Consider the following 89,942-nt stretch of genomic DNA (forward strand, 5'->3'; position numbering starts at 1 on the left):
CGATTGTTCTGGTTAAACTCTAGGAACGTGGCCAATATCAGTTGACCACTACAATTGGGCTGCCGCTGATCTACCTGTTGTCGAAAAGCTTCAAGCAACCTTCTAAGGAATAAGTAAATGGATTTAAAGGCGGGTTGGGATGGAACCTGGCAAGAGTTTCTTCAAGTTGATAAAGCAGTTTTTATCAATGAACTTATTTCTTTTCACACGAGTCTCGACTGGGCTCAAGAGCTAGAACCCACCCAACGTTTTGCATGGGAAACCGAATATGACTTAATGAAATCGATGCTCGGTCATGTCGTTAGGGAGTCTAACGTTAACCCTGAGACTTGTTGGGTCGCCTTTGAGCAAGAGCTGATAGGTGAGGGTGGAAAGAGAGCAGCAGACGTCAACTTGGTTCTACCTACGGGAGACTTGTTTGTTGTTGAGTTCAAACATAAAACGGAAGCCTCAGAGCATGAGATCCTTCGTGCGAATTCAGATTTGCAAACCATGCTTCGTTACCACAATGAATCGATAGGTTTGGTAGGGCATGGATTCTTAGTATTAACAAAACCTGGTGCAAAGGGGTTCAAACATTCAGACGTTGTTTGTGAGATAGCAGACAAAGGCGATGCTCCTTTATTGACGAATCAATTGGTCACATCGCTGAGACAGACAAGCAGTTATGATGTCCTTCGTTGGTCTAAGGGCGAGTTTTATCGCCAGCCAAGCATACTGCACGGAACTGCACAGGTATTTTTTGATGCCAAAATTCCCACATTAAAAACGTCGGCAAGTGAAAACATCGAGGAAGCAAGAGATGCTCTTCTAACGCTCTATCAGCAAGCTAAGGCCAAGCTAAAACGTTACGTTGTAGTCGTTCATGGACGTCCTGGAGCGGGGAAAACGCTCTTGGGGATTAGCACAGTGGCTTCAGTAGCTCGCAATGACAGTGTTAAACAGAGCGAGCCTATCTTTCTATCCGGTAATGCCCCGTTAGTGCAAGTACTTCAACACACGTTAGATTTTTACGGTAAGCGAAAAGGCAATGATGTACTAGGCCGGATTATCGACGGGCGGGTCATGATCGAAGACCTACATATTTTCAAAAAGCACATCAAGAGTTCATTTGGATTGCGTCAAGAAACCTTTGTTGTGTTTGATGAGGCGCAGAGAGCTTGGGAGAAGGCAAGCCCTAGAGATTCAAAGTCACCCTCGGAACTAATGCTATTTTGCAATTGGCTATCTCAACAACCTTTTGGTGTATTGGTTCTTCTGGTTGGTGATGGGCAGGCTATTCATCGTAATGAAATGCAGTTAGATCAAATGCTAGCGGATCTCGATGTTGCCGTTAGTGCGCAAGATCGAAGAGTGACGCCAGTAATGCCTTCATTGCATGCCGATAAGATGAAGCTTATCAGTCCAATCAAGAAGGACGTCTTTAATCTAAAGACACCGATTCGCCAGTCATATACCGAAGACTTAGATAAATGGATTGAAGCAGTTCTCTCTAATAACCCAGTGCGGGCACGTGAAGTTTGCTTAACCATTCAAGCTCACTATCCACTGTGTGTCACACAAAGCAAAGATTCGGCCGAAGGTTACGCATCTGAGTTACAAAACACTTTGCATGAGGGAAATTGTAAACCTGACGCTTTTAGAAGTGGCTGGTTGATGTCGAGCCGTGGTGGCAAGTTCATCGATGAAGTACAAAAAGTCAAATTTAAGGCAGGAAAGAACATTGGCCCGTGGTACGTAGAGCCTCCAAGTTCTAAGAACTCATGTTGTCGATTTGAGGCTGCGTGTACTGAGTTTAGTTGCCAGGGTTTAGAGTTGTCTTTGGCGCTGTTTAATTGGGGGAACGACTTGCTATATCGAGATGGTCTACTCGTTCTGTCCGAGGACAATCGTCATCGTCGCCAATACGACCATTACACAGAAGGGAGTTATCGAGTACTACTTAGTCGAGGTCGTAGTGGGCTAGTGATTAAGTGCGATGATGATGAAAGTTTCGAATACTTAAAAAACTGTGGAATGCGTGTGATCTAATTTACTTTTTTAAGATGCAATTACGGAATGTCATTCCCTAAGGTTGATGTTTATGACTTAGAACAGCTTTTAATTGGATTATTCATATTATTATTCAATGGTTTGCTTAGTTTGTAGTCTGAATGTCATTGCCATTCTTAATGACCAAGCTGGGTTTTGACTTTTTAAGACGAGAGTGGGGTAAGAATGAGCCGACAAAAAAGTCTAATTGGCTGGATAGATTTTTCATCTACAGAACGAGAACGCGTATCTCAAGTACTCTCAATGTTACAAGAGAAAGGTACACTTGATGAGTTGGGTATAGGACAAATCAGGGATGCTTTTGCCGATCAGCTTTTTCCGGGTTTTTCTACTATCCAAACCCGCGCTAAGTACTTTGTCACTATCCCCTATATATTTCATGACTACCGTAAGTTAGAGCCTAATGAGCGGCCTCTTCTGGCTGAATACATTAGCCAGCAAGAAGATAAATTAGCTAGATGCCTAGTCGAAAACCATCAACATGATATGCCTGATGGGATCATAGGAAAAGATAGCCTAGAGAAAGGGGTGGCTCGTAAACCTTCTTCCGTCTACTGGAATGGACTACGCCAGTTATCCATCGCTAAAACAGAACTGTCTTTAAGAGAGTTTGTTAATCAGTACCAAGAGCTAGCAAACAATAAAAGCGAAGTCCATATCGACGACGATGGGCAGCATTCTGATATTGCGCAACTGATGACGAAACCCGATGGTTACCGTGAATCTTGGTTAAACCAAGTATCAATAGAACTTACACGTAAAGAAGCTGATTTCCTCAAAAATAAACTACAGCTATCGAGTAAGATTGAACATAGTGTCCCCGCTCAATTATTCACGCACAACCTTGTTGGCGAAGCTCTGCAAGTGGCTGACATGCTCACTAAGGGGGCATGGCAAGCCGAAGGCCTTTATGAAAAGCTAAAAGACTCGCCTATTTCCGATCAAACGAAAACATGTTTTGAAAACGCGCTGGAATTTAGTTTTGTTCTTGAAGGCGCGCATATTCGTTACAACATCCTCATAGCCCAACGAGCCAAGAATATCGAACAGATTGAACAATTAAATGAAGAGTTTGATGTTTGGTTGAACCAAGCTCATAAACAGCCTACGAGCTTTGAACAGCAGAGCATCGACAACTGGTATGAGTTTGCTTTCGGACCACATAAAAGCGCAAACAATCGCACACGTCAGTTTATCGAAAACTGGTGTACCTTGATTCGCGAGAATGTCTCTGTCGATAAGTTGGATGCATGTGTGAAGCAGCAAGCGGTAGCAAATAAAGGGGCACGGTGTTTGCTGAAAAAAGCCCTCAGTGAAAACCAAAAGTGGGTTGGAATGCGCAAACTAGAATTTCGTTGGCCTTCTGCCAGAGTCATTTTACAAGATATCCAGGAGGGGCTAGATGTTAGTGCCGGATAAAAATCGCTTAGATTATGGCGAACAGCTTATCGCTCCCGAAGGTTATGAGCTTACTCATGCTATCGCAACGACGTATAGCTTGGACTTGAATACTTTACTGACAGTGCCTATTGCCATGTGTTTTGGCCATACCTTAGAAGGTTCGGTTGAGCACATGAGAATTGCGCTGTTGGAAGCGTTAGGAATGTTGGGAGATAAACTTACGGTTTTCTACCAACAAGGCAATATTAAGTTGCCAGATAAGTACAACAGCTTATTTGGCTTGTTGGAAAGCAGTCTTATTCCAGTAGTTCCAAACGCAGGAGAGTCGAACTCTGCGTTTTCATCATTTCATCCAAAACTGTGGTTACTTCGATTTGAAAGCCCAAATGAAAATCAAAACGTAAAATACCGTTTGATAGTTTTATCACGTAATTTAACTTTTGATCGAAGTTGGGATCTTAGCGCTGTAATTAACGGAGAATCAAGAGGGAAACGAAAACCAGCCAATCGTCCGTTGATTGACTTTTTTGATGAGGTTTACAGTAGTTCATCAACGAAATCATTTGACGATATGATTGACCCACAAGAGTTAGTTAGAGTGCTTTGGGATAAGCCAGATAACATCAGTGAACTCGGTTTTCTCTCTACCATTTTTGATGAGAGCAACAAACGACAGCACCCAATCCATCTAGAACATGGTAATCAAACCATGCTTGCGGTCTCTCCTTTTATTAGGGGGGGTGGCAAAGTGGGAGCTTTAGACTGGCTCAGTACCTTTGCTCCTGATGACCAACGTTACTTATTTAGCCGCAAAGAAGAGCTCGACATGGCTGGTGAGAAAGTCTTGGATGGTTGGCACTGTTATGCACTTAACGAACACCTCATCGATGCAGAAGAAAATGAGGAAATGGACCAGTCCCCATTTGTAGAGAATGACCTCAATTTACATGCGAAGCTATTGGTTGTAGACGAAACTGATTCCACTTCGAGCTGGCACCTTGGCTCGGCGAATACAACTCAAGCAGCTATGGGAGATGCCTCTGATCGCCCGAGAAATAGTGAATTCATGCTTCGTTTAACGGGATCTAAAGATCAAATTGGTGTTAATTCATTGATTGAACAATGGGTTAATGAGCACGGAACTGGCTTATTCACAAAGCATGAGTTCAGCGAACTAGAACAAATTGAAGAAGAAGACTCTGATCGAGTCCTCCGTCTATTAGAGTTCAGCCTAATTAAGACTGATTGGAAACTTGAAGTTGATACGAACGGTGACGATGAATATCAGCTGACCTTAAAGGGGACTCAGGTTGATATTCCGTCGAATTTTGAGGTTAAGGTTTCTACATTGAGCGCGTCTCAGCCTCGTCCACTAGCTCGTGAAGTTATCTGGGACGGTCTTAAACCTTCCCAAATTAGTGCGCTAATTCACTTTGAAATATCAGAAAACGATTCAGTGGCTAAGAACTTAGTCGTTCAAGCTCAAATTACGTTTAATTGTAACTTGGATCGTGGAAAGGCAATTACCAATGAATTACTTGAAAATCGCGCACAGTTTATGAGTTATATCGCGATGCTGTTACATATCGACCCAAGTAAGCAAGATTTGATGAACAGTTTGGAAAAAGGGGGCGTTGAGGGGGCTGGTAATGTGTTCTTCACCAAAGACAGCGTGATCTACGAAAAACTGATGCGAGCAGCTGCGTTAAGTCCAGAGTTGCTTGAAAGAATTGATCGTTTGCAAGCGCAAGTCGATGAAAGGATTATTCCATATGAGTTCAAGACGTTATGGGGCGTGTTCTCATCATTTGTGCCATCCAAGTAGTACTTCATAAATAGTCGTAAGAATAAGAAGATAATTAAGTTATGACACACGAGATTGTAGAACAACTAAACGGTGTATTAGCGGGTCTTAAGGACTTTCAAAAGGCAACCGTTGATCAGACTATTAATAAGTATCAACTAGCTGAACATAGCCATCGAATACTTGTTGCTGATGAGGTGGGGTTAGGAAAAACTATCGTTGCCAAAGGTGTCATTACTCAATTACTGAAAAGGCATGTTGGGTCCAATACGACTAAACCGATGCGTGTCATCTATATATGTTCCAATCTTGCATTGGCAGATGAGAATCGCCAAAAGCTGGCGCTCTTTAATGGCGAAGATGCAAAGCGATGGGTAAAGCCATCAACATTTGGGCGTCTGGTTGAACTGGCTCTCAAGCCCAAACATTCAGAAATAAACGATGAGCACGTAATTGAAGTGTGTACATTAACACCTTCGACTTCCTTCACATTAACAGCGGGGGCGGGTAACTGTCGGGAAAGAGCGATCTTAGCTGTTCTGTTGTCTCAAACGACTAACTTATGTCAAGTCGTGAAACCAGTTCGTGAGCTATTCAAAACCAACCAGATTACCAGAGAGGGTCGATGGGAAGAGGAATTGAGTTATTTGGAACAGAATTTTGATACAGATCCGTTAGTTGTATCTCAGCTTGAAAGCCGCTTGACTATGCCTTGTGAATCTAGAGTGTTAAACGAACGCTTTGCATCACTTCAAGAGGCTGTACTCTTCCTCGTTAATTGTTGGATTGAAGACTCAGGTGAAACCGATGAAACTAGCCATCTATTTTACCATTTTAGAGTGGAAATTCGTCGACTGGTGGCGCGTTGTTGTGCTGGAAGCTTGCAAGCAGACTTGTTCATCCTAGACGAGTTCCAACGTTTTCAATCGTTAACAGACCAAAGCTCAGACTCTGAAGAGTCATTAATTGCTAGGCAGGTATTTAATGATAAGGGCGAAACCAAAAAGGAAAAATCCAAAGTACTTTTGTTATCGGCAACGCCTTTTAAAGCGATGACGACAATTAACGATGAGGACGATGAAAGCAGTCATCATGAACAACTGCATAAGTTACTAGATTTTTTATCACACAATGACGTGGATTTTGTCTCTCAATACGAAATGAGTCGTAATCTTCTTCATGATGATATGTTAACCCTGTCTTCAGGCTCTTCAGATTTTGAATCTATAAGTGATACCAATGCACGTTCAGTCGAAAAGTTACTGCGGGAGTATATTGCCAGAACCGAACGAAGCCAAATTAGCAAAGGTTTTGAGCAGCTTATTCATTCCAATGAACTATGTTGTGGTTCTGACTTTAGTGTTGAAGAAGTCCAAGGTTACCGAGCGATTGAAGCGTTAAACACAGTGCTGCCTAAGGGGCGTGGAGGTGTATCTCTTATCGAGTTTGCTAAGTCAGCACCTTGGGCTGTCTCTTTCCTAAATGGTTATGCCTTCAAAGAACTGTACCATCGCAATATCAATAACCCTGATGTACGGAAGCTACTTAGAAAGTCCCGAAGCAGCGAGCAAACTCAAGCTTGGTTATCTCAAAGCGATGTTCAAAACTATAAATTGAACGTTGAACAAAGTGCCCCGAACGCAAAGATCAAAGCGTTAAGTAAAGTGATTTTCGAAGGTTCGCCGGAGAACTTGCTTTGGTCCCCACCTTGCAAACCTTACTACCAATTTGACGGTGTATTTAAAGGGAATGAGAGTTTTACTAAGACGCTGCTATTTTCATCGTGGGCGCTTGTGCCAAAGGCTTTAAGTTGCCTGTGGTCTTATGAGGCTGAACGTCGAGTAATAAAAGGGAAGGGTAAGAGGCCGCAGTACCATAGTGATAAAAATTCTTCACCTTTACTTCGGTTTGAAGGGAAATCAACTCTCAACGTATGGCATTTACTTTATCCTTGTAAATCGCTAGCCGACGTGTCGTATTTGGGTGAGAGCCTAGATGAGGTATTGGCTCAACAAACCACATTGATTCAGAGCAAATTATCCGGTTTAAAGCAATACGAAAGTGATGACAAGACAAATAGCGATTGGTATGTACTCGCACCTATGCTGCTGGATCGACAAGCTGGGAAGATAGATCATTTCGAGAATTGGTTAGAGGTGATTGAGTCTCGCTTGAACACAGAAGGCCGTATTAAGCATTTTGCCAAAATTAAGCAGTACTTTGAGGGGAGTGAACCATTTTCTCTAGGTAAAATGCCTGATGACTTAGCCAAAGTGCTGGCATATTCAAGCTTAGCTAATCCTGCTACCTGCGCGATGAGGACCATTCAAGCGCTATGGTCAGAAGGCATATCTGAATTAGATTTGGTTAGTTACTCTGTTCAATTTGCGGAGCTTACAACCAGACTGTTCAATCATGAATACGCTATTCCCATTGTGAAACGTAACGTTAAACACACTCTGCTGTCTGGACAGACGGCTTCACCCGCTTGGTATAAGGTCTTGGTCTATTGCGCACATGGTAACTACCAATCAATGTTGGATGAATACTGTCACTTACTTGCGACATCAGGCAGTGATGTTCATGCCGCAACAAGTAAGCTAGAGCATGCCATGGGAATACGAAGTTCATCCGAGCAGGTTCACTTCTGGGAGAATAGAACAAAAGCGAAAGATAAATGTTCATCGTCTATGCGTTGTCATTTTGCTGTTCCGCTCGGTAATCAAAAACTCAATGATGATAGCGGCTTGAAACGAGTAGTGAGCGTACGTGACGCGTTTAACTCCCCATTCCGACCATTTGTGTTGAGTTCGACATCAATAGGTCAAGAAGGGCTTGATTTTCATTGGTATTGCCGTCGAGTCGTTCATTGGAATTTACCCAACAACCCTATCGATATTGAGCAACGAGAAGGGCGGGTGAACAGGTATAAGTCGCTTGTTGTTCGTCAACGTATAGCAGAAAACTACACTCCAGATTTTGGTAACAAAGCGGATGTTTGGGAGCAGCTATTCGCTCAAGCAGCCAATGATGATGTGAATAAAACGAGTGACTTAGAGCCGTACTGGTTTACTCCTAATGGGAAGGCTCAAATTGAGCGAATTGTGCCGACTTACCCAATGAGTAAGGAAGTTGCTAAATATGCTGAAGTTAAAAAAATACTGGTGCTCTATCGCTTAGCATTTGGACAACCGAGACAGCAAGAGCTCTTGGAAAGCTTCACAGCCTGCGATATAGAAAGTGAAGAATTTAATCGAGTGAAGAACTCGTTAATCATCGACCTTGCCCCTTTGAATGCTATTTGATTTTTCTCCACCAGCGAAAGCTGGTGGGGATTTGTATTTTTTCTATGCACTCAGTCTTGTATTGAGTTATTTCACATTGCTGATTCCCCAATTTTCCCATATTCTCTCACTATTAATTCTGATGAATAAAACCAACATGAGATAACACTCTGAATGGTAGACCAAATTTTAACCTTGAAAGAGGTGGCTGCTTACCTAAAGTTGGCCGAAAAAACAGCATATAGATTAGCAAGCGAAGGAAAGCTTCCTGGTTTCAAAGTCGGCGGTTCTTGGCGCTTCAAACGTGAAGACCTTGAAGCGTGGATAGAAGAGAATAAGAGCAAGCAATGACATTAATAAATCTCAAAGACTTAGAAGCGCACCTTTGGCATGCGGCCCACATCATTACGGGGCCTATTGACGCTTCAGACTACAAAACCTACATCTTCCCAATCCTATTCTTTAAGCGCATCTGTGACGTTTACGATGAAGAATTCGAAGAAGCGTTGGAGCAAGTGGGTGATGAAGAGCTTGCGAAAGGCGATATGTTCCACCGTATCCAAATTCCAGCTAACTGCCATTGGAAAGATGTATTTGCAGAAACCAAGGATATCGGCCAAGCCTTAAAAGATTCATTCCGTGGCATTGAGCTAGAAAACCCACAGCTACATGGCATTTTTGGTGATGCGAGCTGGACTAACAAAGAGCGTCTGTCAGACGAACTGCTATCGACATTACTCAACCATTTCAACAAGGTGAACCTTGGCGTATCGAGTGTGCGTAATGATGATATGGGCCGTGCTTACGAATACCTCATCAAGCGCTTTGCCGACAAAGCGAACAAGAAAGCAGGTGAGTTCTATACGCCACGTACTATTGTTCGCCTTATGGTTAATATTCTAGACCCACAAGCGAATGAAAGTGTATATGACCCGGCTTGTGGTACAGGCGGTATGCTGCTTGAAACCATTCACCATGTTAAAGAGAACTCTGGCGACCCACGTCTTCTAAAAATCAAAGGTCAAGAGAAGAACCTGACCACCGAAGCTATTGCTCGAATGAACTTGTTCCTACACGGACAAGAAGACTTTGAAATCGTTCGTGGTGATACACTTCGAGACCCTAAATTCCTGAAAAATGACCAACTAGAAAACTTTGACTGCGTAATCGCAAACCCACCATTTAGTTTAAAAGAGTGGGGTTATGACTATTGGACAAGTGATCCATATGGCCGAGCAAACTTTGGTTTAGCGCCAAAAACGAACGGAGATTTTGCTTGGGTACAGCACATGTTTGCTTCATTGAATGATGAAGGACGCATGGCGGTAGTGCTGCCACATGGTGTGCTTTTTCGTGGTGGTGCAGAAGGTAAAATTAGAACCAAGCTATTAAAAGAAAACCGCATCGTGGCGGTAATCGGTGTGGCTTCAAACCTGTTCTACGGCACGAGTATCCCTGCTTGCATTCTAGTTTTGCGCAAAGCAAGACCAGAGGAGCATAAAGACCATGTGCTGATTGTAAATGCGGAAGAGGTCTTCACCAAAGGACAAGCACAAAATACTATGTCGGAAAATCAAGCCGATGAGATCTATGATATCTATCAGAAGATGCGTACCAAAGGCCCTATGGCAGACGACATTGAAGGTGTTGCACGTTGGGTGCCACATAGCGAGATTGAAGAGAACGATTTCAATTTGAACATCGCTCGTTATGTACAAAAGCCGCTAGAAGAAGAAACCATTGCCGTTGAAGAAGCATTAAAAGATTTCCAGCAAAAATTAGCCGCCTTAGAAGACGCTGAACAAGAGTTAGAAGCCTTGTTAATCAAAGAGGGTTTTGAGCTATGAATAAAAACAAATTAGAAGATCTACTTTGGGGTGCTGCCGAGTTCCTGCGTGGGCAGATTGATGCGTCTGATTACAAGCAGTACGTCTTCCCATTACTGTTCTTTAAGCGTCTATCGGATGTATATCTAGAAGAATATAACGAAGCACTCGAGCTGCACGAAGGTGATGCTGAATACGCTGCGATGTCGATGTACCACCGTTTCGATATCCCAGAGGAAGCAAGCTGGGAGAAAGTTCGCAACACTAGCAAAAACATTGGTGAAGCGATTCAAAATGCCCTGCGTTTGATTGAAGCAAAGAACGAGCGTTTGCACGGTGTATTTGGTGATGCGCAGTGGACCAACAAAGAGCGCTTGCCAGATCACTTGCTATCAGACCTTATTCAGCATTTCAGCAAAATCCCACTAGGCATTAAGTCTGTTGCTCAAGATGACTTGGGCGAGGCTTACGAGTACCTGATTAAAAAATTTGCGGATGACTCAGGCCATACGGCTGCTGAGTTCTATACCAACCGTACTGTTGTGCATTTAATGACCCGTATCATGAAGCTTAAGCCTGGTGAGAGTGCGTATGATCCAACTTGTGGTACAGGTGGAATGCTGCTTAATGCGGTTATGGATTTACGCTCGCAAGGTGAAGAGTGGCGTGGAGTTCATTTGTACGGCCAAGAAGTAAACCTGCTAACGTCTGCAATTGCGCGTATGAACATGTTCTTGCATGACATTGAAGAGTTCGACGTCATGCGTGGTGATACCTTAGGAGATCCTAAGTTTATTGAGAATGATCAACTTAAACAGTTCGATGTTATCTTTGCTAACCCGCCGTATTCCATCAAAAAATGGAACCGTGAAAAGTTCGCCGCTGACCCGTATGGCCGCAATATGTACGGCGTGCCACCACAAGGTTGTGCTGATTACGGCTTCTATACCCATATCATCAAGAGTTTGAAACCAGAGACTGGCCGTGCAGCAATGCTTTGGCCTCATGGGGTGTTGTTTAGGGAGGCGGAAAACAGTATTCGACAAAAGGTTGTAGAGTCAGACGTTATAGAGGCTGTAATTGGCTTAGGCCCAAACCTATTTTATAACTCACCGATGGAATCGTGTGTTGTCATATTGAATAGTAATAAGTCAGTTGAAAGAAAGAATAAAATACTATTCATAGATGGAGTACAAGAAATTGTACGAGAGAGTGCATTCAGTTGGTTATCAGAAAATAATATATTTAAGTTAACGGAGTGTTTCAATAAGCCAGATGAGTATTCTGCTATAGCAAGGGTTGTAGAACTTAGAGATATTCGAGAGAAAAATTATAACCTCTCTATTCAGCTATATGTTGAACCTGAGCGTACAATAGACGAACGTGATATTTATAATATTGTGGAAAGTTGGAATGCTTCGCGTTCAAAAACAAAAGTATCATGTAGAAAAGTTGTGTTGAGTACAGTAAAAGAATTTGACGTATCGTTGGATAATAAAATATGAGAGACGATAACAAAGTGATTGTGAAGTTTGGAGATGTAGCAAAACAGCTTAAAGAATCCGTTGACCGAGACAGCAATCCTTTTGAGCGATATATTGAAGGCGGTCATTTAGACTCTGATTCATTAAGAATTAAACGCTGGGGTGTTTTTAATGGAGACTATGTTGGTCCTGCATTTCATCGAGTGTTTCGTAAGGGCAACATACTTTATGGTTCACGAAGAACTTATCTTAAAAAGGTTGCAACTGCGGAGTTTGAAGGCATAACGGCAAATACAACATTCGTTATTGAAGCCAAGTCGAATGATGATTTTGACGGTAGGTTGTTACCTTTCTTAATGTTGACGGATAGTTTTACTAGATATTCTGTTAGTAAATCAAAGGGCTCGACCAATCCTTATATTAACTGGAAAGACCTAGTTAATTTTGAATTTGTTCTTCCATCAAAGAAAGAACAAATAAAGGTTTATAGAATCCTTCATAAAACAGAACAAATACTTCTTGATACGGAGAAGGCTAAAAATCACCTAGTGTCATTAAAAAGAAGTGTGGAGCGAGATCTTTTGCTGGGTGGAAATGACTTTCATTCATTATTTGGCACTTCTGAAACGATTATTCCTCAAGGATGGAAGTTAGTTAAGCTGGGTGAAATCCTAACTAGAGTACAATACGGCTCCTCTGATGCGTTGCATCAAGATGGAGTAACTCCGGTTCTTAGAATGATGAATCTGGAAAATGGAAAAGTGACCGACACTGACTTAAAGTACTCCAAGCTAAGTAGCAGTGGTCTAAAAGATATTATCCTGAAGAAAGGAGATATCTTATTTAACAGAACAAATAGTATGGAATGGGTTGGAAGAACTGCTCTATTTAATCTTGACGGTGATTTCGCATTTGCATCTTATTTGCTTCGACTTAACTTTGATTCGAATGTTACTACACCAGAGTTTATTAACCGTGTATTGAATCATCCTTTGGTGCAGTATCGACTAAAAGCTTATGCGACGCCAGGAGTAAGCCAAGCAAATATTAACCCTAACAGCTTGAAACAGCTGCCAGTTGTTTTGCCACCACTATGCGATATGGAGAAGACGGAAAAACAACTAAAAGACTACGATGCTGCAATACATGAGCTCGAACTTAAAATAGAAAGTGTTAAGAGAATTCAAGAGTACTTTAGAGAGAGCTTATTAGAGGACTGATTTAGGATGTTTAACGAACAAACCGTCACAGAAAATGGAATCATTGACCGTTTAAAAGGCTTAAACGGAGTAAAGTGGAATTATTGCCATGGTGAGAGCTTACTCAAGCAAACTCACGATATCTTCGTTGATACGTGGCTCAAGGATGCGCTTTGTTCGTTAAACCCTGATATTGGCAAAAATCCCGATTATGCAGATGAGGTGATCTACAAACTTCGTGGCTTGATGTTGGAAGCCAAGCACACGGGCTTAGTCAAAGCCAACGAGAACTTCCATGAATGGTTGATGGCAGAGAAAAGTCTACCGTTTGGTGAGAACGGCGACCATATCACTATCAAGCTAATTGACTTTGATACCCCTGAAAACAACCATTTTGTTGTAGCGCAACAGGTCCACTTTATTGCAGCTACAGAAGTGTTCTTTGATATCGTTCTCTACGTTAACGGCGTTCCATTGGTGGTGGGGGAAGTAAAATCCGCCACTCGTCCAAGTGTTACTTGGCAAGATGGCGCTGCTGATTTTATGGGCGGTCAAAAGCACTACTGGAAAAATGTTGAGCCCTTCTTCGTGCCAAACCTTCTGTGTTTTGCTTCTGAAGGTCGCACCTTTGCTTACGGTGCTATTAATGCGCGAGTGAAAGACTGGGGACCTTGGCACAAAACCGATCAGCGAGATGAGATTCCAGCTAGCTTAGCTACCGTACTTGATAGCTGTGAAGGTTTGTTAAACCCAGAAACCTTGCTGCAAATGCTAGAATCATTCGCGTTGTTCTCAACGGTGAAGACAGGCAAAGACACGCCACCTAAACGCATTAAAATCTTACCGCGTTATCCGCAATTTGAAGCCGCAAAGCAAATTGTTGAACGTGTAAAAAAAGGCTATCCGAAGAAAGGGCTTATCTGGCACTTCCAAGGTTCGGGTAAGTCTTTGCTCATGCTTTATGCCGCTCGCATGCTCCGAGCGGACAACAAATTGAAAAATCCAACCGTGTTAATTGTGGTAGACCGTCGAGATCTCGATAGCCAAATCAATGAAACCTTTGGTGGAGCGGATGTTAAAAACCTCATCAAAGTACAAAGCTGTAGAAAGCTTGGTGAGCATATTGAACAAGATAGTCGCGGCATTTTGATCACCACAGTCTTCAAGTTTAAAGACGTCGAAATCGATGAGAGCAATGAAAACGGTTTAAACAGTCGTGACAACATTATCGTGCTGGTGGATGAAGCGCACCGTACTCAAGAAGGTTCGCTCGGCGACAAAATGCGCTGGGCGCTACCTCATGCTCATTTCTATGGCTTAACAGGTACGCCGATTTCTGGTATCGACCGCAATACCTTCAAACTTTTTGGCGCTGAAGAGGATGAAGGGCGCTATATGAACCGCTACAGCTATAAGCAATCCATACGAGATAAAGCAACCAATGCAGTGAAGTTTGAACCTCGTTTGGCTGAGCTTCGTGTAGATCGTGCCGCGATTGATGAAGCCTTTGAACAAATGGTCAAAGACAACGACCTGGATGATGATGAGAAAATGGCGTTGTCTAAACGTGCTGGCCGCTTAGCGATTATGTTGAAGGCGCCAAAACGCATGGCGGCAGTAAGCGAAGATATTACCAATCACTTTGTAAGCCATGTAAAGCCAAAACAGATGAAAGGTATGGTGGTTGTTTATGACCGAGATGCATGTGTTCAGATGTATTACTTACTTGGCAAGAAATTAGGATTTGATGCGGTTGAAGTGGTCATGAACGTCGACCAGGCACCGATCAAAGATGAAGATGCAAGTAAGAAAGGAAAGGTCAATAAAGACTGGCGTAAGTGGAAGCAAGACCTTGAGCTGCCTATCAAAGAGTCCGACTTTGAACGTTGGCAAGAGATTGATGGTAATGACCAAAAGCAGAAGAGCCTGATTGAGGATTACAAAGATCCTAAACAACCACTTCAATTGCTGATTGTTACCGCAAAACTGTTGACTGGTTTTGACGCGCCTATCTGTTACTGCATGTACCTAGATAAGCCATTACGTGACCATACCCTGTTGCAGGCGATGTGTCGTACTAACCGTTTGTACGAGACGGACAACGTTAGTAAGCAAATGGGCCTCATCATTGATTACTTAGGCGTGTTTGAGAACTTGCGTACCGCACTCGCTTACGATCCTGAAGAGATCGACGGCGTGGTAGAAGGTATCGAGGCTTTTAAAGAGCTCTTGCCAGCTCAGTTAGACAAGTGTTTAAGCTTCTTCCCTAATGTCGACAGAACCATCGATGGTTTCGAAGGTATTATGGCAGCACAAGCTTGCTTACCGACCAACGAAAAGCGCGATGAATTTGCAGCCTCTTTCGGTGTATTAGCGAAGTTATGGTCTGCGATTAACCCAGATGCTTTCCTTACACCTTACAGAGCTGGTTATAAGTGGCTGGTTCAAATCTATGAATCAGTTCGTCCAGTAGGTCAGACAGGCTCTCTCGTGTGGGCTGCGCTAGGTCCAGAAACTATCAAAATGATTCACGAGCATACCGATATTAATCGTATTCGTGATGATATTGATGAGTTGGTTATGGATGAGCACGCTATCTTCACGTTGACGGAGAAAGAACAAGAGAAGCGCGCAAGCCAGCTTGAAATCGATCTAATGGGCCGTCTACGAGGTAGCGGTAACCCGCAGTTCGTAGCATTAGGTGAGCGCTTAGAGAAATTACGCCAGGATTATGAAGCAGGCGTAATCAAAGCTATCGATTGGTTAAAAGGTCTACTTGATACAGCTAAGGATACCGTTCAAGCCGAACGTGAAACGGGTGATTCACCAGTGACCCAAGAAGACAATAAACAAGCACTAACCAAACTGTTCTTAGAAACTCGCCCAGAAAGCACACCAAAGCTTATCGGTGATGTTGTGGAACAGATAGACAAGATTGTAAAAGCCAAACGCTTTAAAGGCTGGCAGAGCTCGAACAGTGGCCCGAGAGAGATTCAAAAAGCATTATTGCTGACACTTGCTCAGTTTGGTTTAGGAAAAGATAAAGAACTGTTCGCTAAGGCGTACGGTTATATTGAGGAGCATTATTGATCATGCCAAGGACGAACATCAGAGACCAAGCACTTTTATATCATATTACTGATCTAGATAATCTAGAGTCGATTTTGGCTAGTGGATTGAGACCAAGGAGCTCTTTGACCGAGTTTTCTGATGTTGCCGATCCAGGAATACTACAAAGTCGAGAGGCGTTTAAATTAGAGCAAAAAGTACCGTTTCATTTTTTTGCTAACAACCCTTTTGATCGATGTGTTCAAAAATCTTCTCCTGAAAAAGAGTTTATTTTTCTAACGGTCCGACGAACGTTGGCACAGGGCCGGAACTGGTCAGTAATTCCTCGACATCCTTTGGCCGCTGGTGAATTTACAGTGCTTGAATACAATCAAGGCATTGAGAGTATTGACTGGGATAAAATGGATGAAAGAGACTATGACGATCAGGAGTCAAAGTTGACGTGTATGGCAGAATGCCTGGCACCTTCCACTGTTGAACCTAATTTATTGCTTAGTATTTTTGTTCGAATTGAGTCTGTTAAAAATCGCGTATTACGTTTATGTCGTATATATAGTGTTAACCCACATGTCAATGTTCGGCCGCAAATGTTTGTAAATGGAGATTAAGTGAGTTACCAAGAAAGCCTAAACCCTGAGAAGGCGCTGATTTGGCGAATAGTCCATCGTGATAACATAGAGTGGATTTTAGATAATGGTCTTCATGCTGGCAATAGTTCAGTATGCGCAGATAATTGGGTGAACATTGGTAACCCAGAACTGATATCGAAGCGCTCTACGCATCCGGTGCCGATCGGCCCTGGCGGGGTATTACATGACTACGTACCCTTCTACTTTACACCTTTCTCTCCGATGTTGAAGAATATCCAAAGTGGCTGGGGTGGAGTTAAAAAGCGAGATAACAGTGAGATTGTAATTCTTGTATCTAGTCTAAGAAACATAGATAAGCAGGGTATACCGTTTGTTTTTACAGATAGCCATGCATACTACATGTGGTCAAGCTTTTATGATGACCTTTCAGAATTAGACAAAATAGACTGGGAAATAATACAGAAAAGAGATTTTAAACGAGATGCAGATGATCCTGCTAAGTTTGAGCGTTATCAGGCAGAAGCTTTAATCCACAAGCATGTGCCAGTCGAAGCTCTTGTTGGAATGGCGTGCTTTTCGGATGATGTTAAGCAATACTTAGAGCAATTAATTCAAAAGTCTGGGCATAGCTCACAAGTTGTAACACGGCCGGGGTGGTATTTTTCATGATTCATTATACAACAGGCAACCTTTTAGACGCAGACGTAGATGCGTTGGTGAATACAGTAAACACGGTTGGCGTAATGGGCAAAGGTATTGCCCTAATGTTCAAAGAACGTTTCCCGTTAAACATGGGATTGTATGCGAAAGCATGTAAGTCAGAACAGGTTGAAACCGGGAAGGTATTTGTTACAGCAACCAATGAGCTAGTTGGTCCAAAATGGATTGTTAATTTCCCTACAAAGAAACATTGGCGTTCTTCATCTAAGATGGAGTGGGTTGTAGAAGGTTTGCAAGATTTGAAGAGGTGGATCGAGAATAATAATGTCAAGTCTATTGCTATTCCTCCATTAGGTGCAGGTAATGGTGGACTTAGTTGGGTTGATGTAAAGCCCAAAATAGAGGAAGCTCTAGGTTCCCTTGATGACGTCGATGTTTTTGTTTATGAACCAACTCAGAAATACCAGAATGTAACAAAGAAAAAAGGAGTTGATACACTTACTCCGGCCCGAGCGATAGTTGCAGAGCTTGTTCGGCGTTATTGGATTCTTGGGATGGAGTGCAGCCTATTAGAAATCCAAAAACTAGCATGGTTATTGGCAAAAGAGCTGGATAAAGATGGGAAAAAAGACATCTTAAAATTGCGGTTTATACCTCATAATTACGGCCCCTATGCAAATAACTTAATGCATTTACTCAATGCTCTTGACGGTAGCTATCTTGGTTCTGATAAAAGAATACCCGATAGCGATCCTCTTGATGTTATCCATTTTAATGATGATAAAAAAGATCAGTTATTAAGTTACTTGAAGACGGAGGCAAAGGAGTATTTACCAGCATTGGAAAATACAGCAAAACTCATTGATGGCTTTGAGTCACCTTATGGAATGGAGCTCCTAGCAACTGTGGATTGGCTGATTACTGAGGAGTCTTGTGAAGGGACTTTGGAATCGATTAAGGAGGGCATTGGAAACTGGAAAGGTGGTTCTAAATGGGCATCTCGAAAGTTAACTTTGTTCCAAGACGCTCATTTAAAAATTGCAATAGATAGGCTAATCACGCATTAACTGGGTTTTATGCTTGAATCATTAGAATTTGCTATAGAGAGGCAGCCTTGTGCAGCCTCTCTTATGTGCTGACTCCACCAGCTCATCATATCACGGCGCTGTTCAAGGTAGTCGGTACACTTGGTTATTTTGTACGGTAATTCAGGTTAGATTTCTCCAAAGTAACACCAGAAGTAACATCTTAAAACTCGATTTTTATAATCTTTATTTTAATCAAAAAGATAGATTAGATAGTCGAGTCCAGTAGCGGCACCAAATTCGTTCTTCATGAACAAACAAAAAAGCCCACCTAGCGTGGGCTTTTTTGTGCCTGTAATTCCTTGTGTTATCTCGTTCTTTATGAACAATCAAAAAAGTCCACTGAATGTGGGCTTTGATGTAGATCTTGTCGTCTTCTAAGCTAAGCTCGAATGATCATTTGCTCGCGCTCAGGACCTACCGATACCATCACGATTGGCACACCCATCAGCTCTTCGATACGAGTAACGTAATCTTGTGCTGCTTGAGGAAGGCTCTCAAACGTGCGGCAACCCGTGATGTCTTCATCCCAGCCAGCCATATCTTCATATACGGGCTTTAGCTCAGCCGTTTGTGGCCAAATCGGGTTCTCTGTGTGCTCTCCTGAGTAAGCAGTACAGATCTTAAGCTCAGACAAACCAGACAGGCAATCAATCTTAGTCAGTGCGATTTCCGTTGCAGCTTGCAGGTCAACACCGTTGCGAGTTGCCACTGCATCAAAGTAACCCATATCACGTGGTCGACCCGTAGTTGCGCCGTATTCGTTAGAGCTTTCGCGGAAGCTGTCTTGTTCTTCCATTGCAGTTACTAGCGTGCCAGTACCAACAGACGAGCTGAATGATTTAGCAACAGCGATAACACGTTCAGGACGAAGTGCAGGTAAACCGCTACCAATGCCAGCATAAGCTGCGGTTACATTCGAAGATGTTGTCCAAGGGTATTCACCGTAGACAAGGTCGCGACCTGCGCCTAACTGAGCTTCAAACAGTAGGTTTGCGTCTTGTGATTGCAGCGCTTTAAGCGGCTCAGTTACGTTGCAGATGAACGGGCGCCACGCTTTAGTTACTTCAAGTAGCCATTCTGTCATTTCAGAAGCAGTCTGGGAGAAGTCACATTGAGGGTAGAGCGCTTTAAGCTGAGGCATCTTCCAATCAAGTAGGAATTGAATACGCTGCTCTAAAATTTCAGGTTGATTCAGCCAACCGACAAGAATGCCTTTCTTCATTACACGATCGCCGTACGCTGGTGCAATGCCTTGACGTGTAGAGCCGTAAGCGCCATCGCCCAAACGCTCTTCTTCAAGCGTATCTTCAAGAGCATGTAAAGGGAGACACAGTGTCGCACGATCTGAGATCGCCATTTTCACTTTGATGCCAGCCTCTTGAACTTCTGCAATCTCTTCAGTTAGCGCAGCAGGGCTGATCACCATGCCAGGGCCAAGAACCGCCGTACAATTAGGATTAAAAATACCACTAGGTAGTTGGTGCAGTTTGAATGTACCGAAGTCATTTACCACAGTATGACCTGCATTGTTTCCGCCTTGGAAACGAATGCTAGCAGAAGCTTGGTCTGCTAAAAAATCGACGATGCGGCCTTTGCCTTCATCACCCCAGTTTGCGCCCACAACAACGATAGATGGCATAATTTTTCTCCTAACTGATTGAGGAATCATGTTAGGCCTACAAGGTGGATAAGAGAAATTAATTATCTTTATTATCTTGATAAGGATTTCATATATCCTTAAAGTCTTAAGCTACAAACGAGATTCCCTATCACGTTCGTTCCTCACTGTAGGGAATGACGATGGGGCATTCTTTACTTTTAGGGAATGATATTAGTGACACGAGAGAGAGGACATGATGCTCGATATTAATTTGTTGAAGACGTTTGTGACGCTTGCGGAGTACAAGCATTTTGGGAAAGCGGCCAATGCACTGCACATGACACAACCCAATGTGAGTTTGCACCTAAAACAACTGGAACAACAAACACGCATAAAGTTGATAGAGAGAAGCCCTTTTCAATTGACTCAAGCGGGTGAACGGCTATTGGAAACAAGCCAAAGAACGCTACTCGAACTGCAGATTTGTCAGGCCGATCTCAATGCCATTAACGACCTTAAAATAGGGACGTTAACCATTGCCGTAAGTGACATCATTTCTCGATTTTTGCTAATTCGTCCGTTCCAGAAGTTCAAAGCGCAGTATCCCGGTATTGACCTTACGCTCTTGAATACCACGTCATCTCAGGCATCGAATTTAGTTAAAAATGCTCAAGCGGATATTGGTTTTGTTATCGCCAAAGAGCAGCACAACGAGTCTTTGTATTTCACTAAGCTGCAAGAGCTTTCTTGGTGTGCGCTTGGCGATGGGTTTGATATCCGAGACTCTGATGCAGAGCTCACTTTGATTCTACTAGGTCATGATACGAGAACGCGTGACTTTATTGATGAAGGTTTACCAAGCCTTAATCTACCTAATTATAGGGTGATGGAAGTAGGGAGTGTCGATGCTCAAATCGACTGGGCAGAAGCGGGATTTGGTGTGGCTATTGTCCCGGAGTTTGCGGTATCAACCAAGCAGCACCTGCATTCGAAAGTGACACCATTGACCAACTTCTCGAGCACCAGTCTTGGTTATATTGTTCGGCAGAACCAAGTCTTGTCGAAAGCAACCAAGCAGCTGTTAGGTTGGGTGAATGATGAGATTATTTCATTGCAAAACAAATAAATACAATCATTGAGTTTGACTCAATCAGCCCACCTCGAGTGGGCTTTTTTGTCCCTGGAAAGCCTCGTTTTTACTGAATCAATAATCTTTGGAACAAACTAGCGCTCACCATCAACTATTCGTCCCGAAAATCAGAGTTTCAAAATTCATCGTTGACAAAGTTTGACAATCAAACTAAATTTCAAATTATTACTTTGATTATCAAATTACTTGTCAATCAAAGGGCTTTTATTTGCAACGATCATCTAACCACAAACACAAGCTAAGGACGCCATTTTGAGTTTTCCAACACGTCACCAACACAACTTTTCTTCACATAACAGTCAAGGTGAGAAACGCACGTTCTATGTCCTGTTATTGACCGTCGTTACCATGGTTGTCGAAATTGTTGCAGGTACTATTTACGGCTCGATGGCATTGCTTGCCGATGGTTGGCACATGGGGACGCACGCCGCAGCGTTTGGTATCACCTTATTTGCATACCGTTATGCGAAGAAACATGCCGAGAGCGAACGTTTCTCTTTCGGTACTGGCAAAGTCAGCGTGTTAGGGGGCTACACCAGCGCGATTGCATTGGGGATTGTGGCATTGTTGATGCTGGTGGAATCAGTACATCGTTTGTTTAACCCACAAGCGATTCAGTTCAATGAAGCGATCATCGTTGCTTGTATTGGTTTAACTGTGAATGTGGTGAGTATGTTTTTACTTGGCGATCACCATCATGATCACGGACACGAGCATGGCCACAATCATAGTAAGAATCACGGTCATTCACATAGCCATGAGCACGACAGCGACCATGGTCATAAACATGGCGAGCATCACGGACACCATCATGATCACAACCTACGCGCAGCCTACATGCATGTGTTGGCGGATACTCTAACTTCGCTGCTTGCGATTGTTGCGCTGCTATTTGGTAAGTTTTACGGTTGGAACTGGTTAGATGCAGCAATGGGAATGGTTGGCGCATTCGTGATTGCTAAGTGGACGATGAACCTTATGAAACAAACCAGCCCAATCCTGCTGGATGAGAATATCGACCAAGATTATCGTGACTCAGTGACCAAAACCTTAACGCCTTATGCGTCGGTCACCGATTTCCATATGTGGAAGGTGAGTGGGCATCACTATTCAGCAGCGATTACTCTTGAATCAAACAGTGATAAAACCGTCTCTGAATATAAACAAATGCTCGCCAAGTTTGATAAGATTAATCATCTTACTCTTGAAGTGCATTCAAACGACCATGCGAAATATAGAACAGCTTAACCAAATACTGACTGAGTTCTACGATAAAATGTCTTCGTGGGAGCAGTCTGTTGTCAAAGAGACGGGTTATTCCCTGGCTCAAGTACACACCATTGAAGTACTTGGTATGCATGGTGCGTTAAGAATGAAAGAGCTCGCTGAAAAGTTGGGTATTACCACGGGTACACTTACTGTTCAAATAGAAAAGTTGGTTAAAGCTGAATTGATTGAGCGCCATGAACACCCAACAGATCGTCGTGCGATTGTGGTTGCCTTGACGGATGAAGGGCAGAAGATACACGTTCACCACAATCAGCTTCACTTGAATTTGGTTAATGAGCTGACGCAAGATATCGAAGAAGACGAGAAAGCGGTGTTATTGAAGTGCCTAACCAAGATGGTAAAAGCGTTTTAGCCACCCTTGAATTCGCACCTAACTCTTTAGCTGCAAAGCGATTGACTAGAAAATCAAAAGATGGACCTGACTCGAATTGAGTAGGTCCATTTTTTTCGCCGTTTACGCTCTACTGTACAATCATCAATAGACGGATTCACTGTTTAAAAACCAAGTCAAAACCTCCAATATTGCGCTTCGTTCGTGCTCTTCTGGAGAGCCAAAAAAGTGTCATTTCTAACCCTAAGGTCAATAATTGCCCAAAGCTTTTTAATTCAAAGCCTTACATAGCAAGGTGTTCAAGCCTTTACGCTCCGTCAAATAGCTGTCTCTCACTTTTATCATTCAACTAATGTACATGTAATAAATTTGTGTTATTGATGAATTTAAGTTTAGTTGGCTGTTTCATTTGCTGTTTAAATGCAATTAAGAACGTCATAGCTAGTGGACTTAGAAGCCACAGTTTTAGACGCTCATTATCGATATAAAAACCATAACAATAATCAGGTCGCGCAAGTTGGATATCCATTCTTTGATGCGATTTATTTGGATACTCATAGTTAATTTAGTAAAGACGAGCCACGTATATGAACATAAAGAAAAAGCTCTATTCGTTGGGGATGTTCTCCATCTTCGGCATGATTTCACTGCTGTTTACCACATCGCAATTTGCAGACACCACCGCTCAAATGAGTGAAGCCAAACAAATTACCAAAGAACTTGAAGTGCGCTTGCTCAACCTTCGCCGTAACGAGAAAGATTTCTTGCTGCGTAGCGATATGAAATACCTCGACAAGTTCGACGTAAACTACAACAAATTCTTAGCGTCTGAATCCGAACTAGATACAGTGCTCAGTGATTTAGGCTTAGCCAACAGCACACACCTACGTGAAGACATCGAAACTTACCACACCAGCTTTGTTAACCTAGTTAAAGCGAGCGAAGTCTATGGGCTATCACGTGACAAAGGTATGCTAGGCGAGTTTCATGTTTTGCTCGATAACATCAGCGCGACAGCCAGTGCGGAACAAAAAATCGAGCTTTACCTGTTCAATGACTTAATTGAGAAGGGGGAGTTTGACCCGAGTGTTCTTTCTATAACTTCAAATATGAGTAGCTCAGCTGCTTTGATAGACGCTGCTCGCCAAGTGGTTGAGCAAAAGCGAGTGATTGGCTTGAAGCACAACGAAGGTCTGCTTGGGCAAGCTCGCTCGGGTTCTCATGCTATCGAAACTCAATTTAAAGAGTTCTCGGCGGTGCTAGACCAACAAACGCAGCAAGAGATGGACAAGCTATCGCTGATCAACAACATCCTTTGCGTCACGCTACTCGTGTCGATCATTCTGTTCAGCTGGTTAATCGTCCGTTCTATCATTGGTAAAATTGAGTCACTGCTTTCGGTGATTCGTAACATCGTTGATTCTAACGACGTGTCTATTCGTTCGCACCTAGATGGTAAAGACGAACTCAGCACGCTAGGCCAATACTTCAACCAACTGTTGGATCAACTGGAAGGGCTTATCGCTGCCTCTCAATCTAAATCACTGCAACTGACACAAAGCACATCGAACATGCATGATGAGCTAGAGTCAGTAATCAAACAGTTTGAAGTTCAAGCAAATCACACATCTACAATGACAACGTCAGTTCAAGAGATGGTACTCACCATTGGCGAGATCTCTGAAAGCACATCGGTTGCCGCTGAAGGTGTACATCAAGCGAAAGTGAATGCCGATAAAGGCCGTGAAGTGGTGGTTGAAACCATCAGCAACATCACCCAGTTGTCTGAACGTCTTTCAAGCAGCCAAGATTCGATCAGTTCACTGAACCATCATGTTGACCAGATCGGCGATGCAGTAAACATCATCCAAGGCATTGCAGAACAAACTAACCTATTGGCATTGAACGCAGCAATTGAAGCAGCACGTGCGGGTGAACAAGGTCGTGGCTTTGCGGTAGTTGCCGATGAAGTACGCGCACTAGCAAGCAGAACGCATCAATCGACCACAGAGATAACTTCCGTGGTGAGTGCAATTCAAAGCCAGATGCAGGCGTCGATGACAGAGATTGGCGAGTGTAATCAACAAGGTCAACTAACGCTGAAAGATTCGGAAGAGCTGGATGCGAGCTTGCAACTTATCTTGAGCGACATGGAAAGCATCCAAGGTAATTCAGAACGTATTGCTTCAGCGATTGAAGAGCAGGGCGCAGTAATGGCGCAAGTGAGTGACTCAATTACTGAGCTGAACACTATCTCGAACGACAATAACGCTTCGGCGCAGCATTGCTTAGTTGAAGTGGACAAGGTAGCAGAGCAAGCGAACGATATGGACCAAGCGGTCGCGCAGTTCAAGACTTCATAAACAACATAGAACTTACTAAAACAAAAGGCGTGGATCATCTACGCCTTTTTTGTGCCTGAAATTCAAATAGATAAATGACGAGAATAAAAAAACGGCCCGATCTGGGGGAAGATCTGGGCCGTTATATTACGTATTAAAGGGGGGACTACTTATTTCGGCCTTCCAGCACATCCAGTGCCAGTTCAACCGCTTTATCAATATTGTCGCATCCCGCTAACTTACCTGAGCTGATAGGACCAAGCACATTAGCGTATAACGAGAGCTGCTTGTTAAATGGCAGGCTCAACTGCTCATATAAACGCTGGCGAATCTCGGCATGTTGCTCAGGAGCGTGAGCAGCAAGGCTTTTCAAAGTGTCATAAACAAGAGTGGTGGTAGTGTTCATTCGTCTCTTTATCTTTGAGTGGGGGATTTCTATTTTAATATCATTTGGGTACAAGTTGCTGTGATATATGTCATACAATAAGTCAAATAAACTTAGGGTGAGCATTTTGGTCTTAACTGACAAGTGAGAAATCATCAATGATTTTTAACGCACCTGAAAAATCATTGTTTATGTTGAAAGAATGTTGAAATGCAATGACTTCACAACCACTAGCTAAACCAGCCTGAAGTCCTGGAGCCGAGTCTTCAAAGATAATGGTTTTACTTGCGGTTACATTTAATCTAGATAGCGCCAACAAATAAGCTTCCGGATCTGGCTTGTGCATTGAAACATGCTCTTTAGCGATGACAAGATCAAACAAGTGCTCAAGTTTACAAGCTTCCAGTATTTGGTTAGCCATCCACTGTTGCGCAGAAGTTACAACCGCACATCGCTTCCCAGAAGATTTTAGTTGCTGTAGGAGGCCAACGACACCTTTATTGATAGATAATCTTTGTGAAAGGAGTAATTGATAATGTTCCTTAAATTTATCGTTAAACTCTTGTCTCTCTGGTTCGATTTCTCCAACTTTGAAAAAATACTGAACGACATTTTCCCATTTCATACCCATTACATTTTGATAAATACGGTGGTCAACGATGGAACCATAGTCTTTACAGGTCAGCGCTAATGCTTGGCCTTTGAGCGGCTCGGAGTTTACTAATGTTCCATCCATATCAAAGATAAAGGCGTCGTAATAAAGTTTTATTGGTTCCATTTCAATACGTTAACTCAGGATTAATTCGTTAATGGTGGGTAGCATTCAATAATCTCGACGCCATCGTCTGTTTCTATCGTGATATTTTCAATGCCAGCCGGGCAGAAAAATTTATCGTACTTATTGAGTACTAAAATTTCTTCGTCTAATTTAATCGTACAACTGCCAGCAGCAATAACACCGACATAAAAGTCGTTCTCAGATTTGGTGATGCTGCTAATGACTTTTGTGCGACAAACTCGATATCTGTCGGTTGTTTTGTCATCAATGAGAGACTCTTTTACCGATCCGTCAGCATAAGCTGTTAATAGTTGAGGTGTCTTTTTGTTCTGAGTTGCCACAGCTTCAACCGACTTCTCTGAATAGTCAAAAACATCAAGGCAAAAGTCCAAATCTCGCTTCATGTAGCGAGCTTCTTCAGGAAGTGTATAACCAGCTCGTTCAAACTCAAATCGAACAGCCCAGTCCGATGGTTCCATTATCTCAATCATTAGAATGCCTTCGCCAATCGCGTGAGGCATTCCTCCTGGAATAAAGTAACACTCACCAGGAGATACTTTGATTTTTTCGAAGCAAGTTTTCAGTCGGTTAATGTCTTGTTCAACAATGATCTCTTTCAACGTTTCTTTAGTCGGAGGCGTCTGAAATCCGAGATAAATATAAGGATCATCAATCTCCTCACGAACTTGTAAAATATAGTAGGCTTCAGCCTTGCCTGAATTTGAATCTAGGTGCTTTTGGGCAAACTCTCTGGTTGGGTGTGCTTGGAAATGTAAGCGAATTGAAGAGTCTAGAAACTTAATCAAAACCATAGGGTTAGGACCGAATCTACTGAAGTGCTCTTTACCTAAAAAATACTCAGGATCTAGATCTAATAATTCGGCGAAATCGAGTGAGTGATCGCCGATAATCGCAGTTGATTGACCTTCACTGATTGTTTCTCGACCTGGGTTAACGGCTTTAGTGACCGATGCAATCCAGTCTTCAGGAAAATGAGAGTCGACCGGAACGCTTTCGTTATTAATTTGGTCTAAAACCTTACCACCACTGTAAGAGCGCCAAACGCGGTTCTGACCAAATCGAATCAACTTATTTTTGTATTCCATGCCTAGCCCTTTAAGTTCAGTGTTTTTGTTAAGTTATGTAAAGTTTGCATTGCACCAACCTCTTGAATACATTCGAAAAGGTCGACTATCTTATTTACGAATTCGGCATCTGCAAGAAGGCTAGATTCAAAAATACCATCAATGCTTAATAAAGAAATGACAGCTTCACGAGGCGTTTTACTTTCTTGTTTGATTTGCTTGAACACGCCAGCCATTGGATCATGAACCTCGATAGCATCGCCGTTGTCATCCATGCCAATCACATAAGCCATCCACCCTGCAATGCCCAACTCTAACCAAGTTGTTTGAACAGCATTTTCACGGTTATATTTGAGAGATTCACAAAATCGTGGTGGTAATTTCTGACTTCCGTCCATTGCTATCTGAGAGGTAAGGTGTTTTAAATTTGGGTTAGAGAAACGTTCAATCAGCGAATCTGCGTAAGCTGCAATGTCAGTTTCCTTTGGTAACGACAATGAAGGCGTTTGCTCATTCATCATGAAGTCTAGAATCACCTTCTTAAAATATGGGTCTGAAATCGCTTCTGACACATACTTATAACCACTCAAGTATCCCAAGTACGCAAGAAGTGAGTGACTACCATTTAGCATGCGTAGCTTCATCTCTTCAAAAGGTATGACATCATCGACAAATTGCGCGCCCACTTCATCCCAATTTGGTCGACCAATTACAAACTTATCTTCTATTACCCATTGTCGAAAAGGTTCACAAGCGATGGCACATGGATCCGAGTAGCCGATAGCTGTTTCTATATAAGATAAGCTTTCTTTATTCGCCGCTGGAACAATACGGTCTACCATAGTGTTTGGGAATGTGACATTAGCCTCTATCCAAGAATACAACTCCAAGTCGACCAATTTTGCAAAACTAAGAATAGCCGACTTCGCTACTTCTCCATTGTTTTGAATATTGTCGCAAGACAATACGGTGAACGCGTTAATATTCCTTTCTTTTCTGAGTCTTAAACCTTCAACGATATAACCGATGGCGGACACTGGACGAGAAGGTGAGTCGAGATCGAGCTGGATGAGACGATTGTTAACATCAAGAGAGCCAGTACTTGGTTCAATGCAATAGCCTTTTTCTGTGATAGTCATTGAGACTATACGAACGTTTGGATTCGCAATTTTTTCGATGATAGTCGACTGACCGTCTAGATCTGGATGTAAGGATTGAGTGATTGCCTTTGATATTTTTATTTGTTCGCTTGTCGCACCTCTCTCCAAAACAGTGTAGCAATGACCTTGCTCTCTTAACTGCTGAATAAGCGATTGTGAACCAAATAAGTTAATGGAACAGATCGTCCAGTTAGACTTTTTATTGTCTAACAATTCGCTTGTATATAAAGCTTGATGAGCTCGATGAAAAGCCCCTAAGCCAATGTGAACAATTCTCTGTTCTTCTTTTAAGTATTGATTTAAAACATTTTTATTCATACTTCCGCACTCTCACTCCAATTTTTAAAATCAGACGGCTATAAAAATTACCATTAGAGAGTAACATTCATTTGTATTATTTAAACGGCATATCATCAGAGATTTATTTTTTTGTGAGAAGTGTCAACCAATTGGTAGACCAATTTTGACAGCCAATATCTAGGGGCGATATAAAAGAAAGCGAAAGGTGTTTAGTTTTTAAATATCACGGTTAGGGATCATTATGAATATCGATATACTTATAGTTATAGGCTACTTCGTTTTCCTCCTCGGAGTAGGTTGGATGTTTCGATCAGCAACGTCATCGACAAGTGATTACTTTAGGGGGGGAGGCAAAATGTTGTGGTGGATGGTTGGGTCCACAGCATTTCTTCAAGCACTGAGTGCTATGACGTTTACTGGCGTAATGGGAAAAGCTCTTGATGTTGGCTTATCCATCTCTGTTATCTTTTTTGCGAATGCTCTTGGTTACTTTTGTAACTACTTATTCTTTGCTGCAAGAGCTCGACAGATGCGAGTTATCAGTCCAATCCAAGGCATTCGCAAACGTTTTGGTCCTGTTAGCGAGCAAGTTGTAACGTGGGCGACGGTACCGTCGAGTGTACTTCAGGCTGCGCTATGGCTGAATGCATTAGCGATCTTTGCAAGTGCGGTATTTAATATCCCAATTGAAACAACGATAGTTGCTGCGGGTATGGTTGTACTTCTTATGTCTCTGGTCGGCGGAAGTTGGGCTGTAGTTGCATCAGACTTTATACAGATGATCATCATTACTGTTGTTACCTTCATAGCGACAATCGTAGCGATATACAAATCTGGTGGTGTAGCACCAATCCTAGAAGCGGGTTTGCCTGATCAAGGGTTTGTTGGAGAAGGGTATAGCTATACCTACTTATTTGTTGGCTGGTTTATCTGTATTTTCATCAAACAGTTCTTCAGTACAAACAATATGATTGATTCTTACCGCTATATTGCAGCAAAAGATACTAATAATGCACGTAAAGCTGCAATCCTAGCGTGTTGTCTAATGGCGTTTGGACCTTTCATTTGGTTCCTTCCTGCTTGGTATGTAAGCGGAAATTACCCAGATATGTCTACATGGGGCCTCGATGTTCTAGGCAAAGATATTTCTAATGCCACTTATTTTGTCTTCGTTCGTAACGAGATGCCCGTTGGGATGGTTGGCTTGATGATGTCAGCTATGTTTGCTGCAACCATGTCGTCAATGGACTCTGCATTAAATAGAAATGCCGGCATATTCATTAAAAACGTTTATGAACCTTACATGGCAAAAGACAAATCAGATAAATCGATCTTGTTTGCAAGTAAAGTTTCTACCGTGGTATTCGGCTTGTTGATTATTGTTTGTGGCTTGTTCATGAGCAAACTGCAAGATTTTGGTCTATTTGATGCACTTATGATGGTGAGTACGCTTGTCGCGTTCCCTGTGCTTATTCCGTCACTGCTTTGTTTCTTTATCAAGAAGACTCCAGATTGGTCATGTTGGGCAACCATTGCCGTAGGCGCTTGTGTTTCAGCCGTTATTGCTTCAACAAATGCACCAATGATCGAAAGCCTGTTTAATTTATCTGAACCATTGTCTAGTCGTGAATTCGCTGAAATGAAATCGATAACCATGGGCGTAACAGGGCACATTATTATCACAGGTGGTTTCTTCTTGCTGACTCAACTTTTCTATAAAGAGCCAACAGGTAAGCGTGCTGAAGAAATCGCAGAGTTCTTTAGTAATGCAGAAACTCCAGTAATTGTAGAAGATTCGCCTCAAAGCTTCGAAGCTGATAGACAACAGTACATTTTACTTGGTCGAGTGTTATTGGCGACAAGTGCAGCGCTTCTCCTATTAACGCTGATACCAAACCCTATGTGGGGAAGAATGTTATTTGTATTAATGGCAGCGATTGTCGGGTTTATATCTTGGCTATTACTACGAGCTGGTAAGTTAAATGATGTAAAACTAAAAGCTTACACTGTCTAATTAAATAAAATATCAGATGAAGCCTTAATAAGGCTTCATCAAAAAAATTAATAATAGGTAATAACTTATGAAGCAAACTTGGCGATGGTATGGTCCAAATGATATTGTAACGCTTAATGATATTCGTCAGGCTGGGGCAACAGGAATCGTAACGGCATTACATCATATTAAGAATGGTGAAATATGGTCTAAAGAAGAAATACTAAAACGTAAAAAGTTAATAGAAGAAAATTCACTTACATGGGAAGTTGTCGAAAGTATCCCTGTTCATGAAGAGATCAAGACTCAAACTGGAAATTTCATTCAATGGATAGAGCACTATAAGCAATCTATTATCAATTTATCTGAATGCGGAGTTGATACAGTTTGCTATAACTTTATGCCAGTTCTTGATTGGACGAGAACAGATTTAGAGTATGTACTCCCAGATGGCTCAAAAGCATTAAGGTTTGACCATATTGACTTTGCTGTTTTTGAGCTATGCATACTAGAACGAGAAGGTGCACATGAAGAGTATTCAAAAGAAGACATTGCACTTGCTCGAACTCGTTTTTCTAACATGCCTGATGACAAAATTGCACAGCTAACATCGAATATCATCGCTGGTCTACCAGGTGCGGAAGAAGGCTATACTCTTCAGCAGTTTAGAGAGCAACTGGATCAGTACCAACACATTGACGGCAATAAGTTACGTGAAAATTTAGTTTACTTCCTAAACGAAATTACCCCAGTGTGTGAAGAGTACGGCGTGAAGTTGGCCATTCACCCTGATGATCCACCACGCCCAATTCTTGGTTTACCGCGAGTGGTATCTACGATTGAAGATATCGAATTCTTGACGCATCGTGTACCGAGCAAAATGAACGGTATTACTATGTGTACCGGGTCTTATGGCGTGCGAGACGATAACGATCTTGTGAAGATGATTGAAACTTTTGGTGATCGAATTTATTTCACGCATCTGCGTTCAACAAAGCGCGAAGAAGAACCCGGCAACTTCCATGAAGCAGCTCATCTCAATGGTGATGTTGATATGTATGAAGTGATATTTGCACTTCTTAAAGAAGAAAATCGTCGTACTAATAATGGACAAAGTGATTTAATTCCAATGCGGCCTGATCATGGTCACCAAATTATTGACGACTTAAATAAAAAAACAAACCCAGGGTATTCTTGCATAGGCCGTTTAAAAGGCTTAGCTGAGATTCGTGGTGTCGAGTATGCATTGACTCGGTCTCATTTTAATTAATGTGTTTTCAATTCGATATTGGGTTTTTAAATTAAGCTAACCCAGGGATATTATCGGATTAGCTTATTTAGTGTCAGTGAAAATATTGATAATCAATAAGGGAAGTCGTTACTGTTACTTCCCTTTATTTATAGGTGATGATATGTCGGTTCAACAAAAATTTGGCGGTGAACTTTCGGATGAGGAATTTAGAAAATTCACCCTATATACAACACAAAGTAATAATAAACATGATGACGAGTCGAGAGCTCAAATCTTAGGCTTCACCAACAATAATGTTCGAGTTGCTCCAGGAGCTATCGTTCGCATTGGTGAAAACCAAATCGGAACACGAAGTTATATAGGCCTATACAGCTACATTAATGGTGATGTGGAGGTTGGTGAAGACGTTTTGGTAGGGCCACATGTTTCTGTCGTTGCGTCTAATCATTTATTTGACCCGACTTCAGAGAGCTTTAGTGGTCGTAGTGATTTGGAAAGCGGAAAGGTCACAATCGCAAAGGGTGTTTGGTTGACATCTGGTGTTGTTGTCACTCCAGGAGTGAGCATCGGTAAATGTTCATTGATTTGTGCTAATTCGGTAGTGACATCCGATGTGCCCCCATATTCGATTTTTGCAGGGACCCCAGCGAAGCAAATTGGTCATATTGATGCAGAGACAGGGCAATATCATTGGTCGAAATAGAGGAGTAACACATGCTACAACTAGAAAGAACGCATGATTTCCAAATTTTTTTGTCGCCTTGTAACGAAATTTCCTCAGTCAATCCCCCAAGTTTCAATTGGCCTCAAGGAGAGTATGGTTCTGCATATAACATCGAACTTGAAGACAAAGACGGTGAGCAAAAATGGGATTGGAAATCGGTGCAGTCTCCTTTACAACCGACATTTCAGTTACCTCAAGGTAGCTATCGCTGGAGAGTGACTTGCCTCAATACTCTAGCAAAATCTGATTGGATTGTTTTTGAAATCACGACGGAGTCAGAAAACTACTTGGCACCGGACGCTATGTCACTATTCTCACTGTGTACTAATAAAGACCAGTTTATGATGTATCTCGATGAAGATATTGACGCAGTCAGCAATGCTTCATTAAGTGCAAGAGACAAGTTACGCAATAGTGTTGAACTAACTGATATAGATGACATTTTATATTCTAATCATTATCGCCGTGGTAATGAAGAAGGGAAGCGTACAGCTATCGCTAACGTAAGACGTTGGATTGATCGCGATCTTATCGCACTAACATTACTATATAAGGTGTGGGGTGATGAGGTGGCAGGACATAAGGCATGCCAAATTTTATTGCGCTTATCCGAGTGGAGCCCTGAAGGCCCGGCGTCACTGTTAAGGCCTTGTACGTGGGGAGATGAAATTGGCCTGTCAATGACGCGAAATTTGTATCTTGCCTATCATTGGTTGTCTCCATTGCTGACGACCGACGAGTGTTCATTCGTCAGGCCGCTCTTAATTCGATATGCCTATCAAATGGAAGAGCGCTTAGAGCAAGATAAGTTTAAACAGTACCCGGGACATTCACATACATCGCGTTTGCCTGCTTACTTAGGCGTTGCTGCCCTTGTGTTACACAAAGAGTTTGAACTTAAAACTTGTGAGCGTTGGCTTAATTACGCCTTAATGATTTACCGAGGTGTGTTGCCTTTCTATGGCGGAAAAGATGGCAGTTGGGTTGAGGGGCCTTTTTATTCTTCTTCCTATACCAAGTGGCACCATCCGTTTTTCTTGTCGGTTGAGCGTTTAAGTGGCTTTTCTTTCTATAATCACCCGTTTTATAAGAATTACGTTAAGTTTGCTTTGGACTTTGTGGCGAATAACGATCGAATTCATCCCTTTGGTGATGGCTTCTGGTGCAAGAGAGAAGGTAAAGAGTGGCCTGGTTTCTTTGCGCAAAATCCACTCAGAATATATGCACCACGGTATGGTTGTACGAAGTCGATATTAGAGTCCAAGAAGTTAGAGTCCAATATTGAGACTTACAAGCTCCATTTATTAGATATAGTACCGACGTATCCGCAGTTACAATTTGAAAAATCGGGTCAACATTCAACCGTTTCTAATACGTTAATGACTTCAAATGAGGCGTTTGTTTCTGACGAGACTGCTCTGTGTGTGAGCCCTGCGTCGAACAACATTTACTATTCATACGCAGGGTTAGGTAAAACTGCCCATAGTAAAATGTCGGTGTACTACCGAGCAAGTAAGTTTGGTAATAGTTCTCATCGCCATGCTGATCAAGGGAATGTTGCACTAGTCGATGATGGCGTTAATGTTCTTACTCCGAGTGGCAGTTATGGCTATAGGTTTGGTAGCAAACATCATAGTTTATGGACTCGAACTACGCAGGCGCATAATTTACCCTTATTTGGTGGTGTCAATTTAGACGATAGCGTTACCAACGCGACTGAAGGTCAGAAGATAGATTGCGCAACAGCTCAAGCAACAGTAATCACTCGAATTGATAGCAATGAGTTTCAATGTGTCGTTCTAGATCTCGCGAATGCTTATGAGAGTTGTGAGTCGTTTGTGCGAACAATAATACAAGTTGCAGATAACGGGGTCGTTATTGTCGACAACATTAGGCTATCTGAACCCAAATCGATGCAATGGCGAGCCCATACCCCGCTCGAAGTTGTTATTAAGGGGGGGAGTGTTGATTTGTACCATGAACAAGAAACTTATTATCTTGGAATGATGAGTGATCCTTCTTGTGTAGTTAAGTTAACAAGTGAAATTGATGACGGTGATGGTTTCAAAGGGAATGTTGAATCTGACGCTCAGAAAGATATTAAACATCTAGAATGGTTCATAGAAGAACAGCAGCAACATCAAGTGGTTATGAGTTGCTTAAAACAACCAATAGATTACGTGTTAACTGACGAAAATACTTTGATACTTGCCCATGCGGGCCAGTCTTTTAAGCTCAATGTAGAAACTGGTGAGGAGATCACTCCGTAAAAATCAGGTGACATAAGTATTTTATGTCACCAATTTTCTAAAGATTGTCTTTTGATGTCGCGATAGCGGGAATGGAGTTAAACAGATAACCATCAAAATTAGGGTCGGTAAAATCAGAAAGCTCTAAAAGCCTAATCTTCACATGTTCTAGATGTTGCCACATCGCTTGCTTGGCTTCGATTGGGTTCTTGCGTCTCATTGCTAGCAAAATAGCAGCATGATCATCTAGCCACTCTTTCCTATAGTCTTGGATCTCGATATGTGTATGCAGTATCTTCCACATAGGGCTAGACTCACGACGTTCCCACGATTCCTTTAGAATATCGACCAGCACAGAATTCTGTGTCGCTTCGGCAATACACTGATGGAACATTCTGTCACCAACCGGATTTTGGACATTGTTTTCAATTTCGCGGCGCTCAATTTCTAGAGCTTCACGCATTTTTTCGATATCAGCAGGGGTTGCTTGTGTTGCAGCAAACTCAGCAATACTGCTTTCCAATAACTGTCTTGCTTGAAGCATTTCAAAAGGACCTACATCTTCATTTTGTGCCACTGTTGATGTAGTCGGTAAGTTAACGATGTACACTCCCGAGCCTTTCTTTACTTCAACGAGTCCCTCAAGTTCCAGCATGATGATTGCTTCTCTAACCACAGCTCTGCTCACGGATAGACGCTCAGCAATATCTCGCTCGGGCGGTAAACGACTTCCAATCGGGTAAAGACCATCAGATAGTTCTTTTCTCAAGATAAGACCGAGGGTTTGATAAGGGCGTTTGGGTTCGAAGTTGATCATGGAAATGCAGTGTACCTTTGGATCTGTGGTTTGAATTGAAAGTTTTCGCTAACTCGAAAGTCATTTTAAACGCTTATAAATGTCAATTCGAGTAAAAACCTAACTAATCCAACTCTAATTGTATCAAAGCGTAACGGTTCGTTGTGGTCACTTTTATGTACATGAACAAAAGGTTATCAACTTCGATATTAAACTTTCAAAAGCCATACAAGGAACGCGCTCATAGTTTTGAAGTGAGATTAAGCGTATTTCGTATAATCTTGAGTTTTTGATCAATAGCACAAGCCGTGAATAACCGCTATGTTCAATAGAGTTATATCACCTAACAAGTTGATATTGATAATAAACAACGGTGCTTGTAAAAATACAGATATAAACTTCAAGCCTAATCTGATTGAGAGTAAAAGGAACAACATGCACTACGACGTATTCAACGGAGACGCAGATGGCATAATCGCGTTGTTACAGCTGCGATTAAGTGAGCCAAGAGAGAGCGTGCTCATTACTGGTGTTAAGCGTGATATTAAGTTGGTCTCTCAAGTTGTTACTCAAACTATGGAGCCGGGTAAGCAAGGTGATGTTTCTTCCGTTACCGTTTTAGATGTATCGATGGAGAAAAACCTGCCTGCACTGCACTCACTGCTAGACGCAAACATCAATGTATTTTATTGCGATCACCACCGAACAGGGGATGTCCCAACTTCTAGTCATTTAGATACTCTGATTGATACCGCGCCAGAGAGCTGCACGAGCTTGCTGATTAACCAGAAGCTGAATGGTGCGTATGTGGCTTGGGCAATCGCAGCTGCCTTTGGCGACAATCTAAAAACGGTGGCGGCGCGGCTAGCGGATGAAAATGGATTCGCTCAATCTCAAAAAGAGTTTCTAGAAGAGCTAGGTACCTTGATTAACTACAACGGTTACGGTTCGTCACTCAGTGATTTGCATTTCACGCCAGCTGAGCTCTACGAAACCCTTTATCAATACCCGAACCCGTTTGATCTTTTGGATGATAAAGACTCGGTGTTTTATCGACTGCGGGCTGCTTATCAAAATGATTGCCAGCAGTTATCAAACCTTGCTCCTGTTTATGAAAGTGAAGTCGCACGTGTGTTTGAACTACCAGGCGAGACTTGGGCAAGGCGCATCAGTGGCGTATTTGGTAATGAAATCGTTAATCAAGATCCAAACCGAGCGCAAGCAGTATTAACGAAAAACCAAGACGGCGAGTCTTACACGGTGAGCTTACGTGCGCCATTATCAAATAGAACGGGTGCAGACGAAATTTGCTCAAGTTTTGCGACTGGCGGAGGAAGAAAAGCAGCGGCTGGAATTAATCAACTTAATGAACTTGATAAGGTGAATTTTATTTCACTATTGGATGCATATTATTCATCTGGCACTGACGGTTAACTGAAAAACTCCCGACGTATACATTCAAAATCCTACAAATTCTTGCTCCTATATTCCGTTATACGTGTGTATTGCTAGCACATGTATGATGGCTATATCCAGGCTGTTTTAGTGATATCACTCGCAATGGTATCTGGTCTTAGGTCAGTAATTACGGCGTATTTGGGGTGATTTTTGCCGATTTAAAGTTTATTTTTTCCTATCGGTGATTTTTTATATTTTTGGTTAATTATCTTAGTGAATTAAGGTTGATTAAGTATTTTCATGGTCAATGTATTCGACCGAAAATAACAGTTTTTAGCATTTCAATTTGAATAAAAAGTCAAAGTCATATTGATTCTGATATTCAATCTGTGACTTAAAATCACAAGTTAAATCAAAGGTCATCTTTTCCTAAAAATTCCATTACTTTTCTATAAATATTCATGATTACAATGAATTGGTTCGGTTGTGATTGGCACAGCTGTTAAGTAAGGAAGTGGGACTAATGTTGAAACGTAAAGCTCTACAATTAGCAGTATCGCTCGGCATGGCGGCAATGTCTGGCGCTGTTTATGCGAATGGTTCAGATATGACGAATCCAGACTCTGGCGTGGTGGTTGGCTATTGGCATAACTGGTGTGACGGTGGCGGCTACCAAGGTGGTAATGCGCCATGTGTGACGCTGGATGAAGTGAACCCAATGTACAACATCGTGAATGTGTCATTCATGAAGGTCTACGATGTGGCTGATGGTCGAATCCCAACTTTTAAACTGGACCCAACCATTGGGCTTTCAGAAGAACAATTTATTGACCAAATCTCGGAACTCAACAAGCAAGGTCGCTCTGTGCTGTTGGCTTTAGGTGGTGCGGATGCACACGTAGAGCTAGAAACCGGTGATGAAAGAGCCTTTGCTGATGAGATAATCCGCCTTACTGAGCGTTACGGTTTCGATGGCCTAGATATCGACCTTGAACAAGCAGCCGTAACCGCAGCAAACAATCAAACCGTGATTCCTGATGCTCTTAAGTTGGTAAAAGACCACTACCGCACTGAAGGTAAAAACTTCCTTATTACTATGGCGCCTGAGTTCCCGTATCTCACGACAGGCGGTAAGTACGTTCCTTATATCGATAATCTAGAAGGCTATTACGACTGGATTAACCCACAATTTTACAACCAAGGTGGCGATGGTATCTGGGTTGAAGGCGTGGGTTGGATTGCTCAAAACAACGATGCGTTAAAAGAAGAATTCATCTACTACATTTCTGATTCGCTTATCAACGGAACGCGTGGCTTCCACAAAATCCCACATGACAAGCTCGTGTTTGGTATTCCTTCAAGTATCGATGCTGCAGCGACAGGTTTTGTGCAAGAGCCACAAGATTTATACGACGCATTTGATAGCCTAACGGCGCAAGGCCAACCGCTACGTGGTGTAATGACTTGGTCTATTAACTGGGACATGGGCACCAACAAAAACGGCCAACAATACAACGAGCAGTTTATTAAAGACTACGGCCCGTTTGTACACGGTCAAGTAACGCCACCACCAGTAGAGGGTGAGCCTGTTCTTAAAGGTGTCGAAAATACGCGTGTTCTTCACGGAACAACGTTTGATCCTATGGATGGCGTAACGGCAACAGACAAAGAAGACGGCGATCTAACGTCATCAATCGATGTTGAAGGATACGTCGAAACGGCGGTTATCGGCACTTATGTACTGACTTACCGTGTTAAAGATAGCGATAACAATGAAACAACCAAAGCAAGAACGGTAGAGGTTTACAGCCAGAAGCCAGTATTTAATGGCGTATCTGACACAACAGTTGTGTTGGGTACTGCATTTGATGCTATGGCAGGCGTGACGGCGAATGATGCTGAAGATGGCGACCTGACAAGCACTATTACACACACTGGCAGTGTCGATGTAAATGAAATCGGCAACTACACACTTGTGTATAGCGTGACAGACAGCGCGAACCAAACCGTAACCGTTGACCGTAAAGTGTCTGTAACTGATGGTTCTAACTGTGCTGCTGCATGGGATGCCGACACCGTTTATGTTGAAGGTGACCAAGTATCTCATGACGGTTCAACGTGGGGAGCAGGTTGGTACACTCGCGGCGAAGAGCCAGGAACAACAGGTGAGTGGGGCGTTTGGAGAAAAGTTTCAGACTCTTCATGTGGTGGTAACCCAGATCCGGGCGATGACTTAGAGCTTGCAGTTTCAGGACTTCAATCAGAATATGCGCCAGATAACGGTAATGTTCGTTTAGATCTGACACTGACATCAAATGAAGCATTGGATGTTACCGCTATGGTGATCAACAGTGCAGGTACTGTGGTTGAGCAAACTAAGGTTAATGTAACGGACAGCCGCGCTATTACCATCGACTTATACGATGTAGCGGAAGGGCAATATGCACTTGAAGTGGTCGGTAAAGCATCTGACGGTGAAATGGTGATGGTAAACGATTCGTTCGCTGTTAAAGACGGTGGCGGAACAACACCTCCTCCAGGTGATTACCCTCCATATGAAGCGGGCACCAACTACGCAGCGGGTGACATTGTGGTCGGCAGCGATAATGGCTTGTACGAATGTAAGCCTTGGCCATACACGGCATGGTGTGCAAGCGCGTCTTACGCTCCAGCAGATAGCCAATACTGGCAAGATGCTTGGACAAAGCTGTAGTCTGATAGCTCAACGCTAGCAATATAAAGTAGACGATCAAAGAGAGGCCATTGTGCCTCTCTTTTTTATGTTTAAACAGTTCTGACTTAGAGCTTTAAAACCCACTTAACCTTAAACTCTGCTCTGCATATTGCTCTAGATCAAAATAGGAGTGATTATCAATTGTATTACATGTTAAGAAATAGCACTATGCGCACATTGAATTTTATATATTGTTAATATTTGCATAATGAATCTTGCTCAAGTCGACCTCAACCTACTCGTTATTCTTAAACACCTTCTTGAAGAGAAGCACGTTTCCAACACGGCATTGGCGCTGGATATGAGCCAACCTACGGTGAGCCGATCTCTGCAAAAACTGCGTACCGTTTTCAATGATGATCTATTGGTGCGAGCGGCTTATGGCTATGAGTTAACGCCAAAAGCAGAAGCCATTAAACAAGATCTCAATTCGGTACTGACACGTTTAGAAAAGCTGGTACATGGCGATGTATTCGAACCGCAAAGCAGTGACAGTACGGTTCGCTTCTTTGGTTTAGTGCCTAATGTCGCGCACTTGCTGCCCAAGGTAGTTGCGGAGATACGTCAACAAGCGCCAAACATGACTGTTGATATCGACTCGATTCCTAAACGACACTTTGAGCCTCTGTTATCCGGTGATGCGCACTTTGTGTTGTCGACCCACGAGCCGTTAAGTTCAGAGCAAAATTTGTATCGAATGTTCGTGATTAGCCGCGATTACCGTTTGCTGATGAGTAAAAAACATCCTTTGGCGGACAAAGAGATCACGGTTGATGACTTGTTGAATAGCCAACTTGGTCAAATCTCACTGCAAGGGGATAAGAAGCTCTCGATCGAAAGTCGATTTAAAGATCTTGGCTTGATTGATAAGCAGCGCCAGCTGTCCATTCCAATTCAGCTTTCCAATTTTAACGTCGCGCCGGATATGGCAGAAGCAACCGACATCATCTTTCATTTACCGACACCTTTTGCTCAACAAGCCGCTACGCAAAGAGATCTTGTTTGTAAACGCGTGCCTAAAGCGTTGCGCCACCCATCAGAAGACGTCTACTTATACTGGCATAAGCGCTTTCATAACGACCCGATGTGTCGCTGGGTTCGCAATATATTCAAAGAGCTTTATACATAATCCATCTGCAGGGTGAATGAAAATTACGAATACCTATCGAGTTGGATATAGATCTCTTTCATTATTTGAATGGTGAATAACGAGAATCGATTTTTGGTATGAAACTTTCGTTGATAAGAGTGGTAGCTGGTTGTTTAATGCAAACCATTATCATTACCAATCACATATAAGAATGAATATCATGTCTGAGAGATCTCTTTTGATTCGCAAACCTCTTTTGGTTCGTAAACCCCTTTCGATCGCAGTCGCTGTTATTTGTACCTCACTTTCAGCTAACGTGTTGGCGCAAGAAGAAGCGCAAGCAACAGATGAGCAAATGGTTGTTACGGCAACTCGTACCGAGATGGCACTAAAACAAGCGCCAGCTTCAATGTCGGTTATCACCGCGCAAGACATTGAAGAAAGCCCTGGTATTACCTTGGCAGACATCGTTGCCGAATCAACGAGTGTTGAGTCTGATTTTGATAGCACACGTGCTGGCCGTCAGATGATCTCTATTCGTGGTATGGATTCAGATTACACTCTTATCATGGTGAACGGTCGTCGTTTAAGCTCTGCAAGTGCCATCATCCGTGGTAACGACTTTGACCTATCAACGATTCCTGCTGATTCGATCGAACGTGTTGAAATAATCCGTGGCCCAATGTCTGCACTTTACGGTTCAGATGGTATGGGCGGTACAATCAACATCATCACTAAGGCTCCAGAAAACGATTGGAGCTCTACACTGAGCATGGACACTTCATCTCCACTTGATGGTGATGGAGGGGAAGAGTATTCGATGGGCTTCACGACATCTGGTGCGTTGATTGAAGACGAGTTGTTTGCTCGCCTATCTGTTAACCAAACTAGCCGTGATGCTTGGCAACCCTATTCTGGTACGCATAGCTCTGGTTACGATCGTTCAGACATTACTGCGTTAGAAGAAAGAGAGACATTAAGCTTACTCGCGAGCCTGACATGGAATGCAACAGACAACCAAACCATTGATTTCGATTTTGGTTACAGTGACGACGAACGTGAGTCATCTGCGGAAAACGTATCATCTGTGATTGAGTCTGACACACGTGTTGTACGTCAGAGCCAAGCGATCACACATAGTGGTTTTTGGAGCTGGGGTGACACGCAAGTACGTTATTCACGTGAAAATGTGACAGATAATGATGCTGCGGACTCAGATACTAACTATAGCAGTGACATCGAAGAGCTGACTCAAATTGTTGAAGCTTCGGCGACCACTTATCTTGGTGATAGTCACACCGTAACGTTTGGTATGGACTACCAGTTGAGTGAATTAACCAACAAAGAAAACTTAGTCAATGGTACATCTGAAGCTTATCAAGGTGCGTTATTTGTTCAAGACCAATGGTTAATGACGGATCAACTAACGGCAACCATTGGTGGTCGTTTAGATAAGCATGAACTGTACGGTGAAGAGTTCAGCCCACGTGTGTACTTGGTTCATCAAACAACGAATGACCTGATCATCAAGGGTGGTGTGGGTAAAGCATTTAAAGCACCAACATTGACTCAAAATCAGACAGACTACACAGTTAATAGCTGTAAAGGCGTATGTGATTTACATGGTAATGAAGATCTTAAGCCCGAAACCAGCTTGAACTATGAGATCGCTGCGATTTATAGCCAACCTCGTTGGAATGTTGAAGGTGCCTTATTCCGAAATGAAATCAACGACCTAATTGATCGTGATGAAACCTATTGTGAGAACGGCGGAGTGTTTGAATCGGGTAAAGGTTGCGCTGATAGTTCAAGCTCAACTGGCTATGTGAATGGTAAGCGTACTTATACAAACGTATCAGAGGCTGTAGTTCAAGGTGCTGAGCTTACAGGCCAATTCCAAATTACTGATGAATGGGGTGTGTCTGGTAATTACACATTCTTAGACACTGAAGATAAGTCTACTGGTGACGAATTACTTGAGCGTTACAAGCATTCGGGTTTAGTTAAACTGAACTGGAGCCCAACTTACGATCTAAGTACTTTCGTGAGTGCGCGTTACCGTGGTGAACGTCAGATCGAAAGCGATCTAACTCAAGACGCTTACACAACGCTGAACCTAGGTGCTGTCTACAACGTGAATGCTTCAGTACGACTACGTGCAGGTATCACGAACTTAACTGACGAAGCTGTATCACAAGAGCTAGAGAGCATGGGCTATGTTGAAGAGCCACGTACTTACTACGTAGGTATGACAGCGGACTTCTAATTTAGAGTTCAGTAACTGATAGCTTGATACAAAAGAACCCACACTGGCTGATGCTCTAAAAGGAGAATGGCGAGTGTGGGTTCTTTTTTGATCTATAGATTTGGTTTAATTTGCCGTTTATCTATTAATCTAGATTTTGACACATGTGATCAGCGCATTACCGGACTGAGTATCCCAAGGAATCAGCTTGTCGTAATCGTGCTCGAAGATATTAACCTCGAAGTAGGGCTTCAATATCTCGATTAACTCTTTAAACGAGAATGCCACCATTGGGTGTTCATCATTCCACACTTGAGTTTCACCAGCAGTCGTCTTTTCGATGCTAAGCTTTAGCGCTTGCTTATCACCCTGACCAGAGTAATACCAACCAGAACGGAACGTGAAATCGTCTTTGTCTTGGTTTGTTGTGTGTCTAACAAACAGGTCGTTGCTGATCTTGTCTTTATCAACCACGTTAAAACAGAAAATACCTTCTGGCTTTAACGCACGATGCACACTTTCAATACACTCTTTAAGCTTCTCAAGGCCATCGTTGTAATGGATGGAATACAGGAAGCAAGTGATAAGATCGAGTGGTTCCGTGACCTCAAAGTTACTCATGTTTTGTACTGAGAACTTGGCTTCCGGGCAGCGAACTTCTGCGATATCTAACATCGGCTTGTTAAGATCTAGGCCACCGCTTTGGTAACCGAAATCAATAAAATGACGAACGTGTGGGCCAGTGCCACAAGCTAAGTCGAGGTGTGTTTTTCCTTCATTTCCAAAGATTTGATGGAGTCTACGTACGCAGTTACTTTGCGCTTGGTAGTCAATATCTACACACATTAAATCATAGTAACCGGATAGGTCGGTATAGAGTGCGTTGGCGGACATATTTGCCTGCAGCATAAGCTGAAAAATTAGGGTGGCGCATCATATACCGAAATTGGAAAATCGCAATCAAATATTCGATCAATGAAAGCGTTTTATTTTCTAACTTATGGTCGTTTTAAATGAGACCGTTTAAAGGGATGTTTAAGCTGCCAACAACATCAGTACGCGTGTCATCGCTATTCACTTTGCCCTGACTACTTATTCGTTAACTAAAACAGGTGTTGCTCCCTCAATGCAGCGACCATACGGGCTTTGCGGAACGCTTTTATCACGAGACGAGATAGGAAAAATATGGTATCTAGGTAAACCCAGTGTGACATTTATAATTTTATGATTAATCAGTAATTTTATTGATTCAAACCGAGTTCTTGAAAAGGAAACAATTCAGGAAAGTGGGCTGTTGATAAAAACCAAATCACTCAAGCTAAATAAGCGAACTAAACAAGGAGAGTTGAAACAATGACATCAGCAATAAATGCACAGGGTTCAATGGAAAATAGAACAGCATTGGAAAGCAGTGCTTCAATAGAAATTAAGGTGGATGACTTGTCGGGTGGGGAAGTCATTGAATTACTTGAAGAGCACCTCGCTGATATGTACGCCACTTCGCCAGCCGAAAGCGTTCATGCACTGGATCTAGATGGGCTCAAGTCACCAGAGATTACTTTTTTCAGTGCTTGGAAAGACAGCCAACTACTTGGGTGTGTTGCCATTAAAGAGCTAAATACCCAACACGCTGAACTCAAATCAATGAGGACCTCACAGTTTGCACGAAAGTCAGGTGTTGCCAGCCAACTTTTACAACACGTATTAGATACAGCGGCCATTCGCCAGTATCAAACAATCAGCTTAGAGACCGGCTCAGAAGACTACTTTAAGGCTGCGCGTAACCTGTATGAAAAGTTTGGCTTCGGATACTGTGAACCCTTTGCTGATTATGTGTTAGACCCGCACAGCCAGTTTATGAGTATTGAGTTGCGTTAAGAGACTAGCCTTAGATGTCGACTTACTTTGCAGGTTTCTCCCTTGGCCTTTCGCTGATTCTTGCGATTGGCTCTCAAAATGCGTTTGTTTTAAAGCAAGGGCTTAAGAACCAACACGTATTGGCAGTTTGTGCTGTATGTGCCATTTCTGACGCCTTACTGATTAGCTTTGGCGTGACGGGCTTTGGCGCAATCGTTAAGCAGTTCCCACAAATTGAGCAGTTCGCCCGTTATGGTGGCGCTATCTTTTTGGGTGTCTATTCATTCTTAAGCTTCCGATCAGCATTTACCGAAAACCACGCCTTAGAAGCCACGGCAGAAACTAAAGACTCATTAACCAAAGCGATTGCGATGTGTTTGGCGTTCACTTGGCTTAACCCGCATGTGTATTTGGATACTGTGGTATTGCTGGGGTCTATCTCAACTCAATATCAACCGGATCAAATGTTGTTTGGCGCTGGGGCGGTATCGGCGTCATTCGTGTTCTTCTTTTCACTTGGATATGGCGCTCGCTTCTTGGCTCCAATGTTTAAGAACCCGAGAGCGTGGAAGGTGTTGGAATTTGTCGTTGGCGTGATCATGGCATCTATTGCAATATCTTTGATTGTCTAGCTGCGCGTAATTAGGCTTCCATTTTGGTATAGGTGTTGAATACACGCCAGTAGAAAGCCTAACCTTACGTTTAATCTCACAAGCAGATGCAGTAAATATCGAATTCTTCGGCCCGAATGGTAATAGACTGGCAAGCCGTGATTTAGCGTTTAGCACAGTAACTCTGGGCGCTTCGTACAATTTTTGACGACCTCTGTGAAATAGCTTAAAGCTAAAGCTATGGACACCTAAAACCGCTCTAACGTTGAGCGGTTTTTTTATGTCAAAAATAACGATTGGTCACGCTATGGGCGGAGTTGGTCCAAAGCCTGAAATTAGTTGGTTTTCACAAGCTTATAAAAGGGAATTATCTCGACTATTTTGGTAGATTAAAGGTATTACAGACTTCCAGTGAGCAGCAATGAAGATTCTTCACACGTCCGATTGGCACCTTGGCCAAAACTTCTACAATAAAAGCCGTAAGAATGAACATGAACGGTTCTTACAATGGTTACTTGAGCAAGTTACAGAGCACGACATCGACGCGATCATTGTTGCTGGCGATATTTTCGATACCAGCACACCGCCGAGTTACGCTCGTGAGATGTATAACAAGTTCGTGGTCGACTCGAACAAGATCGACTGTCAACTGGTGTTGTTAGGTGGAAATCACGATTCGGTGTCTGTGCTAAAAGAGACACAACAGCTGCTCAAATACATGGGCGCAGACGTGATTCCTAATACCAATGAAGATCATGCGACTCAGGTTGTCGAACTAAAAGGCAAGAACGGCGATGTAGAAGCGCTGGTTTGTGCTATTCCTTTTATTCGCCCTCGCGATGTGTTGACCAGCCAGGCGGGCGTCACAGGCGTTGAGCGTCAGAAGCAACTCGGCGATGCAATCAAACAGCACTACCAAAGTGTTTATGATGCCGCTGTAGAAAAACGTGCGGAGTTTGAAAACAGCGAGCACATGCCGATTATCGCTACGGGTCATTTAACGGCGATGGGTGTTCAACAATCGGATTCGGTACGCGACATCTATGTCGGCAACCTTGATGGTTTTGCCGCTGATGGCTTCCCAGACGCAGACTATATTGCACTTGGTCATATCCACCGTCCACAAGTGGTGGCAAAGCGTGAATACATTCGTTATTCAGGCTCTCCAATCCCACTAAGTTTTGATGAACTTAAGTCTCAAAAACAAGTGTGTGTGGTTGAGTTTGTTGAAGGTGAGCGCACCATTTCTCAACTGCCTGTTCCCACATTCCAACCTCTAGCTGAAATCAAAGGCGACTTGAGCGAGATCGAATCTCAGCTTAACCAATACATAGGTTTAGATAGCGACCAAAGCGTATGGTTATCGATAGAAGTGCAAGCGCAAGATTACTTGTCGGATCTACAAGAACGTATGCGCGCACTGACCGAAGGATTGAATGTGGAAGTACTTCAACTGCGCCGAGCAAGAGAGCGTCGTAATCAAGCATTAGAGCAAGAGTCGGCAGAGACCTTATCTGAACTGAGCCCGATGGACGTGTTTACGAAGCGTATTGCCTTAGAAGAGTTTGAAACCGATTCTGAAAAAGCGCGTTTAGAGCGCATGACGGTGAAGTTCAAACAAGTGATGGTCGAAGTGTCTGAAAGCGCTCAAGCGCCCAATAAAGTAGAAGAGTAATCGTATGAAGATTTTAAGCCTAGAATTTGAAAACCTGAACTCTTTGAAAGGGCGCTGGAAGCTCGATTTTACCCAATCGCCGTTTGCAGAAAACGGTCTGTTCGCAATTACTGGTCCAACTGGGGCGGGTAAAACCACCATTCTTGATGCGATTTGCTTGGCACTTTTCCATCGCACACCGCGTTTGAAAAGCATTGCTAAAGGTAATAATGAATTAATGACTCGTGGTACGGGCGAGTGTTTTGCTGAACTGGAATTTGAAGTTCAAGGTAAAACGTACCGATCTAATTTCCACCAAAAGCGAGCGCGTGGAAAACACGATGGCGCATTGCAAACGCCAACGTGCGAGTTTGCCGATTCGGACACCGACAAAGTCTTAGAGACCATGTTGACCAAGAAGACCAAGCTGGTGGAGCAGGTTACAGGGCTCGATTTCTCACGCTTCACTAAATCCATCATGTTGTCTCAGGGTGAATTTGCAGCGTTCTTAAATGCCAATGCAAACGACCGTGCCGAGCTACTTGAAGAGCTGACGGGCACAGAAGTCTATAGCCTGATCTCTGAGCGCATCTACGATCATTTCAAGTCGAGTGAAGAGTCGCTTAATCACCTTAAAGCGAAAGCAGAAGGTGTGAGCTTACTGTCTGAAGAGCAAATCCAAGCGCTGACCGCAGAGCGTGAAACGCTAGAAGCCGAGCAGAAGCGTTTAGCCGAGCAATTAAAAGAGTGGCAAGCGCATCTAAGCTGGTGGAAAGACGTGACCAAAGCTGAGCAAACTATTGCGGCCAGTGATCACGATCTTAAAACAGCTCAAGATGAACTAGACCGAAACCAACCTGCACTAGAGCGTTTGGCAAACAGTGCACCAGCTGAAAAGCTGCGCCCAATGCACAAAGATTTAAAGCGTTGCGAACAAGAGGTGAACACCACTCAAGCTCACTTAGATAACAGCACCAAGTTACTTGCTGTTCGTGATGCAGAGAAGAAAGACGCGCAAACTAAACTGACTCAAAGCAGTGCAATTGTCGAACAGGTTAAAACCGAGCAACAAGAACAAGAGAAGATCATCGATCTTGTCCGTCCGCTAGATAACCAAATTGCCGTACTCAAAGATAAGCAAACTGCGGCCGTTAATGCAGCAAATACGCTAAACGAGCAACATACGCAGCAGCGTAATCAACAAGTCGTTTTAGTCCAAAAAACAGATGCACTGAAGCAACAAGATCAACTCAGCACTGAGTATTTAAATACACATCAAGCTGACCAACATCTGGAAAAATACCTAGGTCAATGGCAAGCCAAAGTTGAGCAAGTTCGTACTTTAGAGCGTCAACATGCAGAACAACTAAACTCAGCGAAGCAAGCTTTGTGTGCGGTTGATGCACAGCAAACGATCATCAAATCTGCGCAAGAAGCTAAAGCAACGCAAGACAAAACTTTAAGTGAATTGGTTGTGCTAGAGAGTAGTGCAAAGCAACAGTGGGAAGCATTGCAAGGCAACATCAGCGAACAAGTATTGAATGCGCAAAAAGATCTGTTGGAGTACTGGAATCGCAATACGCACTCATTACTTGAGATCAACCGTGGTTTCCTAAATGCCCAGCAACAGCTGCATGCAAAAACACAGGCACATCAAACTAACATTCAGTTGGTCGACAAGCTTTCGAAAGAACGTGAAGTGCTGGTGGAGCGATATAAAGAGAAAGAGACTTCGCTTGAGCGATTAACGCGTTTGATTGATCAAGAGGGCGAATTAGCAAAATACCGTGCAGCTCTGGAATCTGGATCTGAGTGCCCACTGTGTGGTTCAACAGACCATTCGATTGAGCAGTCGCAAGATATTGCAAATTTGGTTGCTCAAAAAGATAGGGAAAACCTAGAGCTAGCGGCTATCAAAAAAGAAGGCCAAGAGCATCGTCAGCAGTTAGATTCTCTTACCCTTGTGATTGTGGCGCTTAACGATGACATTCAACGTGCGCAAGCGGATATTCAACAAGCTCAGCTGAATTGGCAAGGCGTTGTCGGCAAGCTTCAACAGAGCTTATCGGATTTCGTTGGCACGGCTCCTGAACTGGCACTGCTAACGATTAACGATTTAGGCAATGAAGCTACAGTCGCGACCTTTGCTCAGCAGTGTGAACTTCAACTAAGTCAGAGCGCGCAGCAACTCAAAGCGTTGGGTGATGCTAAAGCGCATTACGCTGAAGCTGAGAAACAACGCCTGTCTGTAAGTGTTATGGCTGACAAGGCGCAGTCTAATCTCGAGTTGGCCGAGCAACGCTTAGCTGATTTGAATAAGCAAAACCAAGTCGCAAACGAGCAAGTGACTCAAATAGCTCAAGCGAAAGGCCAGCAATGGAACGCTTTGAAAGAGAGCATTGTTCAAACTTCTATCGAAGCACCTGAACTTGAGCATATCGATGATTGGTTTACTGCGAAATCGCAAGCATCAAGCACATGGCAGCAAACCAAACAGCAACAGGCCGATATTGAGAAGCAACTGATTACTCAAAATGCCGAATTGAAAACGTTAGACGACAAGCTAAGCAGTGTTGAGAAAGAGCTCGCGACACTGACGCAAGAGAGTGAGTCTTTAGTGTCAGAACTCACTCGTGTAACGGCTGAAAGAACAGAGTTGTTTGGTGACAAAGACATTCAAGCCACCAGCAATGCGATGAAGCAAAGAGTCACTGAAGCAGTAAATGCATTTGATGCCGCGCAGTTAGTGCTTAACCGCAGCGAACTTGAACATCGAACCGAGCAAACCAAACACACTGGTTTCTCGGACGAGCTAGTCAGCAAGCAGTTCAGTCACACACAAGCGTTGAATGCTTGGTTAGATGCACTGAAAGCTAGCCCATTCGAAGATGAGGTGAATTTTGAAGCGGCGTTGTTGGATGAAGAGGTTAGAACTCAACTTCAAAGCCTGAAGAAGTCTTTAGACGAATCGATTGTCAGTGCGCAAGCAAGGTTGAACACCGCCAAAACGACGAAAGTGGAGCTACTAAATCACGAAAATGCGAAAGCATGGCAAGAGCAAAACCAACAGCAAGTTGAAGAAGCGACGACTGAGTGTCAAAACGCACAACAAAGCCATGCAACCAAGATCGGCGCAATTTCTGCCAATCTTGAAACGGATAGCCAGAACCGCAGCAATCAGCAAGATCTGTTTAAGCAGATCGACGAGCAACAAGTCGAGTTTGATGATATTTCACGTCTGAACTCACTTATCGGCTCTAAGAACGGCGATAAATTCCGTAAGTTTGCCCAAGGTTTAACGTTGGAAAACTTGGTGTACTTGGCGAACAAGCAGCTACAGCGTTTGCATGGTCGTTACGAACTTAAACGCAAAGCCGATGATGGCTTAGAATTGCAAGTGCTCGACACATGGCAGGGCGATGTGATGCGTGATACCAAGACGTTATCCGGTGGCGAAAGCTTCTTGGTGAGCTTGGCGTTGGCATTAGCGCTTTCTGATCTTGTGAGCTACAAAACCAGTATTGATTCTTTGTTCTTGGATGAAGGTTTCGGCACGTTGGATAGCGACACATTAGACATTGCCCTAAACGCGCTCGATAACTTGAATGCATCAGGCAAGATGATTGGCGTCATTAGTCACGTTGAAGCACTGAAAGAGCGAGTGCCTGTTCAGCTTAAAGTAACAAAACACTCTGGCTTAGGTGTGAGTGAGATGGAGAAACAGTACAAGGTTGTTGCTTAGCTTCTAGTCATATTCATCAGCGCAGAAATCGAAACAGGGCTGGATTAAGCAGATCCCCGACTCAGTCGTTCCTCCTTCTCGAGGATGACGGAGTCGGAAGTTGTCATTAATCACTTCGCCGTCATCCCTTAATGTCAGGATCGAATAAAAGGCAGCCGTCATTCCCTAAAGCGAGGCACGAGCGTAATAGGGAATCTGGGCTTGTTGGTATTACTTTCTTCATTTCCGAAAGTGAGGTACGAACGTAATAGGGAATTTGGGGTTAGTCGTATTACCTTCGTCATTCCCTGAAGCGAGAATCGAGCGTAATAAGGATTCTCTGGCAAACGCAGGAAGTGGACTCATCAAAAAGGAAACGGCCATGCACAAGAAGCCCCATTTACCAACTAAGACATGTCCTATTTGCCAAAAGCCTTTCTCATGGCGTAAAAAGTGGCAACGTTGTTGGGATGACGTGATTTACTGTTCTGAACGTTGTCGTCGTCATAAGCCAACTTTGGCGTAATTTCTGTTCGTTTTTAGAACACGTTAATAGTTTCGTCATTCATTTCTCAAGTTAATATTTCTATCTGTAAGATAAGTGATGTATAAAGGCGGCATGAAGATACCTAAAAGAATACAGCCTTTAGTTGACGATGGTTTAGTCGACGAGGTGACAAGCCAACTCATGAGTGGCAAAGAAGCATCGGTGTACATTGTGCGCTGCGGCGATACGATCCGTTGTGCCAAGGTATATAAGGAAATTAGCCAACGCAGCTTTAAAAAAGCGACCGCGTATCGTGAAGGCCGAAAAGTCCGGAATAGCCGCCGTGCACGAGCGATGGAAAAAGGCTCTGGCTTTGGTCGTGAACAACAAGAAAAGGTTTGGCAAAGTGCTGAAGTGGATGCCTTATATAAACTGGCAGAAGCGGGTGTTCGTGTGCCTGTCCCTTATGGTTGCTTTGATGGCGTACTGCTTATGGAGCTGGTCACTGACGATGAGGGTTACGTTGCACCACGTTTGAACGATGTGGTGATGTCAGCAGAGCAAGCGATCGAAGACCACGCCGTGATGATGACTTACGTAGTTAAAATGCTGTGTGTTGGTTTGATCCATGGTGACTTGTCTGAGTTCAACGTATTGGTGGATGAGTACGGTCCAGTAATTATCGACCTACCACAAGCGGTTGACGCTTCGGCTAACAACAACGCTGAGTGGATGCTGGCTCGTGACATCAATAACATCCGTGACTATTACGCTCAGTTTGCTCCTGAACTGGCAAAAACCGAGTATGCCAAGGAAATGTGGGCGCTGTACGAGAAAGGCGACTTGAAGCCAGACAGCAAACTGACGGGTGAGTTTACGGAAACCGACGACTTGGCTGATATCGAAGCCATCATGCAAGAGATAGACGCTGCGCGAATTGAAGAACAACATCGACGCGAGCGAGCTAAAGAAGAGAAAGAAGGTGTTGACGATACTAAGTTCAATTGGGCTGAATAATCGTGATGATCAGTTTTGATCTTTAGCTAGATATCAACCAAACGCCTTTTAAAACAGAGGCGTTCTTTCTAAATAAAAACCCAATGGAGCTTCAACTCTGTTGGGTTTTCTTTTTTAGCACTAATGAAAGACGGACACTCGTATCAACTACCAATTTAACTGTTCACCATCGTAAGCGTAGAAGTGCCCACTGTTATCCGGTGTGGCAGTGCGAATAATATCGACCAACTGATGGGCGACATAGCTTGACTCAAACAACTTACCTTCAGGGACATTGGTCTGAAAAGGCTTCGACAGAGCTGTGTCTGTCGTGCCCGGGTGCAGAGCCAACACGGTGCCTTTCTTAATGGTGCGTTGCCATTCGATCGACATGGTTTTGATGAACATATTTAGGGCTGCTTTCGATGAGCGGTAGCTATACCAACCCCCTAATCTGTTGTCTGAAATACTGCCAACCTTTGCGGATACCACAGCAAACTTTGGATTGTCGCTCGCTTTAAGTATCGGCGTGAAGTGTTTTGCTAATAACAAGCTGGGCAGGGTATTCACAGAGATGTTTTTGAGGAAAAACTCAGGGTCGATGGACGACAAGTTCTTTTCCGGTCCAAGATCTGGAGTGTGGAGCATACCCACGCAGTTGATCAGCCAATCAAGTTGTTCAAACTCAGAACTCAAGCGCTTAATATCAGCTTCGTCGGTGGCGTCGACTTTGTGCCAGCTCAAGCGATTGTTTTCTAGTTCCGGCTGTTGAGAGTGGTAAGTCGCGTCTACATGCACATCAAGAAAATCAAACCGAGAGAGCTCAGATAATAGGTGTTTAACCACAGCGAAACCAATACCGCCGCTCCCACCGACCACCAATATGTGTAATCTGAGTTGCTCCACCATTATAAGTTCTCCAAGTTTGTGATTCGTTGTTCAGCAGTATCGAGAATCGCTTGTTGTGATTGCTCATCCATGTTGTCCCAAGAGCGATATAACATGCCCATACGTGGGTTGCGGTTTAACGCATCGCGGTGCTGGTCCATAAAGCGCCAATACAAGCTATTGAAAGGGCAAGATTGCTCGCCGCTGCGTTCTTTTATCTTGTAGTGACAGCCTTTGCAGTAGTCACTCATGCGGTTGATATAGGAACCGCTGGCAGAGTATGGTTTGGTTCCTACGATCCCGCCATCCGCAAACAGTGCCATACCTCGCGTATTTGGCATTTCAACCCACTCAATCGCGTCGACGTAAATACCGAGGTACCAACTGTCGACTTGGTCAGGGTCTATACCCGTGATTAAACAGAAGTTGCCAGTGATCATTAACCTTTGGATGTGGTGCGCGTAAGCAAACTCAAGAGACTGGTCAATCGCATGCTTCATGCAGTTCATCTTGGTTTGTCCGTCCCAAAAGTAATGGGGCAGGTTATTATGTGCTGAGTAATGGTTTTTGTTGGCGTAAGCAGGCATGTTTGCCCAATAGACGGCGCGTATGTACTCTCGCCACCCCAGTATTTGGCGTACAAATCCTTCGACCTGTGCAATATCGATGCTTGGCTTATCTGGTGAGCTGTCTCGAAGACAGGATGCTTGGTAGGCCGACAGTGCTGCATCAATCACTTCTTTAGGGCTCAGCAGTTTACTGTTCAGCGAGAACGATATACGGCTATGATACAAGCTCCATTTAGAGTCGTGCTCTGTCGTCATCGCATCTTGAAACTGCCCAAATAACGGCAAGCAGACTTGGCAGAAATGAGCGAGTAGAGACAAGCTTTGTGCGCGGTTCACCGGCCATAGTAACTGGTTACCGACTTGACCAATGGTTTGTACTTGGTGACGTTCGATACGTTGCAAAATGTCGGTTATATCATTGGTAAACATCAGCGGCTGAGGTAGGTTTTCGATGTCTTGTTTCTTGAGCTTATTTCGATTGTTCGCGTCGTAATTCCATTTTCCGCCAACGGGCTTTCCGTCTTCTAGCAAAATGTCGAAACGCTTTCTCATTCGGCGATAGAAGTGCTCCATCATGATGTGTTTGTCTTTCGGAAACTGTTGTTCGATCTCTTCGAATGGAAAGAGGAAGTGTTCTGTATCACAACAACCTTTGGTCGCATTGGTGAGCTTGAGCTTGTTCATCTGCTCTAAAAGGCGATATTCATCTGGCCTTTGATATTCGAATTTCTCTGCGCCGAATTCGTGTACATAGTGCTTTAGAAGTGTGTCTAGGTTTTCAAATTGCGTTGTGTCGTCAAGAGTAAGGTGTAGTACTTGATGACCTTGTTCTTTGAGTTCGTTAGCGAAGTAACCCATCGCACAGAAAAACGCGGCCACTTTTTGAACGTGAGAGGTAACATAATCTGTTTCTTGTTTTAGCTCAGCAATGATGTAAATAACGTCATCGTTAACCTGTCTAAACCATGAATGCTCAATGTTGAGTTGGTCACCTAATACAAGTCGTACCGTTTTAAATTTCATAATGCGTCCTGGTTTGTGAGGCTTGTTGTGACTGCGTTACCGCCTGTCCATTGATTGATGAAGGCATGGTCTGGGTCGTACATTTCAGTACGTTGATTCAAATCGAAATGACGTGATTTGTTAATTATTAGACGCTTACGAGTTGATAGGCTGACAAGATCACAAATGACTACTCTAAGTGGGAAATAGGAGATTTCGATCAGGATGAGTGTGTTGAAGAGGATATCAAGCCAACCAATAATACCGATAGAGGTTGGCAATGCCGGTTATTTTTGAGTGTCGAACTGGAGCTTCTATTCCATTGGAACAACGAGAATATCGATAGGGGAAGTATCGATGATGTGTTTAGAATGGGAGATGAGCTTATGCCAAAAATCATGGTGATGGCCGCATAGCAATAGGTCAACGCCGTTGGCTTCGATGGCATTTTTGAGCTTATCGTTCAAATCACCCGTTCCCACGAAAATGTGCTTGATTGGGTGCTTGGCGTAGGCTTCAAACTCTTTCAAATGCTTAACGGCATCTTCATTGATGGGTAAATCACCGTCATTTCCCTGAATATCAACGAGCTCTGGATAAATTTCTCCATGCGTACCATCGATATAAACAAATGAAATGCCAGCCTCCAGTTTATCAGCGAAGAAGGTCGCTCTATCAATGAGAATCTTGGTGTCGTCAGACAGTTCAAGTGCGACCAGAATATGTCGGTAATCCATAATTAAAGCCTCTTGTTGTGAGTTATGTAACAAGCATAGTTTCTGTTGACGCAAATGATATCGAAGAGATCTCATATTCCGTAAAATCATCATTCAATGTTCTTCTAAGCACTATCGTATTTATATCGCTTTGATTGGTAAGAAATTTACAAAAGGTTGATATAGTGGTTGAAGCGCTAGCTTATGCTGTTAGATAGGCTTGATAGTTCAATGCGCCAATCACGAAGAGGCATCAATGACAGCACTACTAACCATTCCCACTCGAACATTAGGTTTCGACTACGATATTGAGATCCGAGACTGGTCTCAAAAGCTCGTCGGCTTTCATGTGTTTGAAGATGGTAGACGACCGCTTGATGGAGGCATTGGGCTGAGCCTCAACCTTGTTGAACAGTTTGACGTGAATGGTCGTTGGCTAAATTCATTACCTGCGCGTTATCGTGAAATCACCGACGACTTTCCAGAATACCAATACCAGATGTTGTGGCTTGCTGCGAATACTTATGAAGCCGCGCAATTGCTTGAATTAAGGCCTGTTATTTTGGCTTTGATCTGCATGAAATACAGTGTCGACAACAAGAAAGCACTGGCACTAAGTCGCTTAGGGCAGAAGAAGATCCTTACCAAGTTGGGCTTAGACGGCAGCAAGGCGACACTCAAATTCATCGACAAGCTAGAGCTTCATTACAATGTTGGTGATGAACTCGACCACATTGTTCGTATTCTCGAACCGCTGCAAAGACGAGTCCTTAAGTTTAAGCATTACTCAAAAGTTGGATACACAGCCCTGCGTTTGGACCAAGTTCATCCATTTCTAACTGGCAGCCGATTAGGGATTGCAATGGTGGAAGAGGGTAGACTTAATGCACCGTCGAAGATGGCGATGTTCCAAGATGCGATATTGTTAGGGCAAGATTTGGAGATGGATGATCCACTGCGTGCGATTACCAGTCAGAACTCTTTTGCGATGTTTGAGCAACTGCATGACCGCTGGACGGAGCAACGCCAATTACGTCGTTTGGAGGGTAACTGCCCAATGGATAAAGACATCCCTTATCCCGTTCCTTTACTTGGCAATGACAACATTCATCCGCTCACGGATTATTACGACCTTGAACACGAAGGCATCGAGCAGAAGCACTGTATTGGCGTGTATCACAACCGAATCATGAGCGATCGTTATGTGGTGTTCCGCATGCTCAAGCCTCAGCGTTTAACCATAGGTTTACGCCGTGTCCCGAGCAAAGCATTTCCTTTTGAAATAGACCAAATCTGCGGAAAACGAAATGCACCTCCGTCGGAATCCGCTCGCCAAGTGATTCACGACTGGCTAGAAGCGAGTAAGCAAAAATATCCTAAGCAATAGCCATTAAGTAGAAGGAATACAGGATGTTTCAACAAGGCGATCTTTGCCCTCATTGTGGTTTGATTATTGTGATGCCTACGGATCTGCAAGGTGAATGCCTAGGATGCGGCGAAGAAATTAATCAAGACCCAGCAGACGATTACGACGAAGAAGAGTAGCTTTACCTACACTTAGATTAAACAAGGCTAGGATAGCCGAATTACTCTCTTTAAAAGGACGGAAAAATGCAGAAAGTAATCTTTAGAAATTGCGATGAAAACTCACCTTATTGGCATGAGTTAGAGGGCTTATTTCAAAGTGAATGGTCTGATTTCAAGTTTAAAGATACATATAAAGAAAACGTACAACTCCCTCCAGTAATAACAGTACTTCGCGATAATGTGGTCATTGGTGGCTTGGCGTATTCCTATTTTCAAGAACCTCACCAAGTTCGTGATGTAGTGTGGATCAACGCTGTGTTTGTCGACCCTCAATGGCGCGGTCAAGGCATTGCCAGTGAACTGATTAATCGTGGTGTCAGACAGGTTTCTTCTGCAGTGCAAACTCAACTCTACGCGTACACCAATATCATGGGTCTCTACCAAGGGCTAGGTTGGTCAATCGTAAATATCGAATCAGAACCGAACCATAAAGTGATGAGTATTGAGCTTAATCGATAAGCTCGGAATAAAAGCCTGATATTAGTTTATCTGCCGTTCGAGTAATGAATTTCTCCCTTTCATCCATAATGCATAAACCTGTTAAATTTTCGTTGAAACTCATGCCGATATCGCCTTTAAATCAAACAACTAGCTGTTGATTAAAACGATCAAGACGATTTATTGCAGCAGTTGTTGAGCACAAAGCCTATATTGACTAGAATGACGCACTTTTTTTATTTACGTACATACAGGTAATGAACATGAGCGATACTAATTCAAGACCAGCTTTACCAGATCATCTTGCAGGCAACCCACGCAGCCCACACCACGTTGCTGAGTGTTTCGAATACCCAATCGGCATTCGTCTAAATGGTAAAGAGCGTACTGATGTTGAAGAATACTGCATCAGCGAAGGTTGGGTTAAGATCCCTTCTCCAAAAGCGCTAGATCGTTTTGGTCAGCCAATGCTTATTACTCTAAAAGGCACTGTAGAAGCTTTTTACATCGACGCATAATCATGTCGTGTGGCTAGCTAATACTTCGAGTAATTAGCTAATGTTTGCTTAATTAGCCAACATCAAGCCACCAAGCGTTATTACCTAAAAGGGTCTAGAGAAATCTAGACCCTTTTTGTTTGCATTGATTTTAGCGAACTTCTTTAACCAATAGCCCAAACCACCTTCATAACTCCACAGATTCAACCAAAATTGTTGTTATTCACTATGCATTCGCAGTAATAACAAAGTTGTTGTTGGTTGATTTATGTTCGCTCGCTCTTTTTGGATTTATTCGTACTCGAAAGTTCTGATGTTTAATTAAACAGATACAAACAAAAATATGAAGCACAGTCTAATTAAATGAAACTAATATGCTGTATTTAAAGTTATTTTTTGTCAATAACTACCTCTGTCACAGAAATTAATCCTGAAGCACATACAATTCCCTTGATTTCGAATGAGCGCTAAATTTTTTCGTTCGAGCGTTTAATTTCTTCCTTCGCCCAATAATTATGAGGTTCCTATGTTTGGAATATTCAAACCTATGGCGCATATCGATCGCTTGTCATCAGATAAGATCGATAGCACCTACACACGACTACGATGGCAACTGTTTCTTGGCATCTTCGTTGGCTATGCGGGGTACTACTTAGTCCGTAAAAACTTTAGTTTGGCGATGCCTTATCTCATTGAACAAGGTTTTAGCCGTGGAGAACTAGGGGTTGCATTAGCGGCGGTATCTATCGCTTACGGCTTATCTAAGTTCTTAATGGGCAGTGTTTCTGACCGTTCTAATCCTCGATACTTCCTCAGCGGTGGCTTGTTAATGTCGGCACTGGTGATGTTCTGCTTTGGCTTTATGCCTTGGGCAACAGGCAGCATCACTGCGATGTTTATCCTGCTGTTCTTGAATGGTTGGTTCCAAGGTATGGGTTGGCCAGCTTGTGGACGAACCATGGTCCACTGGTGGTCACGAAAAGAACGTGGTGAGATAGTGTCAGTATGGAACGTTGCTCACAACGTGGGTGGCGGTTTGATTGGCCCAATGTTCTTGTTGGGGCTGTGGGCTTTTAACGACGATTGGCGAACCGCTTTTTATGTTCCTGCATTTTTTGCCACTCTCGTTGCTGTCTTTGTTTGGTTTACTGTAAGAGATACACCTCAATCTTGCGGCTTACCACCGATTGAAGAACATAAAGACGATTACCCAGACGACTACGATACGTCTCATGAGAAAGAAATGACGGCGAAAGAGATCTTCTTTAAGTACGTTTTCTCTAACAAACTGTTGTGGTCAATCGCTATTGCCAATGCGTTTGTTTACCTTATCCGCTATGGCGTACTCGATTGGGCTCCAGTTTACTTAAAAGAAGCAAAAGACTTCTCTGTAGATAAATCATCTTGGGCTTACTTCTTGTATGAGTGGGCAGGTATCCCTGGCACCTTATTGTGTGGTTGGATTTCAGATAAGTTATTCAAAGGCCGACGTGCACCTGCAGGTATCTTGTTCATGGTTCTAGTGACAGTCGCTGTGTTGGTATATTGGCTGAACCCTGCGGGTAACCCAACGGTTGATATGTTGGCACTGGTTGCGATTGGTTTCCTTATCTATGGTCCTGTAATGCTGATCGGTTTGTATGCACTGGAACTTGCACCTAAGAAAGCTGCAGGTACAGCGGCTGGTCTAACGGGTTTGTTTGGTTACTTAGGTGGCGCGGTTGCTGCGAACGCAATACTCGGCTTTATGGTTGACCATTACGGCTGGGATGGCGGCTTCATTATTTTGGTCGGCGCTTGTGTGGCTTCAATCATCTGTCTGCTTTACGCCTTCTTAGGTGAGCGTGCGCACCATAAACAAAAAGATCTCGAACGAGAGAGAGAAGCGCTAGCTCAGTAGTGTATTTACTGAATCACATCTATAAATAACAACAGAGGCAGGTATATCCTGCTTCTGTTTTATCAAGGGAAACAATAATGAAAACAACGTCACTGTCTCTGACCTTATTAGCACTAAGCTTATCTGCAAATGCGTTCGCCGACCCTTTAGTGATTGCGCATCGCGGCGCTTCAGGTTATTTACCTGAACACACTTTACCCGCTAAAGCGCTCGCTTATGCGATGAAACCCGACTACATCGAACAAGATGTCGTGATGACCAAAGACGACCAATTGGTGGTTTTGCATGATCATTATCTAGACCGAGTCACCGATGTCGCGGATCGCTTTCCAACACGTGCTCGTTCAGATGGCCGTTACTACGCGATTGATTTTACGCTCGCTGAGATCAAATCATTAAAGGTGACCGAAGGCTTTAAGTTAGATGAACAAGGCAACAGAGTGGCAGGGTACCCAACGCGCTTCCCAATGTGGCAGTCTGATTTCCGTGTCGCTACCTTTGCGGAAGAAATCGAGCTGATCCAAGGCCTAAATAAGACCTTAGGTTATGACGTGGGCATCTATCCTGAAATTAAAGCACCTTGGTTCCATCGTCACGAAGGCAAAGACATCTCCAAAGCGGTACTTGCGACCTTGCATCAATATGGTTACCTATCGAAAGACGACAAAGTGTATTTGCAGTGTTTTGACGCCAATGAACTTCAACGCATTAACGATGAGCTCATGCCAGTGATGGAAATGGATCTTAAGCTCGTTCAGTTGATGGCCTATACAGATTGGAATGAAACCATGACCTACCAAGGTGACAAAGCAACGCCGTACAGTTACGACTGGATGTTTGAAGCTGGTGGCATGGAAAAAGTGGCGTCTTATGCGGAAGGAATAGGCCCTTGGAAGCCAATGTTGGTGGACGATGCATCGACCAAAGATAACATCATTATTAAACCGTTAATGAAGTCAGCAAAAGACGCGGGCTTAGATGTTCACCCGTACACGTTCCGTGCTGACCCAGGAAGAATCCCAGCTTATGCTGATAACTTTGATGGCATGTTGGATGTCTTCTACAACCAAGTCAAAGTTGATGGTGTGTTTACCGACTTCCCAGACAAAGCGGTCGACTTCTTGAACCGTTAATACCCCGTCAGTTACGAGCTATTAGTAACGAGATACTAAGAGCCAAAAGCACCGACTAAAGGTGCTTTTGGTTCTTCTTTCACTTTTTGGACCTCCTTGTACTGGCCTCGAAATCCTACCTATATTCTTCTTTCTCAGCCCACATTTTGATATTCACTCGGTTTACAGCTATAACCTGACTTGATAGGTTACTCCCAATGCAGCCAGATGCTTAATCTATAAGTGTTTATCGGCTCAACCTGATATTGAATTTGGAAAGATCATGGAAGAAAGAAGCAAAGCTTATCTTGATAGCTACCTCAACACATTACCAGCAGACGTTGCTTCGCAATACACCTCTTTTAGTGCCGACTATTACTGTGCTGATGAATACAACGCCAACCTCTGCGCCCAGTTAATTCTCAAGGGTGAAAAACAAGCGTCTTGCAGCCTTGAATATTGGTACAGCCATGAAGGCGAGACGAGACCAGTAGTTGGTCACTTGCAAGTCGTCACTGACTGGGATGGCAAGCCAGTTTGCATTGTAGAGATCACTTCAGTCTCACAGTGCAAATATAACGAAGTGACGGCGGAGTTTGCTGCTGCCGAAGGCGAGGGTGACAAAACACTCGAATGGTGGAAAGAAGCTCACTGGAACTTCTTCTCTCGTGAATGTGAAGAGCTCAAGATCTCACCAAGTGAAGACATGTTACTTATGTTGGAGCGTTTCAAAGTGGTTTATCAATAAAGGGTATTTTGTGTTTAGAAGATCGTGCTCCATAAACAGTAACAAGGTTGTCCATAATGAGCCTAACCGTCCGAGAAGTTTTTATAGGCTCGCTTAAACATTAGATAATTCATCGTATGCAGGAGGCAAGATGACAAAGCTAATCGAATTAACAGAAATAGTCTTATTCGACTGGGGCAATACGCTGATGGTCGATTTGCCAGACGCACAAGGGAAGATGTGTGACTGGGAAACCGTACAAGAAGTGAGTGGTGCTCGTGCATTACTGGGGGAGTTGTCGAAAACTCATCTAGTTTATGTTGCTACCAATGCTGGTGATTCCAGTAAAGACGACATCATTCGAGCCTTTGAGCGTGTTGGCCTGTCTCAATATATCTTGGGTTACTTTTGTAAGGCGAGCATTGGCTTTTCTAAGTTCGAGTCGGGGTTCTATCCTGCCATTATTTCTAAGCTCGGTGTTTCACCACAAGAGATCACCATGGTAGGCGACACTCTAGAGAAAGACATTTACCCAGCACTTGAAGCGGGTTTGCAAGCGGTGTGGTTGAACACGGAAGGTGCTGAGCTTAAGTCACAGCATCCAGGTATCGTACAAGTTCAATCCCTAAGCGAACTGTTGGAGTAGCGCGATTAACTCTCTGATATTAAGTTCAGATAAAGCGCTTGTCCGTTTTGACGTAAACCTCTCATCTCTTTGCTGTTTAATCCTCTAAGCTAACTCTAGTTTCTACTATGAGGGCTAGGTTATGAGTATCGAACGTCATGGAATATCGGTTGGAATTGAACGTGTTAGCGGTGAAACCATCGTTGTGTTTAAAGCGAAAGGCAAGCTTACACACGATGACTATCAAGCAATGATGCCAATTCTAAATACCACGCTAGAAGAACTCGATTCATCTGAACTCAAGATGCTGGTCGACATCTCCACCTTAACGGGTTGGGAGTTACGTGCTGCTTGGGACGATTTTAAACTTGGATTAGAGCTCAATTCGAAGATAGACAAAATCGCGATATATGGTGATAAAAGCTGGCAAGAAATGGCATCAAAAGTCGGCAGTTGGTTTGTGTCGGGTGAGATTAAGTCATTCGAAGACCACGACTCTGCGCTTAAGTGGCTAGTCGATTGATTCTATCTACGGACAGCTAGAGAGCAATCCGTAAACAACGCTAATGACGGTTAACGAGCATTGTCTCGAACGCTGTCATTTTTCGTTTTGGCGATGATATTTCCTATTCGATTCAATAGAGTATATTCCTTCCAGCGTGTAACATACCCAGGCTTTGTTTGGTCGCGACTAATGGTGTGGCTAGATTCAGTAATAACGAAAACTAAAACAGAAATGAGGCCTAAGAACATGAATAAGGTAATTGATAAGCTGGCTTGGATATTCATCAAAGACGGCAAGTTGTTGATGGTGAGATCAAAAGGCAAAGAACTGTTCTACCTACCGGGTGGTAAGCGTGAAGCTGGCGAAAGTGACGAGCAAGCACTGGTTCGCGAAATAAAAGAAGAGATCTCAGTAGATTTAATGCCTGATTCCATCAAATACGTTGAGACCTTTACAGGCCAAGCTGATGGCAAAGCGGAAGGCGTATCAGTGCAATTGACTTGTTACCTTGCTGATTATACTGGTGAACTGTCTCCAGATGCCGAAATCGAAGAGCTTAAGTTTGTTGATGGCAACGACAGAGCGGTATGCTCATTGGCGGCACTGGTTGCGCTTGATTGGTTAGAAGCGAACCAGTATTTGTCTTAAGGTTTTAGCGGCTACTAGCTAATACTGAAGATTGATCTTCAAAAGATCATCGCTTACGAATAGCTTGAAGGGCGGCTGTCTTTCATCAACAGGTCGAGTTTCCTTTGAGCTTTCTTCGTGTCTTGTAAATCCACCACCTCAATCATTTCACAATCATCTCGTACCATCTCATTAATCAGGCTTGGATAGTGTCGGCAATCTTCTGGTCGGTCTAAGTAAATGCTGCATGTGTACTTGGCTTGAGCCTTGGTGTCTTTCGTCGGAACTAGCTCTAGAAAAGGGCAGCGAGTTAAACGTTCGCCTGATTCAGGGTCGAACCAGATCTCGCTTCCTCGAACATATTCAAAGATGTCTGGATTGAACAACTCCCACAAATCAATCTCTTCTTGCGTTGCGGCAAGGTCACCATCTCCGTATTTGATACAGCATTTCCCGCATTGATTACAATTTTTCATTAGTGACTTCATTGGTTGGTGAGCTTTTATCATTTTACCACTGATAGGCGTGGCACGTTGACTTTGTTGTTCATGGTTAAGCCGTTACGGGGCGAGAACATGGAATGACGGCGCTTAAAATCAATTTATCTATGCACCACCACTCCAATCAAAGCTGTAAACAGTGATACAATTTGCGCCTCTCACGTTATTCAAGCAAAGGCATCAAAATGAGAACCGTATACACCACCGAAGGCAACATTAACGCAAAGAAACAAAAAGAGGCTTACCCAAAGCTCGCTTTATGTGACAAGTGCGTTGGTGACTATGTGGTTATCGAGCAAGGTGAACGAACTTACAAGCCTTGTGCTAAATGTGGTGCCGACGATTAATGCGCCTTGATAAATACCTATGTAAAAGCACTGACCTAACCAAGCCTGAAGCGATTGAACGCATCCATAATGGCGAGGTGAACGTAAACAGTGAAACAGTCACCGATGAATCGACTCAGGTTCATGAAACCAACGCCATCTTGTTTAATGGCATGCCGCTTAAATTGCGTGAATTTCGATACCTCTTAATGCACAAGCCTGCGGGTACTATCTGTTCTAATGTCGATGAAGTTTATCCTTCACTGTTCAACTACATCGAGATAGACAAAGCATCAGAACTGCACATCGCAGGGCGCTTAGATGCCGACACCACAGGCTTAGTCTTGATTACCGATGATGGGCGATGGTCATTCAACATCACTCTGCCAACCAAGTCATGTAAGAAGGTATATCGCGTGACATTGTCACGAGATATCAAAGATGATGTCGCTGACAAGTTCAAAGCGGGCATTCAATTGCAGGGCGAACAAAAACTGACGCGTCCGGCAGAACTCGAAGTGATTACCAGTAAAGAAGTGCTGTTGACCATTACAGAAGGTAAGTTTCATCAAGTAAAACGAATGTTTGCTGCGGTAGGGAATCGAGTTGTTGGACTACACCGTGAGCAGATTGGTGATGTTCGTTTAGATGTTGAAGCAGGTCAGTGGCGTTATCTAACTAAAGCCGAAGTCGACTCATTTCAGCAAGGCTATGAATAAGAGCTCGGAATAAACGCCGTAACCACTTAAAGCGTTAAGCGTGTCAGGACCAGAATATCAGCACTATAAGGATGTAGGATGGAAAACCTCAAAGTCTCAGAAATTAAGTCTTTCGTGCCCGCGAAAGACTTCGATTTATCTAAGCGTTTTTACCAGTCAATCGGCTTCGAAGTGATGTCTGAATTTCACGATATCGCCTACCTACGACACGGCAGTTGTGCGTTCCTTCTGCAAAACTTTTATGAACCTGCGCACTGTCACAATTACATGATGCACTTGCTGGTTGAAGACGTAAAAAGTTGGTATCAACACATCCAAAACTCTAATGTAGTGTCGGAGTTTGAAGTTACCGTTTCCGATTGAGCTTGAATTTGTAACAGACTCGCGCGTATCTTCCCAATATCAAAACAATCCTTGGAGTATTTAGAAATGTTGTTTTCTAGTCTGTCTAAACCATAGGTTCATGGCTCCGAGTTATGTTCTGAACTGCTCAATTTCTTAACCGAGCATAAGAGTGATTTCGAAGAAAAGTTAATCCCTGATCTGTCATACATCGATGATATGGCACATGTGGTGAACGGCATTAAAATCAAAGACGTTCTACACATCAATGCGAATCAATATCGAGTTCAATATTCGTTTGATTGGGAGTTGTTTCTAGGTTGTTCAGATAGGAACGATACCGGTGTAGAGAATGGAAGTGTTCTATTCACGCTTGAGGACGATAACGTTCTTAATATCAACTTCCCAAACTACGGTTCTCGAGACACTAGCGATGAGCTCTAGTCGGTTTTTCGTGCGTGTTATACAGAAGGAACAACAATGATAACTATCGAAAGGCTTGAAGAATCCCATTTGGCGTTAGTTCAGGCCATCCAACTCGCCGACGAACAGGTCAAGTTCGCTGGCACAGCTGCAGAGTTTTTATTAGACGGCAGTGAAACGACGCACTTGCACGTGATTAAGTCTAATAACGAAGTTGTTGGTTTCTTTAAGCTGGATATCGCTTACGCAGATTCTTATGAGTTTTGCCCTAAAGGAAGCATTGGGCTAAGAGCTTTTGTGCTTGATAAAAACCAGCAAGGTAAAGGTTTAGGAACTGGCACGGTCAAAGCTTTGTTTCCGTATTTAAAAGCGAACTACTCAGCGTGTGAGTCGATTTACTTAACCGTGAATTGCAAAAATCCCGCAGCATTCAACTGTTATAAGAAAGGCGGCTTCGAAGATACCAATGAACAGTATTTAGGTGGCGCAGCAGGCCCGCAATTTATCATGCGCGGTCAAATCGCTTAGTAATATTAAACCGATTAATTATTGATGAGAAACACCTGCACAGCCGTATGCAGGTTGAGAATCTTAAAGAACACGAAAAGGAAATTTGATGAAGGTTCAATATCTTGAAGTGGTTACCCCAGATGTCGATATTGTTTATGCAACATACGCTCAGCTTTACAATGTGAAGTTCAGTGGTGCTGATGTGAACCTTGGTGGGGCGCGCACTGCAAAGCTATCTAATGGTGGGGTAATTGGCATTCGAGCACCGCTTCGTGAAACTGAAAACCCAACTGTTCGTCATTACACGCTGGTTGAGGATATTCAGTCTGCAGTAAATGCAGCCGAGAAACTAGGTGCCGAAGTCGTGGTGCCGCCAATGGAGTTACCACGTCACGGCATGTGTGCCATTGTTATTCAAGGTGGCGTCGAGCTCGGGTTCTGGCAATTATAAATGATGTATACCTTTTTGATTGTGACGGACGAGATACTACGATTTATGATGCGACACCTAGTGTCTTTGTCAGCTTCATGGCATCATTCGACGCAGCTAAAACCCCAACAAGGTATGTTATGAAACAGAATATTGTCCACATTGCACTCGTGGTAAAAGACTACGATGAAGCGCTTGATTTCTATGTAAACAAGCTTAAGTTTGATCTCATCGAAGACACGTATCTACCAGAAGAAGATAAACGCTGGGTTGTTGTTGCTCCACCAAATTCAACCGGTGTGAGCCTGTTACTTGCTAGAGCTTCCAAGCCTGAGCAACGCGATTTCATCGGTAACCAAGCTGGTGGACGCGTATTCCTATTCTTAAACACTGATGATTTCTGGCGTGATTACGAACGCATGACGTCTTTGGGCATAAACTTCGTCCGAGAGCCTAAAGAGCAAGGCTACGGTACCGTTGCTGTGTTTGAAGATCTTTACGGTAACTTGTGGGATCTGCTTCAGTTAAACCCTGAACACCTTATGGCTAACAGATAGATAAGCAAGCTTAGCCCACAACCCTAATTCTAGTCATACGGATTGGCAGGAGCGACATGGAAGTCACAAGGTATCACCCCAAGTATTTAACCGCTTTACAGGCGATCTATCTAGAATCAAGACAGAACACCTTTCATTGGGCTGATGCCGACGCTTTTAAGTTATCCGATTTCGAATTAGATACAGAAGGTGAAGAAATATGGGTCGCCGTTTCTGGCAATAAGGTTTTAGGTTTTGCCTCTGTTTGGGAACCTGAAAGCTTCATCCATCACCTCTATGTTTGCCCGCGAACGCTACGTTCTGGGGCTGGTTCTGCTTTACTCAATACTTGCAAACAACATTACTCTGATCTGACATTGAAGTGTTTGACTACCAATGAAAATGCGGTTGGCTTTTATCAGTCGCAAGGCTTTGTAATCTCGTCCACAGAGGGAGAGGGATTAGAGCGTTATCACTTAATGACTTACCAAGTTTAGTAATAATAAGCTTAGTAATAACAATCATGGCGATCACAATCTCTGCAATTACAACAAGGGTAATCAAGTCGGGAGCTAAACAGAGAATATGGAAATAAAACAGCTGTCAGCGATGGAGGTACTTCCGGTTAGGCATCAAGTGCTTTGGCCTGATAAACCGATGTCGTTTTGTATGGTGCCAGACGACGAACAAGCAACGCATTACGGCGTGTTTATTGGTGAGCAGTTGGTATGTGTCGCGTCTATCTATATTCAAGGCAATGAAGCGAGGCTGAGAAAGTTTGCCACGCTGCCTGATTTCCAAGGGCAGGGAATCGGTTCAAACGTGATTGAGCATGCGATCTCTAACCTCAAAGATTTAAACATCCAATATTTTTGGTGCGATGCACGTACAACGGCTTTAGGTTTTTATCAAAAGTTTGGGATGGCTGTAGAAGGCTCTGAATTTGAAAAGTCGGGTGTTGCGTATTACAAAATGTCGGTTCATTGGGAGTAACGCTTCTCTTTCGTTAGGTTAACCCTCCGCACCGCTAAATCATCAACTTAAGTTAAGGAAGCTCATCGTGGAAGAAATCAAAGGCATTCTGCAATTCATGGTCGAGATTGAACAATTAAAGGATGTTCATCGACAGACAAAACCGGTTGGATTGGATCGATATGAAAACTCGGCCGAGCACAGTTGGCATGTCTGTTTGAGCGCACTTATGTTGAAAGACTATGCCAATGAAGAAATCGATATTACCCGAGTGATGAAGATGTTACTGATACATGACCTTGGGGAAATCGATGCCGGAGATACCATCATTTATGCCAGTGAAACCGCAGAAAACAAGCTCAAAGAGAGAAACTGCGTTGAGCGCTTGCTGAAATCATTACCGAGCCATTCAAGAAGCGAGTATTTGGATTTATGGCTTGAGTTCGAAGCAGGTGAGTCACCAGAAGCCAGATTTGGTAAGGCGATCGATAGAGTGCCGCCTTTGCTTCATAACATCCATGGTGGTGGTCACAGCTGGAAGAAGCACAACGTATCTAAAGACAAAGTACTGACCTTCAATGGCGAGCGTATTTCTAAAGGCAGTCGTGCTCTATGGAAAGAACTAGAAGTACAACTTGAAGGCGCTGCAGACAAAGGGTTATTAAAGTAAAAGCTAATTTCATACCTTAGCGTAAGTATAGCTTTAGCGGCTCAATGAGGGAGATCTCGATGGTAACTGATTCAAGATGCATGGCACTTACCTTGTGTCTCATTTCTTTCTAATAAAACTCTAGTGGACAACAATAAGTTCGAGAACCGAGTGATAAGTTGTTAGTATGCATCAAATTTATAAATGTTAGTTGGCTTATATAAATGCTTGATAATAAGTATATTAAACACCCTTATCACTGTGAGCAGTGCGACGCACTTACCCCGCACCTTGCTGTTAGCGCTTCCGATGCTGAATCTAAAGCGGACGCTGAATCTGAAAAGAAACAATGGAAGTTAGGCGTGTTGATGGAATACCTGATGACGTTATTGTTTAAAGGTGACCATAATGTTCCCGGCTTTTACGTCGACAGTGATTACGAATACCAGTGTGAGAAATGTGGGACTAAGTCGTGGCATTAATTGGGTATGAAAATTTGATGTAAATATCCTGACAACAATAAATATGTGTCAGAAATCGCAAGGGACTGTATGGAAATCATATCCGAAATTGAAGTGTCTAAAGAGCAACATCAAGCCATTACCGCTCTGAGAAATAGCTCTTTCCCCGATCATCCGGTAGAGCGTTCTTATTATAAACAACTCCCTCATATGCGAGCTCTGCAATACCGTGAAGAACGACTCGTCGGCTACCTTGGTCTTGATTACCGTATGGTCAGTGTTGGTGACAGTGCTTACAAAGTATTAGGTGTTATTGATTTTTGTGTTGCTGAGAATGTCCGAGGGCAAGGTGTTGGTAAATCTATGCTGTGTGAATTGGATGAGTATGCAAAGAATAGGGATGTCGATTTCATTATTTTGATATCAGATCTTCATGATTTCTATTCCTCACAAGGGTATATCCAAATTACTAGTACTAACTCTTGGTTAAGACTTCATGAGCACCTTAGTTATGGCGTCGCTGTTGAAGAAATTGATGACCTATATGTAAAGCCATTGAACGGAAAACAATGGCCTTTAGGGGATATTGATTGGCTTGGCTATATGTATTAGCTCTCTTGTTTTAAGTTACTCCATGAGTTAACGATGTGAATAAACCCTAGGTAAACTGATGATAATAAGACGCATTAGAAAAGTGATCCTCTCTGCAAACTGAGAATGGAATCGCGTCTATACTGACATGGGTTACGTCGCTGAATTTGGAAGTGGCGCTATGAATGTAAGTTTGATTAGGTTAAATCTCAGAGGTGACGATGAAAAAATTACTACCACTATGCGCCATTTTACTCTCGGCATCATTTTCAGCTGCGGCTTCTGATGGTTTGATTAAATACCAAAGTAATTATTCAGTGAAAGAGACCGCTGACCGCTTTGAAGAAATCGCCAAGAGCAAAGGTTTGACCTTGTTTGCGAGAATCGACCATCAGAAAAACGCGAGTAAGGTCGATCTTGAATTGAGACCAACGGAAGTCATCATCTTTGGTAACCCGAAAGTAGGGACACCATTAATGCAATGTGCTCAAGAAGTCGCGATAGATTTACCGCAGAAGGTGTTAGTCACTGAGGATTCTAATAAGAAAGTATGGTTGTCTTACAACGATCCTAATTACTTGGTAGAGCGTCACGCGATCAATGGCTGTGACGAGGTCGTTAAGAAAGTATCGGGTGTACTAAGCAAGCTATCAGAAGCGACAGTGGCGAAAAAGAAAGCAAAATAACCAAGATCAATAAGCACTCATTAAGACTATTAATGGGTGCGATATGACGATGATATCGCCCATTAGTCATTGTGTTGACAACTAAGCAACAGTATATAAAAGTAGTTTTATGAAACTGAATTTAGCGCAATCTAACCAACGAATTATCATCATTCCATAGGAATGGTGGGATTGTTGATGCGCTTTGTTTATCGAACCCACCCGTAAGGTGGGTTTTTTGTCGCTGTCTTATGGGTTTTATCTGAATAGAGGAAGTCATATGAAAAAGATCGCGGTTTTTGGCAAGCCTGGGAGTGGAAAATCCACAATCAGCAAGGCGTTAGCACTAGCTACAGGGATAGAGCTTCACCAGTTAGACTCTATTGTTTACAAGGCCAACGGAGAGTTTGTTGAACGTGAAGTATTCGAGCAGGCTCATGAGAGCATACTTAAGTCAGAAAGCTGGATCATCGATGGTTTTGGCCCTCTAGGCTCGTTCAACACACGTTTAGATGCAGCTGATACCTTGGTTTATATCGACCTTCCTTATTCAATTAGCTACTGGTTTGTAACCAAGCGAATGCTCAAAGGTCTATTCGTTAAACCTGAAGGCTGGCCTGATGGAAGTTCAGTTATAAAAGGCACGATACAAAGTTATAAGACACTAAAACTGTGTCCTAAATTTTGGAATGACGACTTTAAAGCGCAGTTAGAATTGCGCGCTAAAGAGAAAGAGGTTTACATCATCAGAAGCGTGACTGAATTGAATAACTTTGTTCATCAACACGTCACTTAACAGTCGAGAGCTTACCTTTCTTTGAAACGTTTTAATTTGCTCATAACTTCATGAAAATATATAGATTTAACTCAACATGTGGCATATTTGCCATGTGTTGGATTTGTGCTTTGAATTAAGGCTATAGATATTATGTATGGAAGTGAGAAGACGAGAGCGTTCTGCTGTAACTGTAAGGAACTTACACTGCATAGGTACACGATGTTCAGTAGCCAAGTGCAAAAGGCACCACAAGCTGAAGATAAAGAACCGAGCTTACTCCAACGAATTTTATCGGAGTTTCTATCTTTTGGTGTTACAGGTTCGGGCGCGACAGGTGATTACAAATGTACCCAATGTGGAACATATCTGAATACACCAGACAACCTCGACTGAGTTTGTGAGTTTGGCTTAGGCAAATAAAAACGGGAAGACCTCAATGATCTTCCCGTTAGGTATTACTTAACTCATCGTGCTATTGGCAGTTTGAGTGAGAAGCCTTATGCACAACACTTCTTGTATTTTTTACCGCTGCCGCAAGAACACGGATCGTTACGGTTAGGGGTCTTTTCAAACGTCATCGTTTTTGGCTTGTTCAGTAGAGTATCAAGCTCGATGGTGTTCTCTTCTTTGTCTGCGTCGACTGTAACAGTAACGAAGATAGTATTTTCAGCGGCTAGTGCTTCAACTTCTGCTTTGCGCGCTTCAGTTTGAACCATTACTGCGATTGGAGATTCTTCAGTACCCGCTTTCACATCGCGGTTTACGTTGTAGCCAGCAAGAACGTGGTTCTGTCTTGTTTCGATACGGCCTTTGAAAAATAGTTTCGACATTGGGTACTCATTAAAAATGTTGAATGGCGCTATTTTTAACGGCGATAGCGCAATGGAGCGGGGATTATACGCATATATTGCAATTGATAAAGCAGTGATGTGAGCAAAGATTGTTGGTTTTTGTTTGCCAGCAATTATTTGTTTTATAGCTTTGTTCTAATTAGACTAATTTTGAAACTCAAGACAATAAGATTTCCCTTAACAGGCCTTCAAGTGATAAATTGAAATCGTCAATTTAAACAACGAGATACCCCATGAAGTTAAATGCCATCCTGTGGGATTACGATGGAACCTTAGTCAATTCAGTTCCAAAGAATATCGCAATTACCAAAGATATTATCTCTGTGGTCGCGCCACACTTATCAGGTGAGAACTTACCTAAATATCTGCTGAGCGAAACGCTTTATCACGAAGCCAACCACGGTGCTAAAAACTGGCAAGCTTTATATGTCGATTATTACGGCCTATCGCATGACGAAATGTTGATCTCCGGTGGAATGTGGGCAGAGCATCAAGAGAAAAATCAAACTGCTGTCGCCTTGTTTGACGGGATGAACACTGTGGTAAGTCAGTTTGCTCATCTTCCTCATGGGATCTGTTCTCAAAACTCTCAATTGAATATTCGTGGTGTGCTCGACAGTTATGGCATTGGCGATTTGTTTAAATCGGTAGTGGGCTATGACGATGTCTCGAACGGCCACCAAAAGCCACACCCGTTTGGTGGCGTGAAATGTGTTGAGAACATATTTGGCGCCGATCAGTCTAACGAGCTTTGTTTGATGTACATCGGTGACCATGAAGCGGATACACAGTTTGCTCGCAATATTGAAGCAGCATTGGGTAAGAACGCAAAAGTGATTGCGGTGGCTGCCGGTTATAGCCGATCTGAGCCTGAAAACTGGCAAACCAAGCCCGATTATATTGCCAACCATGTCGATGATCTTTTAACGATCATCGGTAAGTATACGTAGAGGTATATAGTTTAAGTACGCTTAAAGCGATCTCTTCACGTACCTAAATAGCTATGTAAAAAATTCGTTATAACTGAACGATTTTAAGGAAGAATAATGACACCGAAAGAAGTGGTATTAGGTTTTTGGGATGCAATGCGCAGTAATGATTTTGCCAAGGCAAGCGAATGGCTAGCCGCAGATTTTGAAGGCTATTGGCCGCAGTCGTCTGAATTGACGGTAGGCCGCCACAACTTCACTGCAATCAACTCTGAATACCCAGCCAATGGTGTTTGGGAATTCACCCTCAATTCGATTGTTTGTGAGGGTGACACGGTAGTCACGGATGTGTCAGTAACTGATAGTGTATTAAACGATCGTGTGATTACCTTTCACACAGTGGTTGATGGCTTAATTCAAAAGCAAACTGAGTTTTGGCCAGACCCATTCGAAGCGCCGGCGTGGCGATCGCAGTGGGTTCAAGTTGTATCGAGCAATTAGTTTGTATCGATACGATCAGTTTGTAACGAAAAATCAGGTTATATCGAACGATCAGGTTTCATCGAAAAATCAGGTTATAACAAACAAGTGGCATTAGGAGGTTTCATTGAGCAAGGTAGTGATTGTAACGGGCGGAAGCCGAGGTATTGGCGCAGCGACCTCTAAATTATTGGCCAGTAAAGGCTATGTCGTATGCGTTAACTTTATACACAATGAGTCGCGAGCTGAAGATTTAGTGAACGAGATTCGCGAACAAGGCGGAACCGCGATAAGCGTGCGTGCGGATGTGTCTGTTGAATCGGACGTGAAATCTTTATTTGAGATTGCTCGTAACAAGCTAGGCCCAGTGACTCATTTGGTCAATAATGCCGGGATCTTGTTTACCCAGTCACCATTAGTTGACATCGAATTGGATCGCTTTGAAAAGGTGATGAAGTCCAACGTATCAAGCTGCTTTCTGTGTAGTAAAGCCTTTATCAAACAAGCTGATGGTGCGGGTTCGATTGTGAATGTATCGTCTGCCGCTTCTCGCACAGGTGCACCGTTTGAATATGTGGATTACGCAGCATCGAAAGGTGCGATGGATTCGCTGACCAAAGGCTTATCGCTTGAATTGGCTTCACGCAATATCCGAGTGAATGGTGTAAGGCCAGGTTGTATCTACACTGAAATGCACGCAAACGGCGGAGAGCCTGATCGCGTAGACAGACTAGCTTCGCAGTTACCATTACAACGAGGTGGCACGCCAGAAGAGGTCGCTAACTCTATCGCGTGGTTACTGTCAGACGAAGCTTCTTATGTAACCGGCTCATTTATTGATATTGCGGGCGGTCGATAGGGCACGTTGGCCTTTACACTCAGATAAACCAGTTAAAACCATAAACACGCAACAAAAGTACCTAACTAAAAGAACGAAACTAAGAGTACAAACATGAAAAATTATTTTGAAAGTCCGTTTGTCGGAAAGTCACTCAAAGAACAAGTGACCAACCCAAACATCATCGTGGGCGAGCACAGCTATTACTCGGGTTACTACCATAACCACAGCTTTGATGACTGTGCGCGTTACCTATTACCGGATAGAACCGACATCGATAAGCTGATCATTGGCAGCTACTGCTCGATTGGTTCTGGCGCCGTGTTTATGATGGCGGGCAACCAAGGCCACCAAAACCAGTGGGTGAGTACCTTCCCGTTTTTCTATCAAGACGATGAGAAGTTTGAAGGTGCGATAGACGGCTTTGAACGCTCTGGTGATACCGTGATTGGTAACGATGTGTGGATTGGTACAGAAGCCATGATCATGAGTGGTGTTAAGGTTGGTGACGGAGCCATCATCGCAAGTCGAGCGGTTGTGACTAAAGATGTCGCGCCATACTCGATTGTCGGTTCAAACCCAGCACGCCATATCCGTTATCGTTTCAATGAGACTGAAATCGCTCAGTTGCTAGAAATGAAATGGTGGGAATGGAGCGAAGAACAAATCAAAGGCGCAATGTCGCTAATGTGTTCTTCAGACATTGGTGGTTTGTACCATTATTGGAAAGGATTCTTGAAGCCTTAAATTGTCGTTCACAGATGAAATGTGAATGGTGAGAACGAGATTAAATTTAACAAATTACTCAATAATCTGATTATGGCAATGCGATTGTGATACGAGTAACTTATTGATTGTAAAGATATTGAATAGTATGGCATGTCGCATTAGCGTGGTGGATGAATTGGAAGGGTATTATGATTAGTTGCAACGATTACGATTATATTGAGATTGTGTGTATGCACCGATACCCAATCAAATTAACGCTGAAGTCTGGCGAGCAGATTGAATGTGTCGGATTAGATACTCAACGCAATGATAGCCGTGAAGAGTGCATTAAGGTCAGTATTCAAGGTGTAGAACAACTTGTCGTACTCACTGATCTTTCCACACTAGAAGTCTGTGTCGACAATCCTCATTTTCAGCAGATTTCATTCAAAACGTCATAGGCTTTCAAATGAATAACACCATAGAACAATGCTATTGCACCGCGTGCAGAGAAGACACACAACATGTTGTTGTGTTGGTCAGAAAGACGAGTGCGTTTGCAGACAAACCTAACCAAAAGCGAAGCGAGTTTTGGGCAGGCATGATAAAAGGTTGGTTCCTTGGCCCGTTTATCGCGTCAATGGATGAGTTTTCTCGTCACCTTGTCTGTGAAAAGTGTGGCCATAAAGAGATACAAGATTAGTCGCGTTATTTTACAAAACATTGGATTCAATACAGTTAGATCGTCAATTGGCTTAGGAATAAAATGAATGAAAGTAGAAACGATTGAAGCCGCAAAGGCGTATGGTTTTTCAGTAAGAACCACTAATACCGATGAGATTGACCCAGCCAAAGCCAAGATAGGCCAATTGTGGCAGGGCTTTTTTGACCAAGCGTTTCCAAAATTAACGCCGGATTCAAAAGTGTATGGTGTGTACACCAATTACGAGTCTGACTTTACGGGTGAATTTGATGTTATCGCTTGTACTAACGCACTCACCGATAACAATTTAGATGCGCTTGTCGAAACCGAAATACAAGCAGGCAAATACTTAACGTTTTCTGCTGAAGGTGAACTCCCTCAAGCAGTGATCGACCTATGGGGTGAAGTATGGGCGTATTTCAACGCAGCGGATTGCCCACATGTTCGAACTTACACGACAGATTTTGAATTCTACAAAGGCGAAGCTGAAGTCGAGATTTCGATAGCGATTCAGTGATCAGGTTAAAATGAACAAAAGGCTTAGCTTAGACTGTGTTTGCCAGTTAAGAGACAGTAGTTACCGGTAAAGAGACAACGGAATCCCAGTTAAGCCTTTGAATATCTGTTCTTTACAAAGAAGATACAGTGTCACGTAACTACTTTAATACCTAGGAATTATCTATTCCAGAATTCCCCTAGATCACCCTAGATACCCTTAAGTCACCCAAAATTCTCTTAAGTTATCCAAAAAGACAATCTTGCTTGGTTTCATTCCACAAAGGGTATTGCTTCATGACTTGGGTGTAGAGCTTACTTTCAAGGTGCGCTCTTAACCAACGTCCTGCGTTTTGATATTCCGATTTCACAAACCACTTCTTTTCGACTCGCACAAACTGACTGACGAAAGGCATCACCGCAAAATCGGCCAAGCTTGGGCTTTCTCCAAAAAAGTAGGGCTGATCGGTAAGTCGCACTTCTAACTGCTTAATGAAGGTTTCGCAGGCTTGTCGGCGTTGTTCAACATCGATGTTTCGGTAACGAACCGATGCACGATACCTTTCTAAGTGACCAATAAATTCTTCATCGTTGGTTTTAATGAGCTGCTGAACTTGTTCGCTAAGCGTTGGATTGCTTGAACGCAGAAGATCTTGAGGATCGTTTTGTTGAAGTGACCAGTTCATCACATCCAAGCTCTGTTCAATGACTTGTCCATTGGGTAACACCAATACAGGCACTGTTCCTTTTGGCGAACTGGCCAATAGTTCGCTAGGCTTGTCTTTGGTAACGATTTCTCGAAGTAACACTTTTTGCTGTGATAGTGCGATGCCCATTCGTCCGCGCATTGCATAAGGGCAACGGCGTAAGGAATAAAGGATAGGTAGATCGGATTCGTTCGGCATTATTGAGGTCATTTAGTTTGAAAAGTGTTGTACGGTGGTAAAGAGATCGTGATGTGGGTAGAATACGCGGCTTAAAAATTATAAGTAAGTGAGCGACTTCAAAAATGAGCAGAAAAATTGAGTTATTAGCCCCAGGTGGCGATGTAGAAGCGATAAAAGCCGCCATCGTAGCGGGTGCTAATGCAGTTTATTGTGGTTTAGACACATTCAACGCTCGTAACAGAGCCTCTAACCTGTCGTTAGACGAATTGAATGGTGTGATTCGCCTTGCTCATGAATACGGCTGTGAAGTGTTCCTGACTCTTAACGTTGTGCTACTGGAGCACGAGACTAAGAGCATCACCAAACTGCTGAACCAGCTTGTGAACACCAAAGTGGACGGCATCATTGTTCAAGACTTGGGTTTATTCAACCTGGTTAAGAAGCATTTCCCATCGTTAGACGTTCACGCGTCGACTCAGTTAACTACGCACAACGAAGGTCAGATTAAGTTCTTGTCTAAGATTGGCGCGACGCGCGTTAACTTGTCTCGTGAGTTGAACCTGCCTGAAATCAAGATGCTGACGGAAGTGGCACACGATCACGACGTATTAACCGAAGTGTTCGTACACGGCGCTCTGTGTATCGCATTCTCTGGTCAATGTTACTCAAGCTCAGTAAGTGTGGGTAACTCAGGTAACCGTGGTCGTTGTAGCCAAGCGTGTCGTGATGAGTACGAAATCACCAACGCGGGCAACAAGTTCCCACTTAACCTGAAAGATAACTCAGCTTACTACGACCTACCTGAATTGGTTGATGCGAAAGTCGACTCATTGAAAGTAGAAGGCCGTATTAAAGGCGCACACTACGTTTACACTGTGGTAGACACATGGCGTAAACAGATTGATAGCTTTGTAGAAAGTGGTTTGTTGATCGAAGACGATTCGAACCTGCACAAAGTATTCAACCGTGATTTCACCAACTCTTTCCTAAAGGGCAACCTAACGAAAGACATGTTCATCGATAACCCGCGCGACAACAGCATGAACTACGCTGTTGAAAAAGCGACGGAGCAGAACAACGAAATCTCAGTTGTACAGATTCAAGAAGTGACCAACGAACTTCACCAAGCGAAAGACGTTCTTGGTAACGAAATGCGTGACAAGATCGAGTTCCTTGATATTCGCAAGACACCAGTAGCACTGTCGTTCAGCGCAAAAGTGGGTCAACCATTTACGGTGACTGTGAACACGCCAAAAGAGAACTTTACTCTTCAATCTAAATCGCTATTGAAAGCGGTTGAAGAGAAGGCGATTACTCAAGAGCTACTTGAGAAGCGCTTCAAAAACGTGAAGAGTGCAGTTCACACGCTAGAAAGCCACGACTTCAGTGAAGTGGATGCAGGCTTGTTGATTCCTCTAAAAGAAGTTTCAGACCTAAAAGACGAGATCGACTTCATTCTGAACGGCTCTGTGGAAGTGATTAAGCACGTTGAAGTGCCAGCACTGCCTCAGCACCCTAAAGTGAACGAGAAGCCGACTATGTCGATGCTTATCGCCGATGTAGAAGACTTACACCTGTGTGACGTGACTGACGCGGATGTTTACTTCAAACTTCCAGAAAGCTTCAAGAAGCGTTGTAACAAGTACATCGACATCTTGGCAGCAAACCCACGTTTGATTCCTTGGTTCCCAGCGGTATTGATCGGTAAAGATTACGACGAAGCGGTTCGTATTCTTGAAGAGATCAAGCCAGCTCGCATCGTAACCAACAACACGGGTATTGCTTACAAAGCTTACGAGATGGGTATTGAGTGGGTTGCAGGCCCGTTCATGAACACGACCAACTCTCACGCACTGGTTACTCTGAAAGAAGAGCTGAACTGTGCAGGCGCATTCATTTCGAACGAGATCAACAAAGGTCAGATTCGTCATATTCGTCGCCCAGAGAACTTCAAACTGTTCTACAGCATTTACCACCCAATCTTGATGATGACCAGCCGTCAGTGTTTCTTCCAAAGAACCGTGGGTTGTAACAAGCCAAGCATCGAAGCAGGTTGTATGTTGAAGTGTGAGAAAGCGACCACGATTACCAACGTGAAAGGCATCTCTTTTGCGGTTGATAAACAGAAGGGTGGCTACCCAAGCATTTACAACCACGAGCAGTTCTTGAACCACGACGCAGTAACTGACTTCTCTGGTCTGTTCGACGAGTTCTTCATTGACCTAACCAACATCGGTGCAGGTTCTAAAGAAGTGAAAGACAAAGTTGAGCTTATCAAGCATTTCGAAGCGCTACTGAACGGCGTTGAAGGTTCACAACAGAACCTAGAGCAGATGGTTGAAGTTCGAACTAATGCTCAGTACGTTCAAGGTTTATAGGGTGCAAGGTCTATAGCGTACAAGGTTTATAGGGTTCAATGTCTATGGGCTGTAAGGCTTATAGCTTCTAACGCAAGAGCGTTCAAGGTTTATAACGCTCAACCGCTTATAAGCACTCTGAACCAATAAACAAAAGGCCACTCAATCGAGTTAATGCCGTTCGGATAAGCATTATTGCTTGAACCTGAACGGATATTTGGCTGGGACAAAGAGGACTGAACGTGGAAACGTTCGGTCCTTTCTTTTATCTGGAAGAATGAAGTGACTTAAACTGTCTCTCATCCTTTTCAGTTTTACAGGTAGAGTTCCGTCTGGACTTAAAGCTAACCAACGTAATTGCGCATCAATAAGGTTAATTGCGGCGGTAAAACTGACCCTAGTCGCTCGAACCCCGGCTTCTGAAGCTATCTTAACCATCTCTAATCGCACTAAGTTATAGGCAAGTAATACGCCCCAAAGCTCTTGCTTCACACCGGCAGAAAAACGACTTCGTAAAGTGACGTGACTTTGCAGTTGAGTCTGTTTAATTTCACCATAACCTTCTTCTATCTCCCAGCGTTGCCAATAAATACGCAGCAGGCTTTCTAGCGAGTATCTACTAGGGTCTGTAAGTGAAGTAATAAAACCTTTTATCTCGCCTTTTGGCTCTTGATATAGGACTAATCTAGCTTCCCAACGTGCGGGTAAATTCGGATTCTGCCGTTGAGCTTGAGGAGAGATGGGCATTGAGATGAGCATGTCGTTCTCCGCATATTTCTCCAACACTTCATAGCGTAGCTTACGTTTTGCAGGCATTAACCAGTGAGCATTTTCCGCACTCTCTTGCCACGACAACAAGAGGTCTGCCGAGAAATAACAACGATCAAATAAGGTCAATGAATGTGCGGGGATATCATTGAATAGACGCTTAGCTAAGGTCGTTTCACCGACATGACAGCCATCAAAAGCCGCCCCCATAATCATTCGAGTTTCTGTTGACATCAAAGCGACTAAACGAAGTTGAGGGTAAGGTTTCAATTTTTTAGAGATGAACCCAAATTCTTCAGCGTTCTCTGGGGAATCTTGGCACCTAAATGTTGTTCCATCCACAGCAAGAACATTAAGCTCTAAGTCTTTATCTTGTTGAAGGATATCTCCGTTCCAAGCCTTTACCGTTGTGTGAAACAGAGCCGCTAATGGACTCTCATCTAGACGTCGGCGTGAATCAGTTAGGACACTAGGTGCAACACGAGACCAGCTATCTTCAGGTTTAGGCTGAAGCGCAATGTCTAATGAACTGCATACCTCTTTGATAGACATGTTGCGTTGCAGCCCCATCCAAATAACTAACCAGACAGCTTGCTGAGCGGGAAGCCGACGTCGTCTTATGCTCGCTTTATTGGTTTCAAGAAGAGCTTGTTCTATCCACTCAATCTGAATGGCGTCGACGACAGATTCATAATTGTCGGCATCTTCAATGGTCTCGTGTGCCATTGCTAATTCTTGTTCAAGCATAAAAAATCCCCATCAACGTTGTTGATGGGGATTATCTGCTAACTGCAAGATCGTTCAAGTCTTCTTAAACGATCGGCATTAACTCAATCGAGTGGCCTTTTTAATGTCTGAAACTTTCTGAATCTTTCTCAACCAACGAATACGTTATTCTGTCACGGCTTCTTGTTTGAAGCATGGGCTTTTCAACGTGTTCATCTTTTCGATTTCATTGGTTAAGCGCAGCGAGAGCAGGGCTTTCTGGTTCGAAGCAAAATCAAACATCACGATAGTCGCAGTGCCAACGGTCGTCAGTTTCTGTTGAGCCTTACTGACAATCGCGTATTCCATGGTGAATCGGTCATCTTGAATATCGGTAACACGTGAGCCGACCATCAAGGTATCTGGATACGTGACTGGGCGGAAATACTTACAGTAAGTGTCACCAAGAACAGGACCAACTTTGGTAATCGCCATCTCTTCCATCAGCTCGACGTGCTTGAAAAAATCTAAGCGAGCGGTTTCGAAATAGCGAAAATATACAGCGTTGTTAACGTGATTGAGTGCGTCCATTTCTCCCCAAGCGACAGGGATTTCTGTTACTACCGGGTAGCCAGATAATAGTGCTTCCATGCGAACTCTCTTATTGTTATGTAGCGATAAGTTGTTATTGGAATAAAAACCCTACCGCTAAATTAACAAAACTGCAACACGCGTGATTTAAGTTTTTGAAGCTTGAAACCACACAATGTCAGTGACTTAGTTGCACATCCACTCAATAGTTAGGCACTAAGGTGTTTGAATTGCAGCTCAACCAAGCGTTGGTACAATTCGCAGCTATTGATGAGAGACTGGTGGTCGCCGATGTCTACTAGTTGTCCTTTATCGAGCACCGCAATTTGGTCGGCGTGTTTAATTGTTGATAATCGATGGGCGATAATGATCGTCGTTCTGCCACGCATTAACTCTTCTAACGCTTGTTGTACGTGATGCTCACTTTCACTGTCTAGTGCGCTGGTTGCTTCATCCAACAATAGAATATTTGGATCTTTCAAGATGGCACGTGCGATAGCAATGCGTTGTCTCTGCCCACCAGAAAGCCTTACACCACGTTCACCAAGAAAGCTGTTGTAGCCATCAGGTAGGTTTTGAATGAACTCGTGTGCGTGCGCTTTCTTCGCCGCTTCGATCACTTGCTCGTCTGTTGCCTGCGGGTTGCCGTAGCGAATGTTATGGAACACATCGTTACTGAACAGAGCAGGTTGTTGCGGTACCAATGCCATCTGCTTTCTTAGCTCGTTAGGATCAAACTGATTCAGTTCAACACCGCCTAAGGTGACCTTACCCACTTGTGGGTCGTAGAAACGTTGCAGCAGTTCGAACAGGGTAGTTTTACCTGCGCCAGACGGGCCAACCAGTGCCAACACTTTGCCTTCATGGGCAGTAAGCGTGAGGTTGCTTGTTGCGGGTTGGTCCGGTCTTGATGGATAACAGAAGGTCACATCATCAAATGCAACTTCTGGCGTTACGTTAGCAAGCGAAGTTGGATTCGCAACTGGCGCAACAATATGGCTTTCAACTTGTAGGATCTCGATTAATCGCTCGGTCGCACCTGCCGCGCGTTGCAGTTCACCCATCACTTCAGAAATCGTACCTAACGATGAAGCAACCATAATTGCGTAGAACACAAACGCCGCTAAGTCACCAGCCGACATAGTGCCGTTGATAACATCACTGCCGCCAACCCAAAGCATGCCTGCAATAGCACTAAATACAATCACGATAACGCCAGAAATAAGAATCGCGCGCTGTTTTACACGCTGGCGACCAATCTCATACGCCTTTTCCACTTCTACCGCGAATGATGCTTTCTCTTGCTCTTCTCGGCTGTAGCTTTGCACCGTTTTAATGTGCTCAATTGCCTCACCTGCGTAAGAACCCACATCAGACATGGAATCTTGGCTTTGGCGAGATAGGGCTCTTACACGGCGCCCATAAACAAGGATCGGAATCAAGATAAATGGCACCGAGGCCAATACAATCAACGTCAGCTTAATATTGGTCGCAAACAGCATGATGATTGCACCAATACACATCAACGCGCTACGCATCGCCATCGAGAACGACGAACCAATGATGCTTTGAAGCAGAGTGGTATCCGTAGTAATGCGCGACATGATGTCGCCACTGCCATTGGTCTCGAAGTAACTTGGATGCAGCGTCACGACATGATTGAAAACCGACAGGCGTATATCCGCACTTACTCGCTCACCAACAGAAGAGACCAAATAGAAGCGGAAGAAGGTGCCAATCGAGATCAGCACGACCACCACCATGATGAATTGAATCGCGCTGCCTAAGTCTGACAACGATTGTTGGCTGAAGCCTTGGTCGATAAGAAGACGAATACCGTGTCCGACTGAAAGGGTTAAGCTCGCTGTGAAGATCAACGCGATCAACGCAGCAATAACACGACCTTTATAAGGCTGAATGAATTTACTCAGCTCAAACAAAATACTGAGGCTTTTTTTCTCAGGTTTGGGTTCTGGCGCTTGTTGAGTCGATCGCTGAGTCTGTCGCTGGTTCGAGTCGAGCGTAGAAGAGACATCGTTTTGCATATGACTGCCTTAATGTGTTGTCGCTTTAAAAATAGATGGCTTGTTGCTTATGGCTAATTGCTTTATGACTTATTGCCTGTACTGAGCGTTGTTCGCTGGGCAGTAATTGTTGTTGAGAATCGAACCCATTAAAGCATTTATTGCGCTGTGACGCTCCCTAGGAAACTCAATTTCCAATATTTCATCATAACCAACTGCATAGCTCAAAACGACATTAAAGGAAAACTAAGCATTCTGATCCAGTCAGTTCGATAGGAAAGTAGGGGTTTTAACCCTAATTTTTATGCAAGTAAATTAGCGTTAATAGGGGAGTGCGTTCATAAACTAGTAATCGAGTTATGATTTATAAATTGATAGAAAAACGTTTGCTTTTTATCTCGATACTAACCTTATCAATGGCTTGCAGTTTTTGGTTGTAAGACCAGTTATAGCGACTGTTTTTTGTGGAATATTTGTTACAAAAATTCAACAAAGTAGTTTTTTATACATTTTTCTTGCATAAAACCTCGGATTGAATAGAATAACCAACAAATGACAATTAATGCAGTATTGTGGCATGAGTATTCAAGTAAAGAGCATCAACAAATCATACGGTGATACCCAAGTTCTTCACGACATCAGTTTCGACTGTGAGAGTGGCGAAACCTTGGTATTGCTTGGCCCAAGCGGCGCGGGCAAGAGTTCATTACTGCGTGTATTGAACCTGCTTGAAATCGCGGACAACGGCGAATTAGACATTGCGAATGAGCAATTCGATTTTTCAAGCCAAATCCAAGAGAAGCAGGGGCTTAAACTTCGTCGTAAAGTCGGCATGGTGTTCCAGCAATACAACTTATGGCCACACATGACGGTGATGGAAAACTTGATTGAAGCACCAACCAAAGTGGCGGGTTTGGATAAGCAAGAAGCGATTAAGCAAGCGCAAGAAGTCCTAAAGACACTTCAACTTGCCGACAAAGCAGACGCTTGGCCACTTCAACTGTCTGGCGGTCAACAACAGCGTGTTGCGATTGCACGTGCGCTGATGATGAAACCGGATGTGTTGTTGTTTGATGAACCAACAGCGGCGCTTGATCCTGAGATCACCAACCAAGTCGTGAGCATTATTAAAGAATTGAGCGGAACGGGCATTACCCAAGTGGTCGTGACGCATGAAGTCGATTTCGCGAAGAAGATTGCTAGCCACGTTCTGTACCTAGAGAAAGGGTACATCGTTGAACACGGCACCAGCGATTCATTCGTTAATCCGCAGACACCTGAGTTTGCCGAGTATCTGACTCATTAAGTAAGTCACTTATTAAAAGAAAGTTGACTCACTAGATCTAGCTAAACACAACATCAATTAAAACAATCAAATTATAAGAATGGCCACAGGCCGCTATTACACAGTATTCGGAGTAACAAAATGAAAAAGATTCTACTAGCTTCACTTATCGGCCTTGCTTCTTTCAACGCAGCAGCTCAAGAAGAAATCAAATTCGCAATGGAAGCAACCTACGCACCATTCGAATACATGGATGAGAACAACCAAATCCAAGGTTTTGACGTAGACTTAGCAAACGCACTTTGTGAAGAGCTGAAAGCAACCTGTACTTTCCACAACCAAGCATTCGATAGCTTGATCCCTGCACTTAAATTCAAACGTTACGATGCGGCTATCTCGGCAATGGACATCACTGAAGCGCGTCTTAAACAAGTGAACTTCTCTAACGCATACTACGACAACTCTGCAGCATTCATCTCTTTCGAAGGCAAAGTAGCAGATCAAGCAGCACTAGAAGGTAAGCGTGTTGGTGTTCAAAACGGTTCTACTCACCAGAGCTTCCTACTTGAGCAAATGACTGGCGTAACAGCGGTACCTTACTCAAGCTACCAAGATGCATTCATCGACATGAAAAACGGTCGTATCGATTCTGTATTCGGTGACACAGCCGTTGTAGCAGAATGGTTCAAGAAAGAAGACAACCTAACGTACGTTGGCGACCAAGTAACAAACCAAGAGTACTTCGGTAACGGCTTTGGTATCGCAGTAAACAAGAGCAACCAAGAACTTGTAGACCAGCTTAACGTTGCACTTGCAGCAGTAAAAGCGAACGGCGAATACGATAAGATCTTCAACAAGTACTTCGGTAAGTAATTTATGGAATTAACGGGTTACTCTTTAGGGCTCGTCGAAGCAAGCTGGATGACTGTTCAGCTTGCGTTCGTAAGCCTATTGGTTGGATTGGTTCTAGCAGTTTTGTTTGCAAGTGGTGAGATGTCTCGTCGTATTGCAATCAAATGGCCAACGACTGCATTTGTGACGATTGTTCGTGGTTTACCAGAAATTCTGGTCGTACTGTTTATCTACTTTGGTTCGACACAAGTTCTGTTCATGATCACTGGCGACTTCATAGAAGTGAGCCCGTTCTTATCTGGTGTTGTTGCACTGTCACTTATCTTTGCTTCTTACGCTTCGCAAACCTTACGTGGTGCATTAAAAGCAGTAAGCAAAGGGCAGAGAGAAGCAGCAAGCGCGCTTGGTATTTCTCAGTCTCGTGCATTCTTTCGTATCGTATTGCCTCAAGCGGTAAGACACGCACTACCAGGGTTAACCAACCAATGGTTAGTGTTACTGAAAGACACTGCATTAGTTTCGCTAATTGGCGTAACAGATTTGCTGAAACAAGCACAACTAACATCCGCTGCAACGCACGAAGCATTTACTTGGTACGCGACAGCAGCAGCAATCTACTTGGTCATCACTTTAATCACACAAAGATTGGTAAAAGTGATTGATGGTAAGTTCTCTATTCAAGGTTTGGGTAACAAAGGGGCAATGGCATGAATCAACAATACCTCTCTCAAATGCTTGAAGGCTTAGTGACCAGTCTTCAACTCACAGGCGCTTCATTGCTTGTTGGTTGTATCTTGTCACTGCTGATGACGGTAACGCTAATTCTAAGAATACCGGCGATTCACTGGTTCACTCGTGGCATCATCACGCTGTTCACTGGCACACCATTGTTGGTTCAAATCTTCTTGGTGTATTACGGCCCGGGTCAGTTCGATTGGATTCGTGAAAGCTTCATGTGGACTTGGTTAAGCCAACCTTGGTTCTGCGCAATGTTAGCATTAGCTTTGAACACCGCGGCATACAGCACGCTACTGTTCAGAGGCGCATTCAACGCCATTCCAGCAGGGCAGTGGGAAGCATGTCGCGCACTTGGTATGGACAAAATCGCAACGCTGAAAGTGTTACTGCCATATGCACTACGCCGCGCCGTTCCAGCTTACTCGAACGAAGTGATTCTAGTCTTCAAAGGTACGTCACTGGCAAGCACCATCACCATCATGGACTTGATGGGCTACGCTCAGCGTATCAACGGCCAAACCTACGACACACTTACTGTGTTTGGTATCGCCGGCGCATTCTACTTAGCAGTAAACGGCATACTAACGCTGATCTTCCGCCAAGTAGAGAAGAAAGCCCTCGCATTCGAAGCCGCGTAAGCTAGCCACACACAAGCTTAACTAACGTATAAAGCCTGCCATTTATGTTCGCATAGATGGCAGGCTTTTTTGTGTTTGGGGTATGTGTAGGTGACTGTGGTTATATCCAGTTTAGGAGGGGCTTTGTCAGGGTTATACGGCACGCGAATATCTTGTTACCTAATATTTGGTGTGCTTATTTGTGCTTTAAGTCACTGAAATTATGAAATTAATTGTGGTAGAGTTTTACCCATATGAAACTAGATCGGGTAATTCTTTATTTAAATGCAGAATTTTGTTGTCTAGGAACTGTTGTAACGTTTTTATTTAATGTAGTTCTTTAATCAAATTGGGAGTAAAAATGAACAAAACAAAAGCAGTACTGGTTATGTCTCTTCTTTGTTGTACAAATGCTTTCGCGGGGGACCAGTTAGTAAACCAAGCCAAAGGTGTAAATATAAAAAGCTGCTTGTCAACTATTGGGGATCTAGAAACCTTTTTTACCGAAGGTCAAAACTATGGCTCCTGGTCGCTTTGGGCTACCGAAAGCGCGGATGATCAAATTTTCAATTCAACATTAGAAATTACCTTTTCAGAGGGACACCATTTAATAGATTTGACAGTTGCGCCAACAAAAGACAACCAATGTTCATATACATATACCAGAACATTTTATTCTGACAAGAGCTGCATGGCTTTTTCTAAATCTGATATGAAAAGTGCAGAATACGAGACGGAAATTAACAAACACGTGACTGGCTTCAATGATGGTAGCGCTAAATGGTTATTATCTTCTGCGGGAAATGGTTGTATGGTTCAAAAGAAAGAAGTAGGTATTAGGCACAAAGCTCAAGCGTTATAACGGAGCTTTCAAATCTGATTTGTGAACGTGTGCCTAACCCTCAAACATGGCACACGCACACTTCAAAGCTAAAGATAGCGTGGCGCTTTGGCATTTCTGAGTTAAAAGGAAGTTAGAATTCATAAGAGATAAAACAGCGGGAAGATGTCATTAGAGTTTATAGATAAGTTTTTAACTAGGTAGTCGCCTCTATATTGGAGCTACGTAATCAACGCTCATGATTTGGCATCGTGAGACAGTTTATTGAAGTTTTCTTACTTAATAATATGCTTCAGCAAGAACTTCAACGACGATGCGAATGAGCTGCATATTTGCGTCTAGTAGTCAGCAGTTTAGAGCGCGTTGCTATGACCTTACCATTTTGATATACAGAATGAATGCTGAAGTGATTTTTAACTAAGTCGGTACCTCAGAAGTAAAAATAATCAGGCATGGTGCCACCTATGTAATTAAGTGCCACATCTCCTAAGTAAGGGGGAATTCATGTCAGTTGTTATTTATCCCCAGGTTCCGAAGAACAATATTAGATGAACACCTCTTTAAGGAGAGGGAATATTTAAATAGGTTTATAAAAAGGCGAATTATAGGATGAAATGGAATAAAAGCATATTGCTTATGTCTACATTTATTAGTTCAGTTGTTTCGGCGACATCTTGGGATGCAAGTCGAAATACTGAGAATGGGTATTACTTTTTGACTAAAGTACCTGAAAATCAACCTCAGTTAATGGTTGTTCGAACAACCATCAACCATTGCCAAGACTATACTCTCGGTACTTCTTTTGTTTATAACATTGAGACTGATTCAGAAAGTTCTATTGAGTGTCGTGCAACAATAGGGAATAAGACATTGTTTGAAGGCTCGTGTAGTCTTAGTGCAAGTGCTGAGTCAAATTTAGTCACAATAATGCTACCTGAAACCAAAACTGCTTTGATTCCCAGCAAACAGATTACCGTTAGTAATGGTAAGCATATTTCTCTGCACTTTGCAGGTGAAGAATTATCTTTTGAGGTCGGAGATCTAAAAAAGAAGCTTAATTCATTGACTTCTGCTTGTAAGTATAAAAAAGACGTATAAAACGGCTTTTTTATACAATGATCTATCAAGTAAAACGATAACAAACGACTATGGCGTCAATGATTAGTTTTTTGCTGTGTTTTCATCCCACATGGCGCCATCTCTCAGCATAGAGTTAAGAGTCACAACCATCTTTCGAACACACGCGATTATTGCGACTTTCTTAGGCTTTCCGGCAGCTACAAGTCGAGCATAAGTTGCTTTGAATACGGGGTTACTGTCTTATAAATATGACCTTACCATTTTGGTCTACGGCATGAAGACTGATGTGGTTTTTAGCTAGGTCGATACCGCAGAAATAAGAATAATCAGACATGGTGCCTCCGATGCATTTGTAGTGGTTGTAGTGGTACGCTGAATTTGGTCACTTAGTTAGAGGTGATATCATCACCTCA

The 89,942-nt window shown here is 43.2% G+C and carries 84 protein-coding genes and 4 pseudogenes; 70 read left to right on the forward strand and 18 right to left on the reverse strand.

What is annotated here, in order from left to right:
* Window positions 1-117: 117 nt before the first annotated feature.
* The 12 genes from A6D97_RS00675 to A6D97_RS00730 all read left to right on the forward strand — a co-directional run bounded on the left by A6D97_RS00675 (window position 118) and on the right by A6D97_RS00730 (window position 18,436).
* On the forward strand, window positions 118-2,031 hold the full coding sequence (locus tag A6D97_RS00675) for a DNA/RNA helicase domain-containing protein (protein ID WP_065583605.1): 1,914 nt from the start codon (window positions 118-120) through the stop codon (window positions 2,029-2,031).
* Between the two features lie 186 nt (window positions 2,032-2,217).
* The gene (locus A6D97_RS00680) at window positions 2,218-3,471 is read left to right on the forward strand and encodes a DUF6361 family protein (protein ID WP_065583655.1); all 1,254 of its coding nucleotides are present in this window, start codon (window positions 2,218-2,220) and stop codon (window positions 3,469-3,471) included.
* Window positions 3,455-5,278 carry a phospholipase D family protein gene (locus A6D97_RS00685; RefSeq protein WP_065583606.1) on the forward strand — a complete coding sequence of 608 codons (1,824 nt, stop codon included), beginning with the start codon at window positions 3,455-3,457 and terminating at the stop codon, window positions 5,276-5,278. Before A6D97_RS00680 ends, A6D97_RS00685 begins: the two co-directional genes overlap by 17 nt.
* A 41-nt stretch (window positions 5,279-5,319) precedes the next feature.
* Window positions 5,320-8,562: a helicase-related protein gene (locus tag A6D97_RS00690; RefSeq protein WP_065583607.1), complete on the forward strand. Its 3,243-nt coding sequence runs from the start codon at window positions 5,320-5,322 to the stop codon at window positions 8,560-8,562.
* A 153-nt stretch (window positions 8,563-8,715) separates the two neighbouring features.
* Window positions 8,716-8,892 carry a helix-turn-helix domain-containing protein gene (locus A6D97_RS00695; protein WP_009842282.1) on the forward strand — a complete coding sequence of 59 codons (177 nt, stop codon included), beginning with the start codon at window positions 8,716-8,718 and terminating at the stop codon, window positions 8,890-8,892.
* Complete coding sequence (locus tag A6D97_RS00700; RefSeq protein ID WP_065583608.1) at window positions 8,889-10,388, forward strand: class I SAM-dependent DNA methyltransferase; 1,500 nt, start codon at window positions 8,889-8,891, stop codon at window positions 10,386-10,388. The genes A6D97_RS00695 and A6D97_RS00700 overlap by 4 nt, the downstream gene beginning before the upstream one ends.
* A complete protein-coding gene (locus A6D97_RS00705; RefSeq protein ID WP_065583609.1) occupies window positions 10,385-11,872 on the forward strand; it encodes a class I SAM-dependent DNA methyltransferase in 1,488 nt (495 codons plus the stop codon). Before A6D97_RS00700 ends, A6D97_RS00705 begins: the two co-directional genes overlap by 4 nt.
* Window positions 11,869-13,071 carry a restriction endonuclease subunit S gene (locus tag A6D97_RS00710; RefSeq protein WP_065583610.1) on the forward strand — a complete coding sequence of 401 codons (1,203 nt, stop codon included), beginning with the start codon at window positions 11,869-11,871 and terminating at the stop codon, window positions 13,069-13,071. Before A6D97_RS00705 ends, A6D97_RS00710 begins: the two co-directional genes overlap by 4 nt.
* A gap of 6 nt (window positions 13,072-13,077) precedes the next feature.
* Window positions 13,078-16,140, forward strand: coding sequence for an HsdR family type I site-specific deoxyribonuclease (locus tag A6D97_RS00715; protein ID WP_065583611.1), 3,063 nt, complete (start codon window positions 13,078-13,080; stop codon window positions 16,138-16,140).
* 2 nt (window positions 16,141-16,142) lie between these two features.
* Entirely contained in the window at window positions 16,143-16,727 is a 585-nt protein-coding gene (locus tag A6D97_RS00720) for a DarT ssDNA thymidine ADP-ribosyltransferase family protein (protein WP_065583612.1), read from the forward strand.
* Window positions 16,728-17,378, forward strand: a complete 651-nt coding sequence (locus A6D97_RS00725; RefSeq protein ID WP_065583613.1) for a DUF4433 domain-containing protein — start codon at window positions 16,728-16,730, stop codon at window positions 17,376-17,378.
* A complete protein-coding gene (locus A6D97_RS00730) occupies window positions 17,375-18,436 on the forward strand; it encodes a macro domain-containing protein (RefSeq protein ID WP_065583614.1) in 1,062 nt (353 codons plus the stop codon). The genes A6D97_RS00725 and A6D97_RS00730 overlap by 4 nt, the downstream gene beginning before the upstream one ends.
* Before the next feature lie 400 nt (window positions 18,437-18,836).
* On the opposite strand, the gene A6D97_RS00735 is transcribed toward A6D97_RS00730, so the two are convergent.
* Window positions 18,837-20,096 carry an adenylosuccinate synthase gene (locus A6D97_RS00735; protein WP_017059182.1) on the reverse strand — a complete coding sequence of 420 codons (1,260 nt, stop codon included), beginning with the start codon at window positions 20,094-20,096 and terminating at the stop codon, window positions 18,837-18,839.
* A 214-nt stretch (window positions 20,097-20,310) separates the two neighbouring features.
* Here A6D97_RS00735 and A6D97_RS00740 point away from each other — a divergent pair, with 214 nt between their 5' ends.
* From A6D97_RS00740 to A6D97_RS00760, 4 genes are all read left to right on the forward strand, one after another.
* A complete protein-coding gene (locus tag A6D97_RS00740; RefSeq protein ID WP_017059183.1) occupies window positions 20,311-21,183 on the forward strand; it encodes a LysR family transcriptional regulator in 873 nt (290 codons plus the stop codon).
* Window positions 21,184-21,459: 276 nt separating this feature from the next.
* Window positions 21,460-22,455: a CDF family Co(II)/Ni(II) efflux transporter DmeF gene (gene dmeF / locus A6D97_RS00745; protein ID WP_017059184.1), complete on the forward strand. Its 996-nt coding sequence runs from the start codon at window positions 21,460-21,462 to the stop codon at window positions 22,453-22,455.
* On the forward strand, window positions 22,433-22,849 hold the full coding sequence (locus A6D97_RS00750) for a MarR family transcriptional regulator (protein ID WP_017059185.1): 417 nt from the start codon (window positions 22,433-22,435) through the stop codon (window positions 22,847-22,849). Before dmeF ends, A6D97_RS00750 begins: the two co-directional genes overlap by 23 nt.
* A gap of 617 nt (window positions 22,850-23,466) precedes the next feature.
* On the forward strand, window positions 23,467-25,191 hold the full coding sequence (locus A6D97_RS00760) for a methyl-accepting chemotaxis protein (protein WP_065583656.1): 1,725 nt from the start codon (window positions 23,467-23,469) through the stop codon (window positions 25,189-25,191).
* Between the two features lie 145 nt (window positions 25,192-25,336).
* Here the strand turns inward: A6D97_RS00760 and A6D97_RS00765 are convergent, their stop codons facing one another.
* From A6D97_RS00765 to A6D97_RS00780, 4 genes are all read right to left on the reverse strand, one after another.
* Window positions 25,337-25,576: a PAS factor family protein gene (locus tag A6D97_RS00765; RefSeq protein WP_004733935.1), complete on the reverse strand. Its 240-nt coding sequence runs from the start codon at window positions 25,574-25,576 to the stop codon at window positions 25,337-25,339.
* Window positions 25,577-25,688: 112 nt separating this feature from the next.
* Window positions 25,689-26,333 (reverse strand): HAD family phosphatase, encoded by a 645-nt coding sequence (locus A6D97_RS00770; protein ID WP_065583616.1) that lies wholly within the window; start codon window positions 26,331-26,333, stop codon window positions 25,689-25,691.
* A gap of 20 nt (window positions 26,334-26,353) precedes the next feature.
* Window positions 26,354-27,439, reverse strand: a complete 1,086-nt coding sequence (locus tag A6D97_RS00775) for a class I mannose-6-phosphate isomerase (RefSeq protein WP_065583617.1) — start codon at window positions 27,437-27,439, stop codon at window positions 26,354-26,356.
* 2 nt (window positions 27,440-27,441) lie between these two features.
* Window positions 27,442-28,896, reverse strand: a complete 1,455-nt coding sequence (locus A6D97_RS00780; RefSeq protein ID WP_065583618.1) for a fructuronate reductase — start codon at window positions 28,894-28,896, stop codon at window positions 27,442-27,444.
* A gap of 223 nt (window positions 28,897-29,119) precedes the next feature.
* On the opposite strand from A6D97_RS00780, the gene A6D97_RS00785 reads away from it, so the two are divergent.
* The 4 genes from A6D97_RS00785 (at window position 29,120) to A6D97_RS00800 (ending at window position 35,117) form a co-directional block, all read left to right on the forward strand.
* The gene (locus A6D97_RS00785) at window positions 29,120-30,892 is read left to right on the forward strand and encodes a transporter (protein WP_065583619.1); all 1,773 of its coding nucleotides are present in this window, start codon (window positions 29,120-29,122) and stop codon (window positions 30,890-30,892) included.
* A 67-nt stretch (window positions 30,893-30,959) separates the two neighbouring features.
* Window positions 30,960-32,141, forward strand: a complete 1,182-nt coding sequence (gene uxuA, locus A6D97_RS00790) for a mannonate dehydratase (RefSeq protein ID WP_065583620.1) — start codon at window positions 30,960-30,962, stop codon at window positions 32,139-32,141.
* Between the two features lie 142 nt (window positions 32,142-32,283).
* Window positions 32,284-32,826 (forward strand): acyltransferase, encoded by a 543-nt coding sequence (locus A6D97_RS00795; RefSeq protein WP_065101257.1) that lies wholly within the window; start codon window positions 32,284-32,286, stop codon window positions 32,824-32,826.
* An 11-nt stretch (window positions 32,827-32,837) separates the two neighbouring features.
* A complete protein-coding gene (locus A6D97_RS00800; RefSeq protein ID WP_065583621.1) occupies window positions 32,838-35,117 on the forward strand; it encodes a heparinase II/III family protein in 2,280 nt (759 codons plus the stop codon).
* A 37-nt stretch (window positions 35,118-35,154) separates the two neighbouring features.
* Here A6D97_RS00800 and A6D97_RS00805 read toward each other — a convergent pair whose 3' ends face one another.
* Window positions 35,155-35,913 (reverse strand): FCD domain-containing protein, encoded by a 759-nt coding sequence (locus tag A6D97_RS00805; protein ID WP_083190198.1) that lies wholly within the window; start codon window positions 35,911-35,913, stop codon window positions 35,155-35,157.
* A 414-nt stretch (window positions 35,914-36,327) separates the two neighbouring features.
* On the opposite strand from A6D97_RS00805, the gene A6D97_RS00810 reads away from it, so the two are divergent.
* From A6D97_RS00810 to A6D97_RS00825, 4 genes are all read left to right on the forward strand, one after another.
* Window positions 36,328-37,326: an acetyltransferase gene (locus A6D97_RS00810; RefSeq protein WP_065583623.1), complete on the forward strand. Its 999-nt coding sequence runs from the start codon at window positions 36,328-36,330 to the stop codon at window positions 37,324-37,326.
* A 487-nt stretch (window positions 37,327-37,813) separates the two neighbouring features.
* Window positions 37,814-40,003, forward strand: coding sequence for an immunoglobulin-like domain-containing protein (locus tag A6D97_RS00815; RefSeq protein ID WP_065583624.1), 2,190 nt, complete (start codon window positions 37,814-37,816; stop codon window positions 40,001-40,003).
* A gap of 229 nt (window positions 40,004-40,232) precedes the next feature.
* Window positions 40,233-41,153 carry a LysR family transcriptional regulator gene (locus tag A6D97_RS00820; RefSeq protein ID WP_017059189.1) on the forward strand — a complete coding sequence of 307 codons (921 nt, stop codon included), beginning with the start codon at window positions 40,233-40,235 and terminating at the stop codon, window positions 41,151-41,153.
* A 181-nt stretch (window positions 41,154-41,334) separates the two neighbouring features.
* Window positions 41,335-43,380, forward strand: coding sequence for a TonB-dependent receptor (locus A6D97_RS00825; protein WP_065583625.1), 2,046 nt, complete (start codon window positions 41,335-41,337; stop codon window positions 43,378-43,380).
* A 129-nt stretch (window positions 43,381-43,509) separates the two neighbouring features.
* Here the strand turns inward: A6D97_RS00825 and A6D97_RS00830 are convergent, their stop codons facing one another.
* On the reverse strand, window positions 43,510-44,253 hold the full coding sequence (locus tag A6D97_RS00830; RefSeq protein ID WP_029235856.1) for a class I SAM-dependent methyltransferase: 744 nt from the start codon (window positions 44,251-44,253) through the stop codon (window positions 43,510-43,512).
* Window positions 44,254-44,712: 459 nt separating this feature from the next.
* Here A6D97_RS00830 and A6D97_RS00835 point away from each other — a divergent pair, with 459 nt between their 5' ends.
* From A6D97_RS00835 to A6D97_RS00855, 7 genes and pseudogenes are all read left to right on the forward strand, one after another.
* Entirely contained in the window at window positions 44,713-45,237 is a 525-nt protein-coding gene (locus A6D97_RS00835; RefSeq protein ID WP_065583626.1) for a GNAT family N-acetyltransferase, read from the forward strand.
* A gap of 14 nt (window positions 45,238-45,251) precedes the next feature.
* Window positions 45,252-45,848: a LysE/ArgO family amino acid transporter gene (locus A6D97_RS00840; protein WP_017059193.1), complete on the forward strand. Its 597-nt coding sequence runs from the start codon at window positions 45,252-45,254 to the stop codon at window positions 45,846-45,848.
* 13 nt (window positions 45,849-45,861) lie between these two features.
* Window positions 45,862-46,035: pseudogene (locus A6D97_RS22140) on the forward strand (porin family protein); the annotation flags it as partial.
* Between the two features lie 213 nt (window positions 46,036-46,248).
* Window positions 46,249-47,502 (forward strand): exonuclease subunit SbcD, encoded by a 1,254-nt coding sequence (gene sbcD, locus A6D97_RS00845; RefSeq protein WP_065583627.1) that lies wholly within the window; start codon window positions 46,249-46,251, stop codon window positions 47,500-47,502.
* Window positions 47,503-47,506: 4 nt separating this feature from the next.
* The gene (locus A6D97_RS00850) at window positions 47,507-51,223 is read left to right on the forward strand and encodes an AAA family ATPase (RefSeq protein ID WP_065583628.1); all 3,717 of its coding nucleotides are present in this window, start codon (window positions 47,507-47,509) and stop codon (window positions 51,221-51,223) included.
* A 361-nt stretch (window positions 51,224-51,584) separates the two neighbouring features.
* The gene (locus tag A6D97_RS21320; RefSeq protein ID WP_017078065.1) at window positions 51,585-51,728 is read left to right on the forward strand and encodes a DUF2256 domain-containing protein; all 144 of its coding nucleotides are present in this window, start codon (window positions 51,585-51,587) and stop codon (window positions 51,726-51,728) included.
* Between the two features lie 93 nt (window positions 51,729-51,821).
* Window positions 51,822-52,706, forward strand: a complete 885-nt coding sequence (locus A6D97_RS00855) for a PA4780 family RIO1-like protein kinase (protein ID WP_029235559.1) — start codon at window positions 51,822-51,824, stop codon at window positions 52,704-52,706.
* Between the two features lie 147 nt (window positions 52,707-52,853).
* Here A6D97_RS00855 and A6D97_RS00860 read toward each other — a convergent pair whose 3' ends face one another.
* The 3 genes from A6D97_RS00860 to A6D97_RS00875 all read right to left on the reverse strand — a co-directional run bounded on the left by A6D97_RS00860 (window position 52,854) and on the right by A6D97_RS00875 (window position 55,881).
* Window positions 52,854-53,594, reverse strand: a complete 741-nt coding sequence (locus A6D97_RS00860) for an SDR family oxidoreductase (RefSeq protein ID WP_065583629.1) — start codon at window positions 53,592-53,594, stop codon at window positions 52,854-52,856.
* Window positions 53,594-55,165 (reverse strand): cryptochrome/photolyase family protein, encoded by a 1,572-nt coding sequence (locus A6D97_RS00865; protein ID WP_065583630.1) that lies wholly within the window; start codon window positions 55,163-55,165, stop codon window positions 53,594-53,596. The genes A6D97_RS00860 and A6D97_RS00865 overlap by 1 nt, the downstream gene beginning before the upstream one ends.
* A gap of 293 nt (window positions 55,166-55,458) precedes the next feature.
* Window positions 55,459-55,881 (reverse strand): universal stress protein, encoded by a 423-nt coding sequence (locus A6D97_RS00875; protein WP_065583631.1) that lies wholly within the window; start codon window positions 55,879-55,881, stop codon window positions 55,459-55,461.
* A gap of 235 nt (window positions 55,882-56,116) precedes the next feature.
* On the opposite strand from A6D97_RS00875, the gene A6D97_RS00880 reads away from it, so the two are divergent.
* The 10 genes from A6D97_RS00880 (at window position 56,117) to A6D97_RS00920 (ending at window position 63,899) form a co-directional block, all read left to right on the forward strand.
* Complete coding sequence (locus A6D97_RS00880; protein WP_017059201.1) at window positions 56,117-57,247, forward strand: PcfJ domain-containing protein; 1,131 nt, start codon at window positions 56,117-56,119, stop codon at window positions 57,245-57,247.
* 23 nt (window positions 57,248-57,270) lie between these two features.
* A complete protein-coding gene (locus A6D97_RS22275; RefSeq protein ID WP_017059202.1) occupies window positions 57,271-57,405 on the forward strand; it encodes a hypothetical protein in 135 nt (44 codons plus the stop codon).
* A gap of 66 nt (window positions 57,406-57,471) precedes the next feature.
* On the forward strand, window positions 57,472-57,906 hold the full coding sequence (locus tag A6D97_RS00885) for a GNAT family N-acetyltransferase (RefSeq protein ID WP_017059203.1): 435 nt from the start codon (window positions 57,472-57,474) through the stop codon (window positions 57,904-57,906).
* Between the two features lie 242 nt (window positions 57,907-58,148).
* Window positions 58,149-58,403, forward strand: coding sequence for a DUF3297 family protein (locus A6D97_RS00890; RefSeq protein ID WP_017059204.1), 255 nt, complete (start codon window positions 58,149-58,151; stop codon window positions 58,401-58,403).
* A gap of 505 nt (window positions 58,404-58,908) precedes the next feature.
* A complete protein-coding gene (glpT, locus tag A6D97_RS00895; RefSeq protein WP_029235174.1) occupies window positions 58,909-60,282 on the forward strand; it encodes a glycerol-3-phosphate transporter in 1,374 nt (457 codons plus the stop codon).
* Window positions 60,283-60,359: 77 nt separating this feature from the next.
* Window positions 60,360-61,415: a glycerophosphodiester phosphodiesterase gene (gene glpQ / locus A6D97_RS00900; protein ID WP_065583632.1), complete on the forward strand. Its 1,056-nt coding sequence runs from the start codon at window positions 60,360-60,362 to the stop codon at window positions 61,413-61,415.
* Between the two features lie 262 nt (window positions 61,416-61,677).
* Complete coding sequence (locus A6D97_RS00905; protein ID WP_017059207.1) at window positions 61,678-62,142, forward strand: ASCH domain-containing protein; 465 nt, start codon at window positions 61,678-61,680, stop codon at window positions 62,140-62,142.
* A 130-nt stretch (window positions 62,143-62,272) separates the two neighbouring features.
* A complete protein-coding gene (locus A6D97_RS00910; protein ID WP_065583633.1) occupies window positions 62,273-62,767 on the forward strand; it encodes an HAD family hydrolase in 495 nt (164 codons plus the stop codon).
* Window positions 62,768-62,888: 121 nt separating this feature from the next.
* On the forward strand, window positions 62,889-63,269 hold the full coding sequence (locus A6D97_RS00915; RefSeq protein WP_017070707.1) for an STAS/SEC14 domain-containing protein: 381 nt from the start codon (window positions 62,889-62,891) through the stop codon (window positions 63,267-63,269).
* A gap of 228 nt (window positions 63,270-63,497) precedes the next feature.
* Window positions 63,498-63,899, forward strand: a complete 402-nt coding sequence (locus A6D97_RS00920) for an NUDIX domain-containing protein (protein ID WP_065583634.1) — start codon at window positions 63,498-63,500, stop codon at window positions 63,897-63,899.
* 53 nt (window positions 63,900-63,952) lie between these two features.
* On the opposite strand, the gene A6D97_RS00925 is transcribed toward A6D97_RS00920, so the two are convergent.
* Window positions 63,953-64,354, reverse strand: coding sequence for a YkgJ family cysteine cluster protein (locus A6D97_RS00925; protein ID WP_065583635.1), 402 nt, complete (start codon window positions 64,352-64,354; stop codon window positions 63,953-63,955).
* A 209-nt stretch (window positions 64,355-64,563) separates the two neighbouring features.
* Here A6D97_RS00925 and A6D97_RS21925 point away from each other — a divergent pair, with 209 nt between their 5' ends.
* The 15 genes and pseudogenes from A6D97_RS21925 (at window position 64,564) to A6D97_RS22330 (ending at window position 72,173) form a co-directional block, all read left to right on the forward strand.
* Window positions 64,564-64,725: a hypothetical protein gene (locus A6D97_RS21925; RefSeq protein ID WP_017059212.1), complete on the forward strand. Its 162-nt coding sequence runs from the start codon at window positions 64,564-64,566 to the stop codon at window positions 64,723-64,725.
* Window positions 64,707-65,423 (forward strand): pseudouridine synthase, encoded by a 717-nt coding sequence (locus A6D97_RS00930; protein ID WP_346393664.1) that lies wholly within the window; start codon window positions 64,707-64,709, stop codon window positions 65,421-65,423. The genes A6D97_RS21925 and A6D97_RS00930 overlap by 19 nt, the downstream gene beginning before the upstream one ends.
* Window positions 65,424-65,501: 78 nt before the next feature.
* Window positions 65,502-65,783: pseudogene (locus A6D97_RS00935) on the forward strand (glyoxalase); the annotation flags it as partial.
* Between the two features lie 126 nt (window positions 65,784-65,909).
* Window positions 65,910-66,209: a hypothetical protein gene (locus A6D97_RS00940; protein WP_240492678.1), complete on the forward strand. Its 300-nt coding sequence runs from the start codon at window positions 65,910-65,912 to the stop codon at window positions 66,207-66,209.
* Window positions 66,210-66,245: 36 nt separating this feature from the next.
* Window positions 66,246-66,716 carry a GNAT family N-acetyltransferase gene (locus tag A6D97_RS00945; protein ID WP_065583638.1) on the forward strand — a complete coding sequence of 157 codons (471 nt, stop codon included), beginning with the start codon at window positions 66,246-66,248 and terminating at the stop codon, window positions 66,714-66,716.
* An 88-nt stretch (window positions 66,717-66,804) separates the two neighbouring features.
* Window positions 66,805-67,149 carry a hydroxylase gene (locus A6D97_RS00950; protein ID WP_065583639.1) on the forward strand — a complete coding sequence of 115 codons (345 nt, stop codon included), beginning with the start codon at window positions 66,805-66,807 and terminating at the stop codon, window positions 67,147-67,149.
* 119 nt (window positions 67,150-67,268) lie between these two features.
* Window positions 67,269-67,685 carry a VOC family protein gene (locus tag A6D97_RS00955; protein WP_065583640.1) on the forward strand — a complete coding sequence of 139 codons (417 nt, stop codon included), beginning with the start codon at window positions 67,269-67,271 and terminating at the stop codon, window positions 67,683-67,685.
* A 56-nt stretch (window positions 67,686-67,741) separates the two neighbouring features.
* Window positions 67,742-68,161, forward strand: a complete 420-nt coding sequence (locus A6D97_RS00960) for a GNAT family N-acetyltransferase (protein WP_065583641.1) — start codon at window positions 67,742-67,744, stop codon at window positions 68,159-68,161.
* Window positions 68,162-68,249: 88 nt separating this feature from the next.
* On the forward strand, window positions 68,250-68,657 hold the full coding sequence (locus tag A6D97_RS00965) for a GNAT family N-acetyltransferase (protein WP_065583642.1): 408 nt from the start codon (window positions 68,250-68,252) through the stop codon (window positions 68,655-68,657).
* A gap of 67 nt (window positions 68,658-68,724) precedes the next feature.
* A complete protein-coding gene (locus A6D97_RS00970; protein ID WP_065583643.1) occupies window positions 68,725-69,306 on the forward strand; it encodes an HD domain-containing protein in 582 nt (193 codons plus the stop codon).
* A 203-nt stretch (window positions 69,307-69,509) separates the two neighbouring features.
* Window positions 69,510-69,767, forward strand: a complete 258-nt coding sequence (locus A6D97_RS00975) for a hypothetical protein (RefSeq protein ID WP_065583644.1) — start codon at window positions 69,510-69,512, stop codon at window positions 69,765-69,767.
* A 69-nt stretch (window positions 69,768-69,836) separates the two neighbouring features.
* Window positions 69,837-70,358, forward strand: a complete 522-nt coding sequence (locus A6D97_RS00980; protein ID WP_065583645.1) for a GNAT family N-acetyltransferase — start codon at window positions 69,837-69,839, stop codon at window positions 70,356-70,358.
* 200 nt (window positions 70,359-70,558) lie between these two features.
* Window positions 70,559-71,023, forward strand: a complete 465-nt coding sequence (locus A6D97_RS00985; protein ID WP_017066540.1) for a DUF302 domain-containing protein — start codon at window positions 70,559-70,561, stop codon at window positions 71,021-71,023.
* 259 nt (window positions 71,024-71,282) lie between these two features.
* On the forward strand, window positions 71,283-71,798 hold the full coding sequence (locus A6D97_RS00990; RefSeq protein WP_065583646.1) for an adenylate kinase: 516 nt from the start codon (window positions 71,283-71,285) through the stop codon (window positions 71,796-71,798).
* Window positions 71,799-71,930: 132 nt separating this feature from the next.
* The gene (locus A6D97_RS22330; protein ID WP_029235167.1) at window positions 71,931-72,173 is read left to right on the forward strand and encodes a hypothetical protein; all 243 of its coding nucleotides are present in this window, start codon (window positions 71,931-71,933) and stop codon (window positions 72,171-72,173) included.
* 104 nt (window positions 72,174-72,277) lie between these two features.
* On the opposite strand, the gene A6D97_RS01000 is transcribed toward A6D97_RS22330, so the two are convergent.
* Window positions 72,278-72,610 carry a PBPRA1643 family SWIM/SEC-C metal-binding motif protein gene (locus A6D97_RS01000; RefSeq protein WP_017068336.1) on the reverse strand — a complete coding sequence of 111 codons (333 nt, stop codon included), beginning with the start codon at window positions 72,608-72,610 and terminating at the stop codon, window positions 72,278-72,280.
* A gap of 254 nt (window positions 72,611-72,864) precedes the next feature.
* Here A6D97_RS01000 and A6D97_RS01005 point away from each other — a divergent pair, with 254 nt between their 5' ends.
* From A6D97_RS01005 to A6D97_RS01035, 7 genes are all read left to right on the forward strand, one after another.
* Complete coding sequence (locus A6D97_RS01005; RefSeq protein WP_065583647.1) at window positions 72,865-73,581, forward strand: HAD family hydrolase; 717 nt, start codon at window positions 72,865-72,867, stop codon at window positions 73,579-73,581.
* A 96-nt stretch (window positions 73,582-73,677) separates the two neighbouring features.
* Window positions 73,678-74,061, forward strand: a complete 384-nt coding sequence (locus A6D97_RS01010) for a nuclear transport factor 2 family protein (protein ID WP_065583648.1) — start codon at window positions 73,678-73,680, stop codon at window positions 74,059-74,061.
* Window positions 74,062-74,167: 106 nt separating this feature from the next.
* The gene (locus A6D97_RS01015; RefSeq protein ID WP_065583649.1) at window positions 74,168-74,899 is read left to right on the forward strand and encodes a glucose 1-dehydrogenase; all 732 of its coding nucleotides are present in this window, start codon (window positions 74,168-74,170) and stop codon (window positions 74,897-74,899) included.
* A 93-nt stretch (window positions 74,900-74,992) separates the two neighbouring features.
* The gene (gene catB, locus A6D97_RS01020; protein ID WP_017063920.1) at window positions 74,993-75,625 is read left to right on the forward strand and encodes a type B chloramphenicol O-acetyltransferase; all 633 of its coding nucleotides are present in this window, start codon (window positions 74,993-74,995) and stop codon (window positions 75,623-75,625) included.
* A gap of 170 nt (window positions 75,626-75,795) precedes the next feature.
* Window positions 75,796-76,047, forward strand: coding sequence for a Rho-binding antiterminator (locus tag A6D97_RS01025; protein ID WP_004733849.1), 252 nt, complete (start codon window positions 75,796-75,798; stop codon window positions 76,045-76,047).
* An 8-nt stretch (window positions 76,048-76,055) separates the two neighbouring features.
* Window positions 76,056-76,289 (forward strand): hypothetical protein, encoded by a 234-nt coding sequence (locus tag A6D97_RS01030; RefSeq protein WP_004733848.1) that lies wholly within the window; start codon window positions 76,056-76,058, stop codon window positions 76,287-76,289.
* Between the two features lie 67 nt (window positions 76,290-76,356).
* Window positions 76,357-76,806: a GyrI-like domain-containing protein gene (locus A6D97_RS01035; protein ID WP_065583650.1), complete on the forward strand. Its 450-nt coding sequence runs from the start codon at window positions 76,357-76,359 to the stop codon at window positions 76,804-76,806.
* A gap of 223 nt (window positions 76,807-77,029) precedes the next feature.
* Here A6D97_RS01035 and A6D97_RS01040 read toward each other — a convergent pair whose 3' ends face one another.
* Window positions 77,030-77,620, reverse strand: a complete 591-nt coding sequence (locus A6D97_RS01040) for a glutathione S-transferase (protein WP_065583651.1) — start codon at window positions 77,618-77,620, stop codon at window positions 77,030-77,032.
* A gap of 173 nt (window positions 77,621-77,793) precedes the next feature.
* Here A6D97_RS01040 and A6D97_RS01045 point away from each other — a divergent pair, with 173 nt between their 5' ends.
* Entirely contained in the window at window positions 77,794-80,049 is a 2,256-nt protein-coding gene (locus A6D97_RS01045) for a peptidase U32 family protein (RefSeq protein ID WP_017063916.1), read from the forward strand.
* Between the two features lie 171 nt (window positions 80,050-80,220).
* Here A6D97_RS01045 and A6D97_RS01050 read toward each other — a convergent pair whose 3' ends face one another.
* From A6D97_RS01050 to A6D97_RS01060, 3 genes are all read right to left on the reverse strand, one after another.
* The gene (locus A6D97_RS01050) at window positions 80,221-81,543 is read right to left on the reverse strand and encodes an IS4-like element ISVbsp1 family transposase (protein WP_009845967.1); all 1,323 of its coding nucleotides are present in this window, start codon (window positions 81,541-81,543) and stop codon (window positions 80,221-80,223) included.
* 144 nt (window positions 81,544-81,687) lie between these two features.
* Window positions 81,688-82,152 carry an acyl-CoA thioesterase gene (locus tag A6D97_RS01055; RefSeq protein WP_065583652.1) on the reverse strand — a complete coding sequence of 155 codons (465 nt, stop codon included), beginning with the start codon at window positions 82,150-82,152 and terminating at the stop codon, window positions 81,688-81,690.
* A 149-nt stretch (window positions 82,153-82,301) separates the two neighbouring features.
* Window positions 82,302-84,137, reverse strand: a complete 1,836-nt coding sequence (locus A6D97_RS01060) for an ABC transporter ATP-binding protein/permease (protein ID WP_017061820.1) — start codon at window positions 84,135-84,137, stop codon at window positions 82,302-82,304.
* 556 nt (window positions 84,138-84,693) lie between these two features.
* On the opposite strand from A6D97_RS01060, the gene artP reads away from it, so the two are divergent.
* The 5 genes from artP to A6D97_RS01085 all read left to right on the forward strand — a co-directional run bounded on the left by artP (window position 84,694) and on the right by A6D97_RS01085 (window position 88,470).
* The gene (artP, locus tag A6D97_RS01065) at window positions 84,694-85,422 is read left to right on the forward strand and encodes an arginine ABC transporter ATP-binding protein ArtP (protein WP_032545343.1); all 729 of its coding nucleotides are present in this window, start codon (window positions 84,694-84,696) and stop codon (window positions 85,420-85,422) included.
* Between the two features lie 120 nt (window positions 85,423-85,542).
* The gene (locus tag A6D97_RS01070; protein ID WP_004733839.1) at window positions 85,543-86,274 is read left to right on the forward strand and encodes a lysine/arginine/ornithine ABC transporter substrate-binding protein; all 732 of its coding nucleotides are present in this window, start codon (window positions 85,543-85,545) and stop codon (window positions 86,272-86,274) included.
* 3 nt (window positions 86,275-86,277) lie between these two features.
* Complete coding sequence (artQ, locus tag A6D97_RS01075) at window positions 86,278-86,964, forward strand: arginine ABC transporter permease ArtQ (RefSeq protein ID WP_017061822.1); 687 nt, start codon at window positions 86,278-86,280, stop codon at window positions 86,962-86,964.
* On the forward strand, window positions 86,961-87,629 hold the full coding sequence (gene artM / locus A6D97_RS01080) for an arginine ABC transporter permease ArtM (protein ID WP_017068344.1): 669 nt from the start codon (window positions 86,961-86,963) through the stop codon (window positions 87,627-87,629). The genes artQ and artM overlap by 4 nt, the downstream gene beginning before the upstream one ends.
* A 340-nt stretch (window positions 87,630-87,969) precedes the next feature.
* Window positions 87,970-88,470 carry a hypothetical protein gene (locus tag A6D97_RS01085; protein WP_065583653.1) on the forward strand — a complete coding sequence of 167 codons (501 nt, stop codon included), beginning with the start codon at window positions 87,970-87,972 and terminating at the stop codon, window positions 88,468-88,470.
* Window positions 88,471-88,752: 282 nt separating this feature from the next.
* Here A6D97_RS01085 and A6D97_RS21740 read toward each other — a convergent pair.
* Window positions 88,753-88,903: pseudogene (locus A6D97_RS21740) on the reverse strand (IS110 family transposase); the annotation flags it as partial.
* A 155-nt stretch (window positions 88,904-89,058) separates the two neighbouring features.
* Here A6D97_RS21740 and A6D97_RS01090 point away from each other — a divergent pair.
* Window positions 89,059-89,547 (forward strand): hypothetical protein, encoded by a 489-nt coding sequence (locus A6D97_RS01090; protein ID WP_065583654.1) that lies wholly within the window; start codon window positions 89,059-89,061, stop codon window positions 89,545-89,547.
* Window positions 89,548-89,610: 63 nt separating this feature from the next.
* Here the strand turns inward: A6D97_RS01090 and A6D97_RS21745 are convergent.
* Window positions 89,611-89,766 (reverse strand): annotated as a pseudogene (locus A6D97_RS21745) (IS110 family transposase); the annotation flags it as partial.
* Between the last annotated feature and the right edge of the window lie 176 nt (window positions 89,767-89,942).

The organism is Vibrio sp. ZF57, assembly GCF_001691235.1.
Taxonomy (GTDB): Bacteria; Pseudomonadota; Gammaproteobacteria; order Enterobacterales; family Vibrionaceae; genus Vibrio; species Vibrio crassostreae_C.

Bases quoted from the DNA above. Each gene is read 5' to 3' on its own strand.
- A6D97_RS00925 (WP_065583635.1), bottom strand. From the start codon at position 64,354: ATGAAAAATTGTAATCAATGCGGGAAATGCTGTATCAAATACGGAGAT.
- A6D97_RS00805 (WP_083190198.1), bottom strand. From the start codon at position 35,913: ATGATCAACTTCGAACCCAAACGCCCTTATCAAACCCTCGGTCTTATC.
- A6D97_RS00985 (WP_017066540.1), top strand. From the start codon at position 70,559: ATGAAAAAATTACTACCACTATGCGCCATTTTACTCTCGGCATCATTT.
- A6D97_RS01085 (WP_065583653.1), top strand. From the start codon at position 87,970: ATGAACAAAACAAAAGCAGTACTGGTTATGTCTCTTCTTTGTTGTACA.
- uxuA (WP_065583620.1), top strand. From the start codon at position 30,960: ATGAAGCAAACTTGGCGATGGTATGGTCCAAATGATATTGTAACGCTT.
- A6D97_RS00785 (WP_065583619.1), top strand. From the start codon at position 29,120: ATGAATATCGATATACTTATAGTTATAGGCTACTTCGTTTTCCTCCTC.
- A6D97_RS00980 (WP_065583645.1), top strand. From the start codon at position 69,837: ATGGAAATCATATCCGAAATTGAAGTGTCTAAAGAGCAACATCAAGCC.
- A6D97_RS00920 (WP_065583634.1), top strand. From the start codon at position 63,498: ATGAATAAGGTAATTGATAAGCTGGCTTGGATATTCATCAAAGACGGC.
- A6D97_RS01035 (WP_065583650.1), top strand. From the start codon at position 76,357: ATGAAAGTAGAAACGATTGAAGCCGCAAAGGCGTATGGTTTTTCAGTA.
- A6D97_RS00765 (WP_004733935.1), bottom strand. From the start codon at position 25,576: ATGAACACTACCACCACTCTTGTTTATGACACTTTGAAAAGCCTTGCT.
- artM (WP_017068344.1), top strand. From the start codon at position 86,961: ATGAATCAACAATACCTCTCTCAAATGCTTGAAGGCTTAGTGACCAGT.
- A6D97_RS00810 (WP_065583623.1), top strand. From the start codon at position 36,328: ATGCACTACGACGTATTCAACGGAGACGCAGATGGCATAATCGCGTTG.
- A6D97_RS00740 (WP_017059183.1), top strand. From the start codon at position 20,311: ATGATGCTCGATATTAATTTGTTGAAGACGTTTGTGACGCTTGCGGAG.
- A6D97_RS00905 (WP_017059207.1), top strand. From the start codon at position 61,678: ATGGAAGAAAGAAGCAAAGCTTATCTTGATAGCTACCTCAACACATTA.
- A6D97_RS21925 (WP_017059212.1), top strand. From the start codon at position 64,564: ATGAGAACCGTATACACCACCGAAGGCAACATTAACGCAAAGAAACAA.
- A6D97_RS01025 (WP_004733849.1), top strand. From the start codon at position 75,796: ATGATTAGTTGCAACGATTACGATTATATTGAGATTGTGTGTATGCAC.
- A6D97_RS00950 (WP_065583639.1), top strand. From the start codon at position 66,805: ATGAAGGTTCAATATCTTGAAGTGGTTACCCCAGATGTCGATATTGTT.
- A6D97_RS01040 (WP_065583651.1), bottom strand. From the start codon at position 77,620: ATGGGCATCGCACTATCACAGCAAAAAGTGTTACTTCGAGAAATCGTT.
- A6D97_RS00700 (WP_065583608.1), top strand. From the start codon at position 8,889: ATGACATTAATAAATCTCAAAGACTTAGAAGCGCACCTTTGGCATGCG.
- catB (WP_017063920.1), top strand. From the start codon at position 74,993: ATGAAAAATTATTTTGAAAGTCCGTTTGTCGGAAAGTCACTCAAAGAA.
- A6D97_RS01005 (WP_065583647.1), top strand. From the start codon at position 72,865: ATGAAGTTAAATGCCATCCTGTGGGATTACGATGGAACCTTAGTCAAT.
- A6D97_RS00800 (WP_065583621.1), top strand. From the start codon at position 32,838: ATGCTACAACTAGAAAGAACGCATGATTTCCAAATTTTTTTGTCGCCT.
- A6D97_RS00890 (WP_017059204.1), top strand. From the start codon at position 58,149: ATGAGCGATACTAATTCAAGACCAGCTTTACCAGATCATCTTGCAGGC.
- A6D97_RS00860 (WP_065583629.1), bottom strand. From the start codon at position 53,594: ATGGTGGAGCAACTCAGATTACACATATTGGTGGTCGGTGGGAGCGGC.
- A6D97_RS00825 (WP_065583625.1), top strand. From the start codon at position 41,335: ATGTCTGAGAGATCTCTTTTGATTCGCAAACCTCTTTTGGTTCGTAAA.
- A6D97_RS00730 (WP_065583614.1), top strand. From the start codon at position 17,375: ATGATTCATTATACAACAGGCAACCTTTTAGACGCAGACGTAGATGCG.
- A6D97_RS00910 (WP_065583633.1), top strand. From the start codon at position 62,273: ATGACAAAGCTAATCGAATTAACAGAAATAGTCTTATTCGACTGGGGC.
- A6D97_RS00955 (WP_065583640.1), top strand. From the start codon at position 67,269: ATGAAACAGAATATTGTCCACATTGCACTCGTGGTAAAAGACTACGAT.
- A6D97_RS01060 (WP_017061820.1), bottom strand. From the start codon at position 84,137: ATGCAAAACGATGTCTCTTCTACGCTCGACTCGAACCAGCGACAGACT.
- A6D97_RS00850 (WP_065583628.1), top strand. From the start codon at position 47,507: ATGAAGATTTTAAGCCTAGAATTTGAAAACCTGAACTCTTTGAAAGGG.
- A6D97_RS00780 (WP_065583618.1), bottom strand. From the start codon at position 28,896: ATGAATAAAAATGTTTTAAATCAATACTTAAAAGAAGAACAGAGAATT.
- A6D97_RS01055 (WP_065583652.1), bottom strand. From the start codon at position 82,152: ATGGAAGCACTATTATCTGGCTACCCGGTAGTAACAGAAATCCCTGTC.
- A6D97_RS00710 (WP_065583610.1), top strand. From the start codon at position 11,869: ATGAGAGACGATAACAAAGTGATTGTGAAGTTTGGAGATGTAGCAAAA.
- A6D97_RS00750 (WP_017059185.1), top strand. From the start codon at position 22,433: ATGCGAAATATAGAACAGCTTAACCAAATACTGACTGAGTTCTACGAT.
- A6D97_RS00885 (WP_017059203.1), top strand. From the start codon at position 57,472: ATGCAGAAAGTAATCTTTAGAAATTGCGATGAAAACTCACCTTATTGG.
- A6D97_RS00680 (WP_065583655.1), top strand. From the start codon at position 2,218: ATGAGCCGACAAAAAAGTCTAATTGGCTGGATAGATTTTTCATCTACA.
- A6D97_RS01010 (WP_065583648.1), top strand. From the start codon at position 73,678: ATGACACCGAAAGAAGTGGTATTAGGTTTTTGGGATGCAATGCGCAGT.
- A6D97_RS00865 (WP_065583630.1), bottom strand. From the start codon at position 55,165: ATGAAATTTAAAACGGTACGACTTGTATTAGGTGACCAACTCAACATT.
- sbcD (WP_065583627.1), top strand. From the start codon at position 46,249: ATGAAGATTCTTCACACGTCCGATTGGCACCTTGGCCAAAACTTCTAC.
- A6D97_RS00855 (WP_029235559.1), top strand. From the start codon at position 51,822: ATGAAGATACCTAAAAGAATACAGCCTTTAGTTGACGATGGTTTAGTC.
- A6D97_RS21320 (WP_017078065.1), top strand. From the start codon at position 51,585: ATGCACAAGAAGCCCCATTTACCAACTAAGACATGTCCTATTTGCCAA.
- artQ (WP_017061822.1), top strand. From the start codon at position 86,278: ATGGAATTAACGGGTTACTCTTTAGGGCTCGTCGAAGCAAGCTGGATG.
- A6D97_RS00960 (WP_065583641.1), top strand. From the start codon at position 67,742: ATGGAAGTCACAAGGTATCACCCCAAGTATTTAACCGCTTTACAGGCG.
- A6D97_RS00880 (WP_017059201.1), top strand. From the start codon at position 56,117: ATGACAGCACTACTAACCATTCCCACTCGAACATTAGGTTTCGACTAC.
- A6D97_RS00835 (WP_065583626.1), top strand. From the start codon at position 44,713: ATGACATCAGCAATAAATGCACAGGGTTCAATGGAAAATAGAACAGCA.
- A6D97_RS00675 (WP_065583605.1), top strand. From the start codon at position 118: ATGGATTTAAAGGCGGGTTGGGATGGAACCTGGCAAGAGTTTCTTCAA.
- A6D97_RS00770 (WP_065583616.1), bottom strand. From the start codon at position 26,333: ATGGAACCAATAAAACTTTATTACGACGCCTTTATCTTTGATATGGAT.
- A6D97_RS01000 (WP_017068336.1), bottom strand. From the start codon at position 72,610: ATGTCGAAACTATTTTTCAAAGGCCGTATCGAAACAAGACAGAACCAC.
- A6D97_RS00965 (WP_065583642.1), top strand. From the start codon at position 68,250: ATGGAAATAAAACAGCTGTCAGCGATGGAGGTACTTCCGGTTAGGCAT.
- A6D97_RS01030 (WP_004733848.1), top strand. From the start codon at position 76,056: ATGAATAACACCATAGAACAATGCTATTGCACCGCGTGCAGAGAAGAC.
- A6D97_RS00720 (WP_065583612.1), top strand. From the start codon at position 16,143: ATGCCAAGGACGAACATCAGAGACCAAGCACTTTTATATCATATTACT.
- A6D97_RS01070 (WP_004733839.1), top strand. From the start codon at position 85,543: ATGAAAAAGATTCTACTAGCTTCACTTATCGGCCTTGCTTCTTTCAAC.
- A6D97_RS00695 (WP_009842282.1), top strand. From the start codon at position 8,716: ATGGTAGACCAAATTTTAACCTTGAAAGAGGTGGCTGCTTACCTAAAG.
- A6D97_RS00945 (WP_065583638.1), top strand. From the start codon at position 66,246: ATGATAACTATCGAAAGGCTTGAAGAATCCCATTTGGCGTTAGTTCAG.
- A6D97_RS00690 (WP_065583607.1), top strand. From the start codon at position 5,320: ATGACACACGAGATTGTAGAACAACTAAACGGTGTATTAGCGGGTCTT.
- A6D97_RS01090 (WP_065583654.1), top strand. From the start codon at position 89,059: ATGAAATGGAATAAAAGCATATTGCTTATGTCTACATTTATTAGTTCA.
- A6D97_RS00930 (WP_346393664.1), top strand. From the start codon at position 64,707: ATGTGGTGCCGACGATTAATGCGCCTTGATAAATACCTATGTAAAAGC.
- A6D97_RS00915 (WP_017070707.1), top strand. From the start codon at position 62,889: ATGAGTATCGAACGTCATGGAATATCGGTTGGAATTGAACGTGTTAGC.
- A6D97_RS22330 (WP_029235167.1), top strand. From the start codon at position 71,931: ATGTATGGAAGTGAGAAGACGAGAGCGTTCTGCTGTAACTGTAAGGAA.
- A6D97_RS00815 (WP_065583624.1), top strand. From the start codon at position 37,814: ATGTTGAAACGTAAAGCTCTACAATTAGCAGTATCGCTCGGCATGGCG.
- A6D97_RS00795 (WP_065101257.1), top strand. From the start codon at position 32,284: ATGTCGGTTCAACAAAAATTTGGCGGTGAACTTTCGGATGAGGAATTT.
- A6D97_RS22275 (WP_017059202.1), top strand. From the start codon at position 57,271: ATGTTTCAACAAGGCGATCTTTGCCCTCATTGTGGTTTGATTATTGTG.
- glpQ (WP_065583632.1), top strand. From the start codon at position 60,360: ATGAAAACAACGTCACTGTCTCTGACCTTATTAGCACTAAGCTTATCT.
- A6D97_RS00760 (WP_065583656.1), top strand. From the start codon at position 23,467: ATGATTTCACTGCTGTTTACCACATCGCAATTTGCAGACACCACCGCT.
- A6D97_RS01045 (WP_017063916.1), top strand. From the start codon at position 77,794: ATGAGCAGAAAAATTGAGTTATTAGCCCCAGGTGGCGATGTAGAAGCG.
- artP (WP_032545343.1), top strand. From the start codon at position 84,694: ATGAGTATTCAAGTAAAGAGCATCAACAAATCATACGGTGATACCCAA.
- A6D97_RS00705 (WP_065583609.1), top strand. From the start codon at position 10,385: ATGAATAAAAACAAATTAGAAGATCTACTTTGGGGTGCTGCCGAGTTC.
- A6D97_RS00715 (WP_065583611.1), top strand. From the start codon at position 13,078: ATGTTTAACGAACAAACCGTCACAGAAAATGGAATCATTGACCGTTTA.
- A6D97_RS00990 (WP_065583646.1), top strand. From the start codon at position 71,283: ATGAAAAAGATCGCGGTTTTTGGCAAGCCTGGGAGTGGAAAATCCACA.
- A6D97_RS00775 (WP_065583617.1), bottom strand. From the start codon at position 27,439: ATGGAATACAAAAATAAGTTGATTCGATTTGGTCAGAACCGCGTTTGG.
- A6D97_RS00830 (WP_029235856.1), bottom strand. From the start codon at position 44,253: ATGTCCGCCAACGCACTCTATACCGACCTATCCGGTTACTATGATTTA.
- A6D97_RS00975 (WP_065583644.1), top strand. From the start codon at position 69,510: ATGCTTGATAATAAGTATATTAAACACCCTTATCACTGTGAGCAGTGC.
- A6D97_RS00820 (WP_017059189.1), top strand. From the start codon at position 40,233: ATGAATCTTGCTCAAGTCGACCTCAACCTACTCGTTATTCTTAAACAC.
- glpT (WP_029235174.1), top strand. From the start codon at position 58,909: ATGTTTGGAATATTCAAACCTATGGCGCATATCGATCGCTTGTCATCA.
- A6D97_RS01050 (WP_009845967.1), bottom strand. From the start codon at position 81,543: ATGCTTGAACAAGAATTAGCAATGGCACACGAGACCATTGAAGATGCC.
- A6D97_RS00735 (WP_017059182.1), bottom strand. From the start codon at position 20,096: ATGCCATCTATCGTTGTTGTGGGCGCAAACTGGGGTGATGAAGGCAAA.
- A6D97_RS00875 (WP_065583631.1), bottom strand. From the start codon at position 55,881: ATGGATTACCGACATATTCTGGTCGCACTTGAACTGTCTGACGACACC.
- A6D97_RS00685 (WP_065583606.1), top strand. From the start codon at position 3,455: ATGTTAGTGCCGGATAAAAATCGCTTAGATTATGGCGAACAGCTTATC.
- A6D97_RS00840 (WP_017059193.1), top strand. From the start codon at position 45,252: ATGTCGACTTACTTTGCAGGTTTCTCCCTTGGCCTTTCGCTGATTCTT.